This window comes from Arenimonas sp., assembly GCF_041919775.1.
Lineage (GTDB): Bacteria > Pseudomonadota > Gammaproteobacteria > Xanthomonadales > Xanthomonadaceae > Arenimonas.
Genome location: NZ_JAYRTE010000006.1, coordinates 1 through 112799, shown reverse-complemented (window position 1 = coordinate 112799; position 112799 = coordinate 1). Strand labels below are relative to the sequence as shown.

The following is a 112799-nucleotide window of genomic DNA, read 5'->3' as shown; positions in this document are numbered from 1 at the left end:
CAGAAAGCCACGCCCGCCGACGCCAGCACCGCCACCAGCGCCAGCGAAGCCGCCAGCACGCCCCAGCGGTTACGGCGCACGAACTTGCGGACCCGGTAGGCGGTGGAGTCCGGATGCGCCTGCACCGGGAGGCCGGCGAGGTAGCGCCGTATGTCGTCGGCCAGCTCCTGGGCCGAGCCGTAGCGGCGCGCGGATTCCTTGTGCATCGCCTTGGCGACGATGCGCTCGATGTCCGGCGTGATCTGCGCACGACGCTGGCGCCGCTCCGCGTCCGTCAGCACGGCCTTGTCGAGCATCTTTCGCATCGGGTCCGGCAGGGTTTCGCAGACCACGTGCTCGGCTTCGGAGGGGCGCAGCCCCCCGAGTTCGTAGGGGCGCACGCCGGCTATAAGCTGGTAGAGCATCACGCCCAGCGAGTACACGTCGGAACTGGTGGTCAGCCTCTGCTGGCGCACCTGTTCGGGGCTGGCGTAAGCGGGCGTCATCGCCGACAGCGAGGTCTGGCGCTTGCCGCCGGTATCCAGCGGTTCGGCTTCGAGGATCTTGGCGATGCCGAAATCGAGCAGGCGCGGTTCCCCGTTGGCCCCCACCAGGATGTTGTCTGGCTTCAGGTCGCGGTGCACGATCAGGTGGCGGTGCGCTTCCTGCACGCCGTCGCAAACCTTGCCGAACAGCACCAGCCGGCCCCGCAGGTCCAGCTTGTTCTGGCGGCAGTAATCGGTGAGCGGCACACCGTCCACGAATTCCATCACCAGGTAGGGAATGCCGCCCGAGGTGCTGCCGCCGTCGAGGATGCGCGCCACGTTCGGGTGGCTCATCCGCGCCAGGATGTTGCGTTCTTCCTCGAAGCGGCTGATCAGCTGGCGCCGGAAATCGGCCGCGGCCAGCAGGTGCACCGGCCGGACAAGCTTGATCGCCACCTGCTGGTCGTAGGCATCGTCGGCACGACGACCCAGGTAAACCACGCCCATGCCGCCGGCTTCCAGCGGCTTGAGCAACTCCCAGGGGCCCAGGCGCTCGCCGACCTTCGGGAACTCGGCCGGCGCTTCCTCGGGCGCCACTACGGTTTCCTCGGGGAACCCCGCCGAGGCGCGGTCGGCATCAAGCAGACGCAGGACCCGGTCGCGGATGGGCGGGTCCAGTTCCTGCCCGTCGAGCCAGGCGCGCCTGTGCTCCGGCTTCTGGGCCAGCGCCCGCTCGAACCACTGCAGCACCTGCACTTCAACGGATGTGTTCATCGATGCCCCCTGCCGCCTGTCGCGGCCCGACGTTAACAGAAGGTGGGAGCCAGCCGTTGACCAGTCACTCCCGTGCCGCGAGACGCGCATGATCCTGGCCCGGCACCGGTGGCCGAGACAGACGCCATGCCGCGTTGCTCCAGTGACCCACCCCGGAGTCGCCCCATGGCCGTGACCCGCCGCCAGTTCCTGGCAACCCCCGCGGCCCTGGCCGCCAGCGCGCTCGTGCCCGGTTCGCTGCTGGCTGCGGTCGCCTCGCAGACGCCGGCCATGCCCGACCTATCCAACTGGGACATCGTGCGCGCCCAGTTCATGCTCGATCCGGCCTATCGCCATTTTTCTTCGTTCTACATCGCCAGCCACCCGGCGCCGGTGCGCGACGCGCTGGAAGGCTATCGTCGCGCGCTCGACGCCAACCCGCTGCTCACCGTCGAACACGGCATGTTCGGCAGCGACGAGCAGCACCTGCCCTCGGCCGTGGCGCGCGACGTGGCGGCGTATTTCGGCGGCCGGCCCGAGGACATCTGCCTGGTGCGCAGCACGACCGAAGGGCTCGCCCTGGTCTACCACGGCCTGCCGCTGCAGGCCGGCGACGAGGTCCTGTGCACCACGCACGACCACTACGCCCACCACGAATCGATCCGCCTGGCCACGCAGCGCGCCGGCGCGACCATGCGCAAGATCGCGCTGCACGACGATGCTGCCAAGGCCAGCACCGATGAAATGATCGCGCGACTGAAAGCCGCCATCGGCCCGAAGACGCGTGTGGTGGGGCTGACCTGGGTGCATTCGAGCAGTGGCCTGCGCCTGCCCATCCGCGAGATCGCCGCCGCGCTGGGCGAACTACCGCAGTCGGTTCTGCTGGTGGTTGATGGCGTGCACGGGCTGGGTTCGGCCGACGAGGACATTCCTTCCACCGGCGTCGATTATTTCGTCGCCGGCACGCACAAATGGATTTTCGCGCCGCGCGGCACCGGCATCGTCTGGTCGGATGCCGCGGGTTGGGCGCGACTGCGACCCGTGGTGCCCAGCTTCACCGACATCGAAAGCTACGAGGCCTGGGCAGGCGACCGCGACCCGCAAACGCCCAACAACGCCGGCCGCATGTCGCCCGGCGGCTTCCATGCCTTCGAGCACCAGTGGGCGATGGGCGCGGCCTTCCGCATGCATTCGACGATGGGGCGGCGCCGCGTGGCGGAACGCATCGCCGCGATGAACAGCCAGCTCAAGGAAGGATTGGCCGGCCTGCCCAAGGTACGGCTGCACACGCCGATGTCTCCGGCCCTGTCCGCCGGCGTAGTCGCCTTCGAGGTGGAGGGACTGACGCCACAGCAGGTCGTGCAGCAGCTGCTGGAGCGCGGCTTCCTGGCCAGTGTGAGCCCCTATGCCGTGGCGTATGCGCGGCTGGCGCCGAGCCTGGTGAATACAGCGGAAGAGGTGGACCAGGCGCTTGCGGCGATGCGCCAGGTTGCCGCCTGACCATCGCCCGCGCCCGGGGCTCCTCAGCCCGCGCCCTCAGCCGGCCATCAGGAAACAGTCGATCCGCAGCCGGTCGGTCTCGTCGGTCATGCGGATGATGTGTTCGTCGTGGGCATGGCCCGCACCGGCCGCCGAAAACTCGTAGCGGGCCGGCCAGCCCGCGTACGCGCCGCCCTTCCAGCGGATGGCGCCGCTGGCGGCATCGACGGCGTAGCCGCCGCGCACGTTGTTCACGGAATAGCTTTCCTTGCCGAGCTGGATGTAGCCGATCGTGGTCATCGACTGGCGGCAGACATAACGACCCAGCGGCGGGCGGCCATCGGCGCGGCGGCGGTCGGGTGCCGGCGCGGGCTTTGCCGCGGCATCGCTGCCGATCACGCGGCAGGACTGGAGCCGGAAGGTGCCCCAGCCCCAGGCGGTATTGTCGCCCTGGACGGTGAGGCGTGAGCCGGCCTGCAACGCGGCGAGCCCGCCGCGCTGCCCCTCGTCGAAGCTGCACATCGCCACGCCGAACGGACCGTCGGTGAGGCGGATGTAGTCGGAGCCCACGCTCTGCAGATTCCCGGTAAGGGTGACGGTACGTCCCTCGTAACGCTGCCGGGCCGCCGGCGTGTTGACGCGATAGGCCTCGCCGATATCGGCAAGGTTCGCGGTGACAGCCGCGGCCGCCGGCGCGCGCACGGCGGGCTTTGCAGGCTTTGCGGGCTTGGTCGCACCGGCCGGTCGCGCCGGCTTCGGCGCGGGGCCCACGTCGGGCCCGGCGACGCCCGGCACCTGCACCGGACGCATGCGGTCGGGCGCCATCGCGAAATCCATCGGCCGCCCGGTGTACGCGCTGGTCCTGATCCCGCAGTAGTCCTCGCCGTTGATATCGGGGCCGGTCACGGTGCCCCGGTACCACTCGCTGCCGACCAGCAATTCGACCTCGTTCCCGGCCACGCACAGCGCCCGCCAGTCCGTTCCGCCCTCCCGGGCCGCGGCCGGCGTCGCGATGCACGCGGCCAGTGCAATGAAGGATGCGGCGAAAGCCGCCCGATGCGGGATGGCGAGCTTCAGGGCCATGCAGGGGTCTCCTTTTCCGGCGTTCCGGGCTGCGATATCCCGAGTTTGCCAGCCCTCCCGGGGTCGCTGGAATGCGAAAAAAACGAAGCCCGGCACAAGGCCGGGCTTCGTGGTCAGGCTCGATGGCTGGCGAGGATCAGAAATCCATGCCGCCCATGCCGCCCATGCCACCCATGCCGCCGCCCATGCCACCGGCGGCGCCGCCTTCGTCCTTCTTCGGCGCTTCGGCCACCATGGCTTCGGTGGTGATCATCAGGCCGGCGATCGACGCGGCGTTCTGCAGCGCGGTGCGCGTGACCTTGGTCGGGTCCAGGATGCCGAACTCGATCATGTCGCCGTACTCGCCGTTGGCGGCGTTGTAACCGAACGCGCCCTTGCCCTCGACGACCTTGTTGAGGATGACGGACGGCTCGTCGCCGGCGTTGGTGACGATCTCGCGCAGCGGCGCTTCCATCGCACGCAGGGCGATGTTGATGCCGTGGCTCTGGTCGACGTTGGCGCCTTCCAGGCCCTTGATCGCGGCCTTGGCGCGCAGCAGCGCGACGCCGCCGCCCGGGACGATGCCTTCTTCGACGGCAGCGCGGGTGGCGTGCAGCGCGTCTTCGACGCGGGCCTTCTTTTCCTTCATCTCGATCTCGGTCGAGGCACCGACCTTGATGACGGCCACGCCGCCGGCGAGCTTGGCGACGCGCTCCTGCAGCTTCTCGCGGTCGTAGTCCGAAGAGGTTTCTTCGATCTGCGCCTTGATCTGCTTGATGCGGGCCTGGATGCCGTCGGCAGCGCCGGCGCCATCGATGATCGTGGTGTTTTCCTTGGAGACCTGGATCTTCTTGGCGCGGCCGAGATCCTTGATGGTCGCCTTCTCGAGCTGCAGGCCGACTTCCTCGGAAATCACGGTGCCGCCGGTCAGGATGGCCATGTCTTCCAGCATCGCCTTGCGACGGTCGCCGAAGCCCGGGGCCTTCACGGCGCAGACCTTCACGATGCCGCGGATGGTGTTCACCACCAGGGTCGCCAGGGCTTCGCCCTCGACTTCCTCGGCGACGATCAGCAGCGGCTTGCCGGCCTTGGCCACGCCCTCGAGCACGGGCAGCAGCTCGCGCACGTTCGAGATCTTCTTGTCGTAGAGCAGGATGAACGGGTCTTCGAGCTCGGCCGACATCGACTGCTGGTTGTTGATGAAGTACGGAGACAGGTAGCCGCGGTCGAACTGCATGCCCTCGACGACGTCGAGCTCGTTCTCCAGGCCCGAGCCTTCTTCAACGGTGATCACGCCTTCCTTGCCGACCTTGTCCATGGCCTTGGCGATCAGCTCGCCGATGTCGCCATCGGAGTTGGCCGAGATCGAGCCGACCTGGGCGATTTCCTTCGAGGTCGAGCAGGGCTTGGACAGGGTCTTGAGCTCGGCGACGGCGGCCACGACGGCCTTGTCGATGCCGCGCTTGAGGTCCATCGGGTTCATGCCGGCGGCGACCGCCTTCATGCCTTCGCGGATCAGGGCCTGCGCCAGCACGGTGGCGGTGGTGGTGCCGTCACCGGCGATGTCGGAGGTCTTGGAAGCGACTTCCTTGACCATCTGCGCGCCCATGTTCTCGAACTTGTCGGCCAGCTCGATTTCCTTGGCGACGCTGACGCCGTCCTTGGTGATCGTGGGGGCGCCGAAGCTCTTGTCGAGCACGACGTTGCGGCCCTTCGGGCCCAGGGTGGCCTTGACGGCATTGGCGAGGGTGTTGACGCCCTTCACCATGCGCGCGCGGGCGTCTTCACCGAAACGAATTTCCTTGGCTGCCATTTCTGTATTACTCCGGATTCTTTTGAATTGAGGGGGAAGGCTGGTCGCGCGGAAGGCGCGTTATCAGCCGAGGATGGCGAGGATGTCGTCTTCCTTCACCACCAGGAACTCGGTGCCGTCGAGCTTCACTTCGGTGCCGGCGTACTTGCCGAACAGCACCTTGTCGCCAACCTTCACGGTCGGGGCGCGGGTCGAGCCGTTGTCGAGCGCCTTGCCGGCGCCGACGGCGACCACTTCACCCTTGATCGGCTTTTCGGTGGCCGAGTCGGGAATCACGATGCCGCCAGCGGACATCTTTTCCTCTTCCATACGCTTGATGACCACGCGGTCGTAGAGCGGCTTGATGTTCATGAGTGTCCTCGTTAGTCCTTTAGTTTCAACGACATGGGCCAGTGTGTTAGCACTCGGCCCTGGTGAGTGCCAATGATACGCGCGCAACCGGCAAACCGGAAGCGCCGCGGCCCGGGATTAATGGGGCCCGGGTCCGGCCTTTCAAGGCCCCCGGCAAGTGTTGCTTTCCAGGCCGCCCTTGGTCCTACAATCGGGGCGTGCCCGCCGACCGGCCAAGGCGCGCCCAAACCCTTGAACCACAAGGGCTTCGGCGCGGACAGAGCATGGCGGCGGCGCCCCGGGCAACTGCCCGGTGCGGCGCCGGGGGCGCCCACGACGCCGGGGTTCTGCTAAGCAGGGCTATCCGGCCGCCCGGAAATACCGGTGCCTGCCCACTCGCCAGGGGGGTGGTTAGGGCATGTGCACCGGTTCCGGACAGTTGTGCTGACCTGGTTAGAAAAACCAGGCATCACGGATCCTTGCAGGGCCTTTTCGGGGAAACAGAGATGACTCATCTATTCAATCGCATCAGGCAGGCGCGCCGGGGAGCGTCCCTGTCACAATCGGAGCTGGCCTTCGCGGTCGGCGTCGCGCGCAGCGCGGTCGCGCAGTGGGAGCGCAAGGACGGCGCCCGGCCGACCACCGACAACATGGCCAAGATCGCGATGGCCACCGCGGTCAGCTTTGAATGGCTGGCCACGGGCCGCGGCAGCCGCTGGGTCGGCGGCGGCAGCGAGGACGACGGCCACGAAACACCGGCGATGATGCTCAACTTCTACGCCCAGTGCGGCCTGGAAGAGCGCCTGCTGGTGGCCTTCCGCTCGCTGCGCAATCCCGAGCAGCAGCCGCTGGTGGATTTCGTCGAGGCCATGACCGCCCGGGCCTGAGCGTTGCGGCCGCGGCCTCGCCACGGCCGCGAACTTCCGGGGATACTGGCGGTCCGACAGGGGCGGCGCCGCGGCGCCCGCCCCGCTGCCCGAACGAGATCCCGCATGACCCGTTGGCTTCTGGCCTTGCTGGCCGCCCTGAGTTTCGCCCTCCCGGCCCAGGCCGTGGACGAGGCCGACCTGCTGCCGATCGATGAGGCCTTCGCGCTCACCGCGACCGCCACCGAGCGCGGCCGCATCGAACTGAACTGGGACATCGCCGAAGGTTATTACCTCTACCGGCACCGGATGGGCGCCGAGGTGGTTTCCGCGGGCTTCAAGGCCAATCCGCTCGAATTGCCCGACGGCATTGCCTACACCGACGAATTTTTCGGTGACGTGGAAACCTACCGGGGTGCCGTCACCGGCGTGCTGACCGGCGCCGCGGCCGACGGCACCCGCCAGGTCGAGTTGAAGGTGAAGTACCAGGGCTGCGCCGACCTGGGCATCTGCTACCCGCCGCACACGAAAACCCTGCAGGTGTCCCTGCCGGCGGCGGCCACCGGTTCGGCGCCCGCCGCCGGCCTGGACCTGCTGGCCCCGCGCGGCAGTGGCCTGTTCGGCCCGGGCTCCGGCGCGACCGACTCACTGCCCCTGCCCGAGGAAGAAGCCTTCCGCTTCGAGGCGATCGTCGACAGCGCCGACCAGCTGCTGCTGCGCTTCACGCCGGCGCCGGGTTATTACCTCTACCGCGACCGCAGCAGCGTCGAAGTACGCGGCGAAGGCATCTCGGCCGGCGCCATCGGCTGGCCGCCCTCGACCTCGCATTTCGACGAACACTTCGGCGACGTCCAGGTTTATTTCGAGCCCGTGGACGCGCCGCTGCCGCTGCGCCGCGAACACACCAATGCCGCGACGGTGACCGTGGTCGCCAATTTCCAGGGCTGCCAGACCGACGGCATCTGCTATCCGCCGATGACGCGGGAAGTGACGCTGAGCCTGCCGGCGGGGGGACGTGTAGGAGCGCCTTCAGGCGCGAATCTTTCCGCTTCGCCTTCGGCGAAGGACGGCTTCGCGCCTGAAGGCGCTCCTACAGGGATCGTTGTCGCGCTGCTGCTGGCGCTCGCCGGCGGCGTGATCCTCAACCTGATGCCCTGCGTGCTGCCGGTCCTGTCGCTCAAGGCGCTGTCGCTGGCCCAGGGCGGCGGCGACCGCCGCAAGGCGCGTTCGCAGGCGCTGTGGTACACGGCCGGCGTACTGGCCAGCTTCGCCGCGGTCGGCGCCGCGGCGCTGGCGCTGCGCCAGGCCGGCCTGGCCCTGGGCTGGGGTTTCCAGCTGCAGCAGCCGGGCGTGATCACCGCGCTGGCGCTGGTGATGGTCGCCATCGGCCTGTCGCTGTCGGGCGTGGTCGCCTTCGGCGCCACGCTGGCCGGCACCGGCCAGTCGCTGGCGCAGAAGTCCGGCCCGGCCGGCGACTTCTTCACCGGCGTGCTGGCGGTCGTGGTGGCCAGCCCGTGCACGGCGCCGTTCATGGGATCGGCGCTGGCGTTTGCGTTCGCGGCGTCGCCGGCGGTGGCGATCGGTGTGTTCCTGGCGCTGGGCCTGGGCCTGGCCCTGCCCTTCCTGCTGATCGGCTTCGTGCCGGCGCTGGCCGCACGGCTGCCCAAGCCGGGCGCCTGGATGGAAACCTTCAAGCACCTGCTGGCCTTCCCGATGTACCTCACCGCCGTGTGGCTGCTGTGGGTGCTGGCCAAGCAGCGCGGCGCCGACGCCATCGGCCTGGCCCTGGTCGGCGTGGTCGGCCTGGGCCTGGGCCTGTGGCTGTGGGAGAAGGCGCGCTGGAAGGGCGTGGCCGCGAAAACCCTCGCTGCGCTGGTGATCGCGCTGTCGCTGTGGCCGGTGGTGGCGGTGCAGCGCATGCCGGCGCCGGTGCGGGCCGAAGCGATCAGCGACGGCGCGGTGGAATATTCGGCGCAGCGGCTGGAACAGCTTCGCCGCGACGGCCGCGTGGTGTTCGTCAACATGACCGCCGACTGGTGCGTCAGCTGCAAGGCCAACGAGCGCAGCGTCCTGGGCCGGGACGCCTTCAAGGCCTCGCTTGAACGCGCCGGCGCGGTGTACATGAAGGGCGACTGGACCAACGTGGACCCGGAAATCACCGCCTTCCTGGAAACCCACAAGGCCGTCGGCGTGCCGCTGTACGTGGTTTATCCGCGCCAGGGCGAACCGCGCGTGCTGCCGACCATCCTGACCCAGGGCATCGTCGACGAGGCCCTGGCCGAGGCGGCGCGATGAAGCGCGAAGCCGTTTTCACCTGGGGCGCGATCGTGCTGCTCGGCGGCCTTTCGGCCTGGCTGGGCTGGTGGCTGGGCCAGCGGGCGCTGTGGCCGGAGGAAAAACCGGCGCCGCCCGGCATGGTCGTCACCGAGCCCGGCCAGCTGGCACCGCCAATGAGCCTGCCCGACCTGCGCAGCGGCCAGCCGGTGGCCGTCACCGGCCCGGGCCGGATGCGGCTGATCAACTACTGGGCCAGCTGGTGCGGCCCCTGCCGCAAGGAAATGCCGGTACTGGATGCCTTCGCCCGCCAACAGGGCGGCAACGGCATCAAAGTGATCGGCATCGCGCTGGAAAGCCGAGAGGAGGCCCTGGCCTTCCTCGAGGATGTTCCGGTGGAATTCCAGCTGCTGGTGGAGAACCCCGGGCCGGGCGACAGCTCGGTGCAGCTGGGCAACCGCCGCGGCATCCTGCCCTACACGGTGCTGATCGACGCCGAAGGCCGGCTGCTCAAGACCCATTACGGGGCCTTCCCCGACCCGGAATCGGTGCGCGAGTGGGCCCGCCCCTGAGGCTTGCGCCATCCGGGAGCGCTCCGGGCCAACGAAATTCAAACGCCTGTTAACATCTGCGAAGTCGCGGCGATCGTCTGGACAACGCCCCCGCCCTGCCCCCAGACTGTGCGTCCCTCGGGGAGAGGCACGGCGTGGCGAACATCCTGGTACTGCATGGTCCGAACCTGAACCTGCTCGGCGAACGCGAGCCGGGCATCTATGGCCACGTGCGCCTGGACGACATCAATGCCCGCCTCGCCGCCCGCGCCCGCGAGGCCGGCCACCAGCTCGACAGCTTCCAGTCCAACGCCGAACACGCGCTGGTGGACAGGGTGCAGGCCGCCCGCGGCGACGGCACCGCCTTCCTGCTGGTCAATCCGGCCGCCTTCACCCACACCTCGGTGGCCCTGCGCGACGCCCTGGCGGCGGTCGCCCTGCCCTTCATCGAAGTGCACCTGTCGAACCCGCATGCGCGCGAGCCGTTCCGCCACACCAGCTATTTCACCGACCTGGCGGTCGGGCTGGTCAGCGGCTTCGGCGCCGACAGCTACGCCTACGCGCTCGAAGCCGCCATCGCGCGGCTCTGAGCCCCTTTCCAACCCCATCATCACCAACAAGACGAGGCCGTCATGGACCTTCGCAAGATCAAGAAGCTGATCGACCTGCTCGAGGAATCGAACCTCGCCGAAATCGAAATCAAGGAAGGCGAGGAGTCCGTCCGCCTGGCGCGCGTGCCCTCGGGCAGCTACGCCGCGGCGCCGGCGCCTGCGCCCGCGCCGGTGGCCCACCACGTGGAAGCCCCGCGTGCGCCCGCCCCGTCGGCCCCGGCCGCGCTGTCGGCCGACGCCGTGGGCAAGTCCACCAAAGACATCCCGGACGGCCACACGGTGCGTTCGCCGATGGTCGGCACCTATTACGAGTCGCCCGCGCCGGACAAGCCGGCTTTCGTGAAGGTCGGCCAGCAGGTCAAGGCCGGCGAGACGCTGGGCATCATCGAAGCCATGAAGATGTTCAACCCGATCGAGGCCGACGTCTCGGGCACGGTGCGCGCGATCCTGGTCGAAAACGGCCAGCCGATCGAATTCGACGAGCCCATGTTCGTCATCAGCTGAGGACCGGCCCATGCTGGAAAAAATCGTCATCGCCAACCGCGGCGAGATCGCGCTGCGCATCCTGCGCGCCTGCCACGCCCTGGGCATCAAGACGGTGGCGGTGCACTCCACCGTGGACCGCAACCTCAAGCACGTGGCCATGGCCGACGAGTCGGTCTGCATCGGCCCGGCGCCCTCGTCCGAGAGTTACCTCAACATCCCTGCGATCATCGCCGCGGCCGAGGTCACCGACGCCCAGGGCATCCACCCGGGCTACGGCTTCCTGAGCGAAAACGCCGACTTCGCCGAGCGCGTGGATAAGTCGGGCTTCGTCTTCATCGGCCCGACCGCGAACGTGATCCGCATGATGGGCGACAAGGTCGAGGCGATCCGTGCGATGAAGGATGCCGGCGTGCCCTGCGTGCCCGGCTCCAACGGCCCGCTGCCCGATGACGAGGCCGAGTGCATCGCCCACGGCCGCGAAATCGGCTACCCGGTGATAATCAAGGCCGCCGGCGGCGGTGGCGGCCGCGGCATGCGCGTGGTGCACACCGAAGGCGCGCTTCTGACGGCGATCGCCGCCACCCGCCAGGAAGCCAAGGCCGCGTTCTCGAACGACATGGTCTACATGGAGAAATTCCTGGAGAACCCGCGCCACGTGGAGATCCAGGTGCTTTCCGACGGCCAGGGCAATGCCGTGCACCTGGGCGAGCGCGACTGCTCGATGCAGCGCCGCCACCAGAAGGTGGTCGAGGAAGCGCCTGCGCCGGGCATCACCGACGAGCAGCGCGCCGAGATCGGCCGCATCTGCACCGAGGCCTGCGTGCGCATCGGCTACCGCGGCGCCGGCACCTTCGAATTCCTGTTCGAAAACGGCCGCTTCTACTTCATCGAAATGAACACCCGCATCCAGGTCGAACACCCGGTGACGGAGATGATCACCGGCGTCGACCTGGTGAAGGAGCAGCTGCTGATCGCCAGCGGCCAGAAGCTTTCGATCCGCCAGGAAGACATCCGGATCAACGGCCACGCCATCGAGTGCCGCATCAACGCCGAGGACCCGGAGTCCTTCCTGCCCAGCCCCGGCCTGATCCGCCACTTCCACGCCCCGGGCGGCCCTGGCGTGCGCGTCGACAGCCACATTTACGAAGGCTACAAGGTCCCGCCGAACTACGATTCGATGATCGGCAAGCTGATCGTGCACGGCCCCGACCGCGCCACCGCGATCGCGCGCATGAAAGTGGCGCTTAGCGAAATGGTCGTCGACGGCATCAAGACCAACGTGCCGCTGCAGCAGCGCATCATGGCCGACGTCGGTTTCCAGCAGGGCGGCACCAACATCCACTACCTGGAAAAGCGGTTGGCGGAGCGCAAGGAAAAAGCGATAGGGTTGGGCTGAAACGCCTGATCCGGAGCCATATCCTTGAAAAGTGCGGGAATCTTTCTGCTTTCGCTAACGATGGCAGTGGTTCTGAGCGGCTGCGGCGTTGCCGAAGATGTCGCCGCGACCGCAAAGCAGCTCGACCAGGCGCACCAGTTCGGCGAAGTGCGCCGCGAGGCCGACCCGACCGACCCCACGGGCCGGCGCTTCAGCATCAAGGTGGAAGCAAAGGAAGAGGCCAGCTGGCATGACGCCATGCGGGTCATGGGCGAAGCCGGCCTCTACTGCGAGAAGAGCAACAGCTTCGGCCTGTCGGGCCACGTCCCGGAGTTCAGCCCGCTGGAGGAGCCGGTCGAGGCGCCGCGTTTGCATCCGGCCGGCACCGTCTTCGAGCAGCAGATCCTGTGCGGCATCGATTATCCGCAGGAAATCGTGCTGCCCGCTGGCACGACGCGTCAGGAGGGGTTTGACCGCCTCCGTGCCGAACTCGCCGGAGACGGCGGCTTCGATTCCAAGCGGCATCTCGCCGTGATGGCGAGCTTCAACGACCGGCATCCCAAGTACAGCGCCATTGCGAAGGCGGTCGGCGAGCTGCACGCCCGCAGCCACCGCTACTGCCGCGGGCAGGGCGTCGCCTTCCCGAGTCTGCTGGTGATGTCCCTGCCGACGCCGACGCCGGAAGAAGGCGTGTTCCTCAACCGCTCGGACGCGTTCGTTGGGGCGGAGTTTTCGTGCATGGATGGCGAAGCGGCGGACGAGTCGCTCTGAGGGCGGGGCAAGCCCGCCGGCATCCACCAATGCGACAATGGCGGCCCGCCCCACGCCCCGGCCGCCATGCCCTTCCTCGAACTCGCCCTGACCGTCCGCGCCGAAGACGAAGCCCGGGCTGAAAACGCGCTGTCGGACATCGGCGCGCTGTCGGTCACCCTGCTCGACGCCGATGCCAGCACGCCGAACGAACGCGCGGTGCTCGAGCCGGGCGTCGGCGAGCAGCCGCTGTGGCCGCAGATCACCCTGCTGGCGCTGTTCCCGGGCAACACGGTGCCGGAACTGGTGCTGCACGCTCTCGACGCCTTCGACAGCGGGCTCGACCTGGCCGGCGCACAGTTCCGCGAAGTCGCCGACCAGGACTGGGAACGCGCCTGGATGGACCAGTACGAACCCCTGGCCTTCGGCAAGCGCACCTGGATCGTGCCCTGGAACATGGACGCACCCGCGGAATCCGAAGGCGGCGCCATCGTGCGCCTCGACCCGGGCCTGGCCTTCGGCTCGGGCACGCATCCGACCACGGCGCTGTGTCTGGCGTGGCTCGATTCGCTCGACCTGGCCGGCAAGACGGTGCTCGATTTCGGCTGCGGCAGCGGCATCCTCGCGCTGGCGGCGGTGAAGCTGGGCGCCGAACGCGCGGTCGGCGTGGACAACGACCCGCAGGCGCTTTCCGCCACGGCCGACAACGCCGAACGCAACGGCGTCGGCGACCGGCTGGCCGTGTTTGCGCCTGAAGACGAACCGCCGGCCGCGTATCCGGTGGTGGTCGCGAACATCCTTGCCGTGGCGCTCGACGCGCTGGCCGACACGCTGGCCGCGCGGGTGCAGCCCGGCGGCGCAATCGCGCTTTCCGGCATCCTGCACGGGCAGGAGCCGGCGCTGCTGGAGCGTTACGCCGCCTGGTTCGACGACCTGCAGGCCGTGCAGGAAGGCGACTGGATGCGCATCACCGGCCGCCGCCGCGCCGGCTGAGCCGGTATCCTTCGCGCCATGCCGCCCCGCGCCCCCCGTTTCGCCGTCGCTGATGCGCCCGCGCCCCGCACGCCCCGCCCCTGGGGCTGGTGGGCGCTGGCCGTCGCGCTGGCCGCAGGCCTGGCCCTGCAGCTGATGCTGGCCGACCGTGCCCGCCTGGCCACCGACCCCGCCTGGCGCCCGCGGCTGGAAACCCTGTGCGGCGTGCTCGGCTGCGACCTGCCCGCCTGGCACGAGCCGGGCGCCTTCCGGGTGACCAGCCGGGAAGTGCGCCGGCATCCGCAGGACAATCGCGCGCTGCTGATCAGCACGAGCTTCCGCAACGACGCCCGCTGGGCCCAGCCCTGGCCGGTGATGGAAGTCGCGCTGCACGACATCGATGGCAACGCCCTGGGCCTGCGTCGCTTCCAGCCCCATGAATACCTCGGCAGCCCGCCGGCCACCGCGCTGATCGCGCCCAGCCAGTCGGCCAGCGCCACGCTGGAGATCCTTGATCCCGGCCAGCGCGCCGTCGCGTTCACTTTCGACTTCCACTGAAGTCGTACGAAAGGGCAGTCGCGGGGTAAGTAGGATTGACGTAGACTCTGCTCCCCCGTCGCCCCGGCCGGCGGGTTCCGCACGGAAGCGGACCAGAACAGTGGAGCGCCCCCGAAGTGAATGTCCCGACCGCCGCCAGAGCGGAAACCACCACGACGCCCAGCGGCCACACGCCCCTGCGCGAGCACGTTTCCCGCTCGGTGCGCCGTTACCTGCACGACTTCAACGGCTGCGACCCCGACGACCTTTACGAGGTCGTCCTGCGCGAGATCGAACTGCCGCTGTTCGCCGAAGTGATGCGCCACTGCGAAGGTAACCAGAGCCGGGCCGCCGCCTGCCTGGGCATCAACCGCGCCACCCTGCGCAAGAAGCTCAAGGCCTACGGCCTGGCCTGAGTAGGGGTCATGAAAACCGGGGTCAGAGTCGAATTTCGGCCTCGGCGGTACATGGATAGCCAGACACTCGAAGCCGAAATTCGACTCTGACCCCGGTTTTCACGACCCCGGTTTTAGCCCGGTATAATCGCGGCCTTGTCTCCGAGGTGCCCGATGACCGACCGCCAACCCGTCCGCCGCGCCCTGCTTTCCGTTTCCGACAAGACCGGCGTGGTCGAACTGGCCCGCGGCCTGCACGCGCTCGGCGTCGACCTGCTCTCCACCGGCGGCACCGCCAAGGCCCTGCGCGAAGCCGGCCTGCCGGTGCGCGACGTCAGCGAAGTCACCGGTTTCCCGGAAATCATGGACGGCCGGGTCAAGACCCTGCACCCGAAGATCCACGGCGGCCTGCTCGGCCGCGAGGGCACCGACGACGCGGTGATGGCCGAACACGGCATCGCGCCGATCGACCTGCTGGTGGTCAACCTCTATCCCTTCGTGCAGACGGTGTCGAAGCCCGGCTGCAGCTACGACGACGCGATCGAGAACATCGACATCGGCGGCCCGGCGATGCTGCGCGCCACCGCCAAGAACCATGCCCGCACCAGCGTCGTGGTCGACCCGGCCGAGTACGGCGCGCTGCTTGGAGCGCTGCAGGCCGGCGGCACCACGCCGGCCATGCGCCGCGCCTGGGCCGCGAAGGCCTACGCGCACACCGCCGCCTACGACGGCCAGATCGCCCAGTGGCTGTCGCCGCGCGCCGAGGATCCGGAACAACCCGAAGCCTGGCCGAAAACCTTCCACGCCTCGCTGCAGCTGGCCTCGGCCCTGCGCTACGGCGAAAACCCGCACCAGCGCGGCGCGCTCTACGTCGAAGCCGCCGCCGGCGAAGGCATCGTGGCCACTGCGCGCTTCCTGCAGGGCAAGGAGCTGAGCTACAACAACCTGGCCGATGCCGACGCCGCGCTCGAGTGCGTCAAGGCCTTCGACGCACCGGCCTGCGTGATCGTCAAGCACGCCAATCCCTGCGGCGTCGCCGTGGGCGACAGCCTGATGGACGCCTACGACCGCGCTCACGCGGTGGACCCGACCTCGGCCTTCGGCGGCATCATCGCCTTCAACCGCGAGCTCGACGCGGCCACCGCCGCTGAAATCCTCAAGCGCCAGTTCGTTGAGGTGGTGATCGCGCCGTCGATCGCCGCCGATGCGCTGCCGGCCTTCGCGAAAAAACCCAACGTGCGCGTGCTGGCCTGCGGCGAGCTGCGCGCCGCCGGCGGCCTGGAATACAAGCGCATCGCCGGCGGCCTGCTGGTGCAGGACGCCGACACCGATGCGCTGGGCGCCGCCGACCTGAAGGTCGTGTCGAAAGTCGCGCCGTCGGACGCCCAGATGCGCGACCTGCTGTTCGCCTGGAAAGTGGCGATGTACGTCAAGTCCAACGCCATCGTGTACGCGAAGGACCTGCAGACCGTCGGCATCGGCGCCGGCCAGATGAGCCGCGTGGTCAGCGCGAAGATCGCGGGACTGAAGGCCGAAGAGGCCGGGCTGGTGGTGCCGGGCTCGGTGATGGCCTCCGATGCCTTCTTCCCGTTCCGCGACGGCATCGATGCCGCCGCGCAGGCGGGCATCGCCGCGGTGATCCAGCCGGGTGGCTCGATGCGCGACGCCGAAGTCATCGCCGCCGCCGACGAACACGGCATGGCGATGATCTTCACCGGCCGCCGGCACTTCCGCCACTGATGGCGAAGGCCTCCAGCCCGCGCTGGCTCGTGGCCGTGGTGCTTGCCGGCGGCCTGGCGATCATCGCCGCCGGCTGGTGGAACGCCGACCGGCGCGCCGCCCAGGCGCGCGAGTCCGCGATGGCGGCGCGGGTGCAGGCGATCATCGACGAGTTCCAGAAAGGCCTGCCGCGCGAATACTCGCCGGGCCTGGAACTGCAGCGGGTGGCCTTCGAGGGCAGCGACCTGGTGATGACCATCCGCAGCCTGCGGCGCCGCGCCGACCCGTCCGACCCGGGCCTGTCGCAGGTGGCCCAGGCCGAGAAAGCGCTGATGCTGCCGCTGTGCGACCAGCCCGATGTGCTGTTCCTGCTGGCGCGCGGCGTGGTGATCAAGCGCCGCTTCGTCGACAGCGAAGGCCGCCTCTTCTTCGAAATCTCGCTGGCCTCGGCAGACTGCGCACGCTGAGTCCGGCCCACCCAACTTGCACGGGAAATGACAATGAAAGTCCTGGTGATCGGTTCCGGCGGCCGCGAACACGCCCTGGCCTGGAAGCTGGCGCAGTCGCCGCGCGTCGAGGAAGTGCTGGTCGCCCCCGGCAATGCCGGCACCGCCACCGAAGCCAAGTGCCGCAACGTCGACGTGCGCGCGACCGACATCGACGGCCTGCTCAACCTGGCCGAAACCGAGGGCGTGCTGCTGACCGTCGTGGGGCCGGAAGCGCCGCTGGTGCTGGGCGTGGTCGATCGTTTCCGCGAGGCCGGCCAGCCGATCTTCGGGCCGACCGCCGCCGCCGCGCAGCTTGAGGGCAGCAAGGCCTACGCCAAGGATTTCCTGGCCCGCCACCGCATCCCGACTGCATATTACGCGGTGTTCGAAGACGCCTCGCTGGCCCTGCAGCACGTGCGCGACCACGGCGCGCCGATCGTCATCAAGGCCGACGGCCTGGCCGCCGGCAAGGGCGTGGTGGTCGCGATGACCGTCGAGGAAGCCGAGGCCGCGATCACCGACATGCTCGAAGGCGACGCCTTCGGCGAGGCCGGCGCACGCGTGGTCATCGAAGAGTTCCTGGACGGCGAGGAGGCCAGCTTCATTTCCCTGGTCGACGGCAGCACCGCGCTGCCGATGGCCACCAGCCAGGACCACAAGCGCGTGGGCGACGGCGACACCGGCCCGAACACCGGCGGCATGGGTGCGTATTCGCCCGCACCCGTGGTCACGCCGGAAGTGCACGCACGCATCATGCGCGAGGTCGTCGAGCCCACCGTGCGCGGCATGGCCGCCGACGGCGTGCCCTTCACCGGCTTCCTCTACGCCGGCCTGATGATCTCGCCCGACGGCGCGCCGAAGGTGATCGAGTTCAACGTGCGCTTCGGCGACCCGGAAACCCAGCCGGTGATGCTGCGCCTGCGCAGCGACCTGCTCGAACTGGTCGAAGCCGCCGTCGAAGGCCGACTGGCCGGCGTGCAGGCGGACTGGGACCCGCGCCCGAGCCTGGGCGTGGTGATGGCCGCCGAGAACTACCCCGGCACGCCGCGCACCGGCGACGTGATCGCCGGCCTGGCCACCGACCCGGGCGCGGACGCCAAGGTTTTCCACGCCGGCACCCGCATGAAGAACGGCCAGGTGGTCACCACCGGCGGCCGCGTGCTCTGCGCCTGCGCACTGGGCAGCGACATCGCCGACGCCCAGCGCCGCGCCTACGCCGCCGCCGACAACATCCACTGGGACGGCGCCTTCTACCGCACCGACATCGGCTGGCGCGCCCTACAGCGCTAACAAATGGGGTCAGAGAACATTAACGTTTCAAACGGTGTTTGAAACGTTAATGTTCTCTGACCCCATTTTGAGGGGACCCGGGAGGGGTGATGGGGCACAACCAGTTTGAACTGCTCGGCCAGCGGCGCTTCCTGCCGTTCTTCCTGGTCCAGTCGCTTGGCGCCTTCAACGACAACGTCTACCGGCAGGCGATCATCGCGCTGCTGTTTTTCCTGGGCGTGTCGTCGGAGCAGCGCACGCTGTACACCAACCTGGCGCCGGCGCTGTTCATCCTGCCCTACTTTCTTTTTTCGGGGCTGGCCGGGCAGATCGCCGAGAAGCTCGAGAAGCAGCGGCTGATCCGCATCACCACGGCGATGGAGATCGGCATCATGTCGGTCGCCGCCGTCGGCTTCCTGACCGCGAACATGCCGCTGCTGCTGGTGGCGCTGTTCGGCACCGGCCTGCAGTCGACGCTGTTCGGGCCGGTGAAATATTCGATCCTGCCCAGCGTGCTCAGGCCCGAGGAGCTGACCGGCGGCAACGGCCTGGTCGAGATGGGCACCTCGATGTCGATCCTGCTGGGCATGATCTTCGGCGGCCTGATCTTCGTCGTCGCCGGCCAGGCCGGGCCGGAAGCCGCCGCCGCGTCGATCGTGGTGCTGGCGATCACCGGCAACCTGATCAGCCGGATGGTGCCGCGCGTCGAAGCCTCGGCGCCGGACCTGAAGATCAACTGGAACCCGTTCCCGGAATCGCTCAAAGCCCTGCGCCTGGCCCGCAGGCAGCCGGCCGTGCGCAACTCGATCCTGGGCATTTCCTGGTTCTGGTTCGTCGGCACCGTGCTCACCGCGCAGCTGCCGACCTATGCCGAAACCTACCTGGGCGGCGGCAGCACGCTTTACCTGTTCTGCTTCGTGCTGTTCTCGGTCGGCACCGGCGTCGGTTCGCTGCTGTGCGAAAAGCTCAGCCGCCGCACCATCGAGATCGGCCTGGTGCCGCTGGGCGCGATCGGCATGACCGTGTTCTGCGCCGACCTGTATTTCGCCCAGCCGGGCCCGGCGATCGCCAGCGGCCTGACCGTGCGCGAGTTCGTGGCTGCCGGCAACTGGCGCATCATCGCCGACCTCACCCTGATCGGCCTGTTCGCCGGCCTGTTCATCGTGCCGCTGTTCGCGCTGGTGCAAAGCCGCACGCCGCGCGAGGAGCTGTCGCGCGTCATCGCCGGCCTGAACATCCAGAACGCCGGCTTCATCGTACTGGCGGCGATGCTGGGCGTGCTGCTGCAGCGCGAGTCGCTGGCCATCGGCGGCATGGCGCTGCCGATGACGGACCTGAGGATCCCGGCATGGACCCTGCCGCTGCCGGGCCTGACGATCCCGGAGCTGTTCCTGGCGCTGGCGGTCGCGAACGCGGGCGTGTCGATCCTGATCTTCACCCTGGTCCCGGAATTCTTCCTGCGCTTCCTGGCCTGGATCTACGTCTCGATCTTCTACCGCGTGTCCATCACCGGCGTGGAGGAGCACGTGCCGGACGAAGGCCCGGCCCTGCTGGTCTGCAACCACGTCAGCTACATGGATCCGCTGGTGATCAGCGCCGCGGTGCCGCGGCCGATCCGCTTCGTCATGTACTACAAGATCTTCCGCATCCCGGGCATGAACTGGGTGTTCCGCGCCCATCGCGCCATCCCCATCGCCGGCGCGCGCGAAGACCCGGCGGTGATGGAGGCCGCGTTCGCCGAAGTCAAAGCGGCACTCGATGCCGGTGAACTGGTCTGCATCTTCCCCGAAGGCGCGCTGACCAAAGACGGCGAGATCGCGAAGTTCAAGGGCGGCGTCGAACGCATCCTCGAACGCTCGCCGGTGCCGGTCGTGCCGATGGCGCTCACCGGGCTCTGGGACAGCATGTGGTCGCGCCGCGACAGCCGCCTCGGACGCCTGCGCGTGCCGCGCCGCCTGCGCGCCGCCGTCGGCCTGGTGGCCGAAGCGCCGGTGCCCGGCGACACCGCCACCGCGGCGTCGCTGGAAGCCCGCGTGCGCCAGCTGCGCGGCGACCGCCCCTGAGTGGTTTGACGGGACGCGCGCGCAGACGCTAGTTTCCCGGTCGTGGTGCCCTTGCATGCACCGCCACCAACTTTCCAGGGGAACACCATGATCTGCACCCACTGCGGCCACACGAACACGGCGGGCGCCAGCGCCTGCGAACAATGCGGCGCGGCCCTGCCGGTCGCCCCGCCGACTCCGCCGATGTCCGACGGCCCGAGCACGCCCCCGCCGCAGGCCGCCGCGCCGGTGCCGCCCGCCGCGCCTGCCGCACCCGCCGCGCCCGCCGCCGCCGCTCCGGTGGAGCCGGTACCGAACCACTTCGTCTGGGCGGTCATCTCGACGGTCGTCACCACCCTGATCAGCATCGTCGCCTGCTGCTGCATCCCGCTCGGCCTGGCGCCCGGCATCCCGGCCATCATCTACGCCAACAAGGTCAACACACTGATGGCGGCGGAAGATTTCGCCGGCGCCCGCGACGCTTCCGAGAAGGCGAAGACCTGGAGCCTGGTCACCACCATCTTCGGTGGCGCCCTCCTGCTGCTGTGGATCGCCTCGCTGGCGCTGCAGATGGCCGGCATGATCGATCCGGATGCCTTCGACTTCGAAAGCATGATCCCCTGATCCGCGATGAAAGATACGCCCGCCCCGCCGCCCATCTCCGCACGCTACCTGTGGTGGCTGGTGCTGCTGGTGCCGGCGGCGGTGCTGGGCATCTGGGCGCTGCGCCAGTTTGATCCCAACAGCGCCACGAACCCGTTCCCGGGCTGCCTGTTCCTGCAGCTCACCGGCTGGCTCTGCCCCACCTGCGGACTGACCCGGGCAATGCACGCACTGGTGCATTTCGAACTGGCCCGTGCGTTTTCGATGAACGCCCTGGTGCTGGTGGGTGGCCCGATCGGGCTGCTGCTGGTGCTGCGCGTGCTCGGGCGCAGCCCGCGCCGGCTCGAACCCTTGCTCAAACCCATCTCCAGCCCCTGGCTGTGGGTCGGCATCGTGCTGGGTTTCGGGGTGCTGCGGAACCTTCCTGCCTTCGCCTTCCTCGCGCCGCCGATCGGCTAGGTCGCCCAGCCGGCGAGGACGAGCAGGGCCAGCACGCCCAGCCACAGCAGCAGGATGCGCCAGACCAGGCTCATCGCGTCGCGCAGTTCCAGCAGGCCCGAGGCCTGGGCCGGGCCGTCGACGGCATAGGCTTCTTCTTCGGCGAGCTCGCTGGCCACCGACGCGCGCGCGGCGGCGCCCAGGAAGCCGACGTCCAGACGCAGGCCACCGGCGGCGTGCCAGTCGCGCCAGGCACCGACCACGCGGTCGAAATCGGCGGCCAGCGCCATCGCGAAGGTCATCAGCTGCGCCACCGGCCAGTCGAGCACCGCCAGCGTGGTGCGCGCGACGCCGCGCTGGCCGGCCGGCAGGCTCCGCCGGGCTTCGCCCTGGGCGCACAGCGACACCAGCCGGTAGCCGATGGCGCCCACCGCACCCGCCACCAGGAACCAGAACAGCACGCCGAACCAGCGCCACAGCGCGCAGCGGAACACCGCCTCGACCAGCGCCGGCCCCTCGCAGACCGGTTCGCCGCCGGTATGGAACAGCGACCGCGCGGCCTCGCAGCGGGCCTCGGGCGTGCGCGCCTCGATGATCGCTTCCACGTCCAGGTCCAGGTCGCGCGGGCCCCAGGTGTAGAGCAGCGCCAGCAGCGCGAATGCGAAGGCCGGCAGCCCGTAGAACAGGTCGTCGATGAAATACTGGATGACGCCGATGACCAGCAGCGGCAATCCCACCGCCAGCAGCAGGCCCAGCCGGTTCGGCCAGTCGCCGCCGGCCTGCCGGCCGAGCCAGTGCAGCCAGCCGATGAACCAGTCGTAGCGGCGCAGCAGCGGCAGCGAGGGGAAGACGTGCCCCAGCAACAGTGCGACCACGACGGCGATGAGGGCGGCGGACATGGGGGGATTCTAGCCCTGTTGGGCCAGCCATTCCTCGATCAGGGTGCGCGCGATCGAAAGCCTGGGCGAGAGCTTGATCTCGCCGCTGGCGACCCCGGATTCGATGTCCGCGCGGCTGAACCAGCGCACCTGCTCGAGCTCGTCGCTGACCTGCGGCTCGACCGGTTCGCCGATCGCATGGAAGCCGACCATCAGCGATCCCGGGAACGGCCAGGGCTGGGACGCGCAGTAACGGCTTGAATGCACCGGCACCGCGGCTTCCTCCATCACCTCGCGGGCGATGGCCTGCTCCAGCGATTCGCCGGGTTCGACGAAACCGGCCAGCACCGACCAGCGCCCCGGCGGCCAGCTGGCCTGGCGGCCCAGCAGCAGGCGCGCGCCGTCACTGACCGCGACGATGATCGCCGGGTCGGTGCGCGGGTAATGTTCCAGGCCGCAGCCCGGGCAGCGGGCGCTGTAGCCGGCGCGACCGAAGACCACCGCCTCGCCGCAGCCACCGCAGTGCCGGTTGCGCTGCTGCCAGTGCACCAGCGCGCGCGCCTGGGCCAGGGCCGAGGCCGGCAGCGCCGGCCAGGTCGCCGCTGCTTCACGCACGCCCAGCCGTCCGGGCAGCGCCTGCGGGAGGGCTTCATGCGGCAGCACGAACCAGGCGGTGTCGCCGTCCAGGCCGAGCAGGCTGGCCGTGGGCGGGCGGGCGGCGGCCAGGCTGTCGCCGGTGCAGACGACGTCCTCCGGCGAGGCCTCGGCGCCGGTCGCCGGGGCGGTTTCCTTGGGCGGGCGCGGGAAGCGCGCCTGGCCTTCGGCATCGACCACCAGCACGCGGGCGCAGTGCCAGCGCGCGTCGAGCTCTTCGGGGTTTTCGCGCAGCAGTTCGGCGCGGTCCAAGCCCGGGCCGCGGAAGGCGAAACCGGGCGGGACGGCGCTCATGCGGGGATCAGGCCGAGAAGCTGCTGCCGCAGCCGCAGGTGGTCTTGGCGTTGGGATTGCGGATGACGAACTGCGCGCCCTGCAGGCTTTCGCGGTAGTCGACCTCGGCGCCCATCAGGTACTGCAGGCTCAGAGGATCCACCAGCAGGGTGACGCCGTCGCGCTGCAGGGCCAGGTCGTCCTCGGCCTGCTGCTCGTCGAACTCGAAGCCGTACTGGAAGCCCGAGCAGCCACCCCCGGTGATGTACACCCGCAGCTTCAGGCCCGGATTGCCTTCTTCGGCGATCAGGGACGCGACCTTGGCGGCCGCGGCGGAGGTGAACTCGAGCGGGGCGTCGAGCTGCTGGTAGCTGGGATGCATTTCCATGGCGGCAAGATGGGGCCTGCGGGCCCCGGATTCAAGCTTGCTGGGCCTCGGCCTTGGCGGTCTTGCCGCGCAGGGGCACCGCCGCCGGGGCGGATTCGCCGGCCGGGCCGGTCAGCTGGGCCAGCGGCGCCTCGGCGTGGATCAGCCGGCCGGTGATCATGGCGCCGGCGGCCATTTCCACCACCTTGTAGTGGATGTTGCCGTTCACCCGGGCGTTGGCGGCCAGTTCGACGCGTTCACCGGCATGCACGTCGCCGGTCATCGTGCCGCTGATCACCACCACCGGGGCGCGCACTTCGCCTTCGATGCGGCCGTTTTCAGCCAGGGTCAGCACCGCCGCCGAGCCGTCGTCGGCGACGACCTTGCCGTAGATGGTGCCTTCGACGTACAGGCCGCCGGAGAAATTGATGTCGCCGCGGATCACGGCGCGCGGCCCGACCAGGGTTTCCACGGCATTGCCGTGGCGGGGGGATTTCTTGTCGTTGCCGAACATGTCTAGTCTCCTCGCGGCTCACGCGCTTCCCAGGGGAAGGCCTGCTCCACGGTACTGCCGTTCGCGCGCAGCTGCACACGGACGCGTTGGGGGGTGAAGCCCTCGGGCAGCATCACGCTGCCTTCGAGCTGTTGGAAATAGCGGAACGAAAACGGCTGTCCGGTGGCATCCGGCTTCTGGAGGAGTTCGGACCAGCCCAGGTTCACCAGGCGGCCCTCGCTGACGCCCTCGACCGACAGCCGCGCCTCGCCCTTGCTGATGGCGCCGCGGTTGAGGTTCTGGGTCAGGGTGACGGTGTAGCGCCAGGTGCCGCCCGATTCCTGGGCGAACACGGCCTCATGCACGCTCAGGCCGCGGCGCTGGCCGGTGGCGCCGACCAGGCGTTCGTAGAAGGCGACGTCGGCGCGCAGGGCCGAGACTTCTTCCTCGCGCTCGGCCAGCGTGGCCTGCAGTTCGGTGTTGGCGGCGCGGCTGATCTGGTCGCTGCGGCGCAGGGTGGCGACGTTCTGGCGCAGCTGCCGCGCCACGTCCTCGGAGCGGGTGGCGCGTTCGCTGGCGAGCTCGAGCTCCTGGCGAAGCTGTACGCTGCCGGGGGCGGCGCGCTCGGAGGCGATCATCCAGGTGGCCACCAGGCTGCCCAGCCAGAGCGCCAGTCCCGCCACCAGCAGCACCCGGGCATAGGGGCGGTGCGGGACGATGACGAAACGATGTTTGTCGGGGGCAGGGGTATTCATGACCTTGGGGGGTCGCGCCGGGGCGCGTAGCCGGCCAACTTAAGCGGGCGCGCCCCGCCAGCGTCAAGGCGCAGGGCCACTATACTGTGAACCACGTCACGTTCCGGGGGCCGCATGACCGAAGCGCACATCTTCGCACTGGGACTGGCCCTGGCCTGCCTGGCCGGCGTGCGGGCCTACTTCACCGTGTTCGGCGTCGGCCTGGCCGGGCTGATGGGCTGGGTGGAACTGCCCGCTGCCTTGGAAGTCACCACCTCGCCCTGGGTGATGGGCACCGCCGGCGCGCTGGCGGTGGTGGAGTTCGCCGCCGACAAGATCCCGGGCGTGGATTCGGGCTGGGACCTGCTGCAGACGCTGGCGCGCATCCCCGCCGGTGCCTTCCTGGCTGCCGCCACGCTGTCCGACGACGGCCAGCTCGCGGGCAGCGCACTCGCGCTGGGCGGCGGCGCGGCGCTGGGCACGCACCTGCTCAAGTCGGGCACGCGCGCCCTCATCAATGCTTCACCCGAACCGGTTTCGAATTGGGCTGCCTCCGCTGGCGAAGACACCGCCGCGCTGGGCGCGATCTCGCTGGTCTTCATCTATCCGTGGGCGGCGCTGGCGCTGCTGCTGGGCGTGCTGCTGGCCGGGGCGCTGGTCGTGGCCTGGGTCGCGAGATGGGTCTGGCGGCTGTCCGGCAGGACGGCTGCCGGCCGTTAGCCTTCAGGGCATAATCCAAGGCCAAACAGGGGCCACGCGATGAATCCGCACGACGAGTCACGACTCGCCGCACACCGACCCGCCTTCCTGCGCCACCTTCCGCGGCGCGTGGAGAAGATCGGCCGCCGCCTGCACCATTTCCTGCAGGACGGCTGGGACATCAACGGCCTGGCCCTCCTGAACGAGGACGCGCTGAGCCTCGGCCACGCCTGCCGCGAACACGGCCTGGACGAAGCCGGCCGGCACTTCCTGGAGCTGCACGAGCTGCTGCACGACACGCTGCAGCAGCAGGCCCTGCCCAGCCCGGAGGCCGGAGAACGCATCTGGCACCTGGTCGAGGGCATCGGCCAGTCGGTGCCGATGGGCGCCGAGGCCGGCGCCGACATCAGCACGCCGCCGCGCGTGGTGCAGCAAAGCGGCCGCGCCGAAACGCCGCCGGCCAACTACTGGCGCCGCTGGGGCGAAGACGCGCCCGACGCCACCGCGACGGCGATGGAAGAACCCGCCGCCGCGCCCGCGCCGACGCCTGCCCCTGCCCCGGCGCCGAGGCCGGCCCCGACGCCCGCGTCCGCAAAGGCACCGCCGCCGAAACCGGCGCCCGCGCCCCGACCCCCGGTGCCTGCCATGTCCGACTCCGCGCCCGACGTCACCGGCATCCGCGTCTACCACCTGACCGAACACGGCCCGCTGTCGCTGGAACTGGACCAGCGCATGGAAGCCGCCGGCTACGAAGTCGAGCTGCTGGAAACCCCGGAGGAGCTGAGCGAACTGCTCGGCGCCCTGCCCGCCCGCCTGGCCCTGGTGGACGCCGGCTTCAGCAACCAGCTCGACGAGATCGGCGCCACCGTGCGCGCCGCCCGCGAACTGAGCAGCCAGCCGATCCAGCTGGTGGCGCTGAGCGAAGCCGACGACATCAACCTGCGCCTGAACGCCAAGCGCGCCGGCGTCGACCTGCTGCTGGTCGAGCCCAATGCCGGCGAAGTCCTGAAGCGCATCGGGCAGCTGGTCAGCCCGGGCGGCGACCAGCCCTTCCGCGTGCTGATCGTCGAAGACGACCGCAGCCAGGCCCTGTTCGCCGAAAGCATCCTGCGCAATGCCGGCATGCAGACCGAGGTGGTGCTCGATGCGCTGGACGTGCTCGAAACCCTGCACCGCTTCGCCCCCGACCTGATCCTGATGGACCTGCACATGCCGCATGCCAACGGCATCGAGCTGACCGTGCTGATCCGCGACCAGGACCCGTTCCTGCACACGCCCATCGTGTTCCTGTCGGGCGAAGCCGACACCGACCGCCAGTTCGAAACCCTGGAAGCCGGCGGCGACGACTTCATCAGCAAGCCCGTGCGGCCCCGGCACCTGATCGCCGCGGTCAGCAACCGCGTCGCCCGCCATCGCGCCTCCCAGGCCAAGGCCAGCCGGCGCAGCGGACGCCACCCGGAAACCGGCCTGCTGCACCGCACCGAGGTGCGCGAACTGGTCGCCGAAACCCTGGCCGCCGCCCACGAGGCGAGCGCCGGCGGCGTGCTGTTCCTGGAAGTGGAAAGCGTGAACCTGCTGCGCGACCGCCTGGGCCTGACCCTGCTCGAGCAGCTGCTCGCGGCCGTGGGCAAGCTGGTCGGCGAACAGGCCGGCGCGCGCCCGGCCACGCGCTTCGGCGACGGCAGCTTCGTGGTGGTCGACGTCGAACGCGACGAAGCCGGGCTCGAAGCCTTCGCCGCGCAGCTGCGCGCCGCCCTGGTGCAGCATCCGTTCAACGTGCAGGGCCACCCGCTGCGCCTGCGCGTGTCGGTCGGCGTTTGCGCGTTCCGGCACCGCTTCACCGACGTCGCCGAGCTGCTGGACGTGGCCGAACGCATGGCCCGCGAAGCGCGCACGCAGGACAAGGGCGTGCGCCGCTACCAGCCGGCCCAGCCGACGGAAGCCGCGCGCGAGATCGCGCTGGTCACCGAAATCCGCGAAGCCATCGCCCGCAACAGCCTCGAGCTGCTTTACCAGCCGGTGGTGGCCGTGGCCGGCAGCGACGACAGCCAGTACCAGGTGCTGCTGCGCCTGCGCGACGCCAACGGCAAGCTGCTGCCCGCCGCCGAGGTGGTGCCGCTGGCCGAACGCGGCGACTTCATCACCGACATCGACCGCTGGGTGCTGCAGGCCGCGATGAAGCTCGTCCGCGACCGCCGCGCCGAGGGCAAGGCGCTGCGCCTGTTCGTCACGCAGTCACCGCTGACGATGGCCGACCCGGGCCAGGCCACCTGGCTCAAGGCCGAGCTGGCCGCGCACGACGTGCCCGGCACCTCGCTGGTGGTGGAGCTGCGCATGGAAGACGCCGCGATCCACGCCGGCACCATCCGCGCCTTCTGCGACGCGATGGTGGCCGATGGCCTGCAGTTCTGCCTCAGCCAGTTCGAGCCCAGCGACGACACCGACCGCCTGTTCGACGAACTGCCGCTGGGCTTCGTCAAGCTGGCGCGCAAATACACCTCGACCGCACTGTCGCCGGCGATGCGCGACGAACTCAAGGTGCTGATCGACCGGGCCCACCGCCGCGGCCTGGAGGTGATCGGTCACGGCGTCGAGGACGCGCAGGCCGCCGCCACGCTGTGGATGAGCGGCATCGACTTCATCCAGGGCAACCTGGTGCAGCAGGCCGACAGCGGCATGGACTTCGACTTCCAGCAGGCAGTTCTCTAGATGGCGCCAAATCCGAACGACGCACTGATCGTCCGCTGGCTGGCGATCGCGGGCGCGCTGGGCGCCGCGCTCGCCGCGGCCATGGGGCATTTCAGCGACAATTGGCTGTGGCAGACGGCGGCGCTGATCGCGGCGCTGCTGGCCTTCGCCGGGGCTGCCGGCGTCTGGCGCGCCTTCACGCTGCGCAACCGCGCGCTGGAGCAGGCCGCGCAAGCCACCGGCGAGCAGACCCGCGAGGTCAACGCGCTTCAGGAAGAGCTGGCCCTGCACCGCCGGCTCGAGCGCGAGCTGACCGAAGCCAAGCAGGCCGCCGAGTCGGCGATGATGGCCAAGGGCGAATTCCTGGCCACGATGAGCCACGAAATCCGCACCCCGCTCAATGGCATCATCCCGATGCTGGACCTGCTGATGAGCAGCCGCCTGCAGCCCGACCAGCAGGACATCCTGCGCACCGCCTACACCTCGGCGCGGCAGATGCAGCGCATCGTCGACGACATCCTGGATTATTCGAAGCTCGAGGCGAACAAGGTGACGCTGGAGACCACCAGCTTCAACCTGCGCGAACTGCTCGACTCGGTGATCCGGCTGATGGAGAAGCCCGCCGAATCCAAGGGCCTGCGCCTGAACCTGCAGATCGATCCGTCCGTGCGCCTGGCCGTGCGCGGCGACCCGGTGCGCCTGCGCCAGGTGCTGACCAACCTGCTGTCGAACGCGGTGAAGTTCACCGAGCGCGGTTCGGTCACCCTGACGGTGAGCCGCCGCGGCGAGTCGCGCAGCCAGCACGAACTGCGCTTCGAGGTCGTCGACACCGGCATCGGCATCGACAAGGATGCGCGCCTGTTCCGCGCCTTCAGCCAGGCCGACGCCAGCACCACGCGGCTGTACGGCGGCACCGGCTTGGGCCTGGTGATCTGCAAGCGCATCGTCGACCTGATGGGCGGCACGATCGGCGTCGAATCCGAACCCGGCCGCGGCAGCACCTTCTGGTTCGAAGTGCCGCTGCTAAAGGCCGCCGGCGACATCCAGGGCCAGCGCACCGACCTCAACGGCGCCCGCGTGCTGCTGCTGTCCACCGATGCCGCGCTGCGCCAGCGCATCGGCCAGGCCGCGCCCGGCTGGGGCGCCAACCTCACCCAGACCGAAACCACCCAGGACGCGCTCACCAAGCTGCGCACCGCGCTGCAGCGCGGCGCCAACTGGAGCTTCGACCTGCTTCTTGTCGACCTGCACAGCGTGCGCAGCACCGCGATCGCGCTGCACCGCAACCTGCGCCGCACGCCGGAGCTTGAAGACCTGCGCGTGGTCTACCTGCATGGCGACGAGGCGGTGGCCGCCGAGCTGATGCAGGGCCCGCACGCCCTGGTGCTGCCGCGCCTGATCGGCGGCGGCGAACTGCGCAACGCGCTGTCGGGCTTCCTGTCGGCGGCGCCCGCCCAGGCCAGCCTCGACGAACAGGCCCAGGCGCTGTCCGAGCGCGAGCTGGTGGTGCCCGGCGCGGTGCCCGACCCGGAGCCACCGCGGGGCCGCCTGCGCGGCCGCCTGCTGCTGGTCGAGGACAACCCGGTGAACCTGATGGTCGCCCAGCGCCTGGTCGGCCTGCTGGGCCTGCAGTGCGAAACCGCCGACAACGGCGAGAAGGCGCTCGACCGCATGATGCACGGCAACCTGGACATCGTGCTGATGGACTGCCAGATGCCGGTGAAGGACGGTTACACCGCCACCCGCGAATGGCGCCAGCACGAACTGGCCAACAACCTGCCGCGCCTGCCGGTGATCGCCATGACCGCCAACGCCATGGCCGGCGACCGGCAGAAGTGCCTGGACGCGGGCATGGACGACTATCTGTCCAAGCCGGTGGATCGCCGGCTGCTGGAAGCAACGCTGGCGCGCTGGCTGGCGGCGCGACCGGTGTCGGCCGACGAACGCCCGCCGGTGCCGCGTACGGTGGCCGCGCCCGCCGCGGCGCCCGTGCCCGCACCTGCGTCCGCGACTTCGCCGCCTGCGCGGCCAGTCGCAGGCGCGCCGCGACCGGCTGCCCCGGACACCCCGCGCCCCGCCGCGGCCTTCCCGCCGCGTCCGGCCGCCCCGGACATTCCGCGCCCCGCGACGTCCTTTCCGCCGCGCCCGGGTGCGCCCGCGCCCTACCGCTCCGCGGCGCAGGCCGCGGCACCGAGACCGGAACCGATGTCGGCCGAACTGCGCGCCGATACGCCGGCCACGCCGCCGCCGGTGCTGGCCAACGAAGTCGTGGACGAACTGCGCGCGGTGATGGGCAACGAATACCTGAGCCTGGTGCGCCTGTTCCTCGAGGACGCGCCCAAACACGTCCGCACGCTCGAAGGCGCGGCCTCGGCCGGCGACATGACGGCGATGGTCGCGCCGGCGCACACGCTCAAGTCAGCCAGCGCCAACCTGGGCGCGATGGCCCTGTCGGCCGCCGCCAAACGCATCGAACTCGGCGCCCGCCAGGGCGTGCTGCCGCGACCGGCGGTGGCGGTGGCGGTGTTGGAGAGTGAATTCCGGCGCGCGGCCTTGGCCTTGAACGCGCTGCTGAAGTAGGGCGTATAGGGGACGGGTGCAATTAAACCGGGGCAAGAAGGCCGGGCCCGATTTTCTCCCCCGGTTTAATTGCACCCGTCCCCCTCCCCGTCCCCTTTCCGGGCTCAGCTGCCCATCTTGGACTGCAGGTAGTTCTGCTCGCCGACGCGGCCCATCAGTTCGAGCTGGGTTTCGAGCCAGTCGATGTGTTCTTCCTCGGACTCGAGGATGTCGGCCAGGACCTTGCGCGACACGTAGTCGGCGACGCTTTCGCAGTGCGCGATGCCGGCCTTGAGGTCGGGCACGGCGTCGTGCTCGAGCTTGAGGTCGCATTCCAGCGCTTCCTTCGGCGTCTGGCCGATGCGCAGCTTGCCCAGGTTCTGCAGGTTGGGCAGGCCTTCAAGGAACAGGATGCGTTCGATGAGCATGTCGGCATGCTTCATCTCGTCGATCGATTCCTTGTATTCGTGTTCGCCCAGCTCCTTCAGGCCCCAGTTGTTGAACATCCGGGCATGCAGGAAATACTGGTTGATCGCGATGAGTTCGTTGTAGAGCGCCTTGTTCAGGTGCTCGATGACCTTGGCGTCGCCTTTCATGGCTGGCCTCCTGTTCCGTGGGTGCGACAGGCAGCCTAGCGCGTCCCGCCCGGCGATGCCGAAACAGGAATGCTTAGCGTTTTCACCCTCACCGAGCTTCCTGTAGGAGCGGCTTCAGCCGCGAAGCCCTCAAGCCGCCGCAGCAAACACCGGCAGCGGAAAGACCTTCGGCGCACTGGCTTCGCCGAGGATCTCGGCGGCGAGGTCGCCGCAGCTGCCGCAGCCACTTCCCAGCCCCGTTCGCATGGTCAGCTCGGACACGGTCGAACAGCCGGCTTCGGCAGCCCGGCGGATGTCGTGGTCGGTGACGCCATGGCAGAGGCAGACGTACATGGCACAAGGTCCATGAATGGGAACGGTTCGCATTTCATCCCAAATGCGAATCATTGTCAACCGCTTCTTGCCAGCCCCACGAGAAAGCCCGGTCAGCGGCGGCGGGCGCCACCGACGGCGGCCAGTGCCCGCACTGTCTCACCCGCCGGCGGGACAGCGCCTTCGCCGGCGACCTGGCGGGCGTGCGGGGCCAGGTGCTCCAGCGCCCGCACGTAAACCTCGCGCTTGAAGCTGACCACGTGCTCGGCCGGGTACCAGAAGTCCACCCAGCGCCAGGAGTCGAATTCAGGCTTCTCGGTGAGGTCGAGCCGCAGGTCGGACTCCTGCCCGGTCAGCTTCAGCAGGAACCACACCTGCTTCTGGCCGATGCACACCGGCCGGTTGCCCCGGCGGATGCAGCGGCGCGGCAGCCGGTAGCGCAGCCAGCCGGGCGTGGCGCCCAGGACCTGGACGTGCTCGGGGCCAAGGCCCACTTCCTCGCGCAGCTCGCGGTACATGGCCTCGAGCGGCGTCTCGTCGGTGTTCATGCCGCCCTGCGGGAATTGCCAACCGTCACGGTTGACCCGCCGGGCCCAGAACAGGCGACCGTCGCCGTGCATAAGCACGATGCCCACGTTGGGGCGAAAACCGTCCGGATCGACCACGGGACGGACTCCAAAAAATCTACTGGGGCCAGACTGCCACAGGCCCGGAAGGCGCCACAAGCGCGGCGTCACCGGCCTCCGCCGTCATGCGTGCGAACGGCATGACCGGGGTCAAGGCCGGCCCTCCGCCTGCGTCGCAGACTGCGGCCATGGAAAAGCCCCTCCCGAACCGCCGCCTGATGGCCTGCCTCGACCTCACCCGCCTGGGTGATTCCGACACGCCGGCCGACATCCAAACCCTGTGTGAACTCGCCGCCCGCCTGCCGGTGGCGCCGGCCGCGCTGTGCGTGCATCCGGAAATGATCACCACCGCCCGCACGGACCTCGACGAACGCGGCCTGCAGCACGTCCTTGTCGCCACCGTGGTCAATTTCCCCGACGGCGCCGACGACCCCGCCCGCTGCCGCCGTGAAATCCTGCGCGCCCGCGGTGCCGGCGCCGCGGAGATCGACGCCGTGCTGCCCTGGCGGGCGCTGCTGGCCGGCGATGCCGACGCCGTGGTCGCCAACCTGCGCGCGATGCGCGAGGCCAGCCAGGGCCTTCCGCTGAAGGTGATCATCGAAAGCGGCGAGCTGGGCAGCCACGAACGCATCCGCGAGGCCTCCCTGCTGGCCATCCACGAAGGCGCCGACTTCATCAAGACCTCCACCGGCAAGGCGCGCGTGCACGCCACGCCCCGCGCCGCCGAAACCATGCTCGAGGCCATCGCCGAAACCGGCGGCCGCTGCGGCTTCAAGGCTGCCGGCGGCATCCGCACGCCGGACGAAGCCAATGCCTACCTGGCGATCGCCGACCGCGTGCTCGGCCCGGCCTGGTGCCGCCCCTCGCGCCTGCGCATCGGCGCCAGCAGCCTGGCCGAAGCCCTGCTGCCCCCGGAAGCTTGCTGACGTGGACGGCACCAGCACGCCGCAGTCGGTGATCCGCCGCAAGCGCGAGGGCCACTGCCTCGACCCGGCCGAACTGCAGGGCTTCATCGGCGGCATCGCCGACGGGCGCCTGTGCGACGGCCAGCTCGGCGCCTTCGCGATGGCGGTCTGCCTGCGCGGCATGGACCGCGAGGAAACGGTGGCCCTGACGCTGGCGATGCGCGACAGCGGCCGCCGCCTGTGCTGGGACACGGCCGGGCTTCGCGGCCCCGTGCTCGACAAACATTCCACCGGCGGCGTCGGCGACTGCACCAGCCTGCTGGTCGCGCCGATCCTGGCGGCCTGCGGCGCGTACGTGCCGATGATCTCGGGACGCGGCCTGGGCCACACCGGCGGCACGCTGGACAAGCTTGAAGCCATCCCGGGTTACCGGGTGGCGGTGGACGCGCAAACCCTGGTCGACGTGGTGCGCCGCACCGGCCTGGCGATCGTCGGCGCCAATGCCGACCTGGCCCCGGCCGACCGCCGCCTGTACGCCGTGCGCGACGTCACCGCCACCGTGGACGCGATTCCGCTGATCACCGCGTCGATCCTGGCCAAGAAACTCGCGGCCGGACTCGACGCGCTGGTGCTGGACGTCAAGTGCGGCAACGGCGCCAGCCTGGCGGACCCGGCCAGCGCCCATGCGCTGGCGCGTGAACTGGTCGCCGTGGCCGCTGCCGCCGGGCTGCCTGCCCGGGCACTGGTGACCGACATGTCCCAGCCGCTCGCGCCTGCGGCCGGCAACGCCCTGGAACTGCGCCTGGCCCTGGCCTGCCTGCGCGGCGAAGCGGTGGCGCCGCGGCTGCGCGAGGCCAGCGTGGAACTGGCGGCGGTTGCCCTGGTGCAGGGCCGGCTGGCGCCCGACCTGGACGGCGCCCGCCACCTGGCCGGGAACGCCCTGGCCAGCGGCGCCGCGGCGGAGCGTTTCGCGCGCATGGTGGCGGCGCTGGGCGGCCCCGCCGATCTGCTGGAGGCCACGGACAAGTACCTGGAACCGGCCCCGTGCAGCGCGGTGGTGCGCGCTCCCGAGGGCGGCTGGGTCGCCGGCTTCGACACCCGCGCGATCGGCGAAGTGGTGGTCGGCCTCGGCGGCGGGCGGCGCCGCGGCGACGACCTCATCGACCCGCGGGTCGGCATCGACGGCATCGTGCCGGTGGGCACCGCCGTGGCGCGGGGCGAGCCGCTGATGCGCGTGCATGCCGCCGACCCCGATGCCCTGGCCGCCGCGCTGGCCGGCCTGCAGGCCAGTTGCCGGATCGAAGCCGAAGCGGCAGCCCCGGCGTCGCTGGTGCTGGCGCGCTACGGCGGCGAGGCCGGACCGGCATGAGCCGCGCCCTGGTGCTGGTGCTCGATTCCCTGGGCGTGGGCGCGCTGCCCGACGCCGGGGCCTATGGCGACGCCGGCAGCGACACCCTGGGCCATATCGCCGACTGGTGCGCGCGCCCCGCCCGCGCCGATGGCCGCGGCCGGCCCCTGGCCCTGCCCCACCTGGTCCGCATGGGGCTGGGCGCCGCCGCGGCGCTGGCCACGGGGCGCACGCCGCCGGGCCTGGGTGGCGACGTCGCCGGCGGCGCCATCTACGGCTGCGCGCGCGAACTTTCGCGCGGCAAGGACACGGTGTCCGGCCACTGGGAGCTGTGCGGCCTGCCCGTGCCCTGGGACTGGGGCCATTTCCCGCAGCGCGAAAACACCCTGCCGCCGGATGAACTCGCCCGGCTCGCCGCCGCCTGCGGCGTGCCCGGTTTCCTGGGCAACCGCCATGCCTCCGGCACGCAGGTCATCGAAGACCTGGGCGCCGAACACCTGCGCACCGGTTTGCCGATCCTCTATTTTTCCGCCGACTCGGTGATCCAGGTCGCCGCCCACGAAAAAAGCTTCGGGCTGGCGCGGCTGCTCGAAGCCTGTGCCGGCGCCCGCCAGCTTGCCGATGAATGGCGCATCGGCCGGGTGATCGCGCGGCCATTCGAAGGCACGGCGGAAACCGGCTTCCGGCGCACCGCGCACCGGCGCGACTTCGCCGTGCCGCCGCCGACGCCGACCCTGCTCGACCAGCTGCAGTCGTCGGGCGGGCACGTGGTCGCGGTGGGCAAGATCCGCGACATCTTCGCCGGACGCGGCGTCGGCGAATCGGTTTCGGCCCACGGGCTGGAGGGCCTGCTGGAAGCTTCGCTGGCCGCGTTCGCGACGGCGAAGGACCAGAGCCTGGTCTTCACCAACCTGGTCGATTTCGACCAGGAGTTCGGCCACCGCCGCGATGTCGCCGGTTATGCCGGTGCGCTGGAACGCTTCGATGCCTGGCTGCCCCGGCTGATGGCCGCGCTGGGGCCCGACGACCTGCTGCTGCTGACCGCCGACCACGGCAACGACCCCACCTGGCCCGGCAGCGACCACACCCGCGAACACATTCCGCTGCTGGCCTGGGGCCCCGGGCTGCGCGGCGCCAATGCGGGCGTGCGCAGCAGCTTCGCCGACATCGGCCAGACGCTGGCCCGCTGGTTCGGCCTGCCCCCGCTCGGCCACGGCCAGCCCGCCTTCTGAGGACACCATGCCCAGCCTGCACATCAACGCCGGACCCGGCGACTTCGCGCCCACCGTGCTGTTCCCCGGCGACCCGCTGCGCGCCCGCCACATCGCCCAGGCCTACCTGCAGGACGCCCGCGAGGTCACCGCCACCCGCGGCATGTTCGGCTACACCGGCCAATGGCAGGGCCAGCGCCTGTCGGTGATGGGCAGCGGCATGGGCATTCCTTCCTGCGTGCTCTACGCCACCGAACTGGTGCGCGAACACGGCGTGCGCCGGCTGCTGCGCGTGGGCACCTGCGGCGCGGTCAGCCACAAGGTCGCGCTGGGCGACCTGATCCTGGCCGTCGGCGCCGGCACCGATTCGCGCGCGAACCGCCAGCGCTTCGGCGGCCACGACTTCGCCGCCACCGCGTCCTGGCCGATGCTGCGCACGCTGGCCGACACCGCCGACGCCGCCGGCCTGCCGCTGCATGCGGGCAACATCTTTTCGACCGACCTGTTCTACCACCCGGACGATGGCTTCAATGCCCTGCTCGAGGGCATGGGCATCCTGGGTATCGAGATGGAGGCTGCCGGCCTGTTCGGCGCGGCGGCGAGCCTCGGCGTGGAAGCAGCCGCGCTGCTGACGGTGTCCGACCACCTGCTGGCGCACACCGCCATCAGCCCGGAACAACGCGAGCGCGGCCTGGACCGCATGATCCGCCTGGCCCTGGATGCCGCCGCCGCGATGGGCTAGGCGCGCGCGCCGCTCATTCCGGGGGCATTTCGAAGGCTTCGGGCAGCAAGTGGCCGATGGCGTGCCAGTTGCAGGTGCCGGCGGCGTCGCGCCAGCCGACCTCGGCCTGGCTGCCGAATTCGCGGATCAGCTGCCGGCAGCCGCCGCAGGGCGGCACGGCCAGCAGGCGCCCGCGGTTGTCGCGGGCCGCGATGGCCACCGCCACCACTTCGATGCCGGGCCCACCGGCCAGCACCGCCGCGGCGATCGCATGGCGCTCGGCGCAGCCGCCCAGCGGGAAGGCGGCGCTTTCGACGTTGCAGCCGCCGTGCATGCGGCCGTCGCGGGTCAGCACCGCCGCGCCCACCAGCAGGCCCGACCACGGCGCATGCGCCTGTTCGCGGCACTGTTCGGCCAGGGCCACGAGCTGGTCGCGTAGTTTGGGGTCTTGCACGGGCGGGGCACCGGGAAACACGCCGGGTCGGCGCCCGCCCAGCATCGCGCCGGGCAGCCCTTGCGCAAAATGACGTGCGTCAAGCCGGACAGACGCGGCCCGGCAGCCCCGGCGGGGCCGGTTTGACAAGCCGGAGCGCGCCCCGGACAATACGCGGCCCTATCCGCAATGGATAGCGGCCGATGGCTATGTAGCTCAGCCGGTTAGAGCACGTCACTCATAATGACGGGGTCGGTGGTTCGAGTCCACCCATAGCCACCATCACTAAACCCGCATTTTTGCGGGTTTTTTTGATTTTCGCTTGGCGACCAGAGCAAGTGAACTGCGAACACGGCGCCCCGTCGTGCTTATGACTTCGAGCGGGCGATTCAGGGCTGTGATGCCAACTCTGCTGCACGCCACTTGGTCATTCCTTCCACACAGAACTGATCTTCCTGAAAGTGTCCGCGGAATTGGCATAGGACCCAGCCGGTAGTTGAGGCCGCGCAAAGCCTCCATAGACTCCGCTGTCTTGGCGCGGTTCCCCTAGCTGCGGCGCGGCAAAATGCTGACTATGCAGCCTCAATCCTTGGGGCTAATATTTGATCCCAACCACAAGATGTTGATCTCGTGCAGCGTCGCACCCCATGAGACCATCAATCTCTATTCTGCTTGGTCTGCGGGGCTCAGTTCGTCAAGAAGCGCTACGTTGGATGCGTTGATGAATGAGTTGTTCTGTTGAATGAGCTCCTGAACCAATTCGATCGAACAATCGGGTGTCTTATGAACCATGCGGTGGCAGTTGGGGCAAAGCATCGCCAAGTCATCGACGGCGGTCTTGGCACCCTCGTCAACTTGGCTGATTGGAACTCGATGGTGTGCCTCAATGAAATCCACGCCGATCTCTGAATATGACTCTTGAAAGTCGATTCCGCAGCATTCGCAAAAGATCTTACCGAACTGCAACTTGAATTTTTTCTTAGCAATTCTTACAAGCTTTTTGTCACGCTCTTTCTGCCGATGGATTCGAACCTTCACCTTGCCCTCGGTTCCCACGTAGTCTTCAACTATTTCGTCGACCACTTCTTCGGAAACTGATTGCGGGGGTGGAGTGTGCAGTGAAGCCTCACCTCCACTGTATGGATAGACTTCATGCGCTGAGTTTGCTGCAACGCTGAGAATTTTCGCGTCATTAACGCCAGCGCCGGTTTTAACAAGCAAGTCAGCAACCGCCTGGTGAGTTTGCTTTGCGGAGACTAGATCTTGAATGCGTGCTTCGATATCGACGTATTCGAAACTATTTCGTGGCTTTAGAAGCACAGGCTTAATTACAACTCTTGCTTGGTCCGAACTAACGATGTCGAAAAGTATTTCGTCCACCACGTATGACTTAGAGGACAACGGGAGATCAGCCGGCTCCCCTTGGTCCTGCCTCCGTGGCTCTGGCAAGCCGGCTATCGCCGCAACGAGCGGCGGGACATTGAGAATGCTGCGGTCGTTAGGATTCTCCCGTCTGAGCCTCGGCTTTCCGTCTTTTATTCGGAAGTGCGCATCAGTGGGAATGATCACCAACGTGACTGGAATCTGGACATCAATACGCTTTTCGAGCACGTCCGCGCCCTTAGCCTTGTATTCGTACTCTCCGCGACCGCCGCTCGGGCGCCACTTTATACTGAGCACATTGATTCCCCTCTTCTCGCCGAGGGGAGAGAGAACCATATTGGATTGGAAATTGGAAGCTCTTGAGGCGTTGATTTATGGCTGATGGTAGCGCTAGGAAAATGGGTAAAAGATTACGACACGCGTCCTTCTTTTCGGGCATCGGCGGGTTCGATCTCGGGTTTGAGCATGCTGGGATTGAAACCGTCTACTTATGCGAAAAGAAGACTTTCTGTCGGACGATTCTGAAACAGCACTGGGCGGACGTCCCTTGCGGCGAGGATATTAACGATGTCAAAAGTGAGGAAATCCCCGAAGCCGAAGTCTGGACAGGCGGCTTCCCATGCCAAGACCTTTCACTGGCGCGAATGGGCGCTAGAGCAGGGCTTGGAGGAGCCCAAAGTGGATTGTTTTATCGGTTTGCTGAGCTCGTGGGAGAGCGGCTTCCAAAAGCCGTTGTCCTCGAAAACGTCCACGGTCTGCTCACTAGCCACCGAGGACGTGATTTCGCCATCGTACTCAAGGCGCTGGACGAGCTCGGGTATGGTCTCGCGTGGCGTGTGCTTAACAGCAAAGATTTTGGAGTCCCCCAATCACGTAGGCGAGTCTTCATTGTTGGAGTGCTTGGAGACGCAAGCAGTGCCGGAAAGATACTTTTTGAGCCCGAACGCAGCGAAGGGGATCCTGAGGAGAGTGGACGATCAGGGAAGAAACCTGCCTCCCTCTTTCAGAAAATCGTTGGAAATCCTCGCAAAGGCCCAATGACCAAATCGATGGCGCATTGCATTTACGCTGAGTCGGCGCGGCACACGGGCACTGATTGGTCTCGGAACTACGTCTGGTATCCGGACGGACGAGTTCGCCGACTTACGTCGTCCGAAGTGGAACGCGTGCAAGGCTTCCCGTTGGGGTGGACTCTACCAGCAGGGATGTCGAATGACTCGCCGAAACTCGAGAGCCTGCGGTATCACGCTGTCGGCAACAGCGTCACTCCGGCGGTCGCGCGCTGGATCGGATCTAGGATCGCCCAGGTGCTCGCACCCGTAGCGTCCACAAGCAAAGCCAGTCGCTAGAGGCGAAGCTAGATTTCGACGCGCCCGGCTTACTGCCGGCTCCGTGGGCACCTTACAAGAGGATCGACCTGGATGGTTGATAACTATTCATCCCAGTCTCCATCTTAGTCGTCACAATTGTTTGATTGGTAGAAAAGTTTCTTTATCGAAGCCCAGTCAACTGCCTCATCAAAGCAAATAAAGGCTGCGGTGAGTTCAACCCGTCAATGCAACATGATTCACATTTGCACTGATGGGAGCGCATTGAAATGGCTAGAACGGGCCGGCCCGGGATGTCCCAGGCTCAGAAACGGGAATTGTGGCGTCGGTGGCGGTGCGGGCAATCACTCAGCGACATAGCGCGCTACTTCGATAAGAACCCAGGCTCGATATTCGGGGTTTTGGCGTCGCAGGGAGGCATAGCGCCTCGGGAGCGGCATCGGTCACTACGCGTACTGAGCTTGGCTGAGCGCGAGGAGATTTCTCGTCGGCTCGCGATTGGCCAGTCATATCGGGAGATTGCAGCGGCACTGGACCGGCCGAAACGGTGATCGGACTGTTCAAGACCGAGGTTACGAACCGCCGCTCCTGGCGCAGCCGGGAGGAGGTGGAATGGGAGACCTTGGGTTGGGTCGACTGGTATAACAACCAGCGACTGCTGGGGCCGATCGGCAACATACCCCCGGCGGAAGCGGAGGCGGCGTACTACGCCGGCAACACGGGTCACGCCATCGCGGCGTGACTCAAACGAAATGACCTCCGGAGAAGCCGGGGCGATTCACTTCCAACCGCGGCGATGCCGTGGATTCCTTCATGAAGATGATGTCGGACTACCGGAGCCTCGGAGAAGCCTGGGAGCGATTCTTCGTCCGTGCGCAGAAGTACTGCAACCAAGCCGTGGGGAATCGGGAGTCCAGGCTCTTCGGCCACTTTCCGGGAGAGTACTAGGGTGGCAGCCGATTCATCGGCCTTGGGCATTCTCGACATATGAGACTCCCGTACGCCAATCTATCCCTGTCGCCCCACAGCGATATCGCCGGTTTAAGGGACAACTTCCAGGGCGATCTACAAGTACTGGTAAAGCGTTCGCCTTCGGTTCGCCGGGGCGATGTCCCTCCCATCCGAGGAGACCGCCAATGGCTTCGTTCGACCGCAATACCCCGCTCCACACCCCTTCGACATCCATCGCCCCGTCAGTGCAGCCGCTGACCGGGGGCCAACGCGACCCCGGGACGGCCGCGCTCGTCCGGACCCTGCAAGCTACGTGGTCCCTGGGACTGGCGCCCGATCCCTGGCTACCGTTCCCGCAACGGCATGGAAATCTCGGCTACGGCCCCGGCCAGTCACCCCTGCCGATCGGGGCGCTGCGCCTGCTTTGGTCCGGCGGCCCGCCCGGCACGCAGCCCTGCCCCGCCTGCCGCAATACCGCTTACCTGGTGTCGGCGGGAGGCCATCCGTCCGTGGGTGGCCTGGATTTCAGTTGCCCGGTCTGCGAATCACGCTGGCAACAGTCGACCGGCGGACTGCGGCGCGTGGCTGCGATGTTGAACGCTGCGTGCCTCGCCGGCACGGTATTCGAGGCCAGCGGGCCCCAGCCGCGACCGGACGATGGATCGACGTTGCGGGCAGCCCTTGCCGCCATGGAACAAACCCCATGACGTCGTCCCACGCCTTTCACCTTGTCGCCTCAGTCACTTTTCTCTTGTCAAGAACTGCCAAGTACTGGGAATTCGAGCTGCCGGTCGATGGCACCCCAGGTCGCATGCGTTCTGCCAGCGACGAGAACTGGCGGCCGTGGCTCGCACTCGATGAGGAGCAGAGCCAATCACTCCGAACGCTGTGCCGGGATACGCTCGCCCAGCCCGACCCAGGGCAAGAGCGGCCAGGGTTGGTGGTCGACGGCACCGACATGCAGATCACGCTGCGGGGCCCGGGTGGCGGTGCCGTCGTGGAAGACTCGATCGGGCTCAGCTTCTGGACGCCCTCTGCCAAGGGGCAACCGACCTCGCCCCTGCTGCGCCTGGTGGCGGCCATCTATCGGGGCAATTGGCCCGACTGCGCACCGACGGGTCCGCCTCGTATTGAGTTGCAAGCCGCCACAGCCCCTCCACCCGACCCGCTCTTTGCCACCACCCGGCCGCCGGCATGGCCCGGGCGAAGTTCAACTGGTTCGGTCATCCTGCCGCTGCCGCAAGCCCGCAAGGGCCCGCTCCCCTCGCCCCAGGTCCTGGACTGGCTACCCATGGTGCCAAAGCGCGAGCTTCACCTGACCCTGCTCTCGTCCGACGAAGCCAACGAGCTGGTGGCCCACCTGCCCGAAGAGGCCTGGAAGGAAGCCTTCGACGCCCTGCACTGGACGCTCAGTCCCTCGGGCGAAGCGGTCCTTCTGCACGAGAACAAACCTGCAGGCTTGGAGTACAGCGTGGTCACGCCGGTGGAGTGCCCGGCGCTCAACGCCTTCCGCCAGCGCCTTTCGGAGGCCTCTGGTGCCTACCTGGCGCCAACGGCGCCGCATGTCACCCTTTGGACGCGACCGCTGGGCCGCGGCATCGGGATCAGCTCGACGGAGAAGTACCGCGAATTCTTCGTGCGGACCTTGGCACCGAAGGAGGCCACCAGCTTCCTGGAAGGGACCATCTTTGCCCGCACCCCCGAAACCGACACGCATTGAAGACAGGAGAATGGACCCATGACGGCACTGACCCATCGCTACACCCAAGCGATCGACTACGCCCGCATCGCCCACGCCGCCCAGTTCCGCAAGGGCTCGAAGATTCCTTACATCTACCACCTGCTTGGCGTCTCGAGCCTGGTGCTGGAGTACGGCGGCACGGAGGACCAGGCCATTGCGGGCCTGCTGCACGACGTGCTGGAAGATTGCGGGGCCGCGCACGAAGCCACCATCCGGGCCCAGTTCGGCGACGCCGTGGCCACGATCGTCAAGGACTGCACCGACGGGACTGCGGAGGGCAAGGCAGCGACCACGGAGGACAAGGTGACGAACTGGACGAGGCGGAAGCTCAAGTACATTTCCCACATCAAGGCCGAAAGCAGAACGTCGCTGTTGGTAACGGCCTGCGACAAGCTCCACAACGCCCGAGCCATCCTGGCCGACCTCCATGGCAAGGCGGGAATGGGCGTATTCCGACGTTTCACGGCTGGGAAGCTGGGCACGTTGCAGTATTACGAAGCGATCTCCCAGGTTCTTCTGAAGCGGGCAGGAGCTAAAAGCTCGCGCCTGCATGAACTCGCCCATGAGTTCGATCGCGCCGTGGGGCAGATCCACAAGGCTGCCGGCGCCAAGTCTCGCGTACCGCTACGGAAGAACAGCTTGGTCGCGTGATCTGAGACACACCGGGCGCACACTGCGTCCATGGGGCACGGGCCCCGTCGCCGATTTATCGGACAACTTGCGGGCGACTCATAAATGCAGCTAAAGCCCCGCCCCGGCGGGGCGTCCGGGACTTCTGGAGAAGACCGATGTCATCGATTGAGCGCATCCCGCCGGGCGACGTCATCGCCCACATCTCTCTCGACGCCTGTCTGCTGACAAGGCCCCGGCGACCCATGCCGGCAGACATGACCGCCTGGGCTCGGGGCCTCCCGGTACCCGCGAAATTCGTGCGACGAGGGCTGCAACGCGCGCTTCGGGAGGCGGTCCGGCCCTTGTGGTCAGCTTGGCTGGCGCGCTTTCGGCAGGGGCTGCGGATCGAGCAGGAGTCTGACGCCCGCGTCATCGTGCATTGCGACACGGTGCGCTACCGGATCCTTGCTGACGGGAAGGTGTCTGCAGAGATGCCGCGATCCGTCGGTGGTTATGAGCCTATTCCAGTCGAGGTGGGCACCCCCTTCCCCAGTTGGACCTGGGCGCGGCTGATAGCCCTGCGGGAACCCGAGGCCGTGGCACCCCTGATGGAGGCCATCCGCACGCAGGGGCCAAAAGAGTTGGGCGGCCGCAACCCGGAAGCCTGTGATCTGAGGACTCAGGCGCTGGACTGGCTTGCGGGCGTGATGGAGTGCCTGGCCCGCCGGTGCATTGACGGCCTGCAAATGCGCCGACGTCTGCGTGAGGCGCTTTGCGTCGATCCAGTGCTCCTGGAAGTCGCCCGTCGCGCCCGTCCCCGAAGCCACCGGAACAACGATGTACCTTCCAACTGGTGGAACCTTTGCCTCGCGCATCGCGAGGCCCTGCTGGAACTGCAGCGGATCGCCCCGGCCCTGGTTCCGCTCTATGGCGAACTGATCAGCCACGGGAAAGTCGAGCCGCGTCGCCTGGACTGGGCCAAGTTCCGGCAAACGGTGGCCGTCGAGGGCCTGCTTCCGGCCAAGTGGCGCTTCCTGATGCACGACCCAGCCAAGCCCGTGTGGCAGATGTACCGGGAAGGGTTGATCGGTTCCCTGGAACACCTCTGCGCCTTCCTCACCGACTGGGCCAAGCTGCATGACGGCTTGCCGGAAGGCGTGCACATCCCGCGGGCGCTCTGGGAGCCGCTGGCCAGAACCTTCGTGGACCCGGCGCGCGGCCATGTGGTGCCCCCGGTCGTCTGGCCGGTGACTGCGAGGGCCACTCGCCAGGCCATCGAACGCTACCACCGGGCCGCGAAGGTGGGGAAAGGCGCGGAATTCATCGAGAACGAATGGGGCCCAGTCGTGCGGTGGGCGGCGAACTATGCCCAAGCCAACGAGACTACTCCCGTGCGCTACTGGGGCACGGCGAAGCGCGAGGCTGCCGACGACGAACGTCGCATCAGGGCGCGGAGCGAGAGCCTGTCCTGGCCCGTGCTCGTTCCCAAGCTTGAAGACGGTGGCCTGTACGCCCTAGCCCTGGCCAATGGCCGGGAACTGGCTGAAGAGGCCATCGCCATGCGCCACTGCGCCGACCGCTACGCCAGGCGCTGCGCGGACGGCGAGCTGCTCATCTTCAGCCTCCGGGATGTCGCCACCGACAGGAGGCGCGCCTCGGTGGCCATCCAACTCGGGCGCGAAGGCGTAAGGCTGGCTGAACTCGCGCGATCGTTGAACCGGGCACCCGACGCGGAAGAAGTTGCCTTCGCCGAGAAGCTTCTCGAGGCCGTCTCGGCGCAGGTAAAGGCACGGGCGCAGGCGAAGCGGGGCCTCAATGTTCCCATCCCGCCGGTAGGGCCGCAGGTATTTTTCATGGAGAGGAACGACTCGGATGTCTACGCCTTCATCCAGAACACCGGCACTGGCTGGAAAGGCTACAAGTACCTGCGGTTGGGGTCAGTGAGACCGATCTCGGGCGATGAGGCGGTCGAGACGCTCAATCCCTGGTCGTGGAGTCCGATGACCCGCGAGGACTTTGTTGGGTCGGTGGAGGTTCGGATGACGCTGCGGGCTGGTTCCAAGGCCGGCGCGGGTTGAAGCGAGAGAGGGAGCGGCGCGCCAAACCGTGCAAACACACAGTCGCTCCCACCAACTCCAAGAGCGCAAACCGGGATATATCAGGCCTTGCCATGAGAAAGATATCGATGAGTGTTTAACGCAGCTCGGATTCAGGAAAGGCACCATCTTTAAGCCGCATAAAGTCAACCGAGAAAAGCGTTGTACGCAAACGTCGCCCATCCGGCCACAGCAACTAAAATTGGGAAGGTGAGCCCTAACCGAGTCATATATAGACTCAGCTCCCCCGCAAGCACGATTTCTCTGGCCATCTCCTTCACATAATTCATTTCGGCGCTCCGGAGTTCATGGAACCGTCCATGCTCTTCGGTCAATTCAGACAACTGACGCCCAATAGATACGCCTCTGCTTACCTGTTCTGATCTCAACCTGAATCTCTTTTCCCGCAGTTCTTTTTGCTCCTCGTATCCGTCCGAAAAACCTTGGAGCATGGCTTGCATCGAAATCCTTCCCTCCCGGTACGCGAGTGCCAGATCAGCCTCATTGCGCTGTAGGCGCTCTTTGAGTTCAGCCTCCTCCGAATCAAGATTGGCCAGTTTCGCCTCGTATGTCGATTGGAACTCCTTGGCATCACCTTGGATCCGCTCTATGTCAGCTAACACCAGATCCAACTTAGTTCGAATCTTCTCCGGGATTGTCTCAGACAGTGAATTCAGCTCGATTGACAAGTTCAATGCAGCCGGACCAGCTACGTACCTGCGTCGCCGCAACTCCACTCTCCACGCAAGCAGCAACAGGGCGACTGAATAGGCAACTACAAGAGCCAAAGTCCCTGCAAGAACAAGCCAGCTCTGGTTCTGAAAAGTGAACCCTAGAAGTTGTACAGTTTGGGGTTTGGTTTCCGCCAGCGATACGCCGATTAGCGTGATCGAGGATAGCAGTGAAAAGGTTGCCCTTGAGCTCAAGTCCGCCTGGGGTGCCAGCGCGCTGTAAAGTGCAGCAGCACTAGCAATAACCCGCGACTTGGATTCAGCGAAATGTGTTGCCTCCGCTGATTCGCCTCGCCCTTTACTTGAAACCATGTTACCCCCCCTGTGGAGAGCGCTTTTTCGCGCCTCGAACTCAGTACTGCACTGCATCTTTGCAACTCAGAAATGGGCCGATCCAGCTTCAGCGCAATTCCTCGCCGCAGCCTGATCCAATGCTCCATCTACTTCTATTCGCGAGTCAGCCCTAGGCTCCTCGGCTAAGTGCTTAGACCTTGGCCCCATCCTCGCAACTAACCGCAAACGAAGCCGCATTAACCCCCTCGCGCAGCGAAAGCACCGACACCAGGCACTTCTCCCCCGTCCGACGGACAAAGGGGATGGATTCCCCGGGCCGGTAGTTGCCGTACTTCGGCTTCTCCGAAGTCTCCGGCGTGGAGAAGGTCAGCCAGACATGGGTGTCCGTGATGCTGTTCACCCCCAGCACCGTGCCCGGATCCAGCTGCATCGATTCCTGTTCGGACAGCAGCGCGTCGTAGCCGTCGGACACCTTGCCGGCGCCGGCAAGGGCGGCGCGGAGTTTGTCGTTTTCCTGTTGGGCGAGGCGCAGTTTGTCGAGGTTGGAGTTGGCCAGGCGCTCGAGGGCGCGGACGGCGTCCTTGGCGTCGCCCAGGCCTGAGCCGCGGATATCCCCGCGCAGCGCGTCGAGCGAGGCCCGCAGCGCCTCGAACTCTTCCTTCTGCTGGGACGCGATCCGGTCGATCGCCGTCTCCTGGTTGATCACCTTGGCCTTGGCCCAGTGGTAGCCGTCCTCGCCGACCCAGCCCGCGAAGACCAGGATCAGGGAGACGGTGAGGCTTTGGGTCGGCGCCTTGCGGATCTTGCGGAACAGCTCGATGGTGTCGTTCCGGAAGTTGCGCACCCGCGTCACCGCCCGCGCAATCAGACCCGGCCGGCGTGCTTCCGCCGCGGCCGGCGCGTTTTCCTGTTCCATGGGTATCCCCTGCCCTGATCAATGCCGGCGAAACTAGCACAGCCTCGCGCGAATCTCCTCGATCAAGGCCGCAGGTTCATCCACGCCCAGCAGCACCCGCCCGACCTCCCGCGGCCCGAACAGACCGTCGACCACGGTCCCGGGCACCAGCTCGATGGCCACGTTCGCCTCCCCCATGCCGACCAGGCGAACCAGCCCCTTGGCACGGCGCACCGGACCCCGGGTGGGCGCGACCGACGCGATATTTTCCCAGGGCAGGACGAAATCACTGGCCACGCCATACCGAAGGTGCAGGCCGCGCTCCGTGACGCTGACCGGCCGAAACAAGGTCGCCCGGTACTCGGCCAGCATGAACACGAAGCCATAGGCCGACAGAGCGGTGACCACCAGCGCCGCCGTCGGGCTGAACAGGTGGATCAAAAAGTGCGCGATCGGGATTTCCGCGCCGATAAGGAACAGGAAGGCCTTCTGGTTGTCCGCATTCAACCCTTGTTTGCCGACATGGAAATGGCGCAGGCCCGGGAAGGCGTGGCGCACCGGTCGCCGGAACAGGCCGTACAGCCAGATGCGGCTCTCGAGCATCAGCAGGCGCGCAAACCCGTCCTGGCCGAAGCGCTTGCCGATGGCCTGCGCCAGCGCGAGCTCGAGGTTCTGGTCGTGCTGGCTGCGCGCGGCTTCCCGCAGCAAGAGGACGAGCACGCCAAGCTGGAAGGCCAGCACCAGCGCGATGGCGACGAAGCGCAGGTCTTCGACCAGTCTCCACGCTACCTTGCTTTCGGGCGGCAGGATCAGGCTGCCCGCCAGGGCGCCCAGGCCAAGGATGCCCAGCGCCTTCAGCGCGGCGGTCTTTCCCTGCCGCCAGTTCAGCGCGAAATAGAGTGCAGGCAGGAACAGCAGCAGGTCGAACATCACCGGCCATTCCGGCGCCGGCCCCTCGGCGAAGGACGGATAGTTACGCACCAGCCAGGCATTGCCTGCGACCACGGCGACGGCAATCACCAGGAAGACGAACCCGCGTCGCGCGCGCGGCGGGTGGCTCACCTGCGCCGGCGGATGCGCGGCCCCGGCGTTCATGCCCTTGGCCATCGTCACCGCCGTTCCCGCCTTGACGCCCATGGCTTCCAGCTCGCCAGCCAGGTAGGCCACGCGCTGCGCGTCGACGTTGCGCACGACCCGCCCGGCCCGGCGTAGCGGCCGGTGGACCTGAGGAAGGCGTCGGCGATGCGCTCTTCGATCCGGCCATCGGCATGGCCAAGGAACTGCGCTTTCGTGCCGCTATAAATGATCACCGCCACCCCTTGTCCGACCCGTCCCCCGGTCTCCGGAGGCTAGTTCGGCCCCCGGGGTGTCGCAAGCAGGGGGGCGCCCGTCCTTGGGCGGCCCCCGCACGACCGTTCGTCGGCCGCCGTTCGCGCAGTTTGCCCCGGCGGCCGTCCCGGGGGCCCCGGGCACCGGCTGCCGCGCCGACGACCTCCTTCAAAAAAACAGCTTGTTTTCCGCGGTCATTTCTTGACCAACCGCCGGCCGGACCGGCCCAGGCCGTTCATGCGGCACTGCGGCTTGACGACCGAAAACCGTAAAGCTAGCGTCGGCCGGGTGTCATGCAGATGTGATCTGCGTCACACGTCCGGGTGGCGTGGAATCTCCTGCTGACACGAGAAGCCTTGAAGGCTCGCGTGGCAGGGTGCAACGCCCAGGGGACCCGGGGCAGGGATGCAAAACACGGCCGCTTTGCGGCAATCGCTGTTTTCCTTTTTCGGGGATCCACCAACGTGAGCAACAACACTCGCAAGTTCCGTTTGCGCGGTATCGTCGTGGCTACTTCCTTCGCCCTTGCAGCGCAGGCCGCCATGGCCGCGGGCGCCCAGCCCGCACCCAAGGTCGACCTGAGCGCGATCGCTTCGGACACCCAGTTCGACCAGTTCATCGTCAAGTACAAGGACGGTACGCCCGAGGCCTCCAACCCGGTCGCGCTCAAGCGCTCGCTGGAAGTCGCCGCCGTCGGGGCCAACCAGATGGTCCAGGCCGCGCGCGCGCAGCAGGGCAAGCGCGCCGGCAGCACCAAGCCGCTGGTCGCGCGCCACGTGCGCCGCATGTCGCTGGGTGCCGACGTGGTCTCGACCACCCAGAAGCTGGGCCCGGCCGAAGCCGAAACCCTGATGCGCCAGATCGCGGCCAATCCGAACGTCGAGTACGTGCAGATCGACCGCGTGATGAAGCACACCCTGACGCCGAACGACCCCAGCTACAGCCAGCAGTGGGGCTACAACGACGCCGACGCCGGCATCCGCGCCAACACGGCGTGGGACGTGGCCAACGGCTCGGGCATCATCGTGGCTGTGCTCGACACCGGCTACGTGACGCACTCCGACCTGGCGGCCAACATCGTCGCGGGCTACGACTTCATCTCCAACACCACGACCGCTGGCGACGGCAACGGCCGTGATTCCAACCCCGCCGACCCGGGCGACTATTACGGCGGCAACCCGTCCAGCTGGCACGGCACGCACGTGGCGGGCACGGTGGCTGCGGTCACCAACAACGCCAAGGGCGTGGCCGGTACCGCATGGGGCGCCAAGGTGATGCCGGTGCGTGTGCTCGGTCGCGGCGGCGGTTCCACGTCCGACATCGCCGACGCCATCATCTGGGCTTCCGGCGGCACCGTGTCCGGCGTTCCGACGCTGAGTGCGGCCAACGCGGCCGACGTCATCAACATGTCGCTCGGCGGCAGCGGTTCCTGCGACACCGCCACGCAGAACGCCATCAACAGCGCCGTCAGCCGCGGCACCGTCGTGGTCGTGGCGGCCGGCAACAGCAATGCCAACGCCTCCGGCTTCACCCCGGCCAGCTGCAACAACGTGGTGAACGTGGCCTCGGTCACCAGTGCCAGCGCGCGTTCGAGCTTCTCGAACTACGGCACCTCGATCGACGTCTCGGCGCCGGGCTCGAACATCCTGTCCACGCTCAACAGCGGCACCCAGGGCCCGGGCACGGAAAACTACGTGTCCTACAACGGCACCTCGATGGCGGCCCCGCACGTGGCCGGCGCCGTGGCGCTGGCGCAGAGCCGCCGCCTGGCCCTGGGCCTGGCGCTGTGGACGCCGTCGCAGGTGGAAGCCAACCTGAAGTCGACCGCCTATGCGCTTTCGGGCGCGTGTTCGGGTGGCTGCGGTGCGGGCATCATCAACGCCCGCGCGCTGGTGGACCTGGCTGGTGGCAGCACGCCGCCTCCGCCGCCGCCCCCGCCGCCGCCGACCGGTGGCTCGCTGACCAAGGGCGTGGCCGTGACCAACCTCTCGGCCAGCACCGGCAGCTCGCTGTACTACACCCTGACGGTGCCGGCCGGTTCGACCAACCTGACCTTCAACATGTCGGGTGGCACCGGTGATGCGGACATGTACGTGCAGTTCGGCAGCCAGCCGACCGACAGCTCCTACGTCTGCCGCCCGTACCTGAGCGGCAACACCGAGACCTGCACCATCGCGGCTCCGTCGGCCGGCACCTACCATGTGCGCCTGAAGGCCTACTCGAGCTTCTCCGGCGTCAGCCTGGTGGGCAACTACACAGCCGGTGGTGGCGGAAGCTCGCCGCAGACCTACAGCAACACCGCCGACTACCAGATCCGCGACAACACCACCGTCGACAGCCCGATCTCCGTGTCCGGCCGCAGCGGCAATGCCCCGAGCAATGCCTCGGTGGCGGTGAACATCGTGCACACCTACAAGGGCGACCTGAAGGTGGACCTGGTGGCGCCGGATGGTTCGCTGTACAACCTGCACAACCGCAGCGGCGGCAGCGCCGACAACGTGGTCGGCACCTACACGGTGAACCTGTCCTCCGAGGCGCTCAACGGCACCTGGAAGCTGCGGGTGAACGACAACGCCGGCGGCGACACCGGTTACATCAACAGCTGGTCGGTGACGTTCTGATCCATCGCTCCAGTGCAGCAGTCAGAACCCCGGCTTCGGCCGGGGTTCTTTTTTGGCTCAGCCCTGGGTGCGCACCATCACGTCGTCGCCCAGCCGGACGCTGCCGCCCGAGCGGGGAATCAGCAGCTGCCCGAAGGCGACGCCGTCGTCCGTGCGGCGATAGCGGGTGAGTGTGCGCAGGGGCTCGCCGCCCTCGTCGCGCTGGCCCGTGTCGGCATCGATGGTCACCAGCACGCAGCGGGTGCAGGGTTTGGCCACATCGAAAACCACGTCGCCGATGGTGACCTGCTTCCAGGTGTCCTCGGCGTGTGCGTCGACGCCGTCGACCACCAGGTTGGGCCGGAAGCGGCCCATGGGCACGGGGTGGTCAAGGCGCCGGTTCAATGCGTCGAGCGAGCCCAGCGACACGAGCAGCAGCGGCATCGAGTCGGCGAAGCTGACTTCGTCGCCGGGCTGGGCGCGCGACGAGCCATTGCGGCGGGTCACGTCTTCGCCCATGTGGACCAGGCGCACGGGGCGGCCGAGATAGCGGCTGAACCAGTCGTCGGCCGCGGCATCGGCGGCCAGCGCGTCAACGTGGTCCTTCCAGACTTTCACCGTGAGCGTGGCGCCGGTTTGCGGCGCGGCGACGGCGAGCGTCGGCATGCCGGGGGCGTCCAGCGTCAGGCCTTCATCGGTGGGGACAGCGTAGGCCTGCAGCAGGCGCGGTTCCTGGCGAGCGGTGATGAACTTGCCGTCGGGATCGACCAGCATCCAGCGGCGGTCGTGCTCCAGGCCGCGCGGCTGCACGGTGGCACTTTCCAGCGACTGCCCGGCACAGGACTTCACCGGATAGACGTGGATCGCCGACAGGGTGGCCATGGCCTGCGTCACTCAGCCTTGCAGCCGCCAGGCCAGTTCAGTGCCAGCGCGCAGCGGCACCAGCGCCGTGGCGCCCTCGCCCAGCTCGGCCGGCAGCGTCCACGCCTCGCGCACCAGGGTGATGCGGTCGGTGTTGCGCGGCAGGCGGTAGAAGTCCGGGCCGTGGAAGCTGGCGAAGGCTTCCAGCTTGTCCAGCGCGCCTTCGGCTTCGAACACTTCGGCGTACAACTCCAGCGCCGCGTGCGCGCTGTACATGCCGGCGCAGCCGCAGGCCGACTCCTTGGCTCCGCGGGTGTGCGGCGCGCTGTCGGTGCCGAGGAAGAACTTCGGGCTGCCGCCGGTGGCCGCGGCAACCAGGGCCAGGCGGTGTTCTTCGCGCTTGAGCACCGGCAGGCAGTAGTGGTGCGGGCGCAGGCCGCCGGTGAACAGCGCGTTGCGGTTCATCAGCAGGTGGTGCGGCGTGATCGTCGCGGCGACGTTCGCCGGCGCGCCGGCGATGAACTCCGCGGCCTGGCGGGTGGTGATGTGCTCGAGCACGACGCGCAGCGCCGGGAAACGCTGCAGCAGCGGTTTGAGCAGGGTTTCGATGAACACCGCCTCGCGGTCGAACACGTCCACGTCGGCGCCGGTGACTTCGCCGTGCACCAGCAGCGGCAGGTCGTGGTCCTGCATGGCCTGCAGGGTCGCGGCGCAGCGCTCGATGTTCGATACGCCGGCGTCGGAATTGGTGGTGGCGCCGGCCGGGTACCACTTCACCGCGTGCACGAAGCCGCTGGCCTTCGCCTCGGCGATGTCCTGTGGCGAGGTGCGCTCGGTCAGGTACAGCGTCATCAGCGGCTCGAACTGCATGCCCGCCGGCAGCGCGGCCAGGATGCGCTCGCGGTAGGCGCCGGCCAGCGCGACGGTGGTCACCGGCGGCACCAGGTTGGGCATCACGATGGCGCGCGCGAACTGGCGGGCGGTGTCGGGCAGCACGCGCGCCAGCATCCCGCCGTCGCGCAGGTGCAGGTGCCAGTCGTCGGGGCGGGTGAGCGTGAGTGAAGTCATGATGGCCGCGGGCTCCAGGGCAGGGCGGCCATTTTCGCACGAAGCGGCGGCGGGCTCAGGCCGGCCGATCGTCCGGCCGATCATCCGGCGGATCAACCGGCGCAGGGTCGCCGGTTGTCGGGCCCGCACCTGGAAGCGCCGGCAGCGCGGCCAGCGCCGCCTTGCGGCCGCGGGCCAGGGTGGCGGCGTGCGGCAGGGTCGGCGCCGCCAGCTGCATCGCCCGCGCGCGGGCCGGCGCTTCGGCCAGCAGGCCCGGGATCAGCCGCGCCTCGGGCAGGTGCTTCCAGTACTTCTTCGGCATTTCCCTCTGCATCGCCTGCACCTTCACCCGCGCCGGATTGAAGATGTTCGCGTAATAGGTGCGCCACAGCGCCTGGCCGTCGGAGTCTTCCGCGGCCGGCAAGGCGGCTTGCTGCGTGCCTTCGCCGAAGGCCAGCTGCGCGCCGTCCCAGGCCACGCTGCGGTAGGGCGTGAAGATCGCCCAGCGCATGCCGGCGAAACGTTTTGCGAAAAACGGCGCAACCCGGTCGACGATGTGGTGGCCGGGTTCGAACCAGGCGATGAAGTCGTCGCTGCCGGGGCGCAGCTCGCGGAAGCGCACGAAGGCCTTCATCTTGTGGCTGTCGCGCCGGACCTCGCGCTCAAGCCGGTCCAGCGCCAGGTTGTCCGGGTCGCTGGGGTCGTCGATGGCGCCGCGTTCGCCGTGCAGCAGGCGCCAGGCGACCTGGTGCAGCAGCGGCAGGCGGGCCGGATCGGCGTGGCACAGGGCGGTGGTGGCACGGTCCACGAATGCGCGGGGCAGGCGCAGCTCGCCGCGCTTGGGCGGCGCCTCGCGCACATCCGGCGCAAGGAACAGCGCCGGGCCGTCCTCGCCCCAGTCGACGTCGCAAGGCGGTACGCCCGCCCGCAGCGCCGCGCCCAGCGCCGCACGCCAGGCGTCCCCGTCCCAGCCCGGCTCGACCCGGGCCGACCAGCGCGGAAACCAGCCCTTCATCCGAACAGGTCAGCCTGCCGCGGCGGCGGCGCCAGCTGCGCCCGCAGGCGGTCGGGCCGATCGAGCGCATGGCCGGGCACGTGGTCGGCCAGCTGCACGAAGGGCAGCAGCTTGGCCAGCGGCGCCCGCAGCCGGGCGAGGTCGTCCACCCGCAGCCGCCGGTGCCGGCGCGCCTTCAGCACCCGGGCGACGTTGCGCGTACCCAGGCCCGGCACGCGCAGCAGCCATTCCTTCGGCGCCTTGTTGAGGTCCACCGGAAAACCTTCGGGATGTCGCAGCGCCCAGGCCAGCTTGGGGTCGACCTGCAGGTCGAGCATGCCGGCGTCGGGCGGCGCGATTTCATCCACGCCGAAACCGTAGAAGCGCAGCAGCCAGTCGGCCTGGTAGAGCCGGTGTTCGCGCAGCAGCGGCGGCGAGCGGGCCGGCAGCGCCGCCGACGCGTCGGGAATCGGGCTGAAGGCCGAGTAGTAGACGCGACGCAGCCGGTAGTCCCCGTAAAGCTGGTCGCTGGCCTGCAGGATGCGGCGGTCGTCGGCGCCGTCGGCGCCGACGATCATCTGCGTGCTTTGTCCCGCCGGCGAGAACCGCGGCGCCTTCTTCTCCGCCTTGGCCTCGTCGATCTTCAGCTTCAGCGCACCCATGGCCTGGTGGATGCCCGGCATGCGCTTTTCCGGCGCCAGCGCGGCCAGGCCTTCTTCGGTGGGCAGTTCGACGTTGATGCTCAGGCGGTCGGCGTAACGGCCCGCTTCGGCCAACAGCTCGGGCGAGGCCTCGGGAATGGTCTTGAGGTGGATGTAGCCGCGGAAGCGGTGCTCCTTGCGCAGGCTGCGGGCCACGGCCACCAGCTGTTCCATCGTGTAGTCGCCGTTGCGGATGATGCCGCTGGACAGGAACAGGCCCTCGATGAGGTTGCGCTTGTAGAAGTCCAGCGTCAGCCGCACCACCTCTTCGGGCGTGAAGCGGGCGCGCGGCACGTTGCTTGAGACGCGGTTGACGCAGTACGCGCAGTCGTAGATGCAGAAGTTGGTGAGCAGGATCTTCAGCAGCGACACGCAGCGGCCGTCCGGCGTGTAGCTGTGGCAGATGCCCATGCCGCCCGTGCTGCCGATGCCACCGGAGTTGCGCGAATCGCGCTTGTTGGCGCCGCTGGACGCGCAGGACGCGTCGTATTTGGCGGCGTCGGCCAGGATGGCCAGCTTGCGGTTGAGTTCCATGGCAACAGGGTCGGCGGGACGGGTCGCAAAGCATGAGACAAAAATGCCGGATTCACTTCCATGAACGCGCGCCTGCGCATCGCCACCCCGTTTTTGCGCACCGGGGCGCGAATCGTTCACGATGGTGCCAACGCCCAAGGAGAGCAGCGCATGCCCTCGACCTGCGACACCATCATCCTCGGCGCCGGCACGGCCGGCCTGGCGGCCCTGCGCGAAGTGCGAAAGCGCACCGACGACTTTCTGCTGGTCAACGACGGCCCCTACGGCACCACCTGCGCGCGCGTGGGCTGCATGCCGTCGAAAGTCTTCATCGAGGCCGCCAATGCCTTTCATGCCCGGAAGAAGCTGGGCGAATTCGGCGTCAGCGGGGCCGACCGGCTGGCGGTCGACATCCCGGCGGTGCTGGCGCGCGTGCGCAAGCTGCGCGACTTCTACGTGTCGGGCGTGCTCAAGGCCACCGAAGACCTCGGCGATCGCAATATCGCCGGTCGCGGCCGGCTGCTGGGTCCCGACTGCGTTGCCGTGGGCGACCGGGAGTTTCGTGCCCGTCGGATCATCCTTGCCACCGGCTCGCGGCCGGTGCTGCCGGGCCCCTGGGCAAAGCTGGGCGAGCGCGTCTTCACCACCGACTCGCTGTTCGAACGCGCCGACCTGCCCCGACGCATCGCGGTGATCGGTTTGGGCGCGATCGGCGTCGAAATGGCGCAGGCGCTGTCGCGGCTGGGCATCGAGGTGACCGCCTTCAGCAGCAGCGACCGCCTGGCCGGCCTGCACGACGAAAAGGTGAACGCGACGCTTCGCGCCCTGCTTGACCAGGAATTCACCATCCACACCGGCCACGAGGTCGGGCTTGAAGCGGCGGGCGACGGCGTGCGCGTGCAGGCCGGTGGAACCCACGTCGAAGTGGACGCGGTGCTGGCCGCCATCGGCCGCCGCCCGAACCTGGACGATGTCGGCCTGGATACGCTGGGCGTGGAACTGAGCGACAAGGGCCTGCCCCCCTTCGAGCCCGGCCTGCTGCGCATCGGCGACACCCCGGTCTTCATTGCCGGCGACGTCAACACGCATGCGCCGATCCTGCACGAGGCCGCGGACGAGGGTTTCATCGCCGGCCGCAACGCGATGGCCGACGAACCGATCTGCTACCAGCGGCGCACGCCGCTGGGCGTGGTGTTCTCCGACCCGGTGTCCGCGCACGTGGGCCAGCGCCGGTCGGAACTGCCGGACGACACCGTCGTCGGCGAGGTGGACTTCCGCCGCCAGGGCCGCGCCCGCGCGGCGCAGAAGAACGAAGGCCTGCTGCGCGTCTACGCCGCCCGCGACACTGGCTGCCTGCTCGGCGCCGAACTGTGCGCGCCTTCGGGCGACCACCTGGCCCACCTTCTGGCGCTGGCCGTCGACCAGCAGCTCACGGTCTTCGACCTGCTACGCATGCCTTTCTACCACCCGGTACTCGAAGAGGGCCTGCGCACCGCGCTGCGCGACGCCGGCAAGCAGGTCGACGACAGCCCCGACCGCAGCGACCTGGCGAACTGTCCGGCGATGGGGACCGAGGCGCTGGACTGAGGCCGGGCCGCTGCGTTCAGTGCTTCCCGCGCAGCATGTCGTTGCGGGCCTGTTCGGCCCGGGAGGCACCGATCTTGGTTTCGACGTTCTTGACCTCTTCGGGCGGCGGCAGCACGGCCGGCAGACCCAGCGACTTGATCCACAGCTCGCGGGTCCAGCCCGTGGTGTGCAGCAGGTGGTGGTCTTCATCGTTGCCGATCGCCTCGCGCGCCCGGCGCAGCACGGTGATCTGGTCACCCGAGCATTTCTCGGCGATCAGGCCGATCAGCTCCCAGTTCTGGTGGTCCTTGGTTTCCGCCAGCACCACGCACTCGCCAGCACCACGCACTCGCCGGCAACCAGCTCCGCGGCGGCGGCATCGCCTTCGTCGCGGGCGATCTCCATGGCCTTCACCAGCGCGTGACCCAGGTGGGCGACGACCTTGCGGCCCGGCGACTGCGCCTGCGGATCCAGGCCCAGCGATTCGAAGACGCTGAGCAGGATGTCGCGATGGCGCTGGGTTTCCTCCAGGTATTACTTCCACTCCTTGCGCAGGTCGTCGTTGACGGCGCACCCGATCGCGGTGGTGTAGACCTGGATGCCGCCGAGTTCGGTTTCCAGGGCCTGGAGCAGCAGCTCCTCGAGCTGCGGATGGTCGACCTTGTGCTTCATGGCTTGCCTCTTTGCTTGGGGGGAGTCGATAAGTCGGTAGCAATCTCCGTGCCACAGCCGGGCAGCAGCGCCGCACGCCAGGCGGCCAGCTTGCGGTCGTAGCTGAACGTGGCGTTGGCGGGGCTGGTCGAGGGCAGGCGCACGGTGGACACCGGCCGCACGGATTCCACCTGTGCATGGATGTGCGAGCGGTACACCTGTTCGGCGAATGCGCCGTTGAACACGATGCGCTCGAGGCGGGGCTGGCTCTGCACGAGGCGGTCGATGGCGTTGACGCGCATGCTCGCGCGGTCGATCGCGGCATCGAGGCTGCCTTCGCGATGGCAGCTGGCCAGCACGTCCCAGACCGCGACGCCGGTGCCCCGGAGCGCTTCGACGCGAACGCCGTAGGGCAGCTCGCGCGGAATCAGGTAGAAGTCCTGGATGATCCGCCAGAAGTGGTTGCGCGGATGCGCGTAGTACTCGCGCTTGCGCAGCGATTCAGCTCCCGGCATGGAACCGAGCACGAGCACCCGGGCATCGTCGCCGAGCAGGGGCGGCAGACCCTTGAGCGGCAGCGCCGGGTTTGCATCCGGCAATCCCCGGGGTGGCGAAACGGGCGTTTCGCAATTCCCTTCCAGGACGGGAGAGGCCGGGCTGCGCATCACATCATCGCCAGCTCGGTATTGGTCAGCGTGCCGTTGTAGTGGTTGCGCAGCTGCACCTTTCGCTGCAGGTCCTCGATGATCACGCTGCTGAAGTCGATGCCGGTCAGGTCGTCGGCCATCGTGATGCCGCCGGGCGTGTCGACGTTGATCTCCATCATCTTGTCGCCCGCGATGTCCAGGCCGGCCAGGTACATGCCGTCGCGCATCAGCTTGGGGCCGACGATCTCGGCCAGGCGCAGCGCGCTTTCGGTCGGCACGGCCATCTCGTACTTGCCGCCGGCCGTGATGTTGCTGCGGGCATCGCCCGAGTCGTTGTAGCGGCGGATGCAGGCATAGGTGCCGTCCACGCGCAGGGGCCGGCCGTTGAGCATAAGCAGGCGGAAGTCGCCCTTGGCCGCTTCGGGCAGGTATTCCTGGGCAATGGCGTAGCCGTCGCGCGTCACCGCCTCGATCATCTGGTTGAGGTTGCCCCCGCTTTCGGGGGTGATCACGAAGACGCTCTGGCCACCGGAGCCCTGCAGCGGCTTGATCACCGCGCTGCCGTCGTTGGCCTTGATGAACTCCTTGATCTCGTCGGTGTCCCGGGTGATGCAGGTGAGCGGCCGCACGGTTTCCGGGAAGTGCTGGAAATAGGTCTTGTTGGAAGCATCGGTCAGGTGCACCGGATCGTTGAGCACGATGACGTGCTTGAGCACCGCCAGCTGGGCGAACAGCAGGCCGCTGTTCGGCGCCCAGGGCCGCTTGTCGAGCTCCTCGGCCGGGTCGCTGCGCAGCATCAGTACGTCCAGCTCGTCCACCTTCACCCGCTCGATGCGGGCGTCCTTGCCCTGCAGGTCGGCGAGCAAGGCGTCGTCGTCCTCGTAATCCGTTCCCGAAGGCCGGTGGGCATTGGCGTGGATGCTGCCATCGGCGGAATAGATGAAGTCGCCCAGCCCGATCAGGCAGACGTCGTGGCCGCGACTGATCGCCGATCGGGCCAGGCGGATGGTGGTGTAGTTGTTCTTCTCGGTCGCCATGTCGTTGATGACGAATCCGATGGAGATCACGGGTTTTTCCGGGGCGATCATCAGCACGGCTCCTTGTGGAAGAGTTCTTCGACCGGGGTGTTCCGGCAGGCCTGCAGGCGCTGCACCGCGGCGGGGTCGGACAGGTAGCGCGGCATCAGCTCGGGCGCATGCAGCCAGCCCTCGTCCGCCAGCTTGTCGAGGCTGCGGCATTGGGCCAGGGCGAACTTGCCGACGAACAGGCGCTTGAAATCGCCGTCCTTGTGCAGGTATTCGACCAGGTCGCGAAGGCCGGCCAGGTAGACCGCGTCCTTGGTCAGCCCGCCGCCGCGCAGGGCCCGGACGGCGGTGTCGAAGGCTTCGTCCTCGTCGAAGCCGTGGTCCTCGTGCAGGTGCCCAAAGATGGCCGGCACGTCGGCGCCGTTGATCGCCAAGTCCACCGCGACCACGCGCGCGGCCAGCGTGCGCAGGCGTTCGCCGGGCAGGAATCCGGCCAGGTACTCGCCGAGTACGCCCAGGCCTTCCTGCAAAGGGTCGTAGTGGGCCAGCCCGACTTCGAGCTGTTTGAGCGGCTGCTTGTGGCCGTTGTGGCGGGTCAGGATGTGGGTGCCGATCTCGTGCTGTATCAGCGGCTGGATGCGCGCGCGGGGCAGCCGCACCTCGCCGTCGATGTAGAAGGTGCCGTGGGAAACCATCATCGACGAGTTGAGGTCGTCGTCGATCTCGACCCGGATCGCGAAACCCTCGCAGTGTTCGCGGTACCAGGCGATTTCCGCCTCGGTGGCGGCCAGCACGTCGTCGATGCCGGCGTCGTCCGGCAGTGCGTGGCCGCCGTCGACGGTGTCCAGGATCCGCTGGGCGAGGTCGAGCAGGCGCGGTTCGACGCCGCCGAAGAGGTCGATGCTGGCCTCCAGGAAGCCCTCGGTGCCGCGCAGGCGGACAAGTTCGATCTGGCGGTCGAGCTCGCGCTGCTTTTCGGACAGCAGCGCCGACAGCACCGGCGATTCGATGTCTTCCACCGGCAGGTCCAGCAGCTCCTCGCGCGTGGCATGCAGGTCGATGGCCACCGGGGCGTAACGCAGCGGACCGATGTGCCGGAAGCCGCTGTCACGGAAGCCGCTCCAGAGCACGTCGTTCTGGATCGGCGAAAGCGCCAGCAGCCAGTCGATCTCCGCGTCCAGGCGGGCAAGCTCGCGGTCGACGCCCGCCGCGACGGGCGGCAGTTCCCGAGGTTCCATCAGACGCGCCCCCAGCGTCCCCGAATCGCGGCCACCGCGCGCTCGAGACCGGTGCGCAGCCCCTCGAGCTCCGCCAGGTCGGCCTGGGACGTCCACTCGTCCATGAAGATCTTCTTGTACTCGAGTGAAATCGTGCACACGTCGCTGCCGTAGCGCGCATACACCCACTCGGGGAAGTGGCCGCCGGTGGGGTAGCGGATATTGCGGCGCACGTCCGGGGCGGGATTGCCGGCCTGGCTGCGCGACAGCACCGCGGTGAAGTCCGCGACCATGTCGCCCCAGCGGGCCGGGTCGAGCGTGGTCACGCCGAGGTCGATGTCCGGGTTGCCGGCGGCGTCGGCCGCAGGTGCGCCGGCACCGTCGCGGCGGTGGTTGTAGCTGTGGATGTCCAGCAGGAGCAGCGAGCCCCAGCGCTCGAGGCGCTGTTCGATCAGGCGGGTGATGTCCTGGTAGAAGCGGTCGTAGCGCGCGAGCGAGGCGTCGACTTCGGACGCCGGCAGGTCGTCGCGCCAGATCTTCAGGCCCCAGGTATCCGCCGGGTCCGTGGAAATGGCCTTCGCGCGCGGCCGGTTGAGGTCGTAGGCGAACCGCGAGCTGCGCACCTGCACCGCGGTATCGCCCACCGTGCACAGCACGCCGGTCAGCGGATCCTCTTCGCGACGGCGATCGGCGTCGCTGATCGCGAGATAGGGAAGCAACGAAGGCCGGATGCCGTGGCCGTCATGGATCGCCGTCGCCAGCACCGGCCCCGGTCGGGAGAGGATGTGCCAGTCGCCGCTACCTGCGTCGGGATCCGGGTGCAGGGAGTTTTCCGCGGCGAGCTCGTTCTTGGTGTCAGGATTGAGCATGGCCGGGATACTCCCAGCGCCGGCATGACTCGCGGATGAGCGCATCGCCGGGGCGAGGGCGCGTCTTCAGGAACAGCGCAGCTACCTGAGCGGCAGCTGGCCAGGCACGCAGCCGCGTGCTGCTCAGGCCGGCTGCAGCAGCCGCAGCCCGAACCAGTCCCTGGGATCGTTCCAGCCGTGCACCACGCGAAGACCGGCGCGGGCCGCCAGCGCGGCGAAGCCTTCATCGGTGTACTTGTGGCTGTATTCGACCTGCATGGCTTCACCGGCGGCGAATCCGAACGCCCTGCCCTGCACGGTGACGTTCTGCGCGCGCTGGCTGTCGATGAAGGTTTCGATGCGGCCGGCTTCGGGCACGTACACGGCCCGGTGGCGGAAGGCATCGAGGTCGAAATCGGCGCCGAGTTCACGGTTGAGGCGTGCCAGGAGATTAAGCGTGAAAGCGGCGGTGACGCCGGCGGCGTCGTTGTAGGCGGCTTCGATCAGCGCCGGCGATTTCTGCAGGTCGATGCCGATCAGCGCGGCGCCCTCCGCACCCATGGTTTCGCGCATCGCCGAGAGCAGGCGCACGGATTCGGCGTCGGTGAGGTTGCCCAGGGTCGAGCCGGGGAAGAACACCAGCACCCGCCGCGCCTGCCGCTCGGGTTCCGGAAGCGGAATGCGTTGGGTGAAGTCGCCCAGCACCGGCAGCATCTGCACCGGCCCGAACTCCTGGTCCAAGCGCTGCACGCTGCCGACCAGCGCGCTGCGGGAGATTTCCACCGGCGTGTAGGCCACCGGATCCTCCAGTGCATCGAGCAGCAGCCGGGTCTTGCGACCGCTGCCGCTGCCGTATTCGACGACGTGCGCCCGCGGACCGACGGCGGCCGCCACCTGCGCGGCGCACTGCCCGATCAAGGCCAGCTCGACGCGCGTCAGGTAGTACTCAGGCTGCCGGGTGATTTCCTCGAACAGCTCCGACCCGCGCCGGTCGTAGAAATATTTCGACGGCAGCCGCTTTGGCGACGCGGCCAGGCCCTTGAGCACGTCGCCGAGCAGGTCGTCGCGGCTGGGCTGCAGGCCGGTCAGTTCAACCGTTTCGGGGGAGGCGGCGGTCATGGCAGGTCCTTGGCCAGGCGCAGTCCGGAGAACTGCCAGCGGGCATGGGGCGGGAAGAAGTTCCGGTAGCTGGCGCGGATGTGGCTCGCGGGCGTTGCGCAGCTACCGCCGCGCAGGATCACCTGGCCACTCATGAACTTGCCGTTGTACTCGCCCAGCGAGCCCGGCAGCGGCCTGAAGCCGGGGTAGGCGGTGTAGGCCGAAGCCGTCCACTCCCAGACATCGCCGAAAAGCTGGTGCGGGCCGGGCCCGTCGCCGGAACATGCCTGCGGATGCAGGGCGTCGGCGTCGAGAAGGTTTCCCGACGTTTGCTGCCCGCCTGCGGCATGCTCCCATTCGGCCTCGGTAGGCAGCCGGGCGCCGGCCCAGCGCGCGAAGGCGTCGGCTTCGTAAAGGCTCAGGTGGCAGACCGGCGCATGCGGATCGCGTTCGCGCCAGCCGGCCAGGGTGAACTCGCGGGCACCATCCTCGTGCCAGTACAGCGGGCGCTGCCATCCTTCCGCCTGCACGCGGTCCCAGCCGTCGCTGAGCCAGAGGGCAGGATCCTCGTAGCCGCCCTCGGCAACAAATTCCAGGAACTCGGCGTTGGAAACCGGCCGGCTGGCCAGCGCATGCGCCGGCAGCAGCACGCGATGGCGCGGCGATTCGTTGTCGTAGGCGAAGTCGCCGGCACCGGGCCAGGCGGCCGCGCCCATCTCGACCGGCTGCGCCTCGTGGCCGTTCCAGTGCACCACCCGCGGCTCGCCGTGCACCAGGGCCAGGTCATTGCGATAGGCCGGGCCCAGTGGATTGCGCCAGAACGCGTGCTTGATGTCGGTGAGCAGAAGTTCCTGGTGCTGCTGTTCGTGGTGGGTGCCGAGCTCGAGCACCCGCAGCGTCCTGTCGTCGAAGGCGCCGGCCAGGAGCTTGTCCAGCAGGCGCGCATCCACCACGCGCCGGTAGTCCAGCACTTCGGCCAGCGTCGGCCGCGACAGCAGGCCGCGCTGCGCCCGCACATGGAAGGGACCGACGCTGTTGTAGTAGCTGTTGAACAGCAGATCCCAGCGCGGCTCGACCGGCTCGTAACCCGCATCCGCCCCCAGCACGAACTTCTCGAAGAACCAGGTCGTGTGCGCGAGGTGCCACTTCGCGGGGCTGGCGTCGGGCATCGACTGCAGCATCGCGTCCTCGGCCGACAGCGGCGCCGCGAGCGCCAGCGAACACGCGCGTACCTCACGGTAGCGCGTGGCCAGCGCTTGCATCTCGGGTGGGGGCTCCCGGTTTCCTGCGGTCTGGGACGTAGGAACTCGCATTGCTTCCGAGGATAGCGCCGCCGCGTGAACGATGCATGATCCTGGCGGGTGCGGCCGGCGGGCCCGGGACGACACGCTGCCGTAAAGTAGTCGCCATGCCACGCGCCCTGCCGACGCTGCGTTTGCCCGATCCGGTCACCGTGCCGATGGACCAGGCGCCGGACGCGTTCGTGCTGGAAGGGGATGCGCTCTACCTGGACTGCGCGGCCCAGGGACCGCGCCTTCGCAGCGCGCACGCGGCCGCGATGGCGGCGATGGACGCCGCGGCCCGGCCCTGGCAACGGGTCTCACCGACACCACAGGAGCAGCGCGACATCCTGCGCGCGCTGCTCTCGCGCCTGTTCGATGGTGATGCGGAAGCCATCGCGCTGGTGCCGTCCGCGGCGTTCGGGCTTGCGGCGGCCGCCAACAGTCTCGCGCTGGCGCCCGGCGACAGCGTGCTGGTGCTCGACGGCCAGTTCCCGTCCAACCTGCTGTGCTGGCAGCAACGCTGTGCCGACACCGGTGCGCGGCTGCGCGGCGTGTTCCGCGAGCCCGGCCAGGACTGGACCGACGCGGTGCTCGCCGCGATCGCCGCCGACCCGCGCCTGCGCATCGCCGCCCTGCCGCAGGTCCGCTGGGACGACGGCGCCGTGCTCGACCTCGACCGCATCAGCGCGGCGCTGCGCGAGCGTGGCATCGCGCTCGTTCTCGACCTCAGCCAGAGCCTGGGCGTCGTCCCGCCCGATGTCGGACGCTGGCAACCCGACTTCATCGTCTCGGTGGGCTACAAATGGCTGCTGGGTGCACGCGGCCTGGCCTGCCTGTGGGTAGCGCCGCGCTGGCGCGAACACGGACGGCCCATCGAACACCACTGGCTCGCCCGCGACGGCGGGCCGGACTGGCGTTTCGGCGTGGATGCCGCCGCGTCCTTCGCCGCCGGCGCACGCCGCTTCGATGCCGGTGGCCTGGACGATCCGGTGCGGCTGGCCCTTGCCATTGCCGGCCTGGCGCAGGTGCTCGCCTGGGAGCCGGCGAAGATCGCCGCCGCGCTGGGCGAACGCACCGACGCGCTTCACGATGCCCTCGATGCCGCGGGCCTGTCGGCTTGGACAAGCCGTGGCCATGCGCCGCACCTGATGGCGCTGACGCCCCCCGACGACCTCCTGGCCGCAGCGGACGCCGCGCTGCGCGAGGCCGGCATCAGCTGCACCTGCCGCCATGGACGCCTGCGCATCGCGCCGCACCTGCACGTGGCCACCGGCGACATGACGCGCGTGGCCGACGCGCTTTCCCGCGCTAGCCGCCAGGGCCCCCGAGCAGCGTGTAGGCCGCGCTGACCGGGCCGCCGATACCCCGGGCGTATTCGGCCGTGAAGCCCGGGAAAATCGCCACCACCTTGCCACCCTCCATCCGGTACCAGCTGCGGCACTGGGTCCAGACCGAGCCCGACAGGCGCTGCTGCAGGCCTGCGTTGTAGGCTCGCATCACGTCCCCGCGCACCTCGATGGCGCGGTGGCCTCCGGCCTCGACCGCGCGCATGCAGGCGATGGCGTGGCGCACCGCCGGTTCGATGTAGAGCAGGGTCGAGGTGTGGCCGGTGGCGGTGTTCGGGCCCAGCATCAGGAACAGGTTCGGGAAGCCGGCGACGCTGACGCCGTGCCAGGCCTCGGGCCCGTCTCGCCAGGCCTGCTCCAGCGTCTGGCCGCCGCGCCCGGTGATGCGCAGGGACTGCAGCAGGTGCACGGTTTCGAAGCCGGTGGCGCAGACCAGCACGTCGAGCTCCCGTTCGCTGCCGTCCGTGCAGCGGATGCCCGTGTGCGTGATGCGCTCGATGCCCGCGGTCACCAGCCCCGCCTTGCCCTGGGCGAAGGCGGGATAGTAGTCGTTGGCATAGATGATGCGCTTGCAGCCCAACGGGTAGTCGGGCGTGAGCGCGGCGCGCAGTGCCGGGTCGGGCACCTGCGCCTGCAGGTGCCGTCGCGCCTGCCACAGCATGATCCGGCGCATGCGGCTGCCCTCATCGAATCCGCGCCGGCCCAGTTCCAGCACGGCCACCCAGAAGCGCCGCACGCCGGCCGCCACCGGCGGCAGCCGCGCCAGCCCGCGGTCGAACCAGCGGTAGCGCCGCTCCATGCGCGGCAGCACCCAGTTCGCGGTGCGCTGGAATACGTGCATTCGCGCCGCCTGCGCCGCCACCGGCGGGATCAGCTGCACGGCGGTCGAACCGGTGCCGATCACACCGACGCGTTTTCCCTGCAGCGGCACGCCATGGTCCCAGCGCGCGCTGTGCAGGCGATCGCCGCGGAAGTCGTCCAGGCCCGGGATGTCGGGCCAGCGCGGCTGGCTCAGCGGTCCGGTGCTGCAGATGAAATACCGCGACTCGAAGCGCTCGCCGCGTTCGGTGCGAAAGTGCCAGCTTGCGCTGGATTCGTCGAACCGCGCTTCCACCAGGCGCGTGCCCAGGCGCAGCCGCGCCGACAGGCCGTGTTTTTCCGCCAGCGCCTGCTGGTAGGCCTGGATCTCGGGGGCGTCGGCGAATCGCTGGCGCCAGTCCGGATTGGGCGCGAACGAAAATGCATACGCCGGCGCCGGAACGTCCACCTGCGCGCCCGGGTAGCGGTTGTCCCACCAGGTGCCGCCAATGCCGTCGCCCTGCTCGAGCATCACGAAGTCGTGCAGGCCTTCGTTCTGCAGGTTGATCGCGGCGCACAGGCCCGACATGCCCGCGCCCAGGATGACCGTGTGGTGGCGACGCGGCGTGTCACGCGCCGGCAAGGCGTCGAGCCGCGCGGCGACGAACTGCGCCAGCCGCGCCACCGCTGCATCCGCCGACGGCAGCTGGCCGGCGTGCAGCTGGAAGACATGCCAGCGGCCGGGCGTGAAATCGCGGCGGGCGTCGACGCCGGCGGACGCCAACGCTTCGAGCAAGGCTTCGGCCTGCGGCGCCAGGAGGTCGTCGCTGCCGAACTGCACCAGCGTCGGCGGCAGGCCGCGCAGGTCGGCCAACAGCGGCGAGACCAGCGGGTTGGTGGTGTCGTCGCCGGCATAGTTGCGTGCATTCGCTTGCGCCCAGGCCGGGCTGAGCAGGGCTTCGCCGGGCACGGGCTGCAGGGGCGAATCCGGGCGCAGGTCCACCAGCGGTGCGATCAGCGCGAGCGCCGCCGGTACCGGGCGGCCGGTGTCGCGGACCTTCAGGGCCAGCGCCAGCGCCAGGCCGCCGCCGGCCGAATCGCCGGCCAGAACCACCGGCCCGCGCGCGGCGAGTTCGTCGTAGGCCGCCAGCGCGTCGTCGAGCGCGGCCGGGAACGGATGTTCGGGCGCCAGCCGGTAATCGAGCACATGCACCGGCACGCCGCTGGCCCGCGCCAGCCACGCCGCCAGGCAGCGGTGGGTGCGCGGCGAGCCGGTGGTGTAACCGCCGCCGTGCAGGAACAGCACGGCACCCTCGCGCACCGCGGTGGCGCGCGGGTCGAGCCAGGTATCGCAGCGCACGCCGCCCAGCGTGCCCGGCGTATTTCGCAGTCCGTGCGGCAGTCGCCCGATGCCCGACAGGGCGCCCATCCACCGCCGCTGGAAGGCCGGAGAGAAGCGCGGATTGAGCACCGGCTTCACCAGCAGCCGCAGCGTTGTCCTTAGCAGGGCGGCGCGCAGCGTGTCGGGGGAAGCCATCGTGTTCGTCCGGGCCGGTGAGGGAACCAGCATAGGCAAAGTCCGCCCGCCAGCGACAGGGCTAGAATCGCCAGCATGGACACGCCACGCCACCCACCGCCGGCCGCGATGATGCAGGCCTTTGCCGAAGCGGTTTACCGCGTGCACGCTGACGGCGAGGTGATCGCCCTGCGCATCGGCGAGCCAAACCCGGCCATGACGGCGCTGATGGCGAAGCACGGCGCCCGCCACGGCGGCCTGGTCACCGGCGAGAACCCCTTCGGCCAAGAACAGTCATCCGCGCGGAACGCAGCGGCGAACGAGGCGCTGCGCGCGGCGATCGATGAACTCGGCCTGGTCCGCGTGGCCTCGGACGGCGGCAGCGAGGACGGCAGCTGGAACGAGCCCGGCTTCCTGGTGCTGGGCGGCGACGACGCCGTGCTCGACCACTTGGCCCGGCAGTTCCGCCAGGCCGCCTGGGTACGCATCGATGGCGAAGGCAGGCCCGGCCTGGCCGGCTGCGACTACCCGCTGGCCGGCAGCGGCGAACAGCCCTGCTGGCCCGAGGGCGTGATTCCGGACGCCAGCGCGGGATGAACGGGCACGCCGGTGGCGGAGAGCGCGCCCGGTTTGCGTAGCAGGGGTATTGGCCGACTCACGGTCGCAATCGCCCAGGAATGCCGCCATGCGCAAGGCCCTGCTCGTACTCGCCCTCGTTGCCCTGCAGCCCGCCTTCGCCGCCGACCGCATCGCCGGCTGGGACAAGGGCGAGGCCTACATCTTCAGCTACGACCCGGCGGGCCCGCTGCGCATCGGCACGGTGGCCGCGGACGGCACCGTCGAACTGAGCCTGCCGGCCGTGCAAAGCACCGAGCAGACCCTGGGCACCACCTTCCCGTCCTGTCTTGAAAGCGGCGAACCGATAGTGAGCGAGCGCTTCGCCTCGTTCACGCCGACCTCGCTGTTCGTGGCGGCCGACGACTACGCGATGGAAGAGCTGGGCAGCCTGCATCTGGTCAGCTCGCCGGAGATGCTGGCCTGGCAGGCCAGCCATGGCCAGGGCAGCGCCACGAAGGGCAGCTGGTACCAGTACGTCAACGTCTCGCAGGCGGCGACGCTGGAAGCCGAATGCAAGATGGGCATGTACACCGGCGAAGGCGACGACAACTTCGAGCAGACCACGGTTTACGCGGCGCAGTTCAAGCCGGACTGGAACCTGATGCGCAACGAGGTGACCGAGCTGCGCGCGGGACCTTCAGGGAAGCAATACCCCAAGTCCATCCGCGTCACGGTGTCCGAAGGCGTGCCCGAGGACGCGCAGTGGCTGTTCCAGCCACTCGCGGACTGATCAGACCCGGCCGGTCACCGGCAGCAGCGCGCCGGTGATCGCGCTGGCCTTGTCCGACAGCAGGAAGACGATGGCGTCGGCCAGCTGCGCCGGCTGCACCCAGGCGCTGAAATCGGCGTCGGGCATGTCGGCGCGGTTGGCCGGCGTGTCGATGATGCTGGGCAGCAGGGCATTGACGGTGATGCCGCGGCCCTTGAGCTCTTCGGCCAGCGCTTCGGTGAAGCGCATCACGCCGGCCTTCGACGCCGCATAGGCGCCCATGCCGGCGCCGGCCTTCACCGCGCCGTTGGCGCCGATGTTGACGATGCGGCCGCCGTCCGGCAGATGCGCCAGCGCCGCCTGGCTGGCGGCGACGGCCGTGCGCACGTTCATCTGGTACATGCGGTCCCAGGTGTCGAGGGCCCCGCCCTGTACCTTCTCCCAGGCGAAGCCGCCGGCGATGTTGACCAGGCCGTGCAGGCCGCCGTGGGCCTTGGCAATCGCGTCGAAGGCCGCCTGCGTCGCCGCGGCATCGGCCAGGTCGATACCGCCGTAGAGATGGGCGTCGCCCAGGCTGCCGGGCTCGCGCGGCGCTTGCGCCAGATCGATCGCGGCCACCGTGGCGCCCTGCCCGATCAGCGCCTTCACGACCGCGGTACCGAGGCTGCCGAAGGCGCCGGTGACGGCGATGGTTTTTCCGTTGAGGGACATGGCGTGGCTCCTGGTTCCGATGCCGGCCATGTTAACCGACGCGGTGTTTGCGGCCGGTCAGGACGCGATCGTATCGGCCGGCACCCGTACCGCGCCCTCCATCAGCACGCGGGCACTGCGGCTCATGATCGCCTTGCGCACCTGCCACTGGCCGTCCACCAGCGTGGCTTCGGCGCCCACGCGCAGGGTGCCGCTGGGGTGTCCGAAGCGCACGGCCTGGCGTTCGCCGCCGCCGGCCGCTTCGTTCACCAGCGTGCCCGGGATGGCGGCAGCGGTGCCGATGGCCACCGCGCAGGTGCCCATCATCGCGTGGTGCAGCTTGCCCATCGACAGCGCGCGCACGCACAGGTCGATGTCGCCAGCAGCAATCGCCTTGCCGCTGCTGGCGACGTGGTCGGTGGCCGGGGCGACGAAGGCGATCTTGGGCGTGTGCTGGCGCTTCGGCGCTTCGGAGACATCGCCGATCAGCCCCATGCGCACCGCGCCGTGGGCGCGGATGGCTTCGAAGCGCGCCAGCGCCGCCGGGTCGCCGTTGATCGCGTCCTGCAGCTCGGTGCCGGTGTAGCCGATGTCCTTCGCGCGCACGAAGATGGTCGGGATGCCGGAGTTGATCATCGTGGCCTCGAAGCTGCCGACGCCGGGCACCTCGAGCGTGTCGACCAGCTTGCCGGTCGGGAACAGCGCGCCGCCGTCCTCGCCGTCGTCGGCCGGGTCCATGAACTCGAGCACGATCTCCGCCGCCGGGAAGGTGACGCCGTCGAGCTCGAAGTCGCCGGTTTCCTGCACTTCGCCGTTGGTGATGGGCACGTGGCAGACGATGGTCTTGCCGATGTTGGCCTGCCACACCTTCACCGCGAACACGCCGTTCTCCGGCAGGCGCGACTTGTCGATGAAACCGTTGGCGATGGCGAACGGACCGACCGCGGTGCTGAGGTTGCCGCAGTTGCCCGACCAATCCACGAAGGCCGTGTCGATGGACACCTGGCCGTAGAGGTAATCGACGTCATGGCCCGGCTGGCTGGCCTTGCTGATGATCACGCACTTGCTGGTGCTGCTGGTGGCGCCGCCCATGCCGTCGGTGTGCTTGCCGTAGGGGTCGGGCGAGCCGATGACGCGCATCAGCAGCGCGTCGCGCGCCGGGCCGGGAATCCGCGCCGCTTCGGGCAGGTCTTCGAGGCGGAAGAACACGCCCTTCGAGGTGCCGCCGCGCAGGTAGGTGGCGGCGATCTTGAGTTGGGGTGCGTGGGTCATCGGGATTCCTGTGGAGTTGCGATCCAGGCCGGGACGTCGCGCTGCGACTGCAGGACACGCCAGACATCCAGATAGGGCTCGCGATCAAAATAGAAAACGAGGTGGGGGAACTTCCTGAGCGGCCAATGGCGCAGGCCTTCAATCCGGAGCAGCTCGCCATAGCGGCCGGACCCGATGCCCGGGTTACGTGCAATGCGCGTTATGGCCACTTCGAGCGAATCGGCGAACGCGATTTCGAGCGCGGCGTCGCCCTGCAGCCCGTACCAGGCCGCCGCCTCGGCAACGTCGCCAAGCGCAAGCGGCTGCCATCTGACCTGCCTCACCTGGCCCTTGCCCGGGCCTTTTCACGCAACTTGTCGAAAAAATCAGCCTCCATCGGGATCGGCGGCCCCGAATTGAGCCCATCCATCAACAGGCCGCGCAGTTTTTCGACGTCCCGCTGCTTACGGATCAGTTCGCGCAGGTACTCGCTGCTCGAGCCGTAGGCGTGCTCAGCCACCTGGGCATCGACGAAGGCCTTGAGGTCATCGGGCAGCGAGATGTTCATGGTGGCCACGGCAGGCTCCTATGGCAAAGATTGCCATAGGAGTTTACGCCGCTCCCCGGACCCCGGCAATCCGCCAACAGCCCCGCCTGGCCGTCAGGCGATTCAGGCGGCCTGGCTGGCCTCCAGGAAATCCTGTGCAAAGCGCTGAAGCACGCCGCCGGCCTCGTAGATCGACACTTCCTCGGCTGTGTCCAGGCGGCAGGTGACCGGCACCTCGACGCGGCTGCCGTCGCGGCGGTTCACCACCAGCGTGAGGATCGCGCCCGGGGTGCGTTCGCCGGTGACGTCATAGGTTTCGGTGCCGTCCAGGCCGAGCGTCTTGCGGGTGGTGCCGGCCTGGAACTGCAGCGGCAGCACGCCCATGCCGATCAGGTTGGTGCGGTGGATGCGCTCGAAGCCTTCGGCGGCGATCGCCTCGACGCCCGCAAGCCGCACGCCCTTGGCCGCCCAGTCGCGGGAGCTGCCCTGCCCGTAGTCGGCGCCCGCGACGATGATCAGCGGCTGGCCGCGGTCCATGTAGGTTTCGATCGCTTCCCACATGCGCGTCACCTTGCCCTCGGGCTCGATGCGCGCCAGCGAACCCTGCTTCACCTTGCCGTCCTCGAGCACCATCTCGTTGAACAGCTTCGGGTTGGCGAAGGTCGCGCGCTGCGCCGTGAGGTGGTCGCCGCGATGCGTGGCGTAGGAATTGAAGTCCTCCTCCGGCACGCCCATCTTCGCCAGGTACTCGCCGGCCGCGCTCGAAGCCATGATCGCGTTCGACGGCGAAAGATGGTCGGTGGTGATGTTGTCGCCCAGCAGCGCCAGCGGGCGCATGCCGGTGAGCGTGCGCGGCCTGGCCAGCGCGCCCTCCCAGTACGGCGGGCGACGGATGTAGGTGCTCTGCGGGCGCCAGTCGTAAAGCGGCGCCACCTTCTCGCCCGACTCCACGGCGATCTTGAACATCGGCTCGTAAACGCTGCGGAACTGCTCGGGCTTCACCGCCGACTTCACCAGCGCGTCGATCTCGGTGTCACTGGGCCAAAGGTCCTTCAGCGTCACCGGCTTGCCGTTGGCGTCGTAACCCAGCGCATCCTTCTCGATGTCGAAGCGGATGGTGCCGGCGATGGCGTAGGCCACCACCAGCGCCGGCGAGGCCAGGAATGCCTGCTTGGCGTAGGGGTGGATGCGGCCGTCGAAGTTGCGGTTGCCGCTGAGCACGGCCGTGGCATAGAGGTCGCGGTCGATGATTTCCTGCTGGATCTTCGGATCCAGCGCACCGGACATGCCGTTGCAGGTGGTGCAGGCGAAGGCGACGATGCCGAAGCCCAGCTTCTCGAGCTCCTGTTTGAGGCCGGCCTCTTCCAGGTACAGCGCCACGGTCTTCGATCCCGGCGCCAGCGAGCTCTTGACCCAGGGCTTGCGCGTGAGGCCCAGCGCGTTGGCCTTCTTCGCCAGCAGGCCGGCGGCGATGACGTTGCGCGGGTTCGAGGTGTTCGTGCACGAGGTGATGGCGGCGATGATCACCGCGCCGTCGGGCATCAGGCCCTCGGCTTCCTGGGCGCGGCCCGGGGCGAGGTCGCCGGCGATGCCCTCGGCGGCCAGCTCGCTGGTGGCGACGCGCGCATGCGGGTTGGACGGCCCGGCCATGGTGCGCACGACACTGGAAAGATCGAACTGCAGCGAACGCTCGTAGCGCGCGCCGGCCAGCGCGTCGGCCCAGAGCCCGGCGGTTTTTGCGTAGGTTTCGACCAGGGCCACCTGCTCGTCGCTGCGGCCGGTCAGGCGCAGGTAGTCGAGCGTGTTGTCGTCGATGAAGAACATCGCCGCGGTGGCGCCGTATTCGGGCGCCATGTTGGAAATGGTGGCGCGGTCACCCAGGCCCAGCGCCTTCGCGCCTTCGCCGTGGAATTCGAGCCAGGCGCCGACGACCTTCTGCTGGCGCAGGAACTGGGTGAGCGACAGCACCACGTCGGTGGCGGTGATGCCCGGGCCCGGCCTGCCGGTGAGCTCGACGCCGACGATGTCGGGCAGGCGCATCCAGGACGCGCGGCCCAGCATCACGCTCTCGGCCTCCAGGCCACCGACGCCGATGGCGATCACGCCCAGCGCGTCCACATGCGGCGTGTGGCTGTCGGTACCGACGCAGGTGTCGGGATACGCAACGCCGTCGGTGACGCCGATCACCGGCGACATCTTCTCCAGGTTGATCTGGTGCATGATCCCGTTGCCCGGCGGGATGACGTCGACGTTCTTGAAGGCCAGCTTGGTCCAGTCGATGAAGTGGAAGCGGTCGGCGTTGCGGCGGTCTTCGATCGCGCGGTTCTTGCCGAAGGCGTCCGGGTCGAAGCCTCCGCATTCCACCGCCAGCGAGTGGTCGACGATCAGCTGCACCGGCACCACCGGGTTCACCTGAGCCGGGTCGCCGCCCTGGTCAGCGATGGCATCGCGCAATCCGGCCAGGTCCACCAGCGCGGTCTGGCCCAGGATGTCGTGGCAGACCACGCGCGCCGGGAACCACGGGAAATCGAGGTCGCGCTTGCGTTCGATGAGCTGGCGCAGCGAATCGTCCAGCGCCGCCGGCTCGCAGCGCCGCACCAGGTTTTCCGCCAGCACCCGCGACACGTAGGGCAGGCCGTCCCAGGCGCCGGGCTGCAGGGCCTCGACCGCTTCGCGGGCGTCGAAATAATCCAGGGAGGTGCCGGGCAGCGGCTTGCGGAACGTGGAATTCATGGCGGGACTCGGGGACGCGGAGCCCGCCATTATCCGGGATGTCGGCGGCCGGGGCACCCCGTGGGCTCAGCCCCTCTGCGAGAGCAGCTGGGTGGCGTGCGCCAGCACGCGTGCGAGTTCATCCCGGTAGCGGGGCATCAGCGCTTCGACGGCCTGCGCATCGCCCCGCGGGCCGGCATCCTCCAGCTGTTCGCACAGGCGGGCCAGGGCCTGGGCCCCGACCATGCGCGCCGAGGTCTTGAGCGAATGGGCCTGCTCGCCGACGGCCACCGCGTCCTGAGCCTGCCAGGCAGCCTCGATCCGGGCATGGGTGCGCGCGGCGTTGTCGTGGAACCTGCCGAGGAAATCGAAGGCCGCGCCCGGCTCGTCGCCCACGAAGCCGCGCAGCACGTTCAGCGACAGGCCCGTGGCCAGCGTCACCGTCGCGCCGCTGCCTTCCTCCGGCGCCGGCAGCCAGCGCTCCAGCGCCTGGCGCAGGTCGTCGATGACCAGGGGCTTGGCCAGGTAACCGTCCATGCCCGCGGCCAGGCAACGCTCCGCTTCGCCCTGCAGCGCGTTGGCGGTCAGCGCGACGATCGCGGTGTGGTGGCCATGGCCTTCCCCGTCGCGGATCCGGCGCGTGAGCTCGTAGCCGTCGATGCCCGGCATGTGCAGGGTCCACCCGGGCTCGACCGAGCCGGGACCCGCGCTGTGGACCCTGGGCGAGCCCGCACAGGACGCGCGGCGCTGGACGACGCTGCCGCTGAGCAACCGGCGCGGCCACCTGGTGGCTCGGCTGGACCTGCTGCCGCACGCCCTGGTGCCCGCGGCCAGCCACGCGGCCTTCGTGACGATGCTGTCCGACCGCCTGCACCGCATCCTGCACCACGCCGAGCTGCTCGATGGCGTGCAGCGCGAACTGGTGCAGCAGGACCAGCTCTACCATTTCCTGTTCGACAGTATCGGCGAGGCCGCGGTGTATTCCACCACCGACGGCGACCCGGGCGCGGACGAGATCATCCTGGCGGCCAACCCCACCGCCAGCCAGCTGCTCGGCTATGACCAGGACGAACTGGTCGGCATGAGCCGCGAAAAATTGTTCTACCCCGGCAGCCAGGCGCTGCAGCAGGCGCTTGAAGTGCGCAAACGGGAGCGGGCCTTTTCCGGCGAACTGGTGTTCCGCCGCAAGGACGGCCAGCCGGTGACGGTGGAGGTGTCTTCGCGCCTGGTGCAGAACCACGACGGCGAGTTCCGCGCGGTCAGCCTGATGCGCGACGTTTCCGTGCGCACCACCCGGGAGTCCGAGCGCGCCGCGCAGGCCCGCTTCGAGGCCATCGCCCAGCTGACCGGCGGCATCGCCCACGACTTCAACAACCTGCTGACCGTGGTGCTGGGCAGCCTCGAGCTGCTGATGGACCAGCTGCCGCCCGACAGCCGCGCCGCCGATTACGCGGCCAATGCGCTGCTGTGCGCCGAACGCGGCGCCAGCCTGACCAACCAGCTGCTTTCCTACGCGCGCCGCCAGCCGCTGCGCCTGCAGCCCGTGGACCTGGAGGCCCACGTCGAGGAGCTGCTGCCGCTGGTGCGCAGTTCGCTGGGTGAAATAAACCAGGTCGTCCTGAAGCGGAGCGGCCATTTGCCGCGCTGCGCGGGCGACCTGGCCCAGCTGACCACGGCGCTGCTCAACCTGGCCACGAACGCGCGGGACGCCATGCCCGACGGCGGCACGCTGACCCTGTCGACCGACCTGGTCACCGCCCGGTTACCCGCGACCGGCCCGGACGGACGCGCCGCGGCGGCGCGCCCGTTCGTCCGGCTGACGGTGTCGGACACCGGCCGCGGCGTGCCGCCGGAGCTGACCGAGCGCATCTTCGAGCCCTACTTCACCACCAAGGGCGTGGGTTCCGGTTCCGGCCTGGGCCTGGCGATGGTGAAGGGCTTCATGCAGCAGTGCGGCTGCGACGTGCGGGTGTCGGGCCTGCCGGGCGAAGGCACCACCTTCGAGCTGCTGTTCCCGGTGGACGAACGCAGCCCGCGGCCGGTGCCGGCGCCGAAACCGCTGCCCGAACACGGCGGCGAGATCCAGGTGGTCGAAGACAACGAACTGGTGCGCGTGCAGGTCTGCGGGCTGCTGGTCGGCGCCGGCTTCACGGTGCGCCAGGCCGCCAACGCCCGCGAGGCGCTGGACCTGCTTGCACGCGGCGAACCGCCCGCGCTGGTGCTGACCGACCTGGTAATGCCCGGCGGCATGTCCGGCATGCAGCTGGCGCACGAAATCCGTCGCCACAATCCTGCCCTGCCCGTCGTGGTGATGACCGGGCACGACCCCTGGGCCGCGGCGCGCGACGAACGCGACCGGCAGTTCGAGGTGGTGGCCAAGCCCTTCGACCGCGCGACCCTGCTTGAGGTGTTGGCGCGGCACCTGGGCTGAGCCGGCATCAGCCCGGCGGACGTGGCAGGGCGACGCCCTGGCAGGCGGCCGCGTTGGCCGGCAGGCGTGAACTGTCCGCGCCCGTGTAGGGACCCAGGCCGCGCAGCGACAGCGGTGCCCAGGACTGCAGTTCCAGCGAGCGGCGCGTGGCCTCCTGGACCTGTTCGGGCGTGGATGCCTGTTCAACCAGGTCGATCTTGCGCTCGAGGTCGTGCCTGAAGCTGCGTTCGTTGTGACCGTCCTGGCCGTCCAACGCATCGAGCATCCGCCGGTATAGCGCCAGGGCCAGCGCCGGATCATCTTCGATGACCTGGTCGAGAAGGCCCGGACTGAAGCGGGTGAGCGAAGACGCGGCGCTTGCGACCCGCAGCGTCATCAGCAGGTCGCCCTGGCGCACCAGCGACCAGGCCATGGCCGGCGCCTCGTTGCGGTAGGCCGCCAGCATGTCGGCCGAGTCGAGCACGTTCGACCACCGGAAGGCGGTGCCGCTGGCGTAGTAGCGCATCGCGGTCGTGTTTCCCAGCAGCGCCGCCTGCCGCCACTGGCGCAGCACGTCGGCAGGCGCGGGAAGCTCCACGCCCTCGCAGCGGCGTTCGCGCGGGGCTAGTTTGCGCTCGCGCAGGGCCAGTTCCTGTTCGAAGCTGCGCTGGAAGATGTCCACGTTCCCGGTCCGTGTGCCGTCGGCCGTCATCAGCTCAAACGCCCGCCGACGCTGGGCGAGCCAGGCCGCGAGTTCCTCGCGTTGCTGCGGCAGCGACAGGCAGTTCTGGTATTCGGCGGCCAGCCGGCAGGCGGCGGCGGGCACGCCGGCGGCGGCCTGGCGCTGCAGCGCCGGAAGCGCGCGGGCGAGCGGCACGTCCAGCGGGGGCAGTGGTTCATCAGTCGGGGCTGCAGGACGGGCCGCGGCGGCAATCCCCGCGCGCTGCGCCGACGGCGCGGGCGCTGTTTCCGCATCGGCCTGCGCGTCGGCGCGAGGGGTGAAGCGGTAGCCAAGGAAAAGAACGCCGGCAGTGGCCAGCAGGCCTGCCACGGATAACACGAAGCGACGTTTCGCCATGGGGGACACTCGGGCCGGGGGGACTGAAAGGCTAGCCGATGTCGTGGTGGAAATGCCGACGGAAGGGCACGCCTTCGGTCGCGAGTTCGCCCAGGCCCTGCGCCAGTGCGTGGCCGGCGTACACCGCATGCGCGATCAGGCCGGGCGCCTCGCAGTCGCCGATGCGATGCAGGGAAAACGCGGCCCTTCCGGTCTGGTCCGCGAGCTCCCTGCGCAGCGACTGGAACAGCGCGTCATCCGGAATCCGCGCGGTCACCGACACCACGGCGTCCGCGGGCAGCTCACGGATTTCGCCCGACCAGGCATCCTCGAGGCGCAGGGAGCGGCCTTCGTAACCGGCAACCACCTTCGAGACACGCACCTGCACGCCCAGCTCGGCGAGGCGCTTGCGCACATGCCGGTACTCGAGCGTGAACTGGCCCCAGGGCGCGACCACGTCCTCGGGCGTCACGAAATGCACGCGGCATCCGGACTTCGCCAGAAGTTCGGCGGCCACGGTGGCGTGGTAACCGCCGTCGTCGTCGAAAACCACCACCTGGCCTTCGGGCAGGCGGCCGCCCATCAGGTCATCCGGGGTGAACACCCGCGCATTGTTCTCGAAGCCTTCGATGGCCGGTGCGTGGCTGCGGCCGAAACCGTCGCGGCGCCAGCGGGCGCCGGTGGCGATGACCACGTGGTCGGCGCCGAACTCGATTACGTCGGCTGGCTCGAGACGCGAGTCAAGATAGGTCGCGACGTTCGCCAGCTTGTTGATCTGCCCCAGGCGCCAGTCGCGCACGCGCGCCCATTCGGCCAGGCCGGGCAGGCGGGCTTCGCGGCTGACGCGGCCACCCAGCTCCCTCGAGGCCTCGGCCAGCGAGACCTCGAAGCCGCGCTGGCCCAGCGCGCGGGCCGCTTCCAGGCCGGCCGGACCGCCACCGACCACCAGCACCCTGGCGGGTTTGCGCGCGGGCGCGATGCGTTCCGGGTGCCAGCCCTTTCGCCACTCCTCGCCCATGCTCGGGTTCTGGGTGCAGCGGATCGGCGAGACGGTGTTGTCGCCCGAGACGCAGACGTTGCAGCCGATGCATTCGCGGATGTCCTCGGGCCGGCCTTCTTCGATCTTGCGCGGCAGGAAGGGGTCGGCGATAGACGGGCGCGCGGCGCCGATGATGTCGATCACGCCGCGGCGCAGCTGCGAGACCATGGTGTCCGGCGAAGTGAAACGACCGACGCCGACGACCGGTTTGCTGGTCGTCTTCTTGACGAAATCGACGAAGGGTTCCTGGGCGCCCTCGCTACCGAAACGCGAGGGCAGCGAGTCGTTGTACCAGGCGCTGACGTTCACGTCCCACAGGTCGGGAAGCTCGGCCAGCATGGCCACGATGTCGCGTGCCTCGGCCAGCTCGACGCCGCCCGGCCCCAGCATTTCTTCGGTGGCGAAACGCAGGGCCACGCCGCAGCGGTGGCCGACGGCGTCCTTCGTGTCCTCGATCAGTTCGCGCAGCAGGCGCACGCGGTTTTCCAGCGAGCCGCCGTATTCATCGCCGCGCTGGTTGCGGCGGCGCTGCAGGAAATGCATCGCCAGCGACAGGTCGTGGGCGGCGTACACGTACACGATGTCCATGCCGGCTTTCATGCCGCGCACGGCGGCCTCGCGGTGCCAGCGCCGGTAGTCGCGGATGTCGGCCTTGTCCATGGCACGTGCCTGGTGCGGGTAGCCGTATTTGGTCGGCTGGTGCGAAGGCGCCAGCAGCACTTCGCGCGAAAACAGGTTCGAGGCAGCGGGACCGTTGTGGGTCAGCTCCACGGCAGCGAGTGCGCCAAAGGCGTGCACCTTCTCGCACATCAGCGCCAGGGCCGGGATGTCGCGGTCGTCCCAAAGCCGCGCTTCGACGTAGGGCGTGAGGTCGGAGCTGGGGTGGATCTCGCACTCTTCGGTGGACACCACGGCCCAGCCGCCCTCGGCCTTCACCTCGCGCATGGCCGCGTGCGCGAGCGGCATCGCGTGGCCCATGCCATTGCAGTGCGGCACCTGGAAAAAGCGGTTTTTCGCGGTCACCGGGCCGATGCGGATCGGCTCGAACAGCGGGTCGTAACGCGGATCGCGCATCAGGCGGGCTCGTCGGCGGCCGGCGCGTCGGCGGCATACGCCGCACGCAGCTGGTTGTGGAAATGCCAGACGCCCGACTCGCGCTTCGGGCACAGCCGCCCGGCCTCGTAGCTGCCCGATTCCAGCCCGCGCTGCACGGCTTCGCAGATGGCGATGTCCTCGGCCTGCACCTCGTCGCTGAACTCGCGATCGGCGGCGGCCAGCGCCTCGCCGGCCGGCCCGGGTGCGTAGTAATAGTCGAACTCCACCCGGCAGCGGCCCGGGTCCAGCGCCAGCACGCGGTTGGTCTGCAGCCGGCCGGGCAGGATGTTGAGCATCACGTTCGGGTACACGAACCAGTAAAAGGCTTCGCCCTCGCCGTAGGCGCTGGCACCCCCGGCGTCGCGCAGCGGCGAAAACTGCAGCGACTTCCAGGGCTGCAGCTCGGTGTCGTAGGCGCGGTAGTCGAGCACCTTCGACAGCCCCGGGTGCACGTGCGGCAGGTGGTAACCCTCGAGGAAGTTGTCCACGTACACCTTCCAGTCGCAGGCCAGGTCGTAGTGGTCGCGGCGGGCGAAACGCAGCGCGGCCAGGTCGATCGGCGCGAAACGTTCGGCGATGCCGCCGTATACCTCGTCGAAGCCGGGCACGTCCTCGCCGGCCGCGACGAACACCAGCCCCTGCCACTCGGCGACGCGCAGCGCCGGCAGCCGGATGCCGGCCACGTCGAAATCCGCGGCCTCCTGCATCTCCGGCGCGGACTTCAGTTGGCCGTCGAGCGAATAGCTCCAGCCGTGGTACCTGCAGTGCAGCGCCCGCGCGCCCCTGCCGTTGCACAGGGCCAGCGGTCCGGCGCGGTGCCGGCAGACATTCGCGAACGCGCGCAGCACGCCGTCGGCGCCGCGCACCACGATCACCGGCAGGCGCCCGAGCTGGTCGACGACGTGGTCGCCGGCTTCGGCCAGCAGGCCGGCATGCGCCACCAGCTGCCAGCTGCGCCCGAAAACCGCGCGCTGGTCACGTTGGAACGCGGCCTCGCCGGCGTAGTGGCCGGCGGGCAGCGCGGTGGCGGAAGCAAGGGCGGTCGCGGGCGGGGTGGTCGGCATGGCGGCAGTGTATCGCCAGCCTGGCCACCCGCCGGGATCAGGCGGCGCTGTCGCGGGCCTGCGCGGTCGCTGCCTGGAAAGGCGAAAGCGCGCCCAGGCGCGGTGCCGGCGCGGCCGTCGTGCCGTCGTCGGTGCTGCGCGACGCCGCCTTGAGCATCAGGGCCAGCGCGTTGTCGCCGTCCTGCGGGCCTTCGGCCACGCCAAAGGCAAGGTGAACGCCCTGCCCGGCCAGGACGTCGCCCATCCGGCGCCAGCCCGGAAGCAGCGTGGTTTCCAGGCCCTGGCGGGACACGCCCTCGGCCATGACCATCAGCTGGCCCGGCGAGGTCCGGCCCAGCGCGTAGCCCATGCCCTGCAGCGGGGCCAGCGCGGCCGCGGCTGCGGCCACCTGGCCGCGGTTCTCCTCGCCATCCGCATCGAGCACGCGCACGCTGACCACGCAGACGCGCCGGTGGCGACGCATGGCATCGACGAGCTGCTGGCCGAAACGCGCGCGATTGACCAGGCCGGTTTCGCGGTCCACGAAAGCCAGCTCATTGAGTCGCTCGGCCTCGGCGCGGGCCGCACGCCTGGCGGCCAGGACCGCGGGGGCATCGGAGATCGTGAAGAAGAGCGCGAAGCCCAGGCCGAGCAGGCTGGCCAGCACGGTCGGCGTGGTGAGCGTGCTGGCGGCGAGCAGGTTGCCGGGCGCGCAGAAGGCGTTCGGGTCGAACTGCACCGCGGCCATGCCGCTGTAGTGCATGCCGGCCACGGCCAGGCCCATCACCGCCGCCGCGCCGGTGCGCAGGCCGACGTCGCGCCAGGCCCGCACGCTGCGGAGCTTCGCCACGATCACCAGCGCCGCCGCCGAAGCACCCACTGCGATCAGCACGGACGCCACCAGCCAGGGCAGGTCGTAGCCCAGGCCCGGGTCCATGCGCATGGCCCCCATGCCGGCGTAGTGCATGGCGCAAATGCCCGCGCCCATCGCCACCGCGCCCAGCCCCACCGACAGAACCGACAGCGGCCCGCGGCTGACCAGGTGCAGGGCCAGAGCGGATACTGCGACCGCCGCCAGCCAGGAAAACACCGTGATGCCGAGGTCGTAGCTGACCGGGATCGGCAGCGTGAACGCCGCCATGCCAACGAAGTGCATCGCCCAGATGCCGCTGCCCATCGCGATGGCGCCGGCGGCCAGCCAGCGGCCCCGCTGCTCGCGGCGCTCGAAGATGCGGCCGGCGAATTCGATCGCCACGTAGCTCGCCAGCGCGGCGATGAGGATGGACAGGACCACCAGCATCGGATCGTAAGTACCCTGCATGTCGCACGCCCCCGTTTGAATAAGGCCGCGACCTTCGACAAAGCGGCATCAAGGGTGGGTGATGCGAAGCCCGACATCGTGAAGGCGGCGTGCGCGCATTCGCACGAAAGCCTTGCCACGCGCAGGCTTGCGGGAAAGGCGGGAAACGTATCGTCCCGCACGCGGCAACAATGGAGGGCCGCAGCGGTGACCTCGCCGGATCAGCCGCCTGTCGTGCGCAGCGCGACCGCCAGCCGCGACGCCAGCCCGCCGCCGCGCCGCACCGCGCGCGCCAGCGCGGCATCGAGGCTGGCCTTCGGCCCCCATACCTCCACCGACCGCTTCGCCCGCGACAAGCCGGTGTAGAGCAACTGCCGCGACAGGATGCGGTGTTCGGGATCGGGTGGCAGCAGCACGGCGACGTGGCCGTACTCGCTGCCCTGGCTCTTGTGGATGCTGATGGCGAAGGCGCTGGCGGGCGACGGCACGGCAACGGGAGCGAACGCGCGGACGCCGCCCTCCGGCGCCTCGAACCAGACCTGCAGGCGACCGTCGGCACCGGCCAGGCACAGCCCGACGTCGCCATTGAACAGTCGCGCGCCGTAGTCGTTGCGGGTGACCATCACCATGCGGCCCGGAAACCATTCGACGTCGCCCGGCAGGTTCCATTGCTGGCGCAGGCGGGCCTCGATGGCAGCCGCGGCGGCATCGGCACCGAAGGAGCCCTCGCGCAGCGCGCACAGCAGCTGGCGTGCCGGCAGCACCTGCAGCGCGGCCCGGGCAGCGGCGGCTTCCTCCATCGCTGGCAGCGGCGGCGGCGGACCCGGTTCGGCCAGGACATCGGCCCAGGCGCGCAGGCGTGCCGCCAGGGCGCCCCCGTCTTCGAGCGGATGCAGACGGGTGGCGCCGCCGGCGGCCGCCAGCGCATCGGCCAGCGCCGCGGCGTCACCGGCACGCACGGCTTCGTTCAGGCGCACCAGCGGCGCAACGGCGCGGAAGCTGTGGCGCAGCCGCGCCAGCGCCGGCGAGCCCGTGGCCTCCAGCGTGGCGACCAGGTCCATCAGCACCGAACCGGCGCCGACCGAATCAAGCTGGTCGGCGTCGCCCACCAGCACCAGGCAAGCGCCCGGGCGCAGGGCATGCAGCAGCGCGCGCAGCTGGGCCAGGTCCAGCATCGAGGCCTCGTCCACCACGACCACGCCGGCATCGATGGGACTGCCGGCATTGCGCGCATACGTCTGCCGCGCCGGCGACCAGCCCAGCAGGCGGTGCACCGTGCGCGCTTCGTCGGTGGGAAGTGCGGCCAGTGCGTCGGCCCAGTGCGCGGGAAGCTGCTCGCGCAGGCGCGCGGCTTCCTGGCGCAGCGACTGCACAAGGCGCTGCGCGGCCTTGCCGGTGGGCGCGGCCACCGCGATGCCGTCGCGTGCGGCGATGCCGTCGCGAAGCAGGCGCAGCAGCATGCGCAGCACCGTCGTGGTCTTGCCGGTGCCGGGGCCGCCGGTGAGCACCAGCAGGCGGCGGCCGCCGATCGCGCGCACGGCCTCGCGCTGGGCGCCGTCCGTGGCCGGGTCGCCGCCCGGGAACAGTTCGGCGAGTTCGTCTTCGGCCATCGGCAGCGGGCGGGCGTCGGCGTGCAGGACCTGCAGCGCGGCGGCGACCTCGCCTTCGAAGCGGTAATTGCGCCACAGGTAGAAGCGGCCGTCGGCGTCGAGCACGAAGGGCGTGCGTTCGCTGCCGTCGCCGACCAGGGCTTCGCCGGCGAGTTCGACGCGCGCCTCGGCATCGAGCGGCGCCAGCGCGGTGTCGCCGCGCTGTTCGGCGACCGCGGCCTGCGCCGCCAGTGCGGCCAGGCGCGGACCGCCGCCGTGGGCAAGCACCCAGCGGGTGAGGGCGCGGGCCAGCGCACGTTCGGCCGGGCGCCCGTCGAACTCGGGCAGGGGCAGCGGTCGGTAGTCGAGATGGCTCATGCGGTGGCCTCCGCGGGACTGGCGGCGGCCAGCGCCCGATCGACGGCCTCGAGCAGCGCCGGCGGGAAGGCATGGCTCCACACGCCCGCGCCCGGCGCCAGGCCGGCGGCGCGCACGAACAGGTAGATCGTTTCGCCCAGGTGCTGGCCGGGATCGTAGCCGGCATGGCGCTGCCTCAGGAAACGATGCACGGCCACGGTGTAGATCAGCGCCTGCAGCCGGTAGTGGTCGTGGTCCATCGCCTGCACCAGCGCGGCGCCGCTGTAGTCGCCCAGGCGATCGCCCAGCCAGTTGCCCTTGTAGTCGAGCACGTGCACCCGGCCCTTGTGCTGCAGGACGAGATCGATCTTGCCGGTCATCAGGCCGCGCAGTTCGCGCCAGCCCAGCGGCGGCACGAGCGCGGGTTCGCCGTGCGCATGGCAGGCCTGCCGCAGCGCATCGAGGCGTGCGCCGTCGAGCGCGAAATGGAAAGCCATTTCCGCGCGCTGGTCGGCGACCGCCACTTCGCCAAGGCGCAGGCCGGGCAGGAGTTCGGCATCCAGCGCGGCGTCGAGGCGCTCGCAAAGGCGCGGCAGCAGGTCCGGGAGCGATTCGCCGCGTGCACGCACGCCGAAGTCCGCCAACTGTTTCGCGACCAGGGCGGTTTGCGCCGACATCGGCTTGTTCGTATCGCGGTACTCGAAGCTGGCGTGCACGGCATTGCCGAAGGCGCGGCCCTTCAGCGCCGACAGGGCCTGCAGGACCGGATGCGGCGATTCCCCGGGCGCGGACGCGACGACGGCCAGCGTCGGCTCGCGCTCGTCGGCGGCCGCGCTGTCCTCCTCGCCACCGAAGCGTGCGCCCCGGACCAGCGTGGAGAAGCTCAGGCGCTGGCGCAGGCGTGCGGGCGCTGGCATCGGCAGCGCTTCGCGGGTGGCCGGTTGTTTTTCCCCGGAAGGGAGCGCGGGCCCGGGGCCCGGCCAGCCAGACTGCCACTGCAGGTGCGGCAGCGCCGGCAGCCTGGTTTCCACGCCCAGGCGGTCGAGCAGGGCGTCCAGCGGCGCGCGTTCCGGGTCGGACTTCGGCGAGGCGTTCTTCTTCGCCGTGGCCGGCCGCGACGGCGGCAGCGCATAGACGTGGCAGGCGTGGATGGCGCGCGTCAGGGCCACGTACAGCACGCGGAAACGTTCGTCCTGGGCTTCGTGGCGGGCCTGCCGCCGGGCCGGTGCGTCGAAGCGCGCGAGGCGGCCCGGGGTGTCGGGCTCCGGCAGCAGCCAGGGCGGATTGTCCTGGTTCTCGTTCAGGGCATGGGCCCACATCAGCGGCAGGAAAACCACCGGGAACTCGAGGCCCTTGGCGCGGTGCAGCGTCATCAGCTGCACGCGGGCGGCGTCGGACTCGATGCGCAGCTGGCGCTGGTCGCCGTCCGGCGCCTCGCCGTCGTCGTGCCGGCGCTGTTCGCCGAGCCAGTCGAGCAACGCATGCGGGCCCAGCCCCTGGTCGGCCTGCTGCTGCAGCAGTTCGCCCAGGTGCCGCAGGTCGGTGAGGTCGCGTTCGCCGCCGGCATGCGCCAGCAGGCGCGGCGCGGCGCTTGCGGCCAGCCCGAGCACGGTGGCCAGCACGCCTCGCTCCCGCCACAGCAGCCGCAGTGACTGCAGCCGGTCGCTGGCGGCTTCCCAGGCGGCGGGGGAGTCGTCCAGCGCGGCGACGTCCTGCAGGCAGCCGCCCCAGAGCCGCGTCAGCATGGCCGCGCGCACCGCGGTCTCATCCCCGGCGTGCACCAGCGCCTGCAGCAGCACCTGCAGTTCAAAGGCCCATTCGGAATCGAAGACGCTGGCGCGGCTGCCGCCGACGCAGGGCACGCCGCGGCGGCCCAGCGCTTCGCGCAGGCGGGTGATGTCGGGGTTGGTGGGCAGCAGCACGGCCAGGTCGCCGGGGCGCAGGCGTTCGTGCACGACCATGTCGCCGTGTTTGCGGCCGATGGTGTGGGACGGATCCGCCAGCAGCGCCGCGATGTGGTCGGCGCAGGCCTCGATCGCCGCCTGCTTGCGCTCGGGCTGCGAGGCCGGCGGCTGGCCCAGGTAGTGCATCACCAGCGGCGCCTGCACCGGCTGGCCACCGATGCGGTAGGGCGTGTCGGCCTGGCGGTCGCTGGCCAGCACGCGTTCGTAGCGGATCGCGCCTTCGCCGCGGGCGTCGAGCGCCGGGCCGGCGGCATCGTCGGCGAAGAATCCATTGACCGCCGCCACGTAATTCGGCGCCGAACGGTGGTTGGTGTCGAGCGCCAGCCGATGGCCGGCGTGGGCGCGCGCGCGCAGGTAGGCCTGCACGTCGCCGCCGCGGAAACCGTAGATCGCCTGCTTGGGGTCGCCGATCATCACCAGGCGGCCGCGCGGCTGGCCGTCGGCATCGCGATAGATGCGGTCGAGGATGCCGTACTGCTGGTCGTCGGTGTCCTGGAATTCATCCACAAGCGCATACGGCCAGTCTTCGAACAGCGCGTCCGCCAGCGCCGGCCGGGTGCTGACCGCCGTGTGCGCCTGGCGGATCATTTCGTCGAAGGTGAGCTGGCCGCGGGCGGCGAGGCGCTGGTCGCGCCAGGCCGACACGCGCGTCACCTGTTCGCTCCAGAAGCGGGCGACGTGGCCGTGGCGGGCCATCACCAGGCGCGGCACTTCGTCGAGCAGGCGCGAGATGGCGGACAGCATCATGAAGTCGGACTGGCGCTCGGGGCGCACCTGGCCGTCGAGTTCGAACTCCGCCAGGGTGCCCAGGCGCTCGTCGGCCTTGGGCCAGTCGGCGCCGGCGAGCCAGTCGGCCATTTCGGACAGGCAGGCCAGCAGCTTCGCGTTCTTGCGCGTGAACCACGACACCTCGTCGGCGATGGCGCGCAGGGGCGCGGCGAGAACCGGCGCCAGCTCGGCCCGCGCCTCGTCGAAGGTTTCCCCGGACGGCAGCCGCACGCCCGGGCGCAGCAGCGTGGCCAGCGTGCGGGTGAACCTGGACAGGCTCAGTTCGCCGACGCCGGCGTCGGCCAGGCCGTCCGTATCCGACTGCCGCAGCACGCGCCAGGCGTCGTGCGCGAGTTCTTCCAGCAGGGCCTGGCCGGAGGCGGCCTCGGCCACCTCGATGCCCTGCCCGCCTTCGAGCGGGTGTTCGGCCAGGATGCCGCGGCACAGGCCGTGCAGGGTGCCGATGGGCGCGCGGTCGAAATCCGCGAGCGCCAGGCGCAGGCGGCGGCGGTCCTCGATGAAAACGTCTTCTTCCTGCCAGCGAGCGAGCAGCCAGGCCGTATCGCCGGGCGTTTCCGCGTCGATGGCGGGCCGCGTGTCGGCCAGCTCCAGCGCCTGCCGCAGGCGCGCGCGCAGGCGTTCGCGCAGCTCCTGGGCCGCGGCTTCGGTGAAGGTGGTGACGACGATGCGCTCGACGCCCGGCGCCTGCGTGGGTTCCAGCAGCAGACGCCACCACAGCACGCCGATCGTCCAGGTCTTGCCGGTGCCGGCGCTGGCTTCGACGAGGGCGCGGCCACCCGGGCCGAGCGGCAGTTCGCGCCAGTGCGCGACGGTGACCGGCGTGTTCATGCCGCTGCCTCCGGATCGCCCGGGTTGATGGCATTGAGCAGCGCCGTCGCGGCATCGGCCAGGGCCAGGTGCCAGTCGTCGTTTTCGTCGGGCGACAGGCCGCGGCCGAGCAATCGCGCATAACCCGGCGCGTAGTCGAGCTCGCGGCGCCAGTCGTCGCCGGCGTCGTCCTTGCCGTTGGCCAGGGCCCAGCTGGTGCGCGGGAAGTAGGGCCAGGGGTCGGTGGCCGGGCGCGTGGCGGCATCGATCACGAAGGCGAGACGCATCTCGAGCTGTGCGCGTAGTTCTTCGCGCTCCTCCGCGCCGGCCTGCAGGAATTTTTCATCCCAGTCGGCGATGGCCGCCTGCCAGGGCATCTTGCCGGCCCTGGCCACCAGGGCGGCGATGCGCACGCGGCGTTTTGCGTTTTCCGGCGCCAGCCGGCACAGCGCCCAGCGGATGAACAGCGGCAGGCGCTCGCGGAAGCCCAGCGTCGCCTCGGACTCCTTGTGGGCGAAGGTGTCGCAGACGAACAGCACGCCGTCGCGCTCGCGCACGCGGTCGATTTCGCCGGTGAGGCTGAAGCGTCCGACCTGGCGGGCGATGGCGGGAACGGTTTCGGGCGCCAGCTTGGGTTCAAGCAGGCTGGCCAGTTCGATGCGGGCGCGCGCCGCGGCCACGAGCGCTTCAGCGGTGTCGCGTTCGCGGGCCCAGGCCTGCGCGCCCAGTGCACCGGGCGGCAGCACGCCGCCGAGCACCAGGGCTTCGGGCGGCAATTCGGGAAGCGACACGCCGAGTTCGGCCAGCGCTTTTTCGCATAGCGTGCGGGCCTGCCGGTCGAAGACGCCCAGGCGCGCTTCCAGCGGTTCGTCGCTGGCCAGGCGGCGTTCTCCCAGCGCGTCGAGGCGCGCGCGCAGACCGTCGGCCAGGACAAGTTTCGCCGGGTCGCGGCACCAGGCCAGCACGCGGGAAACCTCCACGTCGGCGGGTTCTTCGCTGGCCGGCGAGGGCCGCGGCGACAGCAGCGCCGGGGCGTCACGCTCGCCGCCGACCATGCCGGCGAAATCCGGGGAGAAGCTGCGGCGGGCCGGGTCGTCGCCGAAATACGCGCCGTCGAATGGCTGCAATGCGTGGTCCACGCGCCACGGGGGCGCCTCCCCGGCGCCGGAGGGCAGCGCCGCCATCAGTTCGGCCAGCGGCGCCGCGGGATTGCGCGGCTTGCCGTCGCGCGCATCAAAACCAACCCAGCTCAGGTGCAGGCGGTCGCGCGCCGACATCACCGTTTCCAGGAACAGGTAGCGGTCGTCGCTGCGGGTGTCGCGGTCGCCCAGTTCGCGCAGGCCATGGCGGTGGATCGGGTCGAGGCCGGCGTCGCGGTCCTGGCGCGGGTACTCGCCTTCGTTCAGACCCAGCACCGCGACCACGCGGAAGGGGATGGCGCGCTGCGGAACCATGCCGCAGACGGTCATGCCCCCGGCGAGGAAACGCTGCCGGCCCGGCACGGCAGCGAGGCGTTCTTCCAGCCAGGCGCGCACCACCGGCCAGGCCAGCAGCGGGTCCAGGCCGGCCTCGGCGGGTTCGGCAGCGAGGCCACGCACGACAGCGCGCAGCGCGTCCATCGCGTCCTGCGCGTCGGGGTCGCCGGGGTCGGCCTGGAAGAGCTGTTCAAGCGCCGATTCCAGCCGCGTCGTCCAGGCGCTGGCGGCGCGTGGGCGGGCTGCGTCCTCGCGCAGTACCGCCAGCCACTGCAGCAGCTGGTCGAGCGCGCCCAGGGCCAGGGCCGCGCCGGCGACGCCGGTGACCGGCGCCAGCCGCTGGCCGGCGACCGACATCAGGTCGTCGGCCTCTTCGTTGCCATGCACCAGGCTCGCCAGCAGGCGGTCCATCGCCCAGGCGAGGGTGTGTTCCTCGATGGACGGCACGCCGAGTGCGGCGCGCGCGGCCGGGTCCAGGCCCCAGGCGGCGCGGGCTTCGGCCAGCGCGCGTTCGAGCAGGGCCAGCGCGTCGGCGTCCAGCCCCAGCCGGCGGGCGACGTCGGGCTGGGCCAGGAAATCGAGCAGCGCCGGCGCGGTTTCGCGCGAGCCGGGCAGTGCCAGCAGCTGGCGGAAGGCGGCGAACAGCGGCACCGTGCTGGCCACCGGCACGTCGGCCAGGTGGTAGGGCAAGGGCGCGCTGGCATCGCCCGGTGCGCCGAACACCGCCGGCAGCAGCGGCAGGTAGGCGCGGATGTCGGGCGCCATCACGACGATGTCGGAAGGCGCGATGCCGGGGTCGTCGCGGCGCGCCTGCAGCAGCGCATCGCGCAGGGCTTCGAGTTCGCGCAGGCGGGTGTGGCAGGCGTGCACGCGCAGCGAGGCATCGGCGCGACGCGCAGGCAACGGGCGCGGATCTTCCGACAGCAGCGAGGGTGCGAGTCGGCGCAGGCTTTCCTGCAGGCGCTCGAGCAGCGGGCCGGGCGGGCGGTCGTGGTCGGCTTCGTCGCGGTAGTGGCGCATGTCCAGCGACGCGTCCAGCGACTGCACCTGCAGCATGAAGTGCTGGCCGAGGCGACCCCAGGCGGCGAGCAGCGGGTGGTGCTGGTCGAGGAAGGTGGCTTCGGCGTCGCGCGAAAAGGGATCGGCGGCGAGTTCGCGCAACTGCGCGGCTTCGCTGCGCAGGCCGCCCCAGTATTCGCGGCAGGGGTCGGGCACGTACAGCACCACCGGCCGGTGCACGGCCAGCGCGTGCAGCACACGCAGTTCCGCCGGCGCCAGGTGGGCCAGGCCGAACACATGCAGGGGATCGGTGGCGGCCACGCGCACGCCTTCATCGCGCAGCCTGCGTTCGAGCAGGGCCAGCTGGCCGCCGCGGTGGGTCTGGCCGATGGCGGTTTGCAGCGCCTGCCACAGCGCCGGGTGGAAGCCGGCGCCGTCGAAGCCCGCGCGGCCGCGCGCCCACTCGGCCAGCCAGCGGGGCCGGTAGGCCATGTACTGGGTGTAGATGCGCGCCAGGCGGTCGGCCAGCTGGAAGCGCCGGCGTTCGGCGTCGGCGCCGTCGAGCGCGGCACGCAGGGTGGGATCGGTTCTGGTTTCAAGCAGGGCGAAGATGCGCCAGCGCAGGTGTTCGCGGCGCCACGCGGCCGGGGACGTCGCCCCTTCGCCCAGGACCTCGCCGGCCAGGCGGTCGAGGAAACCGCTGGGCAGCAGGATGTCGAGGTTGGCGACGATGCCGTGCACGCCGCGTTTTTCCGCCAGCGCCCCGGCCAGCCACTGGCGCATGCCCGGGTGGGCCGCGACCACGGTCTGCGGCGCCAGCAGCGCCGCCGGCGGCTGGGTGGCCAGCAAATGGTCGAGCGGCACCAGCAGCGCCTCGAGCCGGCTGGCCCGGAACACCGTGATTCCTTCGCTGGCGCGTTGTTTCCAGTCCGCTTGCATCCGCACAGCCTAGCCGATCGACCCGGACAGACTGCCCCACCGGCGTCGCAGGGAGCGAGACGGGACCGCCCTTGCATTTCGCAAGAAGCCGGCCCGGCAGGGACTGGCAATTTGCCCACCCGCCGGGCCTGCCCTCGAACGACTGTCATGTCGGATCAATAACTTGCGCCTCATGGACCGCCTTGGCACGGATGCTGCTGTCTTCCCTGGACTCTCCCCCTATCGGAACCCGGCCATGACCCTGTTGATCCGTGAAGACCTGACCGACGCCGACCTGGCCTGGGCTGCCCAGGCGTTTGCCCCCCGCGCCACCGCCACCGCCGCCGCGCCCGCCTCCCCCGCGCGTGGCCGCAGCCGGACCCTGATGGGCCTCGGCACCCTGGCGGCCGTCGCCGGCCTGGCCCTGGCCCTGTCGGCCAACGTCGGCGCCACCGCCGCCCCGCCCGCCCCGGAATCCCTCGCCGGTGGCGCGTCGAAGGCGGCGGTGGCGCCGGGTTGGACGGTGCAATCCACGGTCGAGGACCACCTGAGCGCCGACCTGGCCGGCAAGGACGTGGCGTTTTCGCTGGTCTCGGCCGAAGCCACCCGGCTCGACCAGGGCGGCCGGCGCTTCGACGGCTCGGGCCTGGCCCAGCTCGACGGCCAGGAAACCCGCTTCGTCTCCTTCAGCCTGTCGGTGGACGTGGACGGCAGCGTCAGCGCCTTCGACTACGGCATGGCCACCGGCGGTGAAGTCGAAGACGTGCTGGCGATCAACCAGACCGCCAGCGAAGACGCGGTCGCCGTGCGCTGAAGCCGACAGGGGCCGGGGCTACAATGCCGGCCATGGACATCTTCAAGAGTTTCACGCTCGAGGCCGCGCACCGGCTGCCCAACGTTCCGGCCGGCCATAAATGCGCGCGGGTGCATGGCCACAGCTTCCGGGTTGAACTGCACGTCTCGGGCGAGGTCGGCGCCGATACCGGCTGGGTGATGGACTTCGGCGACATCAAGGCGGCCTTCATGCCGCTCTATGACCAGCTCGACCACCACTACCTCAACGACATCGAAGGCCTCGACAACCCCACCAGCGAGAACCTAGCGATCTGGATCTGGGACAAACTGCAGCCCGCCCTGCCCGGCCTGTCGGCGGTGGTGGTGCATGAGACCTGCACGTCGGGGTGCAGGTATACCGGGCCGGGCTGATGAAGCATCTGGGCTGAAGCCCCTCCCACAAGGAAAGCGCGGGTTTAGTCGGCGGGTACGCCGGTGAGCTCTTCGCTGAGCGCCAGCAGCTTCGCCTGCGCTTCGGGGTCCTGGCCCTGCGGGTCCATGGTGTCGCGCGGCACGCCGCCTTCAAGGTGGAAGGCGCCGGCTTCAAGAGTCGGCGCGTGCGCCAGGCCCATCACGTGGTCCACGCCTTCCTGGACGGTGGTGCGCGGCGGAATGCCGATGCCCTTCACCATCGTCGTGTCCATCAGCGTCGCCGGGTGCAGCGACACCATCGTGATGCCGTCGGCCAGGAAAGCCGGCGCCAGTGCCTTGGTCATCGTTGCCTGGGCCTGCTTGCTCTGGCCATAGCCACGCGCGGCGGCGCCTTCGGCTTCAAGCATCACGTCGTTGAAATCGATCGGCGCCGAACTGCCGGACGAGACATTGATGATGCGCGAGGGCGCAGCGGCCTTCAGCGCCGGCCGCAGCTTGTGCACCAGCACCCAGCCGGCCAGGTAGTTCACGGCGAACTGCAGCTCGTAGCCGTCCGGGCTGGTGCGGCGCTGGCCGTCGTTGAAGGCGACGCCGGCGTTGTTGACCAGCAGGTCGAGTTTCGGGGTTGATGCCGCGACGGCGTCGGCGAACTCGCGCACCGCCTGCATTGAGGAGAAGTCGGCGGCAATGAAACGCGCCGAGCCTTTGCCCGAGGCAGTGATTTCTTCCACCAGCGCCTGGCCACGTTCGGCGTTGCGGCCGTGGATGATCACGTGGGCACCTTCGGCGGCGAAGCCGCGGGCCAGCTCGCGGCCCAGGCCGTCGGTGGAGCCGGTGACGAGCACGGTCTTGCCGGCGTAGGAAACCGGCGTTTGCGCGACGGTGCCCACCGGAAGCATCAGGATGGCAGCAGACAACAGGCCGATCAGCGAATGACGCATGGCGCGGGCTCCTGCGGGTGGGCGGGAGCCAGATTAGGCCTGGCTGGGGCGGCAGGCAAGCTCGCGACCTGGGGGCATCGGGACTGAAGTCCCTCCCACAGGGCGGGCTACAGGCAGAGGGCGGTGATGGCTTCCTGCAGGCTCTGGCGCAGCACGGCGCGGTCCTGCTGGGGGTCGCGCACGTAACAAAGGATCAGGCCGTCCACGAGGCAGCGCATCACCACCGTGCGGCGGCGCACCGCGTCGGCCTCGAGCGGCTTGCCGGCGGCGGCGGCGCTTCGGCGCACCAGGTCTTCGAAGTCGACCCGGATCTGCGGCTCCTGCGCCGTGACCACGGCGGCGATGTCGGCGTCGCGCGTGGCCTCGGCCGACACTTCGAGGAACAGCGCCGCGTCGAAGCCGCCTTCGCAGCTGCCGCCCGGACCGCTTTCGCGCCAGGCGTCGATCTTCTCGAGCAGCTTGTCCACCAGCTCCGAACAGGTGGCGATGCCTGCCAGCGCCTCGCGGCGCTCTTCGCGCTGCTCGTCGGTGATGGCCCGGATGATCGCCGCCTTGTTGGTGAAGTAGCGGTAGATCAGGCCCTGGCTCATGCCGGCCGCGCGCGCGATCGCCGCCATGCCGGTGCCGTGGAAGCCGCCCTCGGAAAAGCAGGTGCGGGCGGCTTCCAGGATGCGTTCGCGCTGCGCTTCCTGGCGCGCCTTCGCCTTGGCGCCGCCGCCGGCCGGCATCGGGCTCATCGCTTGGCTTCCTTGCGGTAGAACAGCCGGCGCACGGTCACGAAGAACAGCGGGATGAAGAAGATGCCGAGGAAGGTGCCGGCCAGCATGCCGCCGATCACGCCGGTGCCGATCGCGCGCTGCGCGCCCGAGCCGGCGCCAGTGGCGATGGCCAGGGGCAGCACGCCGAAGCCGAAGGCGATCGAGGTCATCAGGATCGGGCGCAGGCGGTCGCGAATCGCGGCCAGCGTGCCTTCGACCAGGTCCATGCCCTTCTCGAGGTTGGCCTTGGCGAACTCGATGATCAGCACCGCGTTCTTGCTCGACAGGCCAACCGTGGTGAGCATACCGACCTGGAAGTACACGTCGCGCTCGAGCCCGCGCAGCCAGGTGAACAGCACCGTGCCCAGGATGCCCAGCGGCACCACCAGCAGCACCGAGGTCGGGATCGTCCAGCTTTCGTACAGCGCCGCCAGGCACAGGAAGACGATCAGCAGCGACAGCGCATACAGCAGCGGCACCTGCGCATCGGCCACGCGCTCCTGGTAGGAGGCGCCCGACCATTCCAGGCCGAATCCGGTCGGCAGCTCGCCGGCCAGCCGCTCCATCTCGGCCATCGCATCACCCGAGCTCACGCCTGGCGCCGCCATGCCGGTGACGTTCACCGCCGGCACGCCGTTGTAGCGTTCCAGGCGCGGCGAGCCGTATTCCCAGTGCCAGGTGGCGAACGAGGAGAACGGCACCATCTCGCCCTGGTTGTTGCGCACGTACCAGAGGTTGAAGTCCTCCGGCACCATGCGGAACGGCGCGTCGGCCTGCACGTACACGCGCTTGACGCGGCCGCGGTCGATGAAGTCGTCGATGTAGCGACCACCCCAGGCGACCGACAGCGTGTTGTTGATCTCGGCCACCGACACGCCCAGCGCCGCGGCCTTGTCGTTGTCCACGTCCAGGCGGAACTGCGGCGAATCTTCCTGGCCGTTCGGGCGCACCTGCATCAGAAGCGGACTTTGCGCCGCCAGGCCAAGCAGCTGGTTGCGCGCGGCCATCAGCGCCTCGTGGCCCTGGTTCTGGTTGTCCTTGAGGTACAGGTTGAAGCCGCCCGTGGTGCCGAGCTCGGTCACCGGCGGCGGCGCCAGCGCGAACACCATCGCGTCCTTGATCTGGCTGAAGGCGCCCATCGCGCGGCCGACCAGCGCGGTGACGCTGGCCTCGTCGCTGCTGCGTTCGTCCCAGTCCTTGAGCTTCACGAACACCATGCCGTTGTTCTGGCCGCTGCCGGCGAAGCTGAAACCCTGCACGGCGAAGGTGGACTCGATGATGTCGGCCTCGTTCTGCAGGTAATGCGCCTCGACCTGCTCCATCACCTTCTGCGTGCGCTGCTGGGTGGCGCCCACCGGCGTCTGCACGATGGTGAAGGCGACGCCCTGGTCCTCGTCGGGCAGGAAGGACGAGGGCACGATGCGGAACACGGCGACCATCGCCACCGCCAGCACCAGGTAGATCACCAGGAAACGGCCGCCGCGGCGTAGCATGCCGCCGACGAAGCCCTGGTAGCGCTTGTTACCGGCGTCGAAGCGGCCGTTGAACCACTTGAAGAAACCCTTCTCGCCGTGGTGTTCGCCCTTCTTGAGCGGCTTGAGCATGGTCGCGCACAGCGCCGGCGTCAGGACGATCGCCACCAGCACCGACAGGCCCATCGCCGAGACAATCGTCGCGGTGAACTGGCGGTAGATGACGCCGGTCGAACCAGTGAGGAAGCCCATCGGGATGAATACCGCCGCCAGCACCATGCCGATGCCGATGAGGGCGCCGGTGATCTGGTCCATCGACTTGCGCGTCGCCTCGACGGGGCTCAGGCCCTCTTCGCTCATCACGCGCTCGACGTTTTCGACCACGACGATGGCGTCGTCCACCAGCAGGCCGATCGCCAGCACCATCGCGAACATCGTGAGCATGTTGATCGAGAAACCCAGCGCCAGCAGGATCGCCAGCGTGCCCAGCAGCACCACCGGCACCGCGATCGTCGGGATCAGCGTGGCGCGGAAGTTCTGCAGGAACAGGAAGATCACCAGGAACACCAGCACAACGGCCTCGGCCAGGGTCTTGACGACTTCCTTGATTGAAACGCGCACGAAGGGCGTGGTGTCGAAGGGCACCACCACTTTCAGGCCGGGCGGGAAGCTCGGCTTCATCTGCTCCATCAACTCCGCCACGCCGTCGGCGGTGGCCAGGGCGTTGGCATTGGTGGCCAGCGAGATCGCGACGCCGGAGGCCGGCTTGCCGTTGTAGCGGCTGATCACCGAATAGTTTTCCGACCCGATCTCGACCCGGGCGATGTCGCCCAGGCGCAGCGTCGAACCATCGGCATCGGCGCGCACGACGATGGCGCGGAACTGCTCCGGCGTCTGCAGGCGGTCCTGGGCCGTGATGGTGGCGTTGATCTGCTGGCCGTCGATGGCCGGCGTGCCGCCGAGCTGGCCGACGGCGACCTGCGCGTTCTGCGCCTGGATCGCCGCCACCACGTCGCTGGGCGCGAGCTGGTAGCTGTTGAGCTTGCCCGGGTCGAGCCAGATGCGCATCGCATACTTGCCGCCGAACACTTGCACGCTGCCCACGCCCGGCACGCGGCTGAGCGGGTCGACGATGCTCGCAGACACGTAGTCGGAGATGTCGTTGCGGTCCATCGAGCCGTCTTCGGATACAAAACCCAGCACCTGCAGGAAGCCGCTGGAGGCCTTGTTCACCGAAATGCCCTGCTGCTGCACGATGCCCGGCAGCAGCGCGGTGGCCAGCTGCAGCTTGTTCTGCACCTGCACCTGGGCGATGTCCGGATCGGTGCCGGTTTCGAAGGTCAGCGTGACGGACACCGAACCGTTGGAATCACTGGTCGAGGACAGGTAGTCCAGGCCGTCGAGGCCGGTCATCGCCTGCTCGATGATCTGGGTGACCGAGTTTTCCGCGGCCTGCGCCGACGCGCCCGGGTAGCTGGCGTTGATGGTGATCGTCGGCGGCGCGATCGTCGGATATCGCGAGATCGGCAGCTGGGTCAGCGCCAGGCCGCCGGCGAGCATGATGATGATGGCGATCACCCAGGCGAAGATCGGGCGATCGATGAAAAACCTTGCCATGGTCGGGACCTCGGCTTATTCGGCGGGCGCGGGCGGAGCCGCGTCGTCGGGGGTGGCGGCGGCGCCGGCTTCGACGGCCGTGGCGCTGCCGCCCGGCTGGACCTTCTGCAGGCCCTCGATGATCACGCGGTCGCCGGCCTGCAGGCCGTCGTCGACCAGCCACTGGTCGCCGACCGTGCGGCTGGTCTGCACCACGCGGGCTTCGACCTTGCCTTCCGGCGTCACCACCAGCGCGGTGGCGTTGCCCTTGGCGTCGCGGCTGATGCCCTGCTGCGGCGCCAGGATGCCGTCCGGGCGGGTGCCCAGCTCGACCACGGCGCGCACGTACATGCCCGGCAGCAGCAGGTTGTCGGGGTTGGGCACGCGCACGCGCAGCGAGTAGCTGCCGGTTCCCGGGTCGACGGTGACGTCGGTGAACTCCAGCGTGCCGGCGTGGGCGTAGGGCGTGCCGTCCTCGAGCAGGATCTTCGCCTCGACGGTGCCCTGCTCGACGCGACCGGCCTCGACGTCCTTGCGCAGCTGCATCAGCTCGGTGGCCGACTGTGACAGGTCCACGTAGATCGGATCGAGCTGCTGCACCGTCACCAGCGCCGTTTCCTGGTTGGCGGTGACCAGCGCGCCCTGGGTGACGCCGGACTTGCCGGCCCGGCCCGAGATCGGCGCGGTGATGCGGGTGTAGCCCAGGCTGACGTCGGCGGACTGCAGCGCGGCCCGGTAGGCGGCAACATCGGCGGCGGCTTCGGCGGCGGCGGCCATCGTGCGCTCATGGTCCTGCTGGGCCACGAGCTTCTGCGCCACCAGCTCGGTGGAACGTTCCGCGGCCAGGCGCGCCGACTTCGCCGAGGCCTGGGCGCGCGCAAGGTTGGCGGCGGCGGCGGCGCGGGCGGCGCGGTAGGTGGCGTCGTCGAGCTGGTAGAGCACCTGCCCTTCCTTCACCAGGCTGCCTTCCTCGAACAGGCGCTTTTCGACGATGCCGGTGGCCTGCGGGCGCACTTCTGCGACCACGAAGGGCACGGTACGGCCGGCAAGGTCGCGGGTCAGCGGCACCGGCTGCGCCTTCAGGGTGACCACGGTGACTTCGGGCGTAGGCATCTGCATCGGCGCCGGCTCGCCGGAGCAGGCGGCCAGCAGGAAACTGGCGGCGGCGATGACGGCCACGGGGACGGCCAGAAGACGCCGGGAACGGGCGGACGCGGACATGGGATGCCTCTCGGAGAAAGAATGCGGGGTCGCCCGCGGGCCGGGGAACCGGCGCGGGCGCAAAAGAATGAACGGTCATTCTAGGTTTGAATCGGCCGCTGTCAAGCCAACTGATGGCCTGTTTCCGGGGGTTTCCGACCGTTTTTCGGGCCTTCGTTCAGGCCAGCGACAGCTTCGCGGCCAGGTCCGCGGGCGCGGCCCCGGGCGCAAACGGCAGCAGGCCCAGGCAGGGGCCCGGCAGGGCGTTGCGCAGCAGGTCAAGGTAGGCCGCGGCATGCGGGCCCGGTGCCTCGACCTGATTGCCGATCCACCCGGCCAGGCGGCAGCCGTCGGCTTCCACGGCGCGGGCGGTCAGGCGCGCGTGGTTCAGGCAGCCCAGGCGCAGGCCGACCACCAGCACCAACGGCAGGTCCAGCGCGCGGGCCAGGTCGGCCTGCTCGAGGCCATCGGCCAGCGGCGCCAGCCAGCCGCCGACGCCTTCGACCAGCACCCGGCCGCCAGCCTGGCCGGCCAGGACCCCGTGCGCGGCCAGCAGCGTCGCCAGCTCGACCTGCACGCCGGCCATCGCGGCGGCGATCTGCGGCGCGGTGGGTTCGGGCAAGGCATAGGGGTTGACCAGCTGGTAGCCGGGCCGGGGATCGCTGGCCGCCTGCAGGGCCAGCGCGTCTTCGTTGCGCCAGCCCTCGTTCGTACGCTCGCAGCCGCTGGCGACCGGCTTCATGCCCACGGCCGGGCGGCCGTCGCGGCGCATCGCGTGCAGCAGCACGGCGGACGCGAAGGTCTTTCCGGCCCCGGTGTCGGTGCCGGTGACGAAACAGCCGCGGGCGAACAGGTCCCCGCTCATGCCGCAACCGGGCGCAGGCGCTGGCGACGCGCGGTGAACGCCGGGATGACGATGCCCAGCAGCGGGTAGGCGAACATGGGCAGGCCACTTAGCAGGTAGGTGAACTGGTCGCGCGGCACCGCCATCATTCCGAAGGCCGCGACGATGCTGACCGCGGCACTGGCCGCCAGGATGGCTTGCACGCCAGCTTCGGTGCGCGCTTCATGGCGCTCGAGCGCGTCCAGGCCCAGGTCGTCGGCGCGGCGCAGCGCGTGCCGGTTGAGCAGCCAGACCAGGGTCGCCAGCCCACCGAAGCCCATGCCGTAGATGATGAAGGCCCATTGCAGGTCGTACACCGCGTCCGGTCCGGTGAGCACCAGCTCCGTGGGCACGAAGCCACCGGTCGCCAGCCACAGGCCGCTGGAGATCACCATGCGCAGGGGATACACGTAAACCAGCATCACCAGCACCAGTCCGAGCGACCACACCGTGGACGTCGTGTCGTCGAGCCCGAAACGCCGGCTCCAGCGATTGTGCGCACTCCAGAACATGGCCAGCAGCACGAAACCCAGGACGAAGGTCGGCAGGCGGCGCAGTGCTTCGCGCAGTTCGTCGTAGGAAGTGGGCAGGCTTTCGAAGAAGATCACGAGCAAGGTCAGCGCGAAGGCGAAGGCCGCGTCGACGAAGGTTTCCAGCCGTGTCACCTGCTGGCCGCGCAGCCGGAAGCCGTCCTCGCGCGGCAACGACGCCAGCTGGTCAACGCTCCATAACATCGCCACCCCTCCCGCGCCCCCGGGCGCGAGGCCATACAATACCGTCCCGACACCGAACGATGGAGCGCCGATGTTCGCGCAGTCCAGCCTCACCGGCACCAAGGCCGAACAGTACGACCAGCTGCTTGAACAGGCCCGCGGCCTGATGCACGGCGAAACCGACCGGGTCGCCAATGCCGCCAACCTGTCGGCGCTGGTCTACCACGCGCTGCCGGAGCTCAACTGGGTCGGCTTCTACTTCTACGACGGCAAGGAACTGGTGGTCGGCCCTTTCCAGGGCCACCCGGCCTGCGTGCGCATCGCGCTCGGCCGCGGGGTCTGCGGCACCGCCGCGCAGACCCGGCAAACCCAGCGCATCGCCGACGTCGAGGCCTTCCCGGGCCACATCCCCTGCGACGCGGCCTCGCGTTCGGAGCTGGTGGTGCCGCTGTACCTTGGCGACCAGCTGGTGGGCGTGTTCGACCTCGACAGCCCGGTCACCGACCGCTTCGACGCGGACGACCAGGCTGGCCTCGAAGCGATCGCCGCTGCGTTCATCCAGACGTTGGGCCCGGCCTGAACCGACCGGGGACAGGACAGAGGAATGACCGGAACCAAACTGCGCAACATCGGCCCGAAATCCGCCGCCTGGCTGCGCCAGACCGGCATCCGCAGCCAGGAAGACCTGGAGTCGGTGGGTGCGCTGGCGGCCTTCGTGCGGGTCAAGCGCGCCGGGTTCAAGCCCAGCCTGAACCTGCTTTACGCGCTGGAAGGCGCGATCCTGGGCTGCCACTGGCAGGAAATCCCGGACGAGCGCCGCAGCGAACTGGTGCTGGCCGCGGGTGACGAGGTCGCCAAGCTGCCGCTGCCGAAGAACAAGCGCATGCCGGCCGCCGCGCCGGTGAAAACCGTGCATCTGGACGGCGAGGACGAAAGCGACATGCCCGGCCCGGGCTTCGGTTTCGACGATCCTTCGTCGTCGCGGGACGACTGAGCGGCTAGCGCACCACCGCGTACTCGCGCGCGTCCTCGCGCCAGGGCGGCGTGGCCCGGATCGTCGGCAGCACGTCCTCGACGCGGTCGACCAGCGACCACATCGCCGCGTGCTCCGGGTTCATGAAGCGCTCTTCGATCACCGACTCCATGAAACCCTGCAGCGGCGCGTAGAAGCCGCGCACGTTCAGCAGCAGGATCGGGCTGAAGTAGATGCCCAGGCGCTTGAGCGTGATCGCCTCGAACAGTTCCTCGAGCGTGCCGCAGCCGCCGGGCAGCGCGACCACGGCATCGGAGCCGGTGAGCAGCTTGTGCTTGCGCTCGCGCATGTCCTCCACCAGCTCCAGGTGGGTCAGGCCCGGGTGGCCCCATTCGAGGTCGGCCATGAACTTCGGCAGGATGCCGACCACCTCGCCGCCCTTCGACAGCGCGCCGTCGGCCAGCGAGCCCATCAGGCCCTGCGAACCGCCGCCGTAAACGATGCTGCAGCCCTGCGCCGCGAGGGTTTCGCCGAGCTGGCGCGCGGCGGCGTGGAATTCGGGCGCCACCCGGGCGCTGGAAGCGGCATAGACGCAGACGCGCATGGCGGGAATCCGTGGCGATTCGGGGCCGCCATTGTGCCACCCCGGGGCCGTCGTCCGGCTATCATCCGGGGGCACGCGGACCGGGGAAGGGCCGCGGCGATCCGTTCAATCTTGTTTCCGGGGAAAAAAATGCCGTTCACCAAAACCATCCTGCTGGGCCTGTGCCTGGCGCTGCTTGCCCTGTCCGGCCCGGTCCGCGCCGAAACCGCGCCGCTGACCAACGCCGACGTGATCAAGATGCTCAACGCCGGCCTGTCGCCGGACACGGTGCGGCTGACCGTGCGCAGCGCGCCGTCCGACTTCGACACCTCGCCCGATGGCCTGATCGCGCTCAAGCAGGCCGGCGTCGATGAATCCGTGGTCGAGGCCATGATCAGCGCCGGGGCCGGCGGTGCCGCGCCCGCCGGCAAGTCCGGCAACGACGCGACTCGCATCAATCCCGAGGAGATCGTGCTCGTGGACGAGGGCCAGCGCCACCAGATGCGCTACACCGTGGCGCAGGTGCGCACGGCGGCCCGCGCGATGGGCTGGGGCGGCGTCGGCACCTATGCCGTGCTCAGCGGACCCCAGGCACGCCTGAGGGTCAGCAATCCGCGGCCGTCCTTCGACATCGCGGTGCCCGGCAACGCCCAGCCGGAAAGCTACCTCACGCTGGCCAGCTTCGCGGTGCGCCGCAACAACACCCGCGAAGTGCTGATCGGAGGCGGCTACCGGAGCTACTCCACCGGCATCCACCCCGACCGCATCGTGCCCACGCGCGGTGAAGCCCTGGCCGACCAGTCCGGCGCGCCCGAGGGTTTCACCCTGTTCCGCGTCACGCCCGAACGCGACCTGGCGCCGGGCGAATACGCCCTGGTGACCTACAACAGCCAGGTGCGCGTGCTGGGCTTCTTCGCCTCGGGCAACGACAGCTACTTCGATTTCGGCGTCGACTGATCCGGCGCGTCCGGGCCTCGATCGGGGCCCGGATGCCTTGCCTGCCACTGCGCCAGCCGCTCGCGGTAGTGGTCCATGTCCTCGGCATAACTGTCGAAGACGCAGACGGCGCAGCCGCCGTCGCAGCAGTCGGTCGGCAGCGGGCGCTCGGGTTCGACCGGGCGCGGGTCGTCAGGCGGCGGCGTGGTCAACGAACGAATCCGTCCAGGGGTTCGGGGCAAACACTACCCGTGTGCACGCAGGGCGGCCACCAGTGCGTCCGCGTTCGCACCCGCCCGCGTGAATGCGAACGCGTGCTCGTCGTCGCGCTGCCGGTCGAGCCAGATGCCTTCGCCGGTGTCGGGTCGCGTGGCGGCCAGCCACAGCGCGGTGTCGGCGCCTTCGGCGGCATCGCGGAGCACGCTGCGGAACAGTTTGCGGAAGCCGGGCAGCGCGCTGCGCACGCCGTCGGTGTCGACCCAGCCCGGATGCATCACCCACGCGCGCGGCTGGGCCGGACCGAGGCTGTTCCAGTGACGGGTCAGCTCGACCTGGGCGCGTTTGTGCTGGGCATAGGCATTGAAGCCGTCGTGGCTGCCGGCATCGGCCGCCTGCAGTGCGTCGATGTCGAGCGCCGCGCCGTACATGCCGCCTGAACTCATCGAAATGATGGCGCTGCCTTCGTGCAGCGCACCGCCGCGGCGCAGGCCCTGGTCGAGCACCCAGTGGCCGAGCAGGTTGGTGGCGAAGCCGCGCTCCAGGCCTTCGGCGGTCCGGCGGAATTCGTGGCACATCACGCCGACGTTGTGCACCACGACGTCCACCCGGCCGTTCCGGGCGATGTCGCCGGCAACACGCGCGACGTCCTGCATCAGCGACAGGTCCACCTGCAGCGGCTGGATGCGGCCGGCGCCGGCGGCCTGGCCGGCCAGTTCATCGAGCTTGCCGGCATCGCGTCCGAGCGCCAGCACGGTCGCCCCGCGCGCCGCGGCGCCGAGCGCGATGGCCTGGCCGATGCCGCCGGTCGCACCGCTGACCACCCAGCGCTGGCCGCTGAAATCGGCCTCCAGCCGGGTCTTGCCGACGCGACGCCGGAAGCCGATGCGCGAGAACGGCAGCGCGAAGCGCGCGTAGAAGAACGCGGCGCCGAGGGCCTTTTTCATGCCGCCCACCGCCGCAGGAAGTCTTCGTCCAGGTGCCCCGTCTTGACCAGGATGCGCGCTCCCAGGGGCGCCCGCGGCGCATGCTGCGAAAGGTGCGGGCTGCGCAGCCAGCTGCCGGCGGGATAAACGCCATGTTCGTCCTCGAACTGGCCGCTGAGCACCAGGATCTCCTCGCCGCCCCAGTGCGTGTGCGGCTGGAACACCGTGCCTGGCGCCCAGTCCACCAGCGCGGTGTGCTGGGTGCCGAAGGAATGCAGGGGCAGCACGCGCAGGCCGGGCACCAGGCCCGGGCGCCAGTCGCCGGCGTTCGTATCAATGCGCACGGCGTCGGTGTCGCCGGGCTGGAACTGCCGCAGTTTCACGAACAGCGTGCAGCCGCTGGCGCTGCGCGGCGCATGCCGGCTGCCGTCGGGGTTGCGCAGGTAAGTGCCGGGGCCGTGGTCGCCGTGTTCGTCGCTGAACACGCCCTCGAGCACCAGGATTTCCTCGCCGTCCGGATGCGCGTGTTCGGGGAACACCGAGCCTGGCGCGTAACGCACCAGGCTGGTCGCGCGCGCGGCCTCGTCGCCGACGCGGTCGAGCAGCCGCCGGGACACGCCGGGCGAAGGAGAATCCTGCCAGGGCGTGTCGCCGGGGCGAACGACGACGCGTTGGGTGAAATCGGCGTTCAGGCGCATGGGCGGCTCGGAAAAGTCTGGGGCCGAGTCTGCGCCAGGCGGCGTGGGCGGCGCGTGGATGGCGCCGCGACAGGCGCGCCGCCACCCGCCCCGCTTATTCCACCGTCACCGACTTGGCCAGGTTGCGCGGCTGGTCCACATCGGTGCCGCGCTGCACGGCCACGTGGTAGCTCAGCAGCTGCAGCGGGATGGTCGAGATGATCGGCGCGGCGATTTCGCCCGAGGCCGGCAGGATCACCACGCGCGCGGCGTCCAGGCCGTGGGCGACGGTTTCGTCGACGAAGGCGTAGAGCACGCCGCCGCGCGCGCGCACTTCCTCGAGGTTGGACTTGAGCTTGTCGATCAGGCGGTCGTTGGGCGCCACCGCGATGACCGGCATGTCCTCGTCCACCAGCGCCAGCGGGCCGTGCTTGAGCTCGCCGGCGGCGTAGGCCTCGGCGTGGATGTAGCTGATTTCCTTGAGCTTGAGCGCGCCTTCCATCGCCACCGGCCAGTGCGTGCCGCGGCCCAGGAACAGGGCGTGGTGCTTGCCAATGAACTGTTCGGCCAGGTCCTTGATCTCCTCGTCGAGCTTGAGCACCTCGGCGATGTGGCCGGGCAGGCGCTCGAGCTGGCGCACGCCGTCGGAATAACGTTCGTCGTCCAGGCCCTTGGCGCGGGCCAGGGCCAGCGAGAACAGCGCCAGCGCCACCAGCTGGGTGGTGAAGGCCTTGGTCGAGGCCACGCCGATCTCGGGGCCGGCGCGGGTCATCAGCACCAGGGCCGACTCGCGCACGATCGATGATTCCGGCACGTTGCAGACCGCCATCCGGGTCAGGTACGGGCGCTCCTTGGCCAGCTTCAGCGCGGCCAGGGTGTCGGCGGTTTCACCGGACTGGGAAATCGTGAGGAACAGCGTGCCCTCGCGCACCACCGGGTCGCGGTAGCGGTACTCGCTGGCGATTTCCGCGGTGCAGGGCACGCCGGCGAGCTGCTCGATCCAGTAACGCGCCACCAGGCCGGCGTGGTAGCTGGTGCCGCAGGCGATGATGTGCACGGCCTGGGTGTCGGCCAGCAGCTGCTCGGCGTCGACGCCGAAGATCTGGGTCAGGATCTTGCCGCCGGCGATGCGGCCTTCCAGGGTGTCGGCCACGGCCACCGGCTGCTCGTGGATTTCCTTGAGCATGTAGTGGGCGTACTCGCCCAGCTCGACCGCGTCGGCGCTGAAGTGCGATTCCTTGACCTCGCGCTGTGCCGGCTTGCCGTCGGCGTCGAAGATGTGGATGCCGTCGACGGTGACTTCCGCGACGTCGCCTTCCTCGAGGTACATGAAGCGCTTGGTCAGCGGCAGCAGCGCGTGCACGTCGGACGCCAGGTACTGTTCGCCCTCGCCCAGGCCGACGATCAGCGGCGCGCCGAAGCGGGCGCCGACCACGGTGCCGGGTTCGCGCGCCGAGATCGCCGCGATCGCGTAGGCGCCGTGCAGGCCCTTGACCACCTGCTGCACCGCCGCCAGCAGCGACAGGCCCTGGCGCTGGGCGCGTTCAACCAGGTGCGCCACCACTTCGGTGTCGGTCTGCGAAGTGAAGGCGTAGCCCTCGGCCTGCAGCTCGGCGCGCAGCGCGGCGTGGTTTTCGATGATGCCGTTGTGCACCAGGCTCACGTCGCCCGACACGTGCGGGTGCGCGTTGCCTTCGCTTGGCACGCCGTGGGTGGCCCAGCGGGTGTGGGCGATGCCGCAGTGGCCGTCCAGGCCGGTTTCGGCCTGCAGGGCGACCAGGTCGCGCACCTTGCCCTTGGCGCGCAGCCGGGAAATGCCGTCACCGGTAAGCAGGGCGACGCCGGCGGAGTCGTAACCGCGGTACTCGAGCGCGGCAAGGCCGGCGATCAGGTGCTGGACGATGGGCCGGGTGGCGCTGATACCGACGATTCCACACATGGGCGAGGCGTTCCTTGGTGACTGACCGGCAAGTTTAAGGGAAGCAGATGGCATTACGCGGGCGAAGGATTCGCAGGGACAGCGCGGGTGTCCGCCGGGCGTCCGGACGGGGCTGCGGCGGACGCTGCGGACAGGGATCTTTTCCTTTCAGGACAGGGACTTGCCGGCTGGCACGGTGGTTGCATTGTTTATCGCAGACCCACCCAGCATGGATTCCCCGATGATCCGCGACACCTCCGCCCAGGACCGCAGCCTTTCCCAGGCCCAGGCGCCCCGCTCCCGCCGCCCGCTTTACCTCGCCGGCGGCGCGGTGCTGGCGGTGGCGCTGGTTGGCTGGCTGCTCAGCGGCTGGCTGGGCAGCGCCAGTGCGGTGTCGGCCGAACGCCTGCGTTTCGCCGAAGTGCAGCGTGGCCTGCTGGTGCGCGACGCCACTGCCAATGGCCGCGTCGTCGCCGCCGTCAGCCCCACCCTGTATGCCCCGGCCGGCGGCACCGTGACCCTGAAGATCCTGGCCGGCGACACCGTGGCGCGGGGCGACGTGATGGCGGTGATCGATTCCCCGGAACTGCAGAACGAACTGCAGCGCGAGCAGGCCACGCTGGCCCAGCTCGAGGCCGAAGTCGCCCGCCAGCGCATCCTCGCGCGCAAGGCCAGCCTGCTGGCCAAGCGCGAGGCCGACGATGCCGAAGTGACCCGCCTGGCCGCGCTTCGCGACCTGCAGCGGGCGCAGCGCGGCTTCGAGCTCGGCGCGATCGCCGAAGTGGAATACCTGCGTGCGAAGGACGCCATGGCCAGCGCCGACATCCGCAGCCAGCACGCCGGCACCGCCGCGCAGCTGGAAACCCAGGACGTGGGCCTGGGCCTGAAGACCCAGGAACAGCTGCTCGAACGCCAGCGCCTGCTCACCGCGAACCTCGAACGTCGCGTGGACGAACTGAACGTGCGCGCGCCGGTGGACGGCGTGATCGGCACGCTCAGCGTCGACGACCGCGCCGTGGTCGTCGCCAACACCCCGCTGATGACCGTGGTGGACCTGAGCCGGCTGGAAGTCGAGCTGGAAATGCCCGAGTCCTACGCCGAAGACCTGGGCCTGGGCATGACCGCCGAGGTGCGCATCGGCGCCACCACCGCCACCGGCACCCTTTCCGCGATCTCGCCCGAGGTCGTCAACAACCAGGTGCTGGCGCGCGTGCGCTTCACCGGCGAACAGCCGGCCGGCCTGCGCCAGAACCAGCGCGTCAGCGCCCGCGTGCTGTTCGAGGAAAAGCCCGACGTGACCAAGGTCGCCCGCGGACCCTTCGTCGAAGCCCTGGGCGGCCGCCACGCCTACGTGGTCGAGGACGGTATCGCCGTGCGCCGTCCGATCGTACTGGGCGCCACCAGCGTGGGCGAGGTCGAGATCCTCGAGGGCGTGCAGCCCGGCGAGCGCATCGTGATCTCGGGCACCGACACCTTCGACGGCGCCGAGCGCGTCGCCATCAACGAGTAAAAGGACTCCGCCATGCTGCGCATGAACAACCTGAGCAAGGTCTACCGCACCCACATGATCGAAACCCACGCCCTGCGTGGCTTCGACATCCACGTCAAGGAAGGCGAGTTCGTCGCCGTCACCGGCCCCTCGGGCTCGGGCAAGACCACCTTCCTCAACATCGCCGGCCTGCTCGAGGAATTCACCGGCGGCGAATACTGGCTCGACGGCGTCGACGTGCGCGGCCTGGACGATTCGGCCCGCTCGAAGCTGCGCAACCAGAAGCTGGGCTTCATCTTCCAGGGCTTCAACCTGATCCCCGACCTGAACCTGTTCGACAACGTCGACGTGCCGCTGCGCTACCGCGGCTTCGGCGCCGCCGAGCGCAAGCGCCGCATCGAGGACGCGCTGGCCCAGGTCGGCCTGGCCTCGCGCATAAAGCACTACCCGGCCGAACTTTCCGGCGGCCAGCAGCAGCGCGTGGCGATCGCCCGCGCGCTGGCCGGCTCGCCGCGCGTGCTGCTCGCCGACGAACCGACCGGCAACCTCGACTCGCAGATGGCCCGCGGCGTGATGGAGCTTCTCGAGGAAATCAACGCCGCCGGCACCACCATCCTGATGGTCACCCACGACCCCGAGCTGGCCGCCCGCGCGCACCGCAACGTGCACATCATCGACGGCCAGGTCAGCGACCTGACCCACGAAACCGCGCGCAGCCTGGCCAGCGCCACCGGCGCCCACGCGGCGACCGCCTGAGGAGAGCGTCATGTACGGCTACTACCTTGCCCTGGGCTTTCGCAGCCTGCGCCGCAATCCGGTGCTGACGACCCTGATGGTGCTGACGCTGTCGGTGGGCGTGGCGGCGTCGATGACCACGCTGACCCTGCTGCGCGGCATGTCCGGCGACCCGATCCCGCAAAAGTCCGACCGCCTGTTCGTGCCGCTGCTCGACAACGGACCCGCCAACGACGGCGGCACCGTCGACGCCAACCGCGAACCGCCCGAACAGCTGACCATGCGCGACGCGCTGGCGCTGTGGGAGGCGGGCAAGGGCCTGCGCCAGACGCCCATCTACGGCGTCGGCCCGCCGATTGATTCGGGCCGCCCCGACCTGCCGCCGTTCTTCAGCAATGGCCTGGCGGTGGGACGCGACTTCTTCGCGATGTTCGACGTGCCCTTCGTGCACGGCCAGCCCTGGTCGTCCGACGACGACCAGCGCGGCACCCAGGTCGCGGTGATCAGCCGCAGCCTGGCCGAGCGCGTCTACGGCGAAGGCGTCAATCCCGTCGGCAAGACCCTGCGCGCCAGCGACAGCGAATACCAGGTCGTGGGCGTCATCGACACCTGGAGCCCGCTGCCCAAGTTCTACCGCCTGGTCGGCAGCCGCAGCTTCGACACCAGCGAGGACATCTTCCTGCCGCTGCGCACCGCGGTCGCCCGCGAACTGCAGGTCAACGGCAACGTCAGCTGCAACTCCACCCCGCCCTCGCCCGGCTTCCGCGGCCTTGTCGAAGGCGAGTGCAACTGGGTGCAGATGTGGGTGGAACTGGAATCGGCCGGCGACCGGGCGGCCTACGCCGACTACCTGGCCGCCTACGTCAACGAGCAGAAGGCGCTCAACCGGTTCGAACTGCCGCTCAACAACCGTCTTTACGACGTGCGCGAATGGCTCGACGTGCGCGAGGTGGTCAGCGACGACACCCGCACCTCGACCTGGCTGGCCTTCGGCTTCCTGCTGGTGTGCCTGGTGAACACCGTCGGCCTGCTGCTGGCCAAGTTCAGCGCCAGGCCCGGCGAGATCGGCGTGCGCCGTGCTCTGGGCGCGTCGCGCGGCGAAGTCTTCCGCCAGTACCTCACCGAAGCCGCGGTGATCGGCCTGGTCGGCGCCGGCGCCGGCATCGCGCTGACCCTGGGCGCGCTGGCCTTCATCCGCGACTTCAACCAGGGCATCGCCCGGCTGACCCACCTGGACCTGCCGATGCTCGCCATCGCGGTGGTGGTTTCCGTGGCCGCGGCGATCATCGCCGGCCTGTTGCCCACCTGGCGCGCCTGCCAGGTCGTGCCCGCCCTCCAGCTCAAGAGCCAGTAAGGACCCGCCGCCATGGAAATCCGCCCCATCCTTTCGGCCCTGTTGCGCAACAAGACCGCGCCGCTGCTGATCGCGGCCCAGGTCGCGCTGACGCTGGCCATCGTCTGCAACGCGCTGTACATCATCCAGGACCGGCTGGCCACGGCCGCCCGGCCCAGCGGCGCCGACGAGGCCAACATCTCCGAGCTGCGCTTCTATCCGTACCGGACCATCAGCGATGTCCGCGGCATGCAGCTGCGCGACATGGAGGCCATCCGCGCGGTGCCCGGCGTCGTGTCCGCCGCCTGGACCAACCAGGTGCCGCTGGGGCAGTCGGGCTGGACCGTCGGCCCGGTGGTCACCTCCACCGACCAGCGGGACTCGCCGGTGTCTTCGGCCGGGCAGTACTTCACGCCCGAGTCGCTGATCGATGCCTTCGGCCTGAAGCTGGTCGAAGGGCGGGATTTCCAGCCCGGCGACTACATCGAGTCCGACCCGCAGGTGGACCGCAACCAGCCCAGCGTCGCCATCATCACCCAGGCCATGGCCACCGCGCTGTGGCCCGACGCGACCTCGGTGCTCGGCAAGTCGATCTACCTCGGCGGCCCCGACAACCCGCCGGTGCAGGTCATCGGCGTGGTCGAGCGGCTGCAGACGCCCTGGGCCAACGTCGGTGACGCCGCCGAATACAGCCTGATCCTGCCGATCCGCTACCTCGACCCCTTCACCCGCTATGCCGTGCGCACCGAACCCGGCCGCCACGCCCAGGTGATGGCCGAGGTCGAGAAGGTGCTGCTGGGCCTGAGCAACGACCGCGTGCTGCTCAGCCGCCGCACGCTGGTGGAGTCGCGCGAGGGCCGCTACGCCGGCGAGCGCCTGATGGCCGGCCTGCTGATCGCAGTCACGGTTTTCCTGCTGCTGATCACCGCCTCGGGCATCGTCGGCATGGCCAGCCTGTGGGTGAACCAGCGGCGCAAGCAGATCGGCGTGCGCCGCGCGATCGGTGCGCGCAAGGCCGACATCCTTCGCTACTTCCTGGTCGAGAACCTGATGATCACCACCGGCGGCATCGCGGTCGGCATCGCGCTCGCGATCGCGCTCAACAACTTCCTGGTCGCCGAGCTGGAGCTGCCGAGGCTGCCGGTGGCCTACCTGGGCCTGACCATGGCCGGCATGTGGCTGCTTGGCCTGCTGGCCGTGCTTGGCCCGGCCTGGCGCGCCGCGGCGGTGCCGCCGGCCATCGCCACCCGCACGGCCTGAAGGTAGATTAGGCCCATGCCGCCACCGAGCCACGCCACCCTGCTGGTCATCGACGACAACCCGTCGGTGGCCGCCGCGCTGGAAGTGCTGTTTTCGCTGCACGACTACCGCACGCTGCGCGCCTCGTCGCCGGACGAAGGGCTGGCCTTGCTGGCGACGCAAGCCGTGGACCTGGTCATCCAGGACATGAACTTCACCCAGGACACCACCTCGGGCGAAGAAGGCGAGGCGCTGTTCAAGGCGATCCGCGCCGCGCACCCCGACCTGCCCGTCATCCTGCTCACGGCCTGGACCCACCTCGAAGCCGCGGTGGACCTGGTCAAGGCCGGCGCCGCCGACTACCTGGCCAAACCCTGGGACGACCGCAAGCTGCTGGCGACCGTAGGCAACCTGCTGGAGCTGGGCCAGGCGACGCGTGCGATGGCCGATTGCGCACGCCGCGACCACCGGCAGCGCCGCGAGCTCGAACGCGACCACGACCTGCGCGGCCTGGTCTGGGCCGACCCGGCGATGGAGCGCGTGCTGTGCCTGGCCACCCAGGTCGCGCGCGCCGACGTGCCGGTGCTCGTGACCGGGCCCAACGGCTCGGGCAAGGAAAAGATCGCCGAGATCCTGCAGGCCAATTCATCGGTGAAGGACGGGCCCTTCGTCACGCTCAACTGCGGCGCGCTGCCGTCGGAGCTCATCGAGGCCGAACTGTTCGGCGCCGACGCCGGCGCCTACACCGGCGCCGGCAAGGCCCGCGAGGGCAAGTTCGAGGCGGCCGACGGCGGCACCCTGTTCCTGGACGAAATCGGCAACCTGCCGCCGGAGGGACAGATGAAGCTGCTGCGCGTGCTTGAAACCGGCCGCTTCAGCCGCCTGGGTTCGAACCGCGAGAAGCAGGTGAAGGTGCGGGTGATCAGCGCCACCAATGCCGACCTGCCGGCGATGATCCGCGAGGGTCGTTTTCGCGAAGACCTGTTCTACCGGCTCAACCTCATCGAGATCCGCATCCCGCCGCTGGCCGAACGCCCGCGCGACATCCTGCCGCTCGCGCAGTCCTTCCTGGCCGCCGGCAAGTCGCTGTCGGAAGGCGCGGCGCAGGCGCTGCAGCGCCACGCCTGGCCCGGCCACGTGCGCGAACTCAAGAACGTGATGCAGCGCGCCTGCCTGCTCAGCGCGAGCCCGGTGATCCAGGCCGGCGAACTGGGCCTGCCGGTCGTCGCCGCGTCCGCGGCCCATCCGGCCTCGGGCCCGGAACCGGAGCTCGACCGCGACAGCATCGAACAGGCGCTGGCGCGCGCCGGCGGCGTGGTGTCGCAGGCCGCCATCGAACTGGGGCTCAGCCGCCAGGCCCTCTACCGCCGCATGGAGCGCCTGGGCATCGCCCGGCCCTGAGCCCGCATGCCCGCACGCCGCTCGATCGCCGGCACCCTGGCCCTGCTTGGCGCCGCGGTGGCCGCGGTGTCCGTCGTGCTGGCGCTGCTGCTTGCCAGCGTTTTCGAAAGCCGCCTGCTGGCTGGCCTGGTGGCGGTGGCGGCGGGACTGCTGCTGTCGATGTGGGTGATGCGCCGCGCCGCGCGACCGGTGCTTTCGTTGTTCCGCGCGCTGGCCGGCACCACGCTCAGCTACCGCGACGGCGACTTCAGCTTCGGCCTGCGCTGGCCGCACCGCGACGAGCTGGGTGACCTGGTCGCCGCGCACAACGAGCTGGGCGGCGTGCTGCGCGAACAGCGCCTGGCCCTGGTGCAGCGCGAACTGCTGCTCGACACGATGGTGCAGAACACGCCGGTGGCGATGCTGCTGGTCGCCGACGGCGGCCACGTGGTGTACGCGAACCTGGCCGCGCGCCGCCTGCTCAACGACGGCCGCAAGATCGAGGGGCTGGCGCTGGAAGCACTGGTGCAGGCGGCGCCGCCCGCGCTTTCCGAAGCGCTGGACCGCGGCGGCGACGGCCTGTTTTCGGTCGGCGAAGGCGAGGAGGAGGACGTCTACCACCTGGCCCGCCGCGGTTTCCGGCTCAACGGCCGGCCGCATGAGCTGCTGCTGCTGCGCCAGCTCACGACCGAACTGCGCCGGCAGGAAGTGCAGACATGGAAGAAGGTGATCCGGGTGATCAGCCACGAGCTCAACAATTCGCTGGCGCCGGTGGCGTCGCTGGCGCATTCGGGCGCCGAGCTGACGCGGCGCGGGCAGACCGAGAAGCTCGAGGCGATCTTCGGCATGATCGAAGAGCGTGCACGCCACCTCGAGGGCTTCATCCGTGGTTATGCGCGTTTCGCCAAGCTGCCGGCGCCGCGGCTCGAAGCCACGCCCTGGTCGGTGCTGGTGGACCGGCTGCACAGCCAGATCAGCTTCGGGCTCGACGGCGAACTGCCGCCGGGTTCGGTTCGCGTCGACGTGCCGCAGATGGAACAGGCGCTGATCAACCTGCTCAAGAACGCCCATGAATCGGGCTCGGCGGCCGAGGACGTGCAGCTGCGCGTGCGCCGTGGCGGCGGCCTGCTGCGCATCGAGGTGCTCGACCGCGGCACCGGCATGGGCGAGGCCGTGCTGGCCAATGCGCTGGTGCCGTTTTATTCCACCAAACGCAGCGGCACCGGCCTGGGCCTGGCGCTGGCGCGCGAGATCGCCGAGGCGCATGGCGGCCGGATTGGGCTTTCAAACCGGGATGGCGGCGGCCTGCAGGTCTCGCTGGTCCTCCCCGTCGCCGAAGACTGATACGAGGTCTGTAGGAGCGCCTTCAGGCGCGAATCTTCTGGCTTTGCCTTCGGCCAAGAAAGGATTC

At 69.4% G+C, this 112799-nt stretch carries 101 protein-coding genes, 1 tRNA gene and 2 pseudogenes (1 of these 104 running past the window's edge); 50 read left to right on the top strand and 54 right to left on the bottom strand.

Annotated features, from left to right (window positions below):
- A protein-coding gene (locus ACE3TE_RS05930) for a protein kinase (RefSeq protein ID WP_374603093.1) crosses the window boundary here: on the bottom strand, positions 1-1238 show its 5' portion. It extends 1159 nt beyond the left edge of the window; the window shows 1238 of its 2397 coding nt (coding positions 1-1238); the start codon lies at positions 1236-1238; its stop codon lies beyond the left edge, outside the window.
- 165 nt (positions 1239-1403) lie between these two features.
- Here ACE3TE_RS05930 and ACE3TE_RS05925 point away from each other — a divergent pair, with 165 nt between their 5' ends.
- A complete protein-coding gene (locus ACE3TE_RS05925; RefSeq protein ID WP_374603091.1) occupies positions 1404-2717 on the top strand; it encodes an aminotransferase class V-fold PLP-dependent enzyme in 1314 nt (437 codons plus the stop codon).
- 36 nt (positions 2718-2753) lie between these two features.
- On the opposite strand, the gene ACE3TE_RS05920 is transcribed toward ACE3TE_RS05925, so the two are convergent.
- From ACE3TE_RS05920 to groES, 3 genes are all read right to left on the bottom strand, one after another.
- Positions 2754-3779 carry a hypothetical protein gene (locus tag ACE3TE_RS05920; RefSeq protein WP_374603089.1) on the bottom strand — a complete coding sequence of 342 codons (1026 nt, stop codon included), beginning with the start codon at positions 3777-3779 and terminating at the stop codon, positions 2754-2756.
- Between the two features lie 136 nt (positions 3780-3915).
- Entirely contained in the window at positions 3916-5571 is a 1656-nt protein-coding gene (groL, locus tag ACE3TE_RS05915) for a chaperonin GroEL (protein ID WP_374603087.1), read from the bottom strand.
- A 63-nt stretch (positions 5572-5634) separates the two neighbouring features.
- Positions 5635-5922: a co-chaperone GroES gene (gene groES / locus ACE3TE_RS05910; protein WP_374603085.1), complete on the bottom strand. Its 288-nt coding sequence runs from the start codon at positions 5920-5922 to the stop codon at positions 5635-5637.
- Between the two features lie 485 nt (positions 5923-6407).
- Between groES and ACE3TE_RS05905 the strand changes: the two genes are divergently transcribed.
- From ACE3TE_RS05905 to ACE3TE_RS05830, 16 genes are all read left to right on the top strand, one after another.
- Positions 6408-6788 carry a helix-turn-helix domain-containing protein gene (locus ACE3TE_RS05905; RefSeq protein ID WP_374603083.1) on the top strand — a complete coding sequence of 127 codons (381 nt, stop codon included), beginning with the start codon at positions 6408-6410 and terminating at the stop codon, positions 6786-6788.
- Positions 6789-6893: 105 nt separating this feature from the next.
- Entirely contained in the window at positions 6894-9062 is a 2169-nt protein-coding gene (locus ACE3TE_RS05900) for a protein-disulfide reductase DsbD family protein (RefSeq protein WP_374603081.1), read from the top strand.
- Positions 9059-9613: a TlpA family protein disulfide reductase gene (locus ACE3TE_RS05895; RefSeq protein ID WP_374603079.1), complete on the top strand. Its 555-nt coding sequence runs from the start codon at positions 9059-9061 to the stop codon at positions 9611-9613. Before ACE3TE_RS05900 ends, ACE3TE_RS05895 begins: the two co-directional genes overlap by 4 nt.
- A 134-nt stretch (positions 9614-9747) precedes the next feature.
- A complete protein-coding gene (gene aroQ, locus ACE3TE_RS05890; RefSeq protein ID WP_374603077.1) occupies positions 9748-10182 on the top strand; it encodes a type II 3-dehydroquinate dehydratase in 435 nt (144 codons plus the stop codon).
- 42 nt (positions 10183-10224) lie between these two features.
- Positions 10225-10707, top strand: coding sequence for an acetyl-CoA carboxylase biotin carboxyl carrier protein (gene accB / locus ACE3TE_RS05885; protein ID WP_374603075.1), 483 nt, complete (start codon positions 10225-10227; stop codon positions 10705-10707).
- A gap of 10 nt (positions 10708-10717) precedes the next feature.
- Positions 10718-12085 carry an acetyl-CoA carboxylase biotin carboxylase subunit gene (gene accC, locus ACE3TE_RS05880; protein WP_374603073.1) on the top strand — a complete coding sequence of 456 codons (1368 nt, stop codon included), beginning with the start codon at positions 10718-10720 and terminating at the stop codon, positions 12083-12085.
- 60 nt (positions 12086-12145) lie between these two features.
- On the top strand, positions 12146-12835 hold the full coding sequence (locus ACE3TE_RS05875; RefSeq protein WP_374603071.1) for a hypothetical protein: 690 nt from the start codon (positions 12146-12148) through the stop codon (positions 12833-12835).
- A 66-nt stretch (positions 12836-12901) separates the two neighbouring features.
- Positions 12902-13807, top strand: coding sequence for a 50S ribosomal protein L11 methyltransferase (gene prmA, locus ACE3TE_RS05870; RefSeq protein WP_374603069.1), 906 nt, complete (start codon positions 12902-12904; stop codon positions 13805-13807).
- A gap of 18 nt (positions 13808-13825) precedes the next feature.
- On the top strand, positions 13826-14344 hold the full coding sequence (locus tag ACE3TE_RS05865) for a DUF3426 domain-containing protein (RefSeq protein ID WP_374603067.1): 519 nt from the start codon (positions 13826-13828) through the stop codon (positions 14342-14344).
- 116 nt (positions 14345-14460) lie between these two features.
- Complete coding sequence (gene fis, locus ACE3TE_RS05860; RefSeq protein ID WP_374603065.1) at positions 14461-14739, top strand: DNA-binding transcriptional regulator Fis; 279 nt, start codon at positions 14461-14463, stop codon at positions 14737-14739.
- Positions 14740-14892: 153 nt separating this feature from the next.
- The gene (gene purH / locus ACE3TE_RS05855; RefSeq protein ID WP_374603064.1) at positions 14893-16458 is read left to right on the top strand and encodes a bifunctional phosphoribosylaminoimidazolecarboxamide formyltransferase/IMP cyclohydrolase; all 1566 of its coding nucleotides are present in this window, start codon (positions 14893-14895) and stop codon (positions 16456-16458) included.
- Entirely contained in the window at positions 16458-16904 is a 447-nt protein-coding gene (locus ACE3TE_RS05850) for a hypothetical protein (RefSeq protein WP_374603062.1), read from the top strand. Before purH ends, ACE3TE_RS05850 begins: the two co-directional genes overlap by 1 nt.
- Positions 16905-16937: 33 nt before the next feature.
- Entirely contained in the window at positions 16938-18215 is a 1278-nt protein-coding gene (gene purD, locus ACE3TE_RS05845; RefSeq protein WP_374603060.1) for a phosphoribosylamine--glycine ligase, read from the top strand.
- A gap of 86 nt (positions 18216-18301) precedes the next feature.
- Complete coding sequence (locus ACE3TE_RS05840; RefSeq protein ID WP_374603058.1) at positions 18302-20257, top strand: MFS transporter; 1956 nt, start codon at positions 18302-18304, stop codon at positions 20255-20257.
- A gap of 87 nt (positions 20258-20344) precedes the next feature.
- A complete protein-coding gene (locus ACE3TE_RS05835) occupies positions 20345-20860 on the top strand; it encodes a CD225/dispanin family protein (RefSeq protein ID WP_374603057.1) in 516 nt (171 codons plus the stop codon).
- Positions 20861-20866: 6 nt separating this feature from the next.
- Positions 20867-21298 carry a DUF2752 domain-containing protein gene (locus ACE3TE_RS05830; protein ID WP_374603055.1) on the top strand — a complete coding sequence of 144 codons (432 nt, stop codon included), beginning with the start codon at positions 20867-20869 and terminating at the stop codon, positions 21296-21298.
- Here the strand turns inward: ACE3TE_RS05830 and ACE3TE_RS05825 are convergent.
- From ACE3TE_RS05825 to ACE3TE_RS05805, 5 genes are read right to left on the bottom strand one after another with little or no spacing between them, the layout of a single operon-like run.
- Positions 21295-22176 (bottom strand): hypothetical protein, encoded by an 882-nt coding sequence (locus ACE3TE_RS05825; RefSeq protein WP_374603053.1) that lies wholly within the window; start codon positions 22174-22176, stop codon positions 21295-21297. The genes ACE3TE_RS05830 and ACE3TE_RS05825 overlap by 4 nt on opposite strands.
- 9 nt (positions 22177-22185) lie before the next feature.
- Positions 22186-23103 carry an NAD(+) diphosphatase gene (gene nudC, locus ACE3TE_RS05820; protein WP_374603052.1) on the bottom strand — a complete coding sequence of 306 codons (918 nt, stop codon included), beginning with the start codon at positions 23101-23103 and terminating at the stop codon, positions 22186-22188.
- Between the two features lie 7 nt (positions 23104-23110).
- Positions 23111-23470, bottom strand: a complete 360-nt coding sequence (gene erpA, locus ACE3TE_RS05815; protein WP_374603050.1) for an iron-sulfur cluster insertion protein ErpA — start codon at positions 23468-23470, stop codon at positions 23111-23113.
- 31 nt (positions 23471-23501) lie between these two features.
- Positions 23502-23963 (bottom strand): polymer-forming cytoskeletal protein, encoded by a 462-nt coding sequence (locus tag ACE3TE_RS05810; RefSeq protein WP_374603048.1) that lies wholly within the window; start codon positions 23961-23963, stop codon positions 23502-23504.
- A gap of 2 nt (positions 23964-23965) precedes the next feature.
- Complete coding sequence (locus tag ACE3TE_RS05805; protein WP_374603046.1) at positions 23966-24697, bottom strand: DUF6776 family protein; 732 nt, start codon at positions 24695-24697, stop codon at positions 23966-23968.
- A 114-nt stretch (positions 24698-24811) separates the two neighbouring features.
- Here ACE3TE_RS05805 and ACE3TE_RS05800 point away from each other — a divergent pair, with 114 nt between their 5' ends.
- Genes ACE3TE_RS05800 through ACE3TE_RS05790 form a run of 3 tightly spaced genes read left to right on the top strand, consistent with a single transcriptional unit; the run spans position 24812 to position 30643 of the window.
- Positions 24812-25396, top strand: a complete 585-nt coding sequence (locus ACE3TE_RS05800) for a DUF4126 domain-containing protein (RefSeq protein ID WP_374603044.1) — start codon at positions 24812-24814, stop codon at positions 25394-25396.
- Positions 25397-25435: 39 nt separating this feature from the next.
- Complete coding sequence (locus tag ACE3TE_RS05795; RefSeq protein WP_374603043.1) at positions 25436-28084, top strand: EAL domain-containing protein; 2649 nt, start codon at positions 25436-25438, stop codon at positions 28082-28084.
- The gene (locus ACE3TE_RS05790; RefSeq protein WP_374603041.1) at positions 28085-30643 is read left to right on the top strand and encodes an ATP-binding protein; all 2559 of its coding nucleotides are present in this window, start codon (positions 28085-28087) and stop codon (positions 30641-30643) included. It begins immediately after the preceding gene.
- A 104-nt stretch (positions 30644-30747) separates the two neighbouring features.
- Here the strand turns inward: ACE3TE_RS05790 and bfr are convergent, their stop codons facing one another.
- From bfr to ACE3TE_RS05775, 3 genes are all read right to left on the bottom strand, one after another.
- Positions 30748-31218: a bacterioferritin gene (gene bfr / locus ACE3TE_RS05785; protein ID WP_374603039.1), complete on the bottom strand. Its 471-nt coding sequence runs from the start codon at positions 31216-31218 to the stop codon at positions 30748-30750.
- 129 nt (positions 31219-31347) lie between these two features.
- Entirely contained in the window at positions 31348-31551 is a 204-nt protein-coding gene (locus tag ACE3TE_RS05780; protein WP_374603036.1) for a (2Fe-2S)-binding protein, read from the bottom strand.
- A gap of 92 nt (positions 31552-31643) precedes the next feature.
- A complete protein-coding gene (locus ACE3TE_RS05775; protein WP_374603035.1) occupies positions 31644-32195 on the bottom strand; it encodes an RNA pyrophosphohydrolase in 552 nt (183 codons plus the stop codon).
- Between the two features lie 149 nt (positions 32196-32344).
- On the opposite strand from ACE3TE_RS05775, the gene deoC reads away from it, so the two are divergent.
- Genes deoC through deoD form a run of 4 tightly spaced genes read left to right on the top strand, consistent with a single transcriptional unit; the run spans position 32345 to position 36362 of the window.
- Positions 32345-33082: a deoxyribose-phosphate aldolase gene (gene deoC / locus ACE3TE_RS05770; protein WP_374603033.1), complete on the top strand. Its 738-nt coding sequence runs from the start codon at positions 32345-32347 to the stop codon at positions 33080-33082.
- 1 nt (position 33083) lies between these two features.
- Positions 33084-34430: a thymidine phosphorylase gene (gene deoA / locus ACE3TE_RS05765; protein ID WP_374603031.1), complete on the top strand. Its 1347-nt coding sequence runs from the start codon at positions 33084-33086 to the stop codon at positions 34428-34430.
- Positions 34427-35641 carry a phosphopentomutase gene (locus ACE3TE_RS05760; protein WP_374603029.1) on the top strand — a complete coding sequence of 405 codons (1215 nt, stop codon included), beginning with the start codon at positions 34427-34429 and terminating at the stop codon, positions 35639-35641. Before deoA ends, ACE3TE_RS05760 begins: the two co-directional genes overlap by 4 nt.
- A gap of 7 nt (positions 35642-35648) precedes the next feature.
- Positions 35649-36362: a purine-nucleoside phosphorylase gene (gene deoD, locus ACE3TE_RS05755; protein ID WP_374603027.1), complete on the top strand. Its 714-nt coding sequence runs from the start codon at positions 35649-35651 to the stop codon at positions 36360-36362.
- A 13-nt stretch (positions 36363-36375) separates the two neighbouring features.
- Here the strand turns inward: deoD and ACE3TE_RS05750 are convergent, their stop codons facing one another.
- Positions 36376-36795 (bottom strand): cytidine deaminase, encoded by a 420-nt coding sequence (locus tag ACE3TE_RS05750; protein ID WP_374603025.1) that lies wholly within the window; start codon positions 36793-36795, stop codon positions 36376-36378.
- Positions 36796-36979: 184 nt separating this feature from the next.
- Between ACE3TE_RS05750 and ACE3TE_RS05745 the strand changes: the two genes are divergently transcribed.
- A tRNA-Met gene (locus ACE3TE_RS05745) sits at positions 36980-37056 on the top strand.
- Positions 37057-37437: 381 nt separating this feature from the next.
- On the opposite strand, the gene ACE3TE_RS05740 is transcribed toward ACE3TE_RS05745, so the two are convergent.
- Positions 37438-38493, bottom strand: a complete 1056-nt coding sequence (locus ACE3TE_RS05740) for an HNH endonuclease (protein ID WP_374603023.1) — start codon at positions 38491-38493, stop codon at positions 37438-37440.
- Between the two features lie 38 nt (positions 38494-38531).
- Between ACE3TE_RS05740 and ACE3TE_RS05735 the strand changes: the two genes are divergently transcribed.
- The 7 genes and pseudogenes from ACE3TE_RS05735 to ACE3TE_RS05705 all read left to right on the top strand — a co-directional run bounded on the left by ACE3TE_RS05735 (position 38532) and on the right by ACE3TE_RS05705 (position 44867).
- On the top strand, positions 38532-39506 hold the full coding sequence (locus ACE3TE_RS05735; protein ID WP_374603021.1) for a DNA cytosine methyltransferase: 975 nt from the start codon (positions 38532-38534) through the stop codon (positions 39504-39506).
- 248 nt (positions 39507-39754) lie between these two features.
- Positions 39755-40036, top strand: coding sequence for a helix-turn-helix domain-containing protein (locus ACE3TE_RS05730; protein ID WP_374603019.1), 282 nt, complete (start codon positions 39755-39757; stop codon positions 40034-40036).
- Positions 40000-40227, top strand: a pseudogene (locus ACE3TE_RS05725) (integrase core domain-containing protein); the annotation flags it as partial. The gene ACE3TE_RS05730 and the pseudogene ACE3TE_RS05725, both read left to right, overlap by 37 nt.
- Before the next feature lie 394 nt (positions 40228-40621).
- On the top strand, positions 40622-41143 hold the full coding sequence (locus tag ACE3TE_RS05720) for a hypothetical protein (RefSeq protein ID WP_374603017.1): 522 nt from the start codon (positions 40622-40624) through the stop codon (positions 41141-41143).
- Positions 41140-42156: a hypothetical protein gene (locus ACE3TE_RS05715; RefSeq protein ID WP_374603015.1), complete on the top strand. Its 1017-nt coding sequence runs from the start codon at positions 41140-41142 to the stop codon at positions 42154-42156. Before ACE3TE_RS05720 ends, ACE3TE_RS05715 begins: the two co-directional genes overlap by 4 nt.
- An 18-nt stretch (positions 42157-42174) precedes the next feature.
- Positions 42175-42828: an HD domain-containing protein gene (locus ACE3TE_RS05710; protein WP_374603013.1), complete on the top strand. Its 654-nt coding sequence runs from the start codon at positions 42175-42177 to the stop codon at positions 42826-42828.
- A 137-nt stretch (positions 42829-42965) separates the two neighbouring features.
- Positions 42966-44867, top strand: a complete 1902-nt coding sequence (locus ACE3TE_RS05705) for a hypothetical protein (RefSeq protein ID WP_374603011.1) — start codon at positions 42966-42968, stop codon at positions 44865-44867.
- A 164-nt stretch (positions 44868-45031) separates the two neighbouring features.
- Here ACE3TE_RS05705 and ACE3TE_RS05700 read toward each other — a convergent pair whose 3' ends face one another.
- The 3 genes from ACE3TE_RS05700 to ACE3TE_RS05690 form a co-directional block, all read right to left on the bottom strand.
- Complete coding sequence (locus tag ACE3TE_RS05700; protein WP_374603009.1) at positions 45032-45928, bottom strand: hypothetical protein; 897 nt, start codon at positions 45926-45928, stop codon at positions 45032-45034.
- A gap of 172 nt (positions 45929-46100) precedes the next feature.
- Entirely contained in the window at positions 46101-46826 is a 726-nt protein-coding gene (locus tag ACE3TE_RS05695; RefSeq protein ID WP_374603008.1) for a hypothetical protein, read from the bottom strand.
- 33 nt (positions 46827-46859) lie between these two features.
- Entirely contained in the window at positions 46860-47996 is a 1137-nt protein-coding gene (locus ACE3TE_RS05690; RefSeq protein ID WP_374603006.1) for a PH domain-containing protein, read from the bottom strand.
- 680 nt (positions 47997-48676) lie between these two features.
- Here ACE3TE_RS05690 and ACE3TE_RS05685 point away from each other — a divergent pair.
- Both ACE3TE_RS05685 and ACE3TE_RS05680 read left to right on the top strand, forming a co-directional pair.
- Positions 48677-50389 (top strand): annotated as a pseudogene (locus tag ACE3TE_RS05685) (S8 family peptidase); the annotation flags it as partial.
- Positions 50378-50755: a proprotein convertase P-domain-containing protein gene (locus ACE3TE_RS05680; RefSeq protein WP_374603175.1), complete on the top strand. Its 378-nt coding sequence runs from the start codon at positions 50378-50380 to the stop codon at positions 50753-50755. The pseudogene ACE3TE_RS05685 and the gene ACE3TE_RS05680, both read left to right, overlap by 12 nt.
- Before the next feature lie 57 nt (positions 50756-50812).
- On the opposite strand, the gene ACE3TE_RS05675 is transcribed toward ACE3TE_RS05680, so the two are convergent.
- Genes ACE3TE_RS05675 through ACE3TE_RS05660 form a run of 4 tightly spaced genes read right to left on the bottom strand, consistent with a single transcriptional unit; the run spans position 50813 to position 54871 of the window.
- Positions 50813-51616: an MOSC domain-containing protein gene (locus ACE3TE_RS05675; protein ID WP_374603004.1), complete on the bottom strand. Its 804-nt coding sequence runs from the start codon at positions 51614-51616 to the stop codon at positions 50813-50815.
- A 12-nt stretch (positions 51617-51628) separates the two neighbouring features.
- Positions 51629-52663, bottom strand: coding sequence for a dihydroorotase (gene pyrC, locus ACE3TE_RS05670; protein ID WP_374603003.1), 1035 nt, complete (start codon positions 52661-52663; stop codon positions 51629-51631).
- Between the two features lie 55 nt (positions 52664-52718).
- On the bottom strand, positions 52719-53657 hold the full coding sequence (locus ACE3TE_RS05665) for a TIGR03915 family putative DNA repair protein (protein ID WP_374603001.1): 939 nt from the start codon (positions 53655-53657) through the stop codon (positions 52719-52721).
- A complete protein-coding gene (locus tag ACE3TE_RS05660; protein WP_374602999.1) occupies positions 53654-54871 on the bottom strand; it encodes a putative DNA modification/repair radical SAM protein in 1218 nt (405 codons plus the stop codon). The genes ACE3TE_RS05665 and ACE3TE_RS05660 overlap by 4 nt, the downstream gene beginning before the upstream one ends.
- Before the next feature lie 150 nt (positions 54872-55021).
- On the opposite strand from ACE3TE_RS05660, the gene ACE3TE_RS05655 reads away from it, so the two are divergent.
- Positions 55022-56437, top strand: coding sequence for a dihydrolipoyl dehydrogenase (locus ACE3TE_RS05655; protein ID WP_374602998.1), 1416 nt, complete (start codon positions 55022-55024; stop codon positions 56435-56437).
- A 16-nt stretch (positions 56438-56453) separates the two neighbouring features.
- On the opposite strand, the gene ACE3TE_RS05650 is transcribed toward ACE3TE_RS05655, so the two are convergent.
- The 8 genes from ACE3TE_RS05650 to egtB all read right to left on the bottom strand — a co-directional run bounded on the left by ACE3TE_RS05650 (position 56454) and on the right by egtB (position 63164).
- Positions 56454-56765, bottom strand: a complete 312-nt coding sequence (locus tag ACE3TE_RS05650; protein WP_374602996.1) for a hypothetical protein — start codon at positions 56763-56765, stop codon at positions 56454-56456.
- A gap of 185 nt (positions 56766-56950) precedes the next feature.
- A complete protein-coding gene (locus ACE3TE_RS05645; RefSeq protein ID WP_374602994.1) occupies positions 56951-57088 on the bottom strand; it encodes a hypothetical protein in 138 nt (45 codons plus the stop codon).
- Positions 57085-57666, bottom strand: a complete 582-nt coding sequence (locus ACE3TE_RS05640; protein ID WP_374602992.1) for a DNA-deoxyinosine glycosylase — start codon at positions 57664-57666, stop codon at positions 57085-57087. Before ACE3TE_RS05640 ends, ACE3TE_RS05645 begins: the two co-directional genes overlap by 4 nt.
- 65 nt (positions 57667-57731) lie before the next feature.
- Positions 57732-58802 carry a hypothetical protein gene (locus ACE3TE_RS05635; RefSeq protein ID WP_374602990.1) on the bottom strand — a complete coding sequence of 357 codons (1071 nt, stop codon included), beginning with the start codon at positions 58800-58802 and terminating at the stop codon, positions 57732-57734.
- Positions 58802-59977 (bottom strand): flavohemoglobin expression-modulating QEGLA motif protein, encoded by a 1176-nt coding sequence (locus ACE3TE_RS05630; RefSeq protein WP_374602988.1) that lies wholly within the window; start codon positions 59975-59977, stop codon positions 58802-58804. Before ACE3TE_RS05630 ends, ACE3TE_RS05635 begins: the two co-directional genes overlap by 1 nt.
- Positions 59977-60825, bottom strand: a complete 849-nt coding sequence (locus ACE3TE_RS05625) for an N-formylglutamate amidohydrolase (protein WP_374602986.1) — start codon at positions 60823-60825, stop codon at positions 59977-59979. Before ACE3TE_RS05625 ends, ACE3TE_RS05630 begins: the two co-directional genes overlap by 1 nt.
- Before the next feature lie 123 nt (positions 60826-60948).
- Complete coding sequence (gene egtD / locus ACE3TE_RS05620) at positions 60949-61923, bottom strand: L-histidine N(alpha)-methyltransferase (RefSeq protein WP_374602984.1); 975 nt, start codon at positions 61921-61923, stop codon at positions 60949-60951.
- Positions 61920-63164 carry an ergothioneine biosynthesis protein EgtB gene (gene egtB / locus ACE3TE_RS05615; protein ID WP_374602982.1) on the bottom strand — a complete coding sequence of 415 codons (1245 nt, stop codon included), beginning with the start codon at positions 63162-63164 and terminating at the stop codon, positions 61920-61922. The genes egtD and egtB overlap by 4 nt, the downstream gene beginning before the upstream one ends.
- 158 nt (positions 63165-63322) lie before the next feature.
- On the opposite strand from egtB, the gene ACE3TE_RS05610 reads away from it, so the two are divergent.
- Positions 63323-64534 (top strand): aminotransferase class V-fold PLP-dependent enzyme, encoded by a 1212-nt coding sequence (locus ACE3TE_RS05610; protein ID WP_374603173.1) that lies wholly within the window; start codon positions 63323-63325, stop codon positions 64532-64534.
- On the opposite strand, the gene ACE3TE_RS05605 is transcribed toward ACE3TE_RS05610, so the two are convergent.
- Complete coding sequence (locus ACE3TE_RS05605; RefSeq protein ID WP_374602980.1) at positions 64494-66866, bottom strand: alpha/beta hydrolase fold domain-containing protein; 2373 nt, start codon at positions 66864-66866, stop codon at positions 64494-64496. The genes ACE3TE_RS05610 and ACE3TE_RS05605 overlap by 41 nt on opposite strands.
- 75 nt (positions 66867-66941) lie before the next feature.
- Here ACE3TE_RS05605 and ACE3TE_RS05600 point away from each other — a divergent pair, with 75 nt between their 5' ends.
- Both ACE3TE_RS05600 and ACE3TE_RS05595 read left to right on the top strand, forming a co-directional pair.
- A complete protein-coding gene (locus ACE3TE_RS05600; RefSeq protein ID WP_374602978.1) occupies positions 66942-67442 on the top strand; it encodes a DUF3293 domain-containing protein in 501 nt (166 codons plus the stop codon).
- A gap of 88 nt (positions 67443-67530) precedes the next feature.
- Positions 67531-68193 (top strand): hypothetical protein, encoded by a 663-nt coding sequence (locus ACE3TE_RS05595; protein ID WP_374602977.1) that lies wholly within the window; start codon positions 67531-67533, stop codon positions 68191-68193.
- On the opposite strand, the gene ACE3TE_RS05590 is transcribed toward ACE3TE_RS05595, so the two are convergent.
- The 6 genes from ACE3TE_RS05590 to ACE3TE_RS05565 all read right to left on the bottom strand — a co-directional run bounded on the left by ACE3TE_RS05590 (position 68194) and on the right by ACE3TE_RS05565 (position 74041).
- A complete protein-coding gene (locus ACE3TE_RS05590; RefSeq protein WP_374602975.1) occupies positions 68194-68883 on the bottom strand; it encodes an SDR family NAD(P)-dependent oxidoreductase in 690 nt (229 codons plus the stop codon).
- 57 nt (positions 68884-68940) lie between these two features.
- Positions 68941-70134: a 2-methylaconitate cis-trans isomerase PrpF gene (gene prpF / locus ACE3TE_RS05585; RefSeq protein ID WP_374602973.1), complete on the bottom strand. Its 1194-nt coding sequence runs from the start codon at positions 70132-70134 to the stop codon at positions 68941-68943.
- Positions 70131-70457 carry a type II toxin-antitoxin system RelE/ParE family toxin gene (locus ACE3TE_RS05580; protein ID WP_374602972.1) on the bottom strand — a complete coding sequence of 109 codons (327 nt, stop codon included), beginning with the start codon at positions 70455-70457 and terminating at the stop codon, positions 70131-70133. Before ACE3TE_RS05580 ends, prpF begins: the two co-directional genes overlap by 4 nt.
- Positions 70454-70690 (bottom strand): type II toxin-antitoxin system ParD family antitoxin, encoded by a 237-nt coding sequence (locus tag ACE3TE_RS05575; protein WP_374602970.1) that lies wholly within the window; start codon positions 70688-70690, stop codon positions 70454-70456. The genes ACE3TE_RS05580 and ACE3TE_RS05575 overlap by 4 nt, the downstream gene beginning before the upstream one ends.
- A 93-nt stretch (positions 70691-70783) precedes the next feature.
- Positions 70784-73393 (bottom strand): Fe/S-dependent 2-methylisocitrate dehydratase AcnD, encoded by a 2610-nt coding sequence (gene acnD / locus ACE3TE_RS05570; RefSeq protein ID WP_374602968.1) that lies wholly within the window; start codon positions 73391-73393, stop codon positions 70784-70786.
- A gap of 66 nt (positions 73394-73459) precedes the next feature.
- The gene (locus tag ACE3TE_RS05565; protein WP_374602966.1) at positions 73460-74041 is read right to left on the bottom strand and encodes an Hpt domain-containing protein; all 582 of its coding nucleotides are present in this window, start codon (positions 74039-74041) and stop codon (positions 73460-73462) included.
- Between ACE3TE_RS05565 and ACE3TE_RS05560 the strand changes: the two genes are divergently transcribed.
- The gene (locus ACE3TE_RS05560; RefSeq protein WP_374602964.1) at positions 74040-75803 is read left to right on the top strand and encodes an ATP-binding protein; all 1764 of its coding nucleotides are present in this window, start codon (positions 74040-74042) and stop codon (positions 75801-75803) included. The genes ACE3TE_RS05565 and ACE3TE_RS05560 overlap by 2 nt on opposite strands.
- Positions 75804-75810: 7 nt before the next feature.
- On the opposite strand, the gene ACE3TE_RS05555 is transcribed toward ACE3TE_RS05560, so the two are convergent.
- The 7 genes from ACE3TE_RS05555 to recC form a co-directional block, all read right to left on the bottom strand.
- Complete coding sequence (locus ACE3TE_RS05555; protein WP_374602962.1) at positions 75811-76860, bottom strand: hypothetical protein; 1050 nt, start codon at positions 76858-76860, stop codon at positions 75811-75813.
- 31 nt (positions 76861-76891) lie between these two features.
- Positions 76892-78952 carry an FAD-dependent oxidoreductase gene (locus ACE3TE_RS05550; protein WP_374602960.1) on the bottom strand — a complete coding sequence of 687 codons (2061 nt, stop codon included), beginning with the start codon at positions 78950-78952 and terminating at the stop codon, positions 76892-76894.
- Positions 78952-80037: an SRPBCC family protein gene (locus tag ACE3TE_RS05545; protein ID WP_374602958.1), complete on the bottom strand. Its 1086-nt coding sequence runs from the start codon at positions 80035-80037 to the stop codon at positions 78952-78954. The genes ACE3TE_RS05550 and ACE3TE_RS05545 overlap by 1 nt, the downstream gene beginning before the upstream one ends.
- A 37-nt stretch (positions 80038-80074) precedes the next feature.
- Positions 80075-81337 carry an MHYT domain-containing protein gene (locus ACE3TE_RS05540; RefSeq protein WP_374602957.1) on the bottom strand — a complete coding sequence of 421 codons (1263 nt, stop codon included), beginning with the start codon at positions 81335-81337 and terminating at the stop codon, positions 80075-80077.
- A gap of 200 nt (positions 81338-81537) precedes the next feature.
- Complete coding sequence (gene recD / locus ACE3TE_RS05535) at positions 81538-83283, bottom strand: exodeoxyribonuclease V subunit alpha (protein ID WP_374602955.1); 1746 nt, start codon at positions 83281-83283, stop codon at positions 81538-81540.
- Positions 83280-86843, bottom strand: a complete 3564-nt coding sequence (locus ACE3TE_RS05530; protein WP_374602953.1) for a UvrD-helicase domain-containing protein — start codon at positions 86841-86843, stop codon at positions 83280-83282. Before ACE3TE_RS05530 ends, recD begins: the two co-directional genes overlap by 4 nt.
- Positions 86840-90235 (bottom strand): exodeoxyribonuclease V subunit gamma, encoded by a 3396-nt coding sequence (gene recC / locus ACE3TE_RS05525; protein ID WP_374602951.1) that lies wholly within the window; start codon positions 90233-90235, stop codon positions 86840-86842. Before recC ends, ACE3TE_RS05530 begins: the two co-directional genes overlap by 4 nt.
- A gap of 235 nt (positions 90236-90470) precedes the next feature.
- On the opposite strand from recC, the gene ACE3TE_RS05520 reads away from it, so the two are divergent.
- Positions 90471-91028 (top strand): hypothetical protein, encoded by a 558-nt coding sequence (locus ACE3TE_RS05520; protein ID WP_374602950.1) that lies wholly within the window; start codon positions 90471-90473, stop codon positions 91026-91028.
- 32 nt (positions 91029-91060) lie between these two features.
- The gene (gene queD / locus ACE3TE_RS05515) at positions 91061-91420 is read left to right on the top strand and encodes a 6-carboxytetrahydropterin synthase QueD (protein WP_374602948.1); all 360 of its coding nucleotides are present in this window, start codon (positions 91061-91063) and stop codon (positions 91418-91420) included.
- Positions 91421-91464: 44 nt separating this feature from the next.
- Here the strand turns inward: queD and ACE3TE_RS05510 are convergent, their stop codons facing one another.
- The 6 genes from ACE3TE_RS05510 to ACE3TE_RS05485 form a co-directional block, all read right to left on the bottom strand.
- A complete protein-coding gene (locus ACE3TE_RS05510; RefSeq protein WP_374602946.1) occupies positions 91465-92361 on the bottom strand; it encodes an SDR family NAD(P)-dependent oxidoreductase in 897 nt (298 codons plus the stop codon).
- 107 nt (positions 92362-92468) lie between these two features.
- Complete coding sequence (locus ACE3TE_RS05505; protein WP_374602945.1) at positions 92469-93098, bottom strand: TetR/AcrR family transcriptional regulator; 630 nt, start codon at positions 93096-93098, stop codon at positions 92469-92471.
- Positions 93095-96208 (bottom strand): efflux RND transporter permease subunit, encoded by a 3114-nt coding sequence (locus ACE3TE_RS05500; RefSeq protein WP_374602943.1) that lies wholly within the window; start codon positions 96206-96208, stop codon positions 93095-93097. Before ACE3TE_RS05500 ends, ACE3TE_RS05505 begins: the two co-directional genes overlap by 4 nt.
- 15 nt (positions 96209-96223) lie before the next feature.
- A complete protein-coding gene (locus ACE3TE_RS05495; protein WP_374602942.1) occupies positions 96224-97408 on the bottom strand; it encodes an efflux RND transporter periplasmic adaptor subunit in 1185 nt (394 codons plus the stop codon).
- A gap of 157 nt (positions 97409-97565) precedes the next feature.
- Positions 97566-98252 carry a dethiobiotin synthase gene (bioD, locus tag ACE3TE_RS05490; protein WP_374602940.1) on the bottom strand — a complete coding sequence of 229 codons (687 nt, stop codon included), beginning with the start codon at positions 98250-98252 and terminating at the stop codon, positions 97566-97568.
- Positions 98249-99004 carry a TMEM175 family protein gene (locus ACE3TE_RS05485; RefSeq protein WP_374602938.1) on the bottom strand — a complete coding sequence of 252 codons (756 nt, stop codon included), beginning with the start codon at positions 99002-99004 and terminating at the stop codon, positions 98249-98251. The genes bioD and ACE3TE_RS05485 overlap by 4 nt, the downstream gene beginning before the upstream one ends.
- Positions 99005-99074: 70 nt before the next feature.
- Between ACE3TE_RS05485 and ACE3TE_RS05480 the strand changes: the two genes are divergently transcribed.
- Positions 99075-99563 (top strand): GAF domain-containing protein, encoded by a 489-nt coding sequence (locus ACE3TE_RS05480; protein WP_374602936.1) that lies wholly within the window; start codon positions 99075-99077, stop codon positions 99561-99563.
- Positions 99564-99587: 24 nt separating this feature from the next.
- Positions 99588-99977 carry a TfoX/Sxy family protein gene (locus ACE3TE_RS05475; RefSeq protein WP_374602934.1) on the top strand — a complete coding sequence of 130 codons (390 nt, stop codon included), beginning with the start codon at positions 99588-99590 and terminating at the stop codon, positions 99975-99977.
- Between the two features lie 4 nt (positions 99978-99981).
- Here ACE3TE_RS05475 and ACE3TE_RS05470 read toward each other — a convergent pair whose 3' ends face one another.
- The gene (locus tag ACE3TE_RS05470) at positions 99982-100560 is read right to left on the bottom strand and encodes a TIGR00730 family Rossman fold protein (RefSeq protein ID WP_374602932.1); all 579 of its coding nucleotides are present in this window, start codon (positions 100558-100560) and stop codon (positions 99982-99984) included.
- 129 nt (positions 100561-100689) lie between these two features.
- Here ACE3TE_RS05470 and ACE3TE_RS05465 point away from each other — a divergent pair, with 129 nt between their 5' ends.
- Positions 100690-101496, top strand: a complete 807-nt coding sequence (locus tag ACE3TE_RS05465; RefSeq protein ID WP_374602930.1) for a hypothetical protein — start codon at positions 100690-100692, stop codon at positions 101494-101496.
- On the opposite strand, the gene ACE3TE_RS05460 is transcribed toward ACE3TE_RS05465, so the two are convergent.
- From ACE3TE_RS05460 to glmS, 4 genes are all read right to left on the bottom strand, one after another.
- Complete coding sequence (locus tag ACE3TE_RS05460) at positions 101472-101687, bottom strand: oxidoreductase-like domain-containing protein (RefSeq protein ID WP_374602928.1); 216 nt, start codon at positions 101685-101687, stop codon at positions 101472-101474. The genes ACE3TE_RS05465 and ACE3TE_RS05460 overlap by 25 nt on opposite strands.
- Positions 101688-101720: 33 nt before the next feature.
- Complete coding sequence (locus ACE3TE_RS05455; protein WP_374602926.1) at positions 101721-102638, bottom strand: SDR family oxidoreductase; 918 nt, start codon at positions 102636-102638, stop codon at positions 101721-101723.
- Entirely contained in the window at positions 102635-103315 is a 681-nt protein-coding gene (locus tag ACE3TE_RS05450; protein WP_374602924.1) for a cupin domain-containing protein, read from the bottom strand. The genes ACE3TE_RS05455 and ACE3TE_RS05450 overlap by 4 nt, the downstream gene beginning before the upstream one ends.
- A 94-nt stretch (positions 103316-103409) precedes the next feature.
- Entirely contained in the window at positions 103410-105233 is a 1824-nt protein-coding gene (gene glmS / locus ACE3TE_RS05445) for a glutamine--fructose-6-phosphate transaminase (isomerizing) (RefSeq protein WP_374602922.1), read from the bottom strand.
- A 208-nt stretch (positions 105234-105441) separates the two neighbouring features.
- Here glmS and ACE3TE_RS05440 point away from each other — a divergent pair, with 208 nt between their 5' ends.
- From ACE3TE_RS05440 to ACE3TE_RS05415, 6 genes are read left to right on the top strand one after another with little or no spacing between them, the layout of a single operon-like run.
- Complete coding sequence (locus ACE3TE_RS05440; RefSeq protein WP_374602921.1) at positions 105442-106722, top strand: efflux RND transporter periplasmic adaptor subunit; 1281 nt, start codon at positions 105442-105444, stop codon at positions 106720-106722.
- Positions 106723-106734: 12 nt separating this feature from the next.
- Complete coding sequence (locus tag ACE3TE_RS05435) at positions 106735-107457, top strand: ABC transporter ATP-binding protein (protein WP_374602919.1); 723 nt, start codon at positions 106735-106737, stop codon at positions 107455-107457.
- Positions 107458-107467: 10 nt separating this feature from the next.
- Entirely contained in the window at positions 107468-108790 is a 1323-nt protein-coding gene (locus tag ACE3TE_RS05430; protein ID WP_374602917.1) for an ABC transporter permease, read from the top strand.
- Positions 108791-108802: 12 nt separating this feature from the next.
- The gene (locus ACE3TE_RS05425; protein WP_374602915.1) at positions 108803-110029 is read left to right on the top strand and encodes an ABC transporter permease; all 1227 of its coding nucleotides are present in this window, start codon (positions 108803-108805) and stop codon (positions 110027-110029) included.
- A gap of 15 nt (positions 110030-110044) precedes the next feature.
- Complete coding sequence (locus ACE3TE_RS05420; protein WP_374602914.1) at positions 110045-111409, top strand: sigma-54-dependent transcriptional regulator; 1365 nt, start codon at positions 110045-110047, stop codon at positions 111407-111409.
- Between the two features lie 6 nt (positions 111410-111415).
- Complete coding sequence (locus ACE3TE_RS05415; RefSeq protein ID WP_374602912.1) at positions 111416-112732, top strand: PAS domain-containing sensor histidine kinase; 1317 nt, start codon at positions 111416-111418, stop codon at positions 112730-112732.
- Positions 112733-112799: the final 67 nt, after the last annotated feature.

What these genes read in the sequence shown, in the direction of transcription:
- ACE3TE_RS05925 (WP_374603091.1), top strand. Translation starts at nt 1,404, where the DNA reads ATGGCCGTGACCCGCCGCCAGTTCCTGGCAACCCCCGCGGCCCTGGCC.
- ACE3TE_RS05920 (WP_374603089.1), bottom strand. Translation starts at nt 3,779, where the DNA reads ATGGCCCTGAAGCTCGCCATCCCGCATCGGGCGGCTTTCGCCGCATCC.
- groL (WP_374603087.1), bottom strand. Translation starts at nt 5,571, where the DNA reads ATGGCAGCCAAGGAAATTCGTTTCGGTGAAGACGCCCGCGCGCGCATG.
- groES (WP_374603085.1), bottom strand. Translation starts at nt 5,922, where the DNA reads ATGAACATCAAGCCGCTCTACGACCGCGTGGTCATCAAGCGTATGGAA.
- ACE3TE_RS05905 (WP_374603083.1), top strand. Translation starts at nt 6,408, where the DNA reads ATGACTCATCTATTCAATCGCATCAGGCAGGCGCGCCGGGGAGCGTCC.
- ACE3TE_RS05900 (WP_374603081.1), top strand. Translation starts at nt 6,894, where the DNA reads ATGACCCGTTGGCTTCTGGCCTTGCTGGCCGCCCTGAGTTTCGCCCTC.
- ACE3TE_RS05895 (WP_374603079.1), top strand. Translation starts at nt 9,059, where the DNA reads ATGAAGCGCGAAGCCGTTTTCACCTGGGGCGCGATCGTGCTGCTCGGC.
- accB (WP_374603075.1), top strand. Translation starts at nt 10,225, where the DNA reads ATGGACCTTCGCAAGATCAAGAAGCTGATCGACCTGCTCGAGGAATCG.
- accC (WP_374603073.1), top strand. Translation starts at nt 10,718, where the DNA reads ATGCTGGAAAAAATCGTCATCGCCAACCGCGGCGAGATCGCGCTGCGC.
- ACE3TE_RS05875 (WP_374603071.1), top strand. Translation starts at nt 12,146, where the DNA reads ATGGCAGTGGTTCTGAGCGGCTGCGGCGTTGCCGAAGATGTCGCCGCG.
- prmA (WP_374603069.1), top strand. Translation starts at nt 12,902, where the DNA reads ATGCCCTTCCTCGAACTCGCCCTGACCGTCCGCGCCGAAGACGAAGCC.
- ACE3TE_RS05865 (WP_374603067.1), top strand. Translation starts at nt 13,826, where the DNA reads ATGCCGCCCCGCGCCCCCCGTTTCGCCGTCGCTGATGCGCCCGCGCCC.
- purH (WP_374603064.1), top strand. Translation starts at nt 14,893, where the DNA reads ATGACCGACCGCCAACCCGTCCGCCGCGCCCTGCTTTCCGTTTCCGAC.
- ACE3TE_RS05850 (WP_374603062.1), top strand. Translation starts at nt 16,458, where the DNA reads ATGGCGAAGGCCTCCAGCCCGCGCTGGCTCGTGGCCGTGGTGCTTGCC.
- purD (WP_374603060.1), top strand. Translation starts at nt 16,938, where the DNA reads ATGAAAGTCCTGGTGATCGGTTCCGGCGGCCGCGAACACGCCCTGGCC.
- ACE3TE_RS05835 (WP_374603057.1), top strand. Translation starts at nt 20,345, where the DNA reads ATGATCTGCACCCACTGCGGCCACACGAACACGGCGGGCGCCAGCGCC.
- ACE3TE_RS05830 (WP_374603055.1), top strand. Translation starts at nt 20,867, where the DNA reads ATGAAAGATACGCCCGCCCCGCCGCCCATCTCCGCACGCTACCTGTGG.
- ACE3TE_RS05825 (WP_374603053.1), bottom strand. Translation starts at nt 22,176, where the DNA reads ATGTCCGCCGCCCTCATCGCCGTCGTGGTCGCACTGTTGCTGGGGCAC.
- nudC (WP_374603052.1), bottom strand. Translation starts at nt 23,103, where the DNA reads ATGAGCGCCGTCCCGCCCGGTTTCGCCTTCCGCGGCCCGGGCTTGGAC.
- erpA (WP_374603050.1), bottom strand. Translation starts at nt 23,470, where the DNA reads ATGGAAATGCATCCCAGCTACCAGCAGCTCGACGCCCCGCTCGAGTTC.
- ACE3TE_RS05810 (WP_374603048.1), bottom strand. Translation starts at nt 23,963, where the DNA reads ATGTTCGGCAACGACAAGAAATCCCCCCGCCACGGCAATGCCGTGGAA.
- ACE3TE_RS05805 (WP_374603046.1), bottom strand. Translation starts at nt 24,697, where the DNA reads ATGAATACCCCTGCCCCCGACAAACATCGTTTCGTCATCGTCCCGCAC.
- ACE3TE_RS05800 (WP_374603044.1), top strand. Translation starts at nt 24,812, where the DNA reads ATGACCGAAGCGCACATCTTCGCACTGGGACTGGCCCTGGCCTGCCTG.
- ACE3TE_RS05795 (WP_374603043.1), top strand. Translation starts at nt 25,436, where the DNA reads ATGAATCCGCACGACGAGTCACGACTCGCCGCACACCGACCCGCCTTC.
- ACE3TE_RS05790 (WP_374603041.1), top strand. Translation starts at nt 28,085, where the DNA reads ATGGCGCCAAATCCGAACGACGCACTGATCGTCCGCTGGCTGGCGATC.
- bfr (WP_374603039.1), bottom strand. Translation starts at nt 31,218, where the DNA reads ATGAAAGGCGACGCCAAGGTCATCGAGCACCTGAACAAGGCGCTCTAC.
- ACE3TE_RS05780 (WP_374603036.1), bottom strand. Translation starts at nt 31,551, where the DNA reads ATGTACGTCTGCCTCTGCCATGGCGTCACCGACCACGACATCCGCCGG.
- deoC (WP_374603033.1), top strand. Translation starts at nt 32,345, where the DNA reads ATGGAAAAGCCCCTCCCGAACCGCCGCCTGATGGCCTGCCTCGACCTC.
- ACE3TE_RS05760 (WP_374603029.1), top strand. Translation starts at nt 34,427, where the DNA reads ATGAGCCGCGCCCTGGTGCTGGTGCTCGATTCCCTGGGCGTGGGCGCG.
- deoD (WP_374603027.1), top strand. Translation starts at nt 35,649, where the DNA reads ATGCCCAGCCTGCACATCAACGCCGGACCCGGCGACTTCGCGCCCACC.
- ACE3TE_RS05740 (WP_374603023.1), bottom strand. Translation starts at nt 38,493, where the DNA reads ATGGTTCTCTCTCCCCTCGGCGAGAAGAGGGGAATCAATGTGCTCAGT.
- ACE3TE_RS05735 (WP_374603021.1), top strand. Translation starts at nt 38,532, where the DNA reads ATGGCTGATGGTAGCGCTAGGAAAATGGGTAAAAGATTACGACACGCG.
- ACE3TE_RS05730 (WP_374603019.1), top strand. Translation starts at nt 39,755, where the DNA reads ATGGCTAGAACGGGCCGGCCCGGGATGTCCCAGGCTCAGAAACGGGAA.
- ACE3TE_RS05720 (WP_374603017.1), top strand. Translation starts at nt 40,622, where the DNA reads ATGGCTTCGTTCGACCGCAATACCCCGCTCCACACCCCTTCGACATCC.
- ACE3TE_RS05715 (WP_374603015.1), top strand. Translation starts at nt 41,140, where the DNA reads ATGACGTCGTCCCACGCCTTTCACCTTGTCGCCTCAGTCACTTTTCTC.
- ACE3TE_RS05710 (WP_374603013.1), top strand. Translation starts at nt 42,175, where the DNA reads ATGACGGCACTGACCCATCGCTACACCCAAGCGATCGACTACGCCCGC.
- ACE3TE_RS05705 (WP_374603011.1), top strand. Translation starts at nt 42,966, where the DNA reads ATGTCATCGATTGAGCGCATCCCGCCGGGCGACGTCATCGCCCACATC.
- ACE3TE_RS05700 (WP_374603009.1), bottom strand. Translation starts at nt 45,928, where the DNA reads ATGGTTTCAAGTAAAGGGCGAGGCGAATCAGCGGAGGCAACACATTTC.
- ACE3TE_RS05695 (WP_374603008.1), bottom strand. Translation starts at nt 46,826, where the DNA reads ATGGAACAGGAAAACGCGCCGGCCGCGGCGGAAGCACGCCGGCCGGGT.
- ACE3TE_RS05675 (WP_374603004.1), bottom strand. Translation starts at nt 51,616, where the DNA reads ATGGCCACCCTGTCGGCGATCCACGTCTATCCGGTGAAGTCCTGTGCC.
- pyrC (WP_374603003.1), bottom strand. Translation starts at nt 52,663, where the DNA reads ATGACTTCACTCACGCTCACCCGCCCCGACGACTGGCACCTGCACCTG.
- ACE3TE_RS05665 (WP_374603001.1), bottom strand. Translation starts at nt 53,657, where the DNA reads ATGAAGGGCTGGTTTCCGCGCTGGTCGGCCCGGGTCGAGCCGGGCTGG.
- ACE3TE_RS05660 (WP_374602999.1), bottom strand. Translation starts at nt 54,871, where the DNA reads ATGGAACTCAACCGCAAGCTGGCCATCCTGGCCGACGCCGCCAAATAC.
- ACE3TE_RS05655 (WP_374602998.1), top strand. Translation starts at nt 55,022, where the DNA reads ATGCCCTCGACCTGCGACACCATCATCCTCGGCGCCGGCACGGCCGGC.
- ACE3TE_RS05645 (WP_374602994.1), bottom strand. Translation starts at nt 57,088, where the DNA reads ATGAAGCACAAGGTCGACCATCCGCAGCTCGAGGAGCTGCTGCTCCAG.
- ACE3TE_RS05635 (WP_374602990.1), bottom strand. Translation starts at nt 58,802, where the DNA reads ATGATCGCCCCGGAAAAACCCGTGATCTCCATCGGATTCGTCATCAAC.
- ACE3TE_RS05630 (WP_374602988.1), bottom strand. Translation starts at nt 59,977, where the DNA reads ATGGAACCTCGGGAACTGCCGCCCGTCGCGGCGGGCGTCGACCGCGAG.
- ACE3TE_RS05625 (WP_374602986.1), bottom strand. Translation starts at nt 60,825, where the DNA reads ATGCTCAATCCTGACACCAAGAACGAGCTCGCCGCGGAAAACTCCCTG.
- egtD (WP_374602984.1), bottom strand. Translation starts at nt 61,923, where the DNA reads ATGACCGCCGCCTCCCCCGAAACGGTTGAACTGACCGGCCTGCAGCCC.
- egtB (WP_374602982.1), bottom strand. Translation starts at nt 63,164, where the DNA reads ATGCAAGCGCTGGCCACGCGCTACCGTGAGGTACGCGCGTGTTCGCTG.
- ACE3TE_RS05605 (WP_374602980.1), bottom strand. Translation starts at nt 66,866, where the DNA reads ATGGCTTCCCCCGACACGCTGCGCGCCGCCCTGCTAAGGACAACGCTG.
- ACE3TE_RS05600 (WP_374602978.1), top strand. Translation starts at nt 66,942, where the DNA reads ATGGACACGCCACGCCACCCACCGCCGGCCGCGATGATGCAGGCCTTT.
- ACE3TE_RS05595 (WP_374602977.1), top strand. Translation starts at nt 67,531, where the DNA reads ATGCGCAAGGCCCTGCTCGTACTCGCCCTCGTTGCCCTGCAGCCCGCC.
- ACE3TE_RS05590 (WP_374602975.1), bottom strand. Translation starts at nt 68,883, where the DNA reads ATGTCCCTCAACGGAAAAACCATCGCCGTCACCGGCGCCTTCGGCAGC.
- prpF (WP_374602973.1), bottom strand. Translation starts at nt 70,134, where the DNA reads ATGACCCACGCACCCCAACTCAAGATCGCCGCCACCTACCTGCGCGGC.
- acnD (WP_374602968.1), bottom strand. Translation starts at nt 73,393, where the DNA reads ATGAATTCCACGTTCCGCAAGCCGCTGCCCGGCACCTCCCTGGATTAT.
- ACE3TE_RS05560 (WP_374602964.1), top strand. Translation starts at nt 74,040, where the DNA reads ATGTGCAGGGTCCACCCGGGCTCGACCGAGCCGGGACCCGCGCTGTGG.
- ACE3TE_RS05565 (WP_374602966.1), bottom strand. Translation starts at nt 74,041, where the DNA reads ATGCCGGGCATCGACGGCTACGAGCTCACGCGCCGGATCCGCGACGGG.
- ACE3TE_RS05555 (WP_374602962.1), bottom strand. Translation starts at nt 76,860, where the DNA reads ATGGCGAAACGTCGCTTCGTGTTATCCGTGGCAGGCCTGCTGGCCACT.
- ACE3TE_RS05550 (WP_374602960.1), bottom strand. Translation starts at nt 78,952, where the DNA reads ATGCGCGATCCGCGTTACGACCCGCTGTTCGAGCCGATCCGCATCGGC.
- ACE3TE_RS05545 (WP_374602958.1), bottom strand. Translation starts at nt 80,037, where the DNA reads ATGCCGACCACCCCGCCCGCGACCGCCCTTGCTTCCGCCACCGCGCTG.
- ACE3TE_RS05540 (WP_374602957.1), bottom strand. Translation starts at nt 81,337, where the DNA reads ATGCAGGGTACTTACGATCCGATGCTGGTGGTCCTGTCCATCCTCATC.
- recD (WP_374602955.1), bottom strand. Translation starts at nt 83,283, where the DNA reads ATGAGCCATCTCGACTACCGACCGCTGCCCCTGCCCGAGTTCGACGGG.
- ACE3TE_RS05530 (WP_374602953.1), bottom strand. Translation starts at nt 86,843, where the DNA reads ATGAACACGCCGGTCACCGTCGCGCACTGGCGCGAACTGCCGCTCGGC.
- recC (WP_374602951.1), bottom strand. Translation starts at nt 90,235, where the DNA reads ATGCAAGCGGACTGGAAACAACGCGCCAGCGAAGGAATCACGGTGTTC.
- ACE3TE_RS05520 (WP_374602950.1), top strand. Translation starts at nt 90,471, where the DNA reads ATGACCCTGTTGATCCGTGAAGACCTGACCGACGCCGACCTGGCCTGG.
- queD (WP_374602948.1), top strand. Translation starts at nt 91,061, where the DNA reads ATGGACATCTTCAAGAGTTTCACGCTCGAGGCCGCGCACCGGCTGCCC.
- ACE3TE_RS05510 (WP_374602946.1), bottom strand. Translation starts at nt 92,361, where the DNA reads ATGCGTCATTCGCTGATCGGCCTGTTGTCTGCTGCCATCCTGATGCTT.
- ACE3TE_RS05505 (WP_374602945.1), bottom strand. Translation starts at nt 93,098, where the DNA reads ATGAGCCCGATGCCGGCCGGCGGCGGCGCCAAGGCGAAGGCGCGCCAG.
- ACE3TE_RS05500 (WP_374602943.1), bottom strand. Translation starts at nt 96,208, where the DNA reads ATGGCAAGGTTTTTCATCGATCGCCCGATCTTCGCCTGGGTGATCGCC.
- ACE3TE_RS05495 (WP_374602942.1), bottom strand. Translation starts at nt 97,408, where the DNA reads ATGTCCGCGTCCGCCCGTTCCCGGCGTCTTCTGGCCGTCCCCGTGGCC.
- bioD (WP_374602940.1), bottom strand. Translation starts at nt 98,252, where the DNA reads ATGAGCGGGGACCTGTTCGCCCGCGGCTGTTTCGTCACCGGCACCGAC.
- ACE3TE_RS05485 (WP_374602938.1), bottom strand. Translation starts at nt 99,004, where the DNA reads ATGTTATGGAGCGTTGACCAGCTGGCGTCGTTGCCGCGCGAGGACGGC.
- ACE3TE_RS05480 (WP_374602936.1), top strand. Translation starts at nt 99,075, where the DNA reads ATGTTCGCGCAGTCCAGCCTCACCGGCACCAAGGCCGAACAGTACGAC.
- ACE3TE_RS05475 (WP_374602934.1), top strand. Translation starts at nt 99,588, where the DNA reads ATGACCGGAACCAAACTGCGCAACATCGGCCCGAAATCCGCCGCCTGG.
- ACE3TE_RS05470 (WP_374602932.1), bottom strand. Translation starts at nt 100,560, where the DNA reads ATGCGCGTCTGCGTCTATGCCGCTTCCAGCGCCCGGGTGGCGCCCGAA.
- ACE3TE_RS05465 (WP_374602930.1), top strand. Translation starts at nt 100,690, where the DNA reads ATGCCGTTCACCAAAACCATCCTGCTGGGCCTGTGCCTGGCGCTGCTT.
- ACE3TE_RS05455 (WP_374602926.1), bottom strand. Translation starts at nt 102,638, where the DNA reads ATGAAAAAGGCCCTCGGCGCCGCGTTCTTCTACGCGCGCTTCGCGCTG.
- ACE3TE_RS05450 (WP_374602924.1), bottom strand. Translation starts at nt 103,315, where the DNA reads ATGCGCCTGAACGCCGATTTCACCCAACGCGTCGTCGTTCGCCCCGGC.
- glmS (WP_374602922.1), bottom strand. Translation starts at nt 105,233, where the DNA reads ATGTGTGGAATCGTCGGTATCAGCGCCACCCGGCCCATCGTCCAGCAC.
- ACE3TE_RS05440 (WP_374602921.1), top strand. Translation starts at nt 105,442, where the DNA reads ATGGATTCCCCGATGATCCGCGACACCTCCGCCCAGGACCGCAGCCTT.
- ACE3TE_RS05435 (WP_374602919.1), top strand. Translation starts at nt 106,735, where the DNA reads ATGCTGCGCATGAACAACCTGAGCAAGGTCTACCGCACCCACATGATC.
- ACE3TE_RS05430 (WP_374602917.1), top strand. Translation starts at nt 107,468, where the DNA reads ATGTACGGCTACTACCTTGCCCTGGGCTTTCGCAGCCTGCGCCGCAAT.
- ACE3TE_RS05425 (WP_374602915.1), top strand. Translation starts at nt 108,803, where the DNA reads ATGGAAATCCGCCCCATCCTTTCGGCCCTGTTGCGCAACAAGACCGCG.
- ACE3TE_RS05420 (WP_374602914.1), top strand. Translation starts at nt 110,045, where the DNA reads ATGCCGCCACCGAGCCACGCCACCCTGCTGGTCATCGACGACAACCCG.
- ACE3TE_RS05415 (WP_374602912.1), top strand. Translation starts at nt 111,416, where the DNA reads ATGCCCGCACGCCGCTCGATCGCCGGCACCCTGGCCCTGCTTGGCGCC.